Annotated in this window: 105 protein-coding genes, 1 tRNA gene and 1 pseudogene (2 of these 107 cut by a window edge); 28 read left to right on the forward strand and 79 right to left on the reverse strand. The window is 41.5% G+C overall.

Annotated elements, in window-relative coordinates; genetic code table 11:
* Both HXT19_RS05845 and pgl read left to right on the forward strand, forming a co-directional pair.
* Positions 1 to 677, forward strand: the 3' portion of a protein-coding gene (locus tag HXT19_RS05845; RefSeq protein ID WP_004116131.1) for a glucose-6-phosphate dehydrogenase assembly protein OpcA. 277 nt of this gene lie to the left of the window's left edge; the window shows 677 of its 954 coding nt (coding positions 278-954); its start codon lies off the left edge, out of view; its stop codon occupies positions 675 to 677.
* Between the two features lie 33 nt (positions 678 to 710).
* Complete coding sequence (gene pgl, locus HXT19_RS05850; protein WP_004138753.1) at positions 711 to 1,532, forward strand: 6-phosphogluconolactonase; 822 nt, start codon at positions 711 to 713, stop codon at positions 1,530 to 1,532.
* A gap of 246 nt (positions 1,533 to 1,778) precedes the next feature.
* Here the strand turns inward: pgl and gndA are convergent, their stop codons facing one another.
* Complete coding sequence (gene gndA, locus HXT19_RS05855; RefSeq protein ID WP_004114276.1) at positions 1,779 to 3,233, reverse strand: NADP-dependent phosphogluconate dehydrogenase; 1,455 nt, start codon at positions 3,231 to 3,233, stop codon at positions 1,779 to 1,781.
* A gap of 432 nt (positions 3,234 to 3,665) precedes the next feature.
* On the opposite strand from gndA, the gene HXT19_RS05860 reads away from it, so the two are divergent.
* The 4 genes from HXT19_RS05860 to nrdF all read left to right on the forward strand — a co-directional run bounded on the left by HXT19_RS05860 (position 3,666) and on the right by nrdF (position 7,974).
* On the forward strand, positions 3,666 to 3,926 hold the full coding sequence (locus tag HXT19_RS05860) for a glutaredoxin family protein (protein WP_004124343.1): 261 nt from the start codon (positions 3,666 to 3,668) through the stop codon (positions 3,924 to 3,926).
* A 66-nt stretch (positions 3,927 to 3,992) separates the two neighbouring features.
* Entirely contained in the window at positions 3,993 to 4,493 is a 501-nt protein-coding gene (nrdI, locus tag HXT19_RS05865; RefSeq protein ID WP_013399774.1) for a class Ib ribonucleoside-diphosphate reductase assembly flavoprotein NrdI, read from the forward strand.
* 81 nt (positions 4,494 to 4,574) lie between these two features.
* Positions 4,575 to 6,797 (forward strand): class 1b ribonucleoside-diphosphate reductase subunit alpha, encoded by a 2,223-nt coding sequence (gene nrdE / locus HXT19_RS05870; RefSeq protein WP_101887728.1) that lies wholly within the window; start codon positions 4,575 to 4,577, stop codon positions 6,795 to 6,797.
* An 82-nt stretch (positions 6,798 to 6,879) separates the two neighbouring features.
* Complete coding sequence (gene nrdF, locus HXT19_RS05875) at positions 6,880 to 7,974, forward strand: class 1b ribonucleoside-diphosphate reductase subunit beta (RefSeq protein WP_101887729.1); 1,095 nt, start codon at positions 6,880 to 6,882, stop codon at positions 7,972 to 7,974.
* Positions 7,975 to 8,151: 177 nt separating this feature from the next.
* On the opposite strand, the gene HXT19_RS05880 is transcribed toward nrdF, so the two are convergent.
* Positions 8,152 to 8,439, reverse strand: a complete 288-nt coding sequence (locus HXT19_RS05880; protein WP_004114268.1) for an addiction module antidote protein — start codon at positions 8,437 to 8,439, stop codon at positions 8,152 to 8,154.
* Between the two features lie 221 nt (positions 8,440 to 8,660).
* Between HXT19_RS05880 and HXT19_RS05885 the strand changes: the two genes are divergently transcribed.
* From HXT19_RS05885 to HXT19_RS05900, 4 genes are all read left to right on the forward strand, one after another.
* Entirely contained in the window at positions 8,661 to 8,930 is a 270-nt protein-coding gene (locus tag HXT19_RS05885) for a type II toxin-antitoxin system RelB/DinJ family antitoxin (protein ID WP_004114266.1), read from the forward strand.
* Positions 8,931 to 9,216: 286 nt separating this feature from the next.
* On the forward strand, positions 9,217 to 10,668 hold the full coding sequence (locus tag HXT19_RS05890) for an ATP-binding protein (RefSeq protein ID WP_004114264.1): 1,452 nt from the start codon (positions 9,217 to 9,219) through the stop codon (positions 10,666 to 10,668).
* 285 nt (positions 10,669 to 10,953) lie between these two features.
* Positions 10,954 to 11,247: a DUF2089 family protein gene (locus HXT19_RS05895; RefSeq protein WP_004114263.1), complete on the forward strand. Its 294-nt coding sequence runs from the start codon at positions 10,954 to 10,956 to the stop codon at positions 11,245 to 11,247.
* Positions 11,244 to 11,417, forward strand: coding sequence for a hypothetical protein (locus tag HXT19_RS05900; RefSeq protein WP_004110365.1), 174 nt, complete (start codon positions 11,244 to 11,246; stop codon positions 11,415 to 11,417). Before HXT19_RS05895 ends, HXT19_RS05900 begins: the two co-directional genes overlap by 4 nt.
* 217 nt (positions 11,418 to 11,634) lie before the next feature.
* Here HXT19_RS05900 and HXT19_RS05905 read toward each other — a convergent pair whose 3' ends face one another.
* The 5 genes from HXT19_RS05905 to HXT19_RS05925 form a co-directional block, all read right to left on the reverse strand.
* Positions 11,635 to 12,807, reverse strand: coding sequence for an exodeoxyribonuclease V (locus HXT19_RS05905; protein ID WP_101887730.1), 1,173 nt, complete (start codon positions 12,805 to 12,807; stop codon positions 11,635 to 11,637).
* 34 nt (positions 12,808 to 12,841) lie between these two features.
* Complete coding sequence (locus tag HXT19_RS05910; RefSeq protein ID WP_004114259.1) at positions 12,842 to 13,495, reverse strand: response regulator transcription factor; 654 nt, start codon at positions 13,493 to 13,495, stop codon at positions 12,842 to 12,844.
* Between the two features lie 34 nt (positions 13,496 to 13,529).
* Positions 13,530 to 13,991 (reverse strand): hypothetical protein, encoded by a 462-nt coding sequence (locus HXT19_RS05915; RefSeq protein ID WP_004114257.1) that lies wholly within the window; start codon positions 13,989 to 13,991, stop codon positions 13,530 to 13,532.
* Between the two features lie 279 nt (positions 13,992 to 14,270).
* Complete coding sequence (locus HXT19_RS05920; protein ID WP_101887731.1) at positions 14,271 to 15,494, reverse strand: histidine kinase; 1,224 nt, start codon at positions 15,492 to 15,494, stop codon at positions 14,271 to 14,273.
* Entirely contained in the window at positions 15,488 to 16,228 is a 741-nt protein-coding gene (locus HXT19_RS05925) for a response regulator transcription factor (protein ID WP_004114254.1), read from the reverse strand. Before HXT19_RS05925 ends, HXT19_RS05920 begins: the two co-directional genes overlap by 7 nt.
* A 192-nt stretch (positions 16,229 to 16,420) precedes the next feature.
* On the opposite strand from HXT19_RS05925, the gene HXT19_RS05930 reads away from it, so the two are divergent.
* A complete protein-coding gene (locus HXT19_RS05930; RefSeq protein WP_013399778.1) occupies positions 16,421 to 16,924 on the forward strand; it encodes a hypothetical protein in 504 nt (167 codons plus the stop codon).
* A 26-nt stretch (positions 16,925 to 16,950) separates the two neighbouring features.
* Here the strand turns inward: HXT19_RS05930 and HXT19_RS05935 are convergent, their stop codons facing one another.
* Positions 16,951 to 17,298 (reverse strand): hypothetical protein, encoded by a 348-nt coding sequence (locus HXT19_RS05935; RefSeq protein WP_004116167.1) that lies wholly within the window; start codon positions 17,296 to 17,298, stop codon positions 16,951 to 16,953.
* A 235-nt stretch (positions 17,299 to 17,533) separates the two neighbouring features.
* On the opposite strand from HXT19_RS05935, the gene HXT19_RS05940 reads away from it, so the two are divergent.
* Complete coding sequence (locus HXT19_RS05940) at positions 17,534 to 17,770, forward strand: hypothetical protein (protein WP_004114248.1); 237 nt, start codon at positions 17,534 to 17,536, stop codon at positions 17,768 to 17,770.
* A 128-nt stretch (positions 17,771 to 17,898) separates the two neighbouring features.
* Here HXT19_RS05940 and HXT19_RS05945 read toward each other — a convergent pair whose 3' ends face one another.
* Entirely contained in the window at positions 17,899 to 18,669 is a 771-nt protein-coding gene (locus tag HXT19_RS05945; RefSeq protein WP_004114245.1) for a DUF3800 domain-containing protein, read from the reverse strand.
* Positions 18,670 to 19,315: 646 nt separating this feature from the next.
* On the opposite strand from HXT19_RS05945, the gene HXT19_RS05950 reads away from it, so the two are divergent.
* On the forward strand, positions 19,316 to 22,285 hold the full coding sequence (locus HXT19_RS05950; protein ID WP_410313167.1) for an InlB B-repeat-containing protein: 2,970 nt from the start codon (positions 19,316 to 19,318) through the stop codon (positions 22,283 to 22,285).
* Between the two features lie 155 nt (positions 22,286 to 22,440).
* On the opposite strand, the gene HXT19_RS05955 is transcribed toward HXT19_RS05950, so the two are convergent.
* The 11 genes from HXT19_RS05955 to HXT19_RS06005 all read right to left on the reverse strand — a co-directional run bounded on the left by HXT19_RS05955 (position 22,441) and on the right by HXT19_RS06005 (position 33,533).
* Positions 22,441 to 23,064 carry an FMN-binding protein gene (locus tag HXT19_RS05955; protein WP_004114241.1) on the reverse strand — a complete coding sequence of 208 codons (624 nt, stop codon included), beginning with the start codon at positions 23,062 to 23,064 and terminating at the stop codon, positions 22,441 to 22,443.
* A 55-nt stretch (positions 23,065 to 23,119) separates the two neighbouring features.
* Positions 23,120 to 23,965, reverse strand: a complete 846-nt coding sequence (locus tag HXT19_RS05960) for an ABC transporter ATP-binding protein (RefSeq protein WP_004114240.1) — start codon at positions 23,963 to 23,965, stop codon at positions 23,120 to 23,122.
* Between the two features lie 65 nt (positions 23,966 to 24,030).
* On the reverse strand, positions 24,031 to 25,320 hold the full coding sequence (locus tag HXT19_RS05965; protein ID WP_004114238.1) for an ABC transporter permease: 1,290 nt from the start codon (positions 25,318 to 25,320) through the stop codon (positions 24,031 to 24,033).
* Positions 25,310 to 26,680: an ABC transporter permease gene (locus HXT19_RS05970; protein WP_014554322.1), complete on the reverse strand. Its 1,371-nt coding sequence runs from the start codon at positions 26,678 to 26,680 to the stop codon at positions 25,310 to 25,312. The genes HXT19_RS05965 and HXT19_RS05970 overlap by 11 nt, the downstream gene beginning before the upstream one ends.
* A gap of 12 nt (positions 26,681 to 26,692) precedes the next feature.
* Positions 26,693 to 27,964: a Fe-S-containing protein gene (locus HXT19_RS05975; protein ID WP_422119670.1), complete on the reverse strand. Its 1,272-nt coding sequence runs from the start codon at positions 27,962 to 27,964 to the stop codon at positions 26,693 to 26,695.
* Positions 27,965 to 28,078: 114 nt separating this feature from the next.
* Entirely contained in the window at positions 28,079 to 28,711 is a 633-nt protein-coding gene (locus tag HXT19_RS05980; RefSeq protein WP_422119671.1) for an iron transporter, read from the reverse strand.
* Positions 28,712 to 28,783: 72 nt separating this feature from the next.
* Positions 28,784 to 30,520 (reverse strand): FTR1 family iron permease, encoded by a 1,737-nt coding sequence (locus tag HXT19_RS05985; RefSeq protein WP_032834181.1) that lies wholly within the window; start codon positions 30,518 to 30,520, stop codon positions 28,784 to 28,786.
* A gap of 246 nt (positions 30,521 to 30,766) precedes the next feature.
* The gene (locus HXT19_RS05990; protein ID WP_004573678.1) at positions 30,767 to 30,994 is read right to left on the reverse strand and encodes a hypothetical protein; all 228 of its coding nucleotides are present in this window, start codon (positions 30,992 to 30,994) and stop codon (positions 30,767 to 30,769) included.
* A gap of 274 nt (positions 30,995 to 31,268) precedes the next feature.
* The gene (locus HXT19_RS05995; RefSeq protein WP_004114222.1) at positions 31,269 to 32,033 is read right to left on the reverse strand and encodes an ABC transporter permease; all 765 of its coding nucleotides are present in this window, start codon (positions 32,031 to 32,033) and stop codon (positions 31,269 to 31,271) included.
* 13 nt (positions 32,034 to 32,046) lie between these two features.
* Positions 32,047 to 32,772: an ABC transporter permease gene (locus HXT19_RS06000; protein WP_285064375.1), complete on the reverse strand. Its 726-nt coding sequence runs from the start codon at positions 32,770 to 32,772 to the stop codon at positions 32,047 to 32,049.
* The gene (locus tag HXT19_RS06005) at positions 32,769 to 33,533 is read right to left on the reverse strand and encodes an ABC transporter ATP-binding protein (protein WP_004116219.1); all 765 of its coding nucleotides are present in this window, start codon (positions 33,531 to 33,533) and stop codon (positions 32,769 to 32,771) included. Before HXT19_RS06005 ends, HXT19_RS06000 begins: the two co-directional genes overlap by 4 nt.
* A gap of 139 nt (positions 33,534 to 33,672) precedes the next feature.
* Here HXT19_RS06005 and HXT19_RS06010 point away from each other — a divergent pair, with 139 nt between their 5' ends.
* Together HXT19_RS06010 and HXT19_RS06015 are read left to right on the forward strand one after the other, a co-directional pair.
* Positions 33,673 to 34,374: a response regulator transcription factor gene (locus HXT19_RS06010; RefSeq protein ID WP_004573677.1), complete on the forward strand. Its 702-nt coding sequence runs from the start codon at positions 33,673 to 33,675 to the stop codon at positions 34,372 to 34,374.
* Positions 34,375 to 34,380: 6 nt separating this feature from the next.
* Positions 34,381 to 35,790 carry a sensor histidine kinase gene (locus tag HXT19_RS06015; RefSeq protein ID WP_032840656.1) on the forward strand — a complete coding sequence of 470 codons (1,410 nt, stop codon included), beginning with the start codon at positions 34,381 to 34,383 and terminating at the stop codon, positions 35,788 to 35,790.
* Positions 35,791 to 36,097: 307 nt separating this feature from the next.
* Here the strand turns inward: HXT19_RS06015 and HXT19_RS06020 are convergent, their stop codons facing one another.
* The gene (locus HXT19_RS06020) at positions 36,098 to 37,135 is read right to left on the reverse strand and encodes an FAD:protein FMN transferase (RefSeq protein ID WP_004573676.1); all 1,038 of its coding nucleotides are present in this window, start codon (positions 37,133 to 37,135) and stop codon (positions 36,098 to 36,100) included.
* A gap of 787 nt (positions 37,136 to 37,922) precedes the next feature.
* On the opposite strand from HXT19_RS06020, the gene HXT19_RS06025 reads away from it, so the two are divergent.
* The 6 genes from HXT19_RS06025 to HXT19_RS06050 all read left to right on the forward strand — a co-directional run bounded on the left by HXT19_RS06025 (position 37,923) and on the right by HXT19_RS06050 (position 43,376).
* Entirely contained in the window at positions 37,923 to 38,900 is a 978-nt protein-coding gene (locus tag HXT19_RS06025) for a sugar-binding transcriptional regulator (RefSeq protein ID WP_248911434.1), read from the forward strand.
* A 105-nt stretch (positions 38,901 to 39,005) separates the two neighbouring features.
* Complete coding sequence (gene deoC, locus HXT19_RS06030) at positions 39,006 to 39,662, forward strand: deoxyribose-phosphate aldolase (protein WP_014554314.1); 657 nt, start codon at positions 39,006 to 39,008, stop codon at positions 39,660 to 39,662.
* Positions 39,659 to 41,035, forward strand: a complete 1,377-nt coding sequence (fucP, locus tag HXT19_RS06035; protein ID WP_248911433.1) for an L-fucose:H+ symporter permease — start codon at positions 39,659 to 39,661, stop codon at positions 41,033 to 41,035. Before deoC ends, fucP begins: the two co-directional genes overlap by 4 nt.
* Positions 41,036 to 41,040: 5 nt before the next feature.
* The gene (locus HXT19_RS06040) at positions 41,041 to 42,066 is read left to right on the forward strand and encodes an aldose 1-epimerase family protein (protein ID WP_248911432.1); all 1,026 of its coding nucleotides are present in this window, start codon (positions 41,041 to 41,043) and stop codon (positions 42,064 to 42,066) included.
* A gap of 2 nt (positions 42,067 to 42,068) precedes the next feature.
* Positions 42,069 to 42,980 carry a ribokinase gene (gene rbsK, locus HXT19_RS06045; protein WP_422119672.1) on the forward strand — a complete coding sequence of 304 codons (912 nt, stop codon included), beginning with the start codon at positions 42,069 to 42,071 and terminating at the stop codon, positions 42,978 to 42,980.
* A gap of 267 nt (positions 42,981 to 43,247) precedes the next feature.
* Positions 43,248 to 43,376 carry a helix-turn-helix transcriptional regulator gene (locus HXT19_RS06050; RefSeq protein ID WP_285067731.1) on the forward strand — a complete coding sequence of 43 codons (129 nt, stop codon included), beginning with the start codon at positions 43,248 to 43,250 and terminating at the stop codon, positions 43,374 to 43,376.
* A gap of 114 nt (positions 43,377 to 43,490) precedes the next feature.
* On the opposite strand, the gene HXT19_RS06055 is transcribed toward HXT19_RS06050, so the two are convergent.
* The gene (locus tag HXT19_RS06055; RefSeq protein WP_285067732.1) at positions 43,491 to 44,777 is read right to left on the reverse strand and encodes a Fic family protein; all 1,287 of its coding nucleotides are present in this window, start codon (positions 44,775 to 44,777) and stop codon (positions 43,491 to 43,493) included.
* 424 nt (positions 44,778 to 45,201) lie between these two features.
* On the opposite strand from HXT19_RS06055, the pseudogene HXT19_RS06060 reads away from it, so the two are divergent.
* Positions 45,202 to 45,381 (forward strand): annotated as a pseudogene (locus HXT19_RS06060) (ATPase); the annotation flags it as partial.
* 254 nt (positions 45,382 to 45,635) lie between these two features.
* Here HXT19_RS06060 and HXT19_RS06065 read toward each other — a convergent pair.
* The 9 genes from HXT19_RS06065 to atpB all read right to left on the reverse strand — a co-directional run bounded on the left by HXT19_RS06065 (position 45,636) and on the right by atpB (position 53,914).
* Positions 45,636 to 46,367 carry a hypothetical protein gene (locus HXT19_RS06065; protein ID WP_009994308.1) on the reverse strand — a complete coding sequence of 244 codons (732 nt, stop codon included), beginning with the start codon at positions 46,365 to 46,367 and terminating at the stop codon, positions 45,636 to 45,638.
* A 621-nt stretch (positions 46,368 to 46,988) separates the two neighbouring features.
* On the reverse strand, positions 46,989 to 47,303 hold the full coding sequence (locus HXT19_RS06070; RefSeq protein WP_004114210.1) for a F0F1 ATP synthase subunit epsilon: 315 nt from the start codon (positions 47,301 to 47,303) through the stop codon (positions 46,989 to 46,991).
* Between the two features lie 2 nt (positions 47,304 to 47,305).
* Positions 47,306 to 48,793, reverse strand: coding sequence for a F0F1 ATP synthase subunit beta (gene atpD / locus HXT19_RS06075; RefSeq protein ID WP_004116286.1), 1,488 nt, complete (start codon positions 48,791 to 48,793; stop codon positions 47,306 to 47,308).
* A gap of 6 nt (positions 48,794 to 48,799) precedes the next feature.
* Positions 48,800 to 49,804: a F0F1 ATP synthase subunit gamma gene (locus HXT19_RS06080; protein WP_004114205.1), complete on the reverse strand. Its 1,005-nt coding sequence runs from the start codon at positions 49,802 to 49,804 to the stop codon at positions 48,800 to 48,802.
* 3 nt (positions 49,805 to 49,807) lie between these two features.
* Positions 49,808 to 51,469 (reverse strand): F0F1 ATP synthase subunit alpha, encoded by a 1,662-nt coding sequence (gene atpA / locus HXT19_RS06085; RefSeq protein WP_004116290.1) that lies wholly within the window; start codon positions 51,467 to 51,469, stop codon positions 49,808 to 49,810.
* 17 nt (positions 51,470 to 51,486) lie between these two features.
* Positions 51,487 to 52,068: a F0F1 ATP synthase subunit delta gene (locus tag HXT19_RS06090; protein WP_004114200.1), complete on the reverse strand. Its 582-nt coding sequence runs from the start codon at positions 52,066 to 52,068 to the stop codon at positions 51,487 to 51,489.
* A 75-nt stretch (positions 52,069 to 52,143) separates the two neighbouring features.
* Positions 52,144 to 52,686, reverse strand: coding sequence for a F0F1 ATP synthase subunit B (locus tag HXT19_RS06095; RefSeq protein WP_101887745.1), 543 nt, complete (start codon positions 52,684 to 52,686; stop codon positions 52,144 to 52,146).
* A 64-nt stretch (positions 52,687 to 52,750) separates the two neighbouring features.
* Positions 52,751 to 52,984, reverse strand: a complete 234-nt coding sequence (gene atpE / locus HXT19_RS06100; protein WP_004114197.1) for an ATP synthase F0 subunit C — start codon at positions 52,982 to 52,984, stop codon at positions 52,751 to 52,753.
* A 75-nt stretch (positions 52,985 to 53,059) separates the two neighbouring features.
* Positions 53,060 to 53,914 carry a F0F1 ATP synthase subunit A gene (atpB, locus tag HXT19_RS06105; RefSeq protein ID WP_004574496.1) on the reverse strand — a complete coding sequence of 285 codons (855 nt, stop codon included), beginning with the start codon at positions 53,912 to 53,914 and terminating at the stop codon, positions 53,060 to 53,062.
* A gap of 427 nt (positions 53,915 to 54,341) precedes the next feature.
* Here atpB and HXT19_RS06110 point away from each other — a divergent pair.
* Positions 54,342 to 54,415 (forward strand) — tRNA-Met (locus tag HXT19_RS06110).
* Between the two features lie 87 nt (positions 54,416 to 54,502).
* On the opposite strand, the gene HXT19_RS06115 is transcribed toward HXT19_RS06110, so the two are convergent.
* The 3 genes from HXT19_RS06115 to HXT19_RS06125 form a co-directional block, all read right to left on the reverse strand.
* Complete coding sequence (locus HXT19_RS06115; RefSeq protein WP_285067914.1) at positions 54,503 to 55,534, reverse strand: co-chaperone YbbN; 1,032 nt, start codon at positions 55,532 to 55,534, stop codon at positions 54,503 to 54,505.
* Between the two features lie 66 nt (positions 55,535 to 55,600).
* The gene (locus HXT19_RS06120; RefSeq protein ID WP_422119673.1) at positions 55,601 to 56,626 is read right to left on the reverse strand and encodes a hypothetical protein; all 1,026 of its coding nucleotides are present in this window, start codon (positions 56,624 to 56,626) and stop codon (positions 55,601 to 55,603) included.
* Between the two features lie 15 nt (positions 56,627 to 56,641).
* On the reverse strand, positions 56,642 to 58,447 hold the full coding sequence (locus HXT19_RS06125) for a hypothetical protein (RefSeq protein WP_422119674.1): 1,806 nt from the start codon (positions 58,445 to 58,447) through the stop codon (positions 56,642 to 56,644).
* Between the two features lie 247 nt (positions 58,448 to 58,694).
* Here HXT19_RS06125 and HXT19_RS06130 point away from each other — a divergent pair, with 247 nt between their 5' ends.
* Positions 58,695 to 59,690 (forward strand): FKBP-type peptidyl-prolyl cis-trans isomerase, encoded by a 996-nt coding sequence (locus HXT19_RS06130; RefSeq protein WP_004114189.1) that lies wholly within the window; start codon positions 58,695 to 58,697, stop codon positions 59,688 to 59,690.
* A 146-nt stretch (positions 59,691 to 59,836) separates the two neighbouring features.
* Here the strand turns inward: HXT19_RS06130 and nucS are convergent, their stop codons facing one another.
* The 31 genes from nucS to gatC form a co-directional block, all read right to left on the reverse strand.
* Complete coding sequence (gene nucS / locus HXT19_RS06135; protein ID WP_004114187.1) at positions 59,837 to 60,625, reverse strand: endonuclease NucS; 789 nt, start codon at positions 60,623 to 60,625, stop codon at positions 59,837 to 59,839.
* A 42-nt stretch (positions 60,626 to 60,667) separates the two neighbouring features.
* The gene (locus tag HXT19_RS06140; protein ID WP_004114185.1) at positions 60,668 to 62,140 is read right to left on the reverse strand and encodes an amino acid permease; all 1,473 of its coding nucleotides are present in this window, start codon (positions 62,138 to 62,140) and stop codon (positions 60,668 to 60,670) included.
* 78 nt (positions 62,141 to 62,218) lie between these two features.
* On the reverse strand, positions 62,219 to 64,993 hold the full coding sequence (locus tag HXT19_RS06145; RefSeq protein ID WP_422119675.1) for an FtsX-like permease family protein: 2,775 nt from the start codon (positions 64,991 to 64,993) through the stop codon (positions 62,219 to 62,221).
* Between the two features lie 21 nt (positions 64,994 to 65,014).
* Entirely contained in the window at positions 65,015 to 65,716 is a 702-nt protein-coding gene (locus HXT19_RS06150; RefSeq protein WP_285089068.1) for an ABC transporter ATP-binding protein, read from the reverse strand.
* A gap of 79 nt (positions 65,717 to 65,795) precedes the next feature.
* Positions 65,796 to 66,416, reverse strand: a complete 621-nt coding sequence (locus tag HXT19_RS06155; RefSeq protein ID WP_004114180.1) for a DUF5701 family protein — start codon at positions 66,414 to 66,416, stop codon at positions 65,796 to 65,798.
* Between the two features lie 51 nt (positions 66,417 to 66,467).
* A complete protein-coding gene (locus HXT19_RS06160) occupies positions 66,468 to 67,535 on the reverse strand; it encodes an aspartate-semialdehyde dehydrogenase (protein WP_064623355.1) in 1,068 nt (355 codons plus the stop codon).
* A 77-nt stretch (positions 67,536 to 67,612) separates the two neighbouring features.
* On the reverse strand, positions 67,613 to 68,194 hold the full coding sequence (locus HXT19_RS06165) for an ACT domain-containing protein (protein ID WP_064623353.1): 582 nt from the start codon (positions 68,192 to 68,194) through the stop codon (positions 67,613 to 67,615).
* A gap of 70 nt (positions 68,195 to 68,264) precedes the next feature.
* Positions 68,265 to 69,029 (reverse strand): aspartate kinase, encoded by a 765-nt coding sequence (locus tag HXT19_RS06170; protein WP_004116323.1) that lies wholly within the window; start codon positions 69,027 to 69,029, stop codon positions 68,265 to 68,267.
* A 202-nt stretch (positions 69,030 to 69,231) separates the two neighbouring features.
* Positions 69,232 to 69,840: a recombination mediator RecR gene (recR, locus tag HXT19_RS06175; protein ID WP_004114171.1), complete on the reverse strand. Its 609-nt coding sequence runs from the start codon at positions 69,838 to 69,840 to the stop codon at positions 69,232 to 69,234.
* Positions 69,841 to 69,846: 6 nt separating this feature from the next.
* Positions 69,847 to 72,162, reverse strand: a complete 2,316-nt coding sequence (dnaX, locus tag HXT19_RS06180; RefSeq protein WP_101887752.1) for a DNA polymerase III subunit gamma/tau — start codon at positions 72,160 to 72,162, stop codon at positions 69,847 to 69,849.
* Between the two features lie 154 nt (positions 72,163 to 72,316).
* Positions 72,317 to 72,727, reverse strand: a complete 411-nt coding sequence (locus tag HXT19_RS06185) for an Rv3654c family TadE-like protein (RefSeq protein WP_014554843.1) — start codon at positions 72,725 to 72,727, stop codon at positions 72,317 to 72,319.
* On the reverse strand, positions 72,724 to 73,122 hold the full coding sequence (locus HXT19_RS06190) for a TadE/TadG family type IV pilus assembly protein (RefSeq protein ID WP_014554844.1): 399 nt from the start codon (positions 73,120 to 73,122) through the stop codon (positions 72,724 to 72,726). Before HXT19_RS06190 ends, HXT19_RS06185 begins: the two co-directional genes overlap by 4 nt.
* A 159-nt stretch (positions 73,123 to 73,281) precedes the next feature.
* Positions 73,282 to 73,557 (reverse strand): DUF4244 domain-containing protein, encoded by a 276-nt coding sequence (locus HXT19_RS06195; RefSeq protein ID WP_041160663.1) that lies wholly within the window; start codon positions 73,555 to 73,557, stop codon positions 73,282 to 73,284.
* 101 nt (positions 73,558 to 73,658) lie between these two features.
* Entirely contained in the window at positions 73,659 to 74,276 is a 618-nt protein-coding gene (locus HXT19_RS06200; RefSeq protein WP_004114161.1) for a type II secretion system F family protein, read from the reverse strand.
* A gap of 30 nt (positions 74,277 to 74,306) precedes the next feature.
* Positions 74,307 to 74,945: a type II secretion system F family protein gene (locus tag HXT19_RS06205; protein ID WP_004574828.1), complete on the reverse strand. Its 639-nt coding sequence runs from the start codon at positions 74,943 to 74,945 to the stop codon at positions 74,307 to 74,309.
* 30 nt (positions 74,946 to 74,975) lie between these two features.
* Positions 74,976 to 76,034, reverse strand: coding sequence for a CpaF family protein (locus HXT19_RS06210; RefSeq protein WP_004574825.1), 1,059 nt, complete (start codon positions 76,032 to 76,034; stop codon positions 74,976 to 74,978).
* The gene (locus tag HXT19_RS06215) at positions 76,015 to 77,196 is read right to left on the reverse strand and encodes a hypothetical protein (protein ID WP_004114156.1); all 1,182 of its coding nucleotides are present in this window, start codon (positions 77,194 to 77,196) and stop codon (positions 76,015 to 76,017) included. Before HXT19_RS06215 ends, HXT19_RS06210 begins: the two co-directional genes overlap by 20 nt.
* A 117-nt stretch (positions 77,197 to 77,313) precedes the next feature.
* On the reverse strand, positions 77,314 to 78,672 hold the full coding sequence (locus HXT19_RS06220) for a ClC family H(+)/Cl(-) exchange transporter (RefSeq protein WP_004574835.1): 1,359 nt from the start codon (positions 78,670 to 78,672) through the stop codon (positions 77,314 to 77,316).
* Between the two features lie 112 nt (positions 78,673 to 78,784).
* On the reverse strand, positions 78,785 to 79,204 hold the full coding sequence (locus tag HXT19_RS06225; protein WP_004114152.1) for a fluoride efflux transporter FluC: 420 nt from the start codon (positions 79,202 to 79,204) through the stop codon (positions 78,785 to 78,787).
* Positions 79,201 to 79,758 (reverse strand): fluoride efflux transporter FluC, encoded by a 558-nt coding sequence (locus HXT19_RS06230; RefSeq protein ID WP_004114151.1) that lies wholly within the window; start codon positions 79,756 to 79,758, stop codon positions 79,201 to 79,203. The genes HXT19_RS06225 and HXT19_RS06230 overlap by 4 nt, the downstream gene beginning before the upstream one ends.
* 47 nt (positions 79,759 to 79,805) lie before the next feature.
* Positions 79,806 to 81,107: an adenylosuccinate synthase gene (locus tag HXT19_RS06235; protein ID WP_004114149.1), complete on the reverse strand. Its 1,302-nt coding sequence runs from the start codon at positions 81,105 to 81,107 to the stop codon at positions 79,806 to 79,808.
* Between the two features lie 104 nt (positions 81,108 to 81,211).
* On the reverse strand, positions 81,212 to 82,264 hold the full coding sequence (gene fbaA / locus HXT19_RS06240) for a class II fructose-bisphosphate aldolase (protein ID WP_004573641.1): 1,053 nt from the start codon (positions 82,262 to 82,264) through the stop codon (positions 81,212 to 81,214).
* A 98-nt stretch (positions 82,265 to 82,362) separates the two neighbouring features.
* Positions 82,363 to 82,722, reverse strand: a complete 360-nt coding sequence (locus HXT19_RS06245) for a chorismate mutase (RefSeq protein ID WP_004574836.1) — start codon at positions 82,720 to 82,722, stop codon at positions 82,363 to 82,365.
* A 7-nt stretch (positions 82,723 to 82,729) separates the two neighbouring features.
* Positions 82,730 to 83,227 (reverse strand): Lrp/AsnC family transcriptional regulator, encoded by a 498-nt coding sequence (locus HXT19_RS06250; RefSeq protein ID WP_004114142.1) that lies wholly within the window; start codon positions 83,225 to 83,227, stop codon positions 82,730 to 82,732.
* A 432-nt stretch (positions 83,228 to 83,659) separates the two neighbouring features.
* Entirely contained in the window at positions 83,660 to 85,654 is a 1,995-nt protein-coding gene (gene rho / locus HXT19_RS06255) for a transcription termination factor Rho (RefSeq protein ID WP_004116351.1), read from the reverse strand.
* A 179-nt stretch (positions 85,655 to 85,833) separates the two neighbouring features.
* A complete protein-coding gene (locus tag HXT19_RS06260; protein ID WP_004114139.1) occupies positions 85,834 to 87,450 on the reverse strand; it encodes an NAD(P)/FAD-dependent oxidoreductase in 1,617 nt (538 codons plus the stop codon).
* Positions 87,451 to 87,553: 103 nt separating this feature from the next.
* Positions 87,554 to 87,868, reverse strand: coding sequence for a DUF2469 domain-containing protein (locus HXT19_RS06265; RefSeq protein WP_004105898.1), 315 nt, complete (start codon positions 87,866 to 87,868; stop codon positions 87,554 to 87,556).
* Positions 87,865 to 88,788, reverse strand: a complete 924-nt coding sequence (locus HXT19_RS06270; RefSeq protein ID WP_004114137.1) for a GNAT family N-acetyltransferase — start codon at positions 88,786 to 88,788, stop codon at positions 87,865 to 87,867. The genes HXT19_RS06265 and HXT19_RS06270 overlap by 4 nt, the downstream gene beginning before the upstream one ends.
* A 221-nt stretch (positions 88,789 to 89,009) precedes the next feature.
* Entirely contained in the window at positions 89,010 to 90,509 is a 1,500-nt protein-coding gene (gene gatB, locus HXT19_RS06275) for an Asp-tRNA(Asn)/Glu-tRNA(Gln) amidotransferase subunit GatB (protein ID WP_004574822.1), read from the reverse strand.
* 32 nt (positions 90,510 to 90,541) lie between these two features.
* Positions 90,542 to 92,083, reverse strand: coding sequence for an Asp-tRNA(Asn)/Glu-tRNA(Gln) amidotransferase subunit GatA (gene gatA / locus HXT19_RS06280; RefSeq protein ID WP_004574820.1), 1,542 nt, complete (start codon positions 92,081 to 92,083; stop codon positions 90,542 to 90,544).
* A 2-nt stretch (positions 92,084 to 92,085) separates the two neighbouring features.
* On the reverse strand, positions 92,086 to 92,382 hold the full coding sequence (gene gatC, locus HXT19_RS06285; protein ID WP_004114131.1) for an Asp-tRNA(Asn)/Glu-tRNA(Gln) amidotransferase subunit GatC: 297 nt from the start codon (positions 92,380 to 92,382) through the stop codon (positions 92,086 to 92,088).
* 498 nt (positions 92,383 to 92,880) lie between these two features.
* Here gatC and vly point away from each other — a divergent pair, with 498 nt between their 5' ends.
* Positions 92,881 to 94,431: a cholesterol-dependent cytolysin vaginolysin gene (gene vly, locus HXT19_RS06290; RefSeq protein ID WP_004574832.1), complete on the forward strand. Its 1,551-nt coding sequence runs from the start codon at positions 92,881 to 92,883 to the stop codon at positions 94,429 to 94,431.
* A 142-nt stretch (positions 94,432 to 94,573) separates the two neighbouring features.
* On the opposite strand, the gene HXT19_RS06295 is transcribed toward vly, so the two are convergent.
* The 10 genes from HXT19_RS06295 to clpB all read right to left on the reverse strand — a co-directional run bounded on the left by HXT19_RS06295 (position 94,574) and on the right by clpB (position 106,024).
* Positions 94,574 to 95,578, reverse strand: coding sequence for an ABC transporter permease subunit (locus HXT19_RS06295; protein WP_004114129.1), 1,005 nt, complete (start codon positions 95,576 to 95,578; stop codon positions 94,574 to 94,576).
* Positions 95,575 to 96,579, reverse strand: a complete 1,005-nt coding sequence (locus tag HXT19_RS06300; RefSeq protein WP_004114128.1) for an ATP-binding cassette domain-containing protein — start codon at positions 96,577 to 96,579, stop codon at positions 95,575 to 95,577. The genes HXT19_RS06295 and HXT19_RS06300 overlap by 4 nt, the downstream gene beginning before the upstream one ends.
* A gap of 83 nt (positions 96,580 to 96,662) precedes the next feature.
* A complete protein-coding gene (locus HXT19_RS06305) occupies positions 96,663 to 97,469 on the reverse strand; it encodes a TrmH family RNA methyltransferase (RefSeq protein ID WP_004114127.1) in 807 nt (268 codons plus the stop codon).
* Between the two features lie 57 nt (positions 97,470 to 97,526).
* The gene (locus HXT19_RS06310; RefSeq protein ID WP_101887754.1) at positions 97,527 to 98,375 is read right to left on the reverse strand and encodes a hypothetical protein; all 849 of its coding nucleotides are present in this window, start codon (positions 98,373 to 98,375) and stop codon (positions 97,527 to 97,529) included.
* A 56-nt stretch (positions 98,376 to 98,431) separates the two neighbouring features.
* Entirely contained in the window at positions 98,432 to 99,772 is a 1,341-nt protein-coding gene (gene rmuC / locus HXT19_RS06315; protein WP_020760124.1) for a DNA recombination protein RmuC, read from the reverse strand.
* Between the two features lie 54 nt (positions 99,773 to 99,826).
* Entirely contained in the window at positions 99,827 to 100,558 is a 732-nt protein-coding gene (locus HXT19_RS06320; protein WP_101887755.1) for a hypothetical protein, read from the reverse strand.
* Complete coding sequence (locus tag HXT19_RS06325) at positions 100,548 to 101,642, reverse strand: hypothetical protein (protein WP_101887801.1); 1,095 nt, start codon at positions 101,640 to 101,642, stop codon at positions 100,548 to 100,550. Before HXT19_RS06325 ends, HXT19_RS06320 begins: the two co-directional genes overlap by 11 nt.
* A 530-nt stretch (positions 101,643 to 102,172) precedes the next feature.
* Positions 102,173 to 102,928: an ABC transporter ATP-binding protein gene (locus HXT19_RS06330; protein WP_032836330.1), complete on the reverse strand. Its 756-nt coding sequence runs from the start codon at positions 102,926 to 102,928 to the stop codon at positions 102,173 to 102,175.
* A gap of 44 nt (positions 102,929 to 102,972) precedes the next feature.
* Positions 102,973 to 103,134, reverse strand: a complete 162-nt coding sequence (locus tag HXT19_RS06335) for a hypothetical protein (protein ID WP_004574454.1) — start codon at positions 103,132 to 103,134, stop codon at positions 102,973 to 102,975.
* A 295-nt stretch (positions 103,135 to 103,429) separates the two neighbouring features.
* Positions 103,430 to 106,024, reverse strand: a complete 2,595-nt coding sequence (gene clpB, locus HXT19_RS06340; RefSeq protein WP_162860816.1) for an ATP-dependent chaperone ClpB — start codon at positions 106,022 to 106,024, stop codon at positions 103,430 to 103,432.
* Between the two features lie 218 nt (positions 106,025 to 106,242).
* On the opposite strand from clpB, the gene HXT19_RS06345 reads away from it, so the two are divergent.
* Positions 106,243 to 107,058, forward strand: coding sequence for a fumarylacetoacetate hydrolase family protein (locus HXT19_RS06345; RefSeq protein ID WP_014554855.1), 816 nt, complete (start codon positions 106,243 to 106,245; stop codon positions 107,056 to 107,058).
* A gap of 34 nt (positions 107,059 to 107,092) precedes the next feature.
* Here HXT19_RS06345 and HXT19_RS06350 read toward each other — a convergent pair whose 3' ends face one another.
* The 3 genes from HXT19_RS06350 to HXT19_RS06360 form a co-directional block, all read right to left on the reverse strand.
* Positions 107,093 to 107,881 (reverse strand): YggS family pyridoxal phosphate-dependent enzyme, encoded by a 789-nt coding sequence (locus HXT19_RS06350; protein ID WP_101887757.1) that lies wholly within the window; start codon positions 107,879 to 107,881, stop codon positions 107,093 to 107,095.
* Positions 107,882 to 107,915: 34 nt separating this feature from the next.
* Positions 107,916 to 108,965 (reverse strand): glutamyl-Q tRNA(Asp) synthetase, encoded by a 1,050-nt coding sequence (locus HXT19_RS06355; protein WP_065189706.1) that lies wholly within the window; start codon positions 108,963 to 108,965, stop codon positions 107,916 to 107,918.
* A 162-nt stretch (positions 108,966 to 109,127) separates the two neighbouring features.
* Entirely contained in the window at positions 109,128 to 109,859 is a 732-nt protein-coding gene (locus HXT19_RS06360; RefSeq protein WP_004116393.1) for an MIP/aquaporin family protein, read from the reverse strand.
* Between the two features lie 560 nt (positions 109,860 to 110,419).
* Here HXT19_RS06360 and HXT19_RS06365 point away from each other — a divergent pair.
* Entirely contained in the window at positions 110,420 to 112,657 is a 2,238-nt protein-coding gene (locus HXT19_RS06365; protein WP_004114108.1) for an RNA degradosome polyphosphate kinase, read from the forward strand.
* Positions 112,658 to 112,746: 89 nt separating this feature from the next.
* On the opposite strand, the gene HXT19_RS06370 is transcribed toward HXT19_RS06365, so the two are convergent.
* Complete coding sequence (locus HXT19_RS06370) at positions 112,747 to 114,114, reverse strand: ATP-binding protein (protein ID WP_422119676.1); 1,368 nt, start codon at positions 114,112 to 114,114, stop codon at positions 112,747 to 112,749.
* 369 nt (positions 114,115 to 114,483) lie between these two features.
* On the opposite strand from HXT19_RS06370, the gene HXT19_RS06375 reads away from it, so the two are divergent.
* Positions 114,484 to 115,343 carry the 5' portion of an AAA family ATPase gene (locus HXT19_RS06375; protein WP_421785956.1) on the forward strand. Its footprint extends 466 nt past the window's final position, so the window shows 860 of its 1,326 coding nt (coding positions 1-860); the start codon lies at positions 114,484 to 114,486; its stop codon lies beyond the right edge, outside the window.

Raw genomic sequence — 115,343 nt, forward strand, 5'->3', positions numbered from 1 at the left:
ATGCTGGAGCTGGGGAAATCATTATTCTCTATCCTCATAATGGCTTAGTTCGACATCCAGATACGCTTGTTATTCCTCTGCTTGTTCCAGACGCGCCGATTGTTGCGTGGTGGCCTACAAATGCACCAGAAAATCCTGCTAAGGACTTGCTTGGAACTATGGCAAGTAGCAGAATCACTGATGCTCAAAATGCGGACAATACCCTTGAAACTGTGAAAAATTTGCGCAAAAACTGGTCTTCTAAAGATGTTGATCTTTCTTGGACTCGTCTTACTCCTTGGCGTGCAATGCTAGCTTCTATGCTTGATCAGCCTCCGCATTTACCTGTTATTAGTGCTAAGGTTAGCGGTCCAAAGCATTATGTTCCGATGCATTTGCTCGCACAATGGCTAAAAATATCGCTTAATGTTCCTGTTGAAATTGTTGAGGATTCGAGCGCGCATGCAATTACGGAGGTAAGTCTTAAAAGACAAGATGGCGTGCTTTCTTTGACTCGTCCTTCTGGAGAAGAACAAGCAATGATAAGTCTTCCAGGACAAGCAACACAGCCAATTGCAATGCCAATTAGATCTTTAGAAGATTGCTTGAGTGAGGAGTTGCGTAGAATCGATCCAGATGAGATCTATGCTCAACTTGTTCACGCAGATTGTTGCACAATGCAAGATAACGAACTTTAATACAACGGGTAAAAAATAATAAAAGGATTCATTATGGCTGAAGATTTTAGATTTGCGCATAACGCAACAGTGTACGGCTACGATAATCAAGATATTCTAGCTGCTGTTGCTGCGCAAAAACTTGTGACTTTGATTATGCAATGGCAAAACAATGTTGAAAATCTTAATAAGCCATTCCATCTTTTGCTAACAGGTGGAACAGATTCTATTCGCATGTTTCAAATGTTAGCTAGCAACCCATTGCTTCCAGCAATCAACTGGTCCAATGTTCATATTTGGTGGGCAGATGAACGTTTTGTAGCTTATAACAGCGACGATCGCAATGCGCTCAAGGCTCGCGAGCTACTTCTTAATATGCTTAGCGATCACAAAGTTTTGCAGGAGTCTCATATTCACGAAATGCCTGCAGATGATCGCAATGCGCAAGAAGTGGCAAATGCTAGCGATGCTGAAAACAATGCGATTTTAGACGCAGCAGCACGCGATTACGAAGAAGAAATTATAGGCTTACTAGGCAAAGAGCCTGTGTTTGATTTGGCAATTCTTGGCATGGGACCAGACGCACATATGGCTTCACTTTTCCCAGGATTGCCGCAAATTCATAATCGCGATCGCATAGTTTTAGGCGTGAATCACTCCCCTAAGCAACCGCCAATGAGATTAACTCTTAGCGCACCCGTGCTGGCTCATAGCCGCCGCACTTGGTTCTTAACGGCTGGAGAGCAAAAAGGAAAAGCTTTAATGAACGCGCTTTCTTCGGATAATAACCCAGATTATCCTGCGTCTTTTGCCAACGGCACGGAAGAAATCGCATGGCTAACCACCGCAGAAACTTTGCACGCTGCAATTCAGTAATCTGCATAATATTCAGCAAGTCAAAAATTAAATGCGCTACATAAATTGGCGCAAATGCGAAAATAGCATGTTTAAAACATGGCGCATTTGGGAAAATCTTCATAAAACCATTGAAATATCAAGGAAATCAATCAATTTAAGAATATTAGTAAAATTCAGCAATAAAATATGCTAAAAAAGATCAGAATAGAGTACATGCCTCTGCATAATAATGCAAAGGCATGTTAGTTATAAATATTATTTGATTTAATCTTGCTTTACTTCTGGGCGATTAGGCTCTGCCCACAAAGTGTGGAATACTCCTGGCTCGTCAATGCGACCGTAAGTGTGAGCGCCGAAGAAATCGCGCTGAGCCTGAATAAGCGAAGCTGGCAAACGCTTGGAACGCAAGCCATCGTAGTATGCAAGCAAGCTAGAGAATGCTGGCACAGGAACCCCGTGCTCAACTGCGCGCGCAATAACACGACGCCAAGCAGCTTGAGACTTTTCAATAGCATCCTTAAAGTAAGGAGCAAAAATCAAGGAAACACTCGCCTGCCCAGATTCAAAAGCCTCGGAAACGCGGTTTAAGAATTGTGCACGAATAATGCATCCGCCTCGCCAAATGCGAGCAACAGCAGCCTGGTCAATCTTCCAATCATGCTCAATTGCAGCAGCTGCAATCTCGTCGAATCCCTGAGCGTAAGAAACAATCTTAGAAGCGTACAAAGCTTGGCGAATATCCTCAATAAACGCCTTGCGCTCAGAATCGCTAAAATCAAAATGCATATCTGGGCCAGTCAAACCTTGGCTTTCGGCAGCTTCACGCAAAGCAACTTGGCTTGAGAGTCCGCGAGCAAACACAGCTTCAGCAATACCCGTTACAGGTATTCCGAGAGAAAGCGCAGACTGCACAGTCCAAGTACCCGTGCCCTTCATACCAGCGTGATCCACCATCATCTCAACCAAAGGCTTACCAGTCTTAGCATCCTTCTGTCGCAAAACATCCGCCGTAATCTCAATCAAATAAGAATCAAGCTCGCCCTTATTCCACTCGCTAAACACATCTGCAATGTCTTCAGACTTCATACCCAAGCCGCGAAGCATTAAATCGTAGCTTTCGGCAATAAGCTGCATATCCGAGTACTCAATACCGTTGTGAACCATCTTTACAAAGTGGCCAGCGCCATCAGTGCCAATATGAGTTACGCAAGGCTCGCCTTCTGCAACAGCTGCAATCGACTTTAAAATAGGGCCAAGAGTCTTCCAAGACTCCTCCGTGCCACCTGGCATCATAGAAGGACCGCGAAGCGCGCCTTCTTCGCCACCAGAAACACCGCAACCAACGTAGTGAAGACCGCGCGCGCGAATGTTACGCTCTCTGCGAATTGTGTCTTCAAAGTAGGAGTTTCCGCCGTCAACAATAATATCTCCTGGCTCCATAGCGTTTGCAAGCTCTTCAATAACAGCGTCTGTAGGAGCACCAGCTTTTACCATAATGATTGCAGTGCGTGGACGCTTAAGCGAAGACACAAATTCTTCAACAGTTTTAGCAGGAACGAAAGCACCTTCACTGCCGTGCTCATTCATTAAAGTTTCGGTGCGTGAATAATGACGATTGTAAACAGCAACTGTATTACCGTGATGTGCAAGATTTCTCGCTAAATTCGACCCCATAGCCGCTAAACCAACAACGCCAATATTTGCCTGGGCTTCCGTCATAATGACACCTCTATCTTTTAATATTTATAACCGTAATATTTATAACCGTTTTATTATTTTATGATTGCTTTATTTTTAACACTTAACCAATCAAAACACACTTTTTTAAGTTTATCTACCTATATGCACAAGCGTCATTCATACGATCACAAAACCTACGACATAACCCACGCGTTAATCGCGATTTTGTGATAAAGATTACATTTTTACTTTTATTAGTCGCTATTAAAAAAACATAAATACCGCTTAAATCTTATAGACACGCGTGATAGCCAAAAATTTGGGCACACTAAATATAGGGATTAGACATACAACACGCCACTATAAATAGTGTTAAGTGGTAGTAGACTGTTAAATCGTGCCAAAAAGCACAAACTTAAATAATCATCAAACAAAAAGATTTAAACACCACATAACGAAGGGAGACGAACCGTGACTATTACAGTTTTCACAAAGCCACATTGCCCGCAGTGCGATGCCACAAAGCGTCAATTCACTAAGCTAGGCGTGAATTTTGAAACAGTAGATTTAACTCAAAGCCCTTCTACTTTAGACCAATTGCGCGCAGCAGGATATCGCCAAGCGCCAGTGGTGATTACTCCAAACTCGTCGTGGAGTGGGTATCGCCCAGATTTGATTGCGCAAATCGCAAGCCAACTAGAAGACGAAAATCAAAGCAATAAAAATAATTAAAGCAATCAACAATCAAGAATAAACAATCAACAATCAAAATAATCAAAGCAATCAAGAAGCATAAAAATGTGTGATCAAGAAAATATGTCACAACCAAGCGAGCCAGAAGCGCGCGCACAAGGCGAATCAATCGGAGCTGTAGTCTATTTTTCTTCCGTCTCCGAAAACACACTACGATTCGTGAAAAATTGCGATTTTCCAAGCAACAATGTGAACGTATATCGCATACCGCTTCGACCAAAAGAGCCAGAATTGCACGTGCGCGAGCCATACGTTTTGATTGTACCGACTTACGGCGGAGGAAACATATCTAAAGCAATACCAATGCAAGTGCGCAAATTCCTAAATAATCGCGAAAATCGTTCGTTTATTCGCGGCGTAATATCTTCTGGAAATACGAATTTTGGAGATGCATATTGCGCTGCAGGCGGTCAAATCGCTGGAAAATGCGCAATCCCAAATATGTATTCGTTTGAACTTACAGGAACTGCAGAAGATATAGAAAAAGTAGCGCAGGGAATACCAAAATTTTTAAGGCAATTAAAAGAAACAGAAGAAACGAAATAAACAAATAAACAAAATCAACAAAATCAACAAAAAACAGCGTTTGAAAAGCAAAACTAACGCACGAGGAAAGGAATAAACACCATGAATAGCACGGATCCGATGAGCGAATCTACTTCGCTTAATCTTGATCACACTGACGACACCAACACTGCTAGCAGCACAGCAGAGCGCATTCGCAACAGCCGCGACTACCACGTTCTTAACGCTATGCTCGGTCTTTTCGACCCAGAAAAAGGTATTCAGTTTGATAAAGATCAGGAAGCAGAAAAGCTTTACGTTTCGGGTTACGTGCAAGAACACAGCATGAAGTTTGCTTCAACTCATGAGCGCTTGAACTATTTGATTAGCAACTACTACTACAACGGAAACGTGTTCGGCAAGTATAGCAGCGAGTTTCTAGATAAGTTCTACGAGCACGCGGAATCTGCTCACCACACTTTTGGCACATTCTTGGGTGCTTTTAAGTTCTACACTTCTTACGCTTTGAAGACTTTCGACGGCAAGCAATATTTGGAAAACTTCGCTCAGCGCGCAGCTGCAGTCGCTTTGGAACTTGCAGACGGAGACGAAAAAGCAGCGCTCAACTATTTGGACGAGATGCTTGCAGGCCGATTCCAGCCAGCCACTCCAACGTTCTTGAATCTTGGTAAAGCTCAGCGCGGAGAGGCTGTGAGCTGCTTCCTCGTGCGTTTGGAAGATAATATGGAGTCTATTGCACGCGGAATTAACTCTGCTTTGCAGCTTTCTAAGCGCGGCGGCGGCGTGGCTCTGCTTCTTACGAATTTGCGCGAGCTTGGTGCTCCTATTAAGCGCATCGAAAATCAGTCGAGTGGCGTTGTGCCTGTTATGAAGCTTTTGGAAGATTCATTCTCTTATGCTAATCAGCTTGGCGCTCGTCAGGGCGCTGGTGCCGTGTATATTAGCGCTCACCACCCAGATATTATGCGTTTCCTTGACACTAAGCGCGAGAACGCGGACGAGAAGATTCGTATTAAGTCGCTTTCTTTGGGTGTTGTGATTCCAGATATTACTTTTGAGCTTGCTAAGCGTAAGGAAAAGATGGCTTTGTTTAGCCCTTACGACGTTGAGCGCGAATATGGCAAGCCTTTTGCAGACATTTCTGTTACTGAGCATTACGATGAGATGGTTGCAAATCCTCGCATTCACAAGAAGTACATTGATGCTCGCGAATTCTTTATGACGCTTGCGGAGATTCAGTTTGAGTCTGGCTACCCTTACATTTTGTTTGAAGATACTGTAAATCGCACAAATCCTATTGAAGGCCGCATTACTATGAGCAACTTGTGCTCCGAGATTTTGCAAACTCAAGAGGCAAGCACTTATAACGCCGACTTGTCTTATAGCCACGTTGGTCGCGATATTTCTTGCAATCTTGGCTCGCTTAATATTGCTAAGGCGATGGACGGTGACTTGGATACAAGCGTTGATTTGGCTGTGCGCGCGCTCACGTCTGTTTCGGAGCATACTTCGATTGATTCCGTGCCTTCGATTCGTCGCGGAAACGCAGAGGGCCATGCTATTGGCTTGGGTCAAATGAATTTGCACGGTTTCCTTGCTCGCGAGCACATGCAGTACGGAAGCGAGGAAGCTCTTGACTTTACAGACATGTACTTTATGACGGTTGCTTACCACGCTTATAAGGCTTCTCACGCTTTGGCTGTAGAGCGCGGGACTGCTTTTGCAAGCTTTAAGACTAGCGCTTACGCTAAGCCTGCAGGAAAAGGCAACTACTTCGATAAGTACACTGATGGCAGCCGCTCGCTTGAGCCTAAAACTCAAAAGGTTCGCGATTTGTTTGCTCGTTTTAACGTTGCAATTCCAACCGTTTCGGATTGGGAGCAATTGCGCGACGAGATTTTGCGCGATGGCATTTACAATGAGTATTTGCAGGCTGTTCCTCCAACTGGTTCCATATCGTACATAAACCATTCCACGAGTTCAATACACCCGATTGCTTCTCGCATTGAGATTCGCAAAGAGGGCAAAGTTGGCCGCGTCTACTACCCTGCTGCATACATGACGAATGACAATATGCAGTACTTTAAGGATGCTTACGAGATTGGTTGGAAGGCAATTATTGACACTTACGCGGAGGCAACTCAGCATGTAGATCAGGGATTGTCTCTTACTTTGTTCTTCCCAGACACTACGACTACTCGCGATTTGAACAAAGCTCAGATTTACGCGTGGCGTAAGGGTATTAAGACTCTTTACTACATTCGTATTCGCCAGAAGGCTTTGGAAGGTACAGAAATCGAGGGTTGCGTAAGCTGCACGCTGTAAACCTTATGGTTGTAAATCTTTCGCAAATTAAATCAAAAACTTAAAAATTTTATAAAACGTAAACACAAAATCAGGAGTAATTATGACAGAACTCAGCCCAACTGCGCTCGATCCAACAGAACTTCGCAGTAGCTTAGATAAGCCTTTCGGCACGAACCGCGTAATCGCAGACGACGCTATGATGGCAGATTCCATCACCCCAGCTCAATACCGCTATCATCACGGATCTCGCGTGCGCCCAGTTAATTGGAATAATATTGTTGACGACAAGGATTTGGACGTTTGGAATCGTCTTATTGCTAACTTCTGGCTTCCTGAAAAGGTTCCGCTGAGCAACGATATTCCTTCTTGGCGTTCCCTCACCAATCTTGAACGCAAGACAACTACTCGCGTTTTTACAGGCTTAACTTTGCTTGATACCAGCCAGGCAACTATTGGCGAACTTTGCCAGATTGAGCACGCACGCACGGAGCACGAGCAGGCTATTTACACGAATATTGCTTTTATGCAGTCGATTCACGCGCGCTCCTACTCCTCTATTTTCTCCACTCTTTGCTCTAGCGAGGAGATTGACGAGGCTTACCGTTGGGCTGTTGGAAACGATGTTTTGCAGCAGCGCGTTACCACCGTGCTTTGCGAGTACGAGAGCGAAGATCCGCTTAAGCGCAAGATTGCAGCAACTATGCTTTCTTCGCTTCTTCTTTACGCGGGATTCTATCTTCCGCTTTATTTTGCTTCTCGCGGCAAGATGATGAATACTGCCGATATGATTCGCTTGATTTTGCGAGATAAGGCGATTCACGGCTACTATTCTGGCTACAAGTTCCAGCGCGGTTTGGAGCTTAGAAGCGAGAACGACAAGAAGAATCTTGAAAAGTTCACTATGAACTTGCTTGATACTTTGTATGATTTGGAAGTTGAGTATTCTGGTCAGATTTACGAAGGATTTGACTTCCACGATGACGTTTTTGACTTCGTGCGTTACAACGCTAACAAGGCTTTGATGAACCTTGGCTATCCTGCTAAGTACAGCGAAGAAGAAACTCACGTAAGCCCTGAGATTCTTGCGGCTCTTTCTCCTGCAGCCGACGAAAATCACGACTTCTTCTCCGGCTCTGGTTCCAGCTACATTATGGGCAAGTCTGTTGAAACCGACGACGACGATTGGGATTTCTAGTCGCTAGTCGCTTTACTAATTAATTAGGTTGCTTATGCACTTTCATAAGCAACCTTTTTTATTTAATTATTTAAGAATATTTCCGTTTTGGAACTATTTTTAAATATCCGCGTACTTACTGAGTTATCGTGGCAGATTTTATAAGATTTGCATTTTCTGCCATGATAACTGTGTGCGTCACACATTTGCTGGTTCTATTGCAATACGTCCACCTAATGCTTGAACAACCTTCGCAATAGTTTGGAAGCTGGGATTGCCGTCTCGTCTTAAGCTTTTGTAAAGGCTTTCCCTTCCAACCTCGGCTTTTTGAGCAATTTCTTTCATTCCTCTAGCTTTTGCAATATCGCCTATAGCGGCTTGCAACAAGCGAGGATCGTTAAGTTCTGCTGCAGCATTGAGATACGCAATAACATCATCATCGTTCTCAAGATACTCACTCGCATCCCATTTACTTATATTTACCATTTTCTCATCCAATTGCGATACTCATCTGTTTTAAGTATCTCCATAAAAATATTTTATCCTGCAGGATACAATTTTGCAATTTTTGCCATGATAACTTGTTATTTTGTAATAATTGTGTACACAATGGCGCTACTTTGGCATTACGTTGGGTGCTACATGTCTGCTACAATAAAGCAAAGCACGAATAACAAATTTATGATTCTAAGCTTAAAGGAAACGACATGACTTCTACAAAAACGGTTAAAACAGGCAGATTAAGTGTAAGAGTTAATCCAGAAATACGAGATAGTGCATCGCAAGTTCTTGAACATTATGGTCTTGATATGAGTTCAGCAGTCAACCTATTTTTGTATCAGATTGTAAATACGCAACGTTTCCCATTTTCACTTGAAAGTTCTCCATATGAGCACTCTATTGATGAAGCTATGAAAGAAAAACCAATAGCTGCAGGTACTGTTGACGATTTTGCTGAGCTGATGCGCAATGCCTAAACCGCCATTTTATAGTCCAATCTATCTGCGAGATGTTCTACTGTTGTATCAAGTTAAAGAAGATTGCATTATATTCCTACGCTTAGGATCTCATGACGACTTATTCTAGTTAGCAAAAACTGTCACGATAACGCATGATTGCGTTGAGCATATTGAAAAATAATATAATTTAGATTATTATAATTATGATTATAATAATCGCGATTATATTAACTAGAGTGCAGATTCAGCAGCAATAAGATGCGCTGAAAAGTATTGCAATTATTGGCGTAACGGCAGGTGGAATATGGTTTTTGTTGGCAGACAAGACGAGTTACAAGTACTTGAAAAATTATATGAGAACAGCAAACACTCGTTCCAGATGGCAATAGTTTATGGTCGAAGACGAATAGGAAAAACTTCGCTTATTTCACAATTCTGTAAAAATAAGCACGCAATACTTTTTACTGCTCGCGAGCAAACTAATATCGAGAATTTGCGTGATTTCTCGCGCACTGTGTACGACTTCTTCAATCTACCGTCAACTACAGGATCGTTTAATAATTGGAACGACGCTCTCGATTTTGTTGCGCAACAATCTAACGCCGTAGACCAGAATGCTCCTAAATCTCCACTTATTCTAGTTTTCGACGAATTTCCGTACGCAGCTCAAGCAGATAAATCCTTAGCGTCAACATTCCAAGTCGCAATAGATCATAAATTTAAAAACGCGAACATGACTCTTATTTTGTGCGGCAGTAACGAAGGATTCATGGAAAGTGAAGTGCTTGGCAAAAAGAGTCCGCTTTATGGAAGACGTACCGCACAGATTCGCTTGCAACCATTTAATCTTTTTGAAGCATCTGAGCTTATGCCAAATAATGCTACTTGGGAAGATAAAATCAACTATTTTGCATCCCTTGGAGGAACACCATACTATATAGAGCAGTTAGATAATAAGTCTTCGTTTGCGGAAAATCTTGAGCAATTATGCTTTAACATTTCGGGAATTTTGTACGCTGAACCAGACATGCTCATGCGCCAGGAATTGCGCGATCCTTCAACATACAATAGTGTGCTAAATGCTCTTGCTACGGGATGCAATACTCCGACTTTAATATCGGATCGCATTGGATTGCCAGCTACATCAGTGAACGTGTATTTGAAAACATTAGAAGGCCTTGGATTAATTGAAAGAAATATTCCATTTGGCATGAATCCACTTCATTGCAAAAAAGGATTATGGCAGATTTGTGACCCATTCTTTGCGTATTGGTATAGGTTTGTAGCGCCTAATAAAGGATTGATCGAACGCGGACTTTCACACGCTGCCGCAAGTAGTGTTCTTGGCGGTGAGCATGAAGCGTTTAGTACTTTTGTAGGTCAACAGTTTGAGAAAATGTGCGAACAGTGGATTGTGCACCAATGCAAAGTTGACGGAATGGACTTTTTGCCAACTAAGTTAGGTAAATGGTGGGGTGCGGATCCTATTGCTCGTGAGCAAACCGATATTGATATTGTTGCAGAAGACGATATTAACAAGCAGCTTCTTATTGCAGAATGTAAGTGGCGTAATAATCTTAACGAAGCTGAAGCAGTGAGCAAGTTGTTGCAGCGCGCAACTTTAGTTGAGAATGCAAAAAATAGCGATTATAAGAAAATATTTATGTTGTTTACAAAACATCCAACTTCTTACAATCCTCGTCATGCTAAAACAATCATCAACTTCGTTGACGCACAAACAATGTTTTTTAACTGATTGCGCGACAATAGTTACGTACTATATCGCGCAGCCGAAATCACGCGTTATCGCGTCAGTTTTTATAAGATTTGCAATTTTTGTCACGATAACTTCATCTTCTCATATGTTACGTAAATATATATCTTTATTATTTTTGCGACAAAACGACAATTTTGGCGACATAAAAATGTCGCTTTGTGCCATATTTCCCATGTTTATTCTTGACAAACTCATACAGCAACTTTAATATTTTTAATAAAAGTTTAATTTAATTAAAGTTTATAGGCTGAAGAAAGGGGTGATATGGATCATATTCCAAGATGGATGGCTAATCTCACAGACGAAGACATGTCGTTTATAAAGAACTTTGTATTATCGTCTGGATCGTTAAAAGAAATGTCGCAAATGTATCAAGTCTCTTACCCAACGATGAGAATCAGGCTTAACAGGCTCATTGAAAAACTGCGTATAAGCGACAATGAACCAGAAGACCCGTTCGTTCTTTTAGTAAAGAGTCTTGCTATTGACGATAAATACGATGTTGACACAGCTCGAACACTCATAAACGAATATAGAAAAAGAAAGGATGAATCATGAGCTATGCATTATTTGGTCCGATAATTGACATTCTTATCGCACTTGCTATATGTGCTTTAGTGTTCTTTATCGCAAGAAGTCTTATTCGATATGCGCATTCTCTTAAGAAGGACGATAAGTCATCTAAGCAGTCTGCAGAAGATAAAAGAATTGCGTTACAGGACTTATAAAACACAAAACCGAGTTATCGTGGCAGTTTTTGCTAGATTTGCAATTTTTGCCACGATAACTCTTATAAAATAGCAACGAAACAGCATTCTGCATCACATATTAACCGCTTACTTGCATCTGCTGCACAAAGGCGCGTCCAAATACTCGATTGAAAAGCGTCCAAATACTCGATTAAATCGCAAGAAAGCACAATAATTAATTATTCTTGCATAATGGCTATTTCTCTACATGAAGCGGAAGGTGTACATTAATAATCCACGAATCGTCATCTTCAATAACTTTAAAAGTTCCACCAGCCCGTTCCGCAAGCATCTTATGAAGACGCAGTCCATATCCTAATTGCAAGTTAGCAAGAATACCGCGTTGCGCACTATTTATACACGTAATATGACATTCATTGTCATTAAGCATTACATTCATGGCGTATTCTTTAGGCTTTGCAGCATGCTTTTTTACGTTTGCAAGTAGTTCTCGGCAAATATATTCAATTTGAGCACATTCTTCAAAAGGCAAATGCGCTGATCTCGAATCTTCAGCAACTAAATCACTGTTCAAATCAATGGAACCAATATAGCCAAGCTTCTCAAATGACTTTTGCTCACCATCAAATAAAACGCGTAAGCCTGTGCAAAAATCTTTATAACATGTAGTCGATTGCATAGCATCGCCAGTGCTTGCAGTTGTAGCATTGTCAAGAAGAGAAATGATATTACGTGCTCTATGAACAGCTGTAGTAGCACGTTGAAGAATCTCTCGCGAATTTTCATGCTCTTGGTCATGAGTCGTTTGAGGTTCAATAGATTGTTGTGCCATCATCATAATGCTGGAAAGCTCATTAGTTACTTCATCGTGCATGCGAATTGCGGCAATAGTGGCATATTTTTGAAAAACGTTGTAACGCTGTGCAAATAACTGTTCCTGCTGTTGGTGAATAGTAGAAATATAGTATTTTACGATTGCGCTAGAAATAAGAGTGATAAGAAGCCACCACCCCAACACATAAGCGTTTTGAAAATCGCATATAATAAAGAGCCATGAAGATACTCCGCAAGAAGCAAGCACGGTGTACCAAGGTTGAGTAATTACAGCAATTGCCAAACAAATCAATATGGTAAGCATCATAGATGAATAGTTGATATTGGGTGCAACAATTACCAACGGCATCCAAATGAGCACAATAAAAGATGCCTTACGTGGCCATATTGCAATACATAAGCATATTACAATCCATACTATTTCAACTGTAATTGCATGCCAATTAGAGTAGTAATGAAGATTATTATAGGAACAAATTTCAAGAATCAAAGTACAACTTATGATTGCACCAATTCCAATTTTCTGCCAAGCATCATGCGGCAAAAAATTGATCATACGCATTAATAATTTCATAACTACCTACTTTTACACGTTAATTTCTTACACGTTATATGTCATGCGAGTATTTTGCGAGCGCAGCGAGCGCCTGCATGCGACTTTTAACTTGAAGTTTTCCATAAATACGCCGTAAATGCGTGTTGACTGTTGAAACTTTCACATTAAGCTGATCTGCAATCTCTTTCGTAGAAGATCCCTGTTTGCACAAGCGCATAATTTCCGATTCTTGAGGAGACAAAACTGAAGTCTTCGGAAGTTGAGAAATCATATTAAATGATTCTTGCGGAGTGTGAAAATAGTCAATATATTGTGGCAATTCTGGGCAACCGTAGCTTGTTGCGCGCGATTGGATGGCTGCAACTACGTCTGCTAAATTGTCTTTATGTACTAGCGCTTGACCACCCGACTTAGCAACTTGCAATACGTATTCATCTAGCATGTAGGAAGTAATGCCAATTAAAACAATATTGCTATTGCGCTCGCGAATTGCCTTAATTACATCAACACCACTCATTTCTCTCATTGACATATCTACTAAAAGTACGTCAGGAGTATTCTCTGCAACGCAACGATGAATAGCTTGTTTTGCAGAAGAACACATCCATGCACAAACAAAGTTTTCAGGCAAACGACTTTTAAGAAGAAGTTGCATATATCGCAATACAAGCGTGTCATTATCAACAATTGCGTAAGTAGTGTTCATACAATATATGATATCTTGTTTTGGAATCCGCTTATCAAGAGATGTGCGATTGTATTGTTTTTCTCAAATTATCAAGATTGTACACATTAAAGTGCCATACGCTAGCACTTTCCGTTGGCACACTCCATTCTTCGGTTTTGCCATTCGCAGTAAAACGAATTATTTGAGTTGTTGGTTTACTTATAACTTCAAAATTAGTGAGTTGATTCCACGCAATACGACGAAGATACTTATCGTCTAATTTAGCTAGATTACCCGAGCCTAAAATGACATTCGGATTAACAATAATAAACTCATTATTAGTGGCAGCAATAATACGCGCAACAACGCCTTGCGCTACATAGAATAATTTAGGTAACAAAAATAGTTTGATTAAATCTTTCCACCAAGGGTCGTATTTCATTGTAAATACATACGTCTTATCAACTGAAAGATTGTGATCTTTAAAATACTTGACGATATCTTCTTCTCGTATACCGCGCAAAGGATTAGTCATAATAAGCACCTCCTCGTGATTCTTGTTTTGTAAATTATCAACATACTAGCGTGCAGATTTTATCTACACAAATAAGCGTACCTATTTTTAACGATAGTGCTTTTAGAAAACTTTTAAAAAACTTTTACTATTAGCAGTTTGTATGTTCTCAACAATCAACATTTAAGAATATTTCCGTTTTGGAATTATTTTTAAATAGAGGCGTACTTATGGAGTTATCGTGGCAGATTCTGTTAGATTTGCGATTTTTGCCACGATAACGCAAGAGTCTGATTGATACTAGTTTAGCGGAATAACAACATTGACCAGCCAAGTGTCGTCATCTTTTTGCGCGCTTAAAGATCCACCTAAACGTTCCACAGATTTTTTATGAAACAGTAGCCCTTTGCCAAAAACAAGCCTTTCGCCAAACTTATTCAACGTCGAAATCGAATTCATGCACATTATTATGCATTCGCGCTTATCAACCGTAACGTTCATAGAAAAATCAACGCTAGTATTGCAATGCTTACGAATATTAGTAAGCAGCTCGCTGCACATGCGAATAGCACATTGAGCTTTTTCAGTACTAATAGTTGCAGATGCAGTAAAATCACCACTCCCCGAACTTTTATCATTCACTGTTAGAGAGCCATAGTACCCAAGCTGCTCGCAAATCTTACGTTCAGCCTGTAAGCGTGCGCGAATATTGCATAAGAAATCAGTCAAACTTATGCGATTATTGCTATTAGAACTATAAATAAACTGCGTGCTGGCAATATTTGAATCTAAAGAATCATCATACTTATGCTCAGCTTGTTCAAGTAGATTAATAACAAGTCGCGTTTTAGAAAGCGCATTACGAGAATGCTCAACAATCTGCTCTAGCGACTCTTTTGTATGATCACTTTTCTCGGTATACAAAGCATCAGTCGCAAGCAATGTAATATCCGTAATCTCATTGTTCACATCGTCGTGCAATTGCAATGCAACAGAAGCAATATAAGACTGGAACTCACTGCGCACAATATCCATTTTTGCGCGATTATTTTCCTCCAACATGTTCAAATACTTGCGCAAAGCGTAGCCACAAATCATGGAAATAAGAATAAAACAAGGGAAAGTAAGCGGAATGTACGCAATTTTTGCAAAGTACATAATATTCAGCGAAACTATGTACGCACAAAGCAAATACTTCCACGAATCGTAAAAGCCTGCAACAAACATGCTAGCGATCAATGAAAAAAGAAAGCAAGTTGCATTTACGCCTGGTACTGCTAACGTTACGCAATATAAAATCGGAGTTACGAGGGATATTTGACGAGGAAAAGCAATCAAAAGAAATATTGCGAACATCCAAACGTATTGGCACACAGATTGTAATGGATTATGCCACAAACCAGCTGTATTGCAAGATTGCACATCCATTGACACTACAAGAATCGCCAATATTATGAATAAAGTTCGTTGAATTTTCCAGCTTTTAACCAACTCAATAACGCGCGAAAATGTTTTCATTAACATGCGTTATCCGTTTCTTGCAAAAGATTCGGATGATTCTGCGGCGAATCATTAAAATATTGCATATTGCTATTTTGCTCACGATTTTGCATTGCAGCAAACGCGGATATTGCTTGCACTCGGTTAGAAACATGTAATTTTTTGTAAATTCTATGAATATGCGTGTTAATAGTGTTTGGCATAAGACCAAGTTGAGACGCAATCTGATTCGTTGTGTACCCTTTAGCGAGCAAATCCATGATTTTTAGTTCTTGAGGCGGCAAAACGCTACGCGACCTTGATTTAGAAAGTCTAATAAAAGATTCTTGCGGAGTAGCAAAATCGTAAGCAACATCTTTAACACATCGGCAGCCATACGCATGCTGATTATCGCAATATTGCAAAGCTTCTGCTAGTCCTTTGAAATTGTCTTTAGCAACCATTGCTTGCCCACCAACTTGCGCAACCATCGAAGCGTAGGATCTACAATCATACGAAGTCATGCCAATTAAAACAATATTGTTGTTTTGTTCACGAATTGCGCGTATTACCTCTACTCCAGACATGTCTTTCATTGACATATCTATCAAAATATAATCCGGAGTAGTTTTTGTTACTTGGCAATATTTCAAAGCTTGCACGCCTGATTTTACGCACCATTTGCACACGTACTCGCTTGGCAAAAGCTTGCTGAGCACGTTTCGCATAACCGCTAAAACTAATGGGTCGTTATCTACTATTGCATACGTTTTTGGCATAATGGCTTTCTTGCAATCACACGCTACTTTTCTTATATTCTACTTTATAAACGCGCGCAAAGTAGGGCAAATCGTGTAGTAATAAATGATTACAAGTAATGCATGTAAGTCAAACTTGGTTATAATAAGTAACAATATGCGACTTTTGGTTGCGTTGAAATTCATCTTTAATAATGATTGCAGCAGGATTATATGACAAAACGACTAATAGTATTGCACTCCGCAGAAGTAGCTGCGATGGCGCTTGCCTCAACAGCTGCTTTTATGCGTAGCTTTGACTTTTTCGCTTTGTGGCTTGTTCTAGGACTTCTTTCTGTTGCATTGTATTCTTATGCATATTTTTTCTTGCGCAAAAGCGTTATTAAAGAAAAAAATGCGTATATAGAAAATAATATATCTAAGCTTAGCTGTGCGGGCACTAACAGCATAAGTAGTGATGTTGAGAATATAGAGAACAGCAAAGATTACATAATTACTCTTGAGCAAGAGCGCAAAAAAGTCGAATCACAAAATAAGCAAATACTCAACAATTACTCGAATAATTTAACAAATATTATTACATGCTTTATTTGTGGGCTTATTCACGTTCCTTGGATTTATTACTACGGAATTGCAAATGGCGTCTTAACATTGGTGATTTTGTGGCGATCAATAAAGCGCCCACAAGGGCACCCTATTGATCAAAGCGATCTTTAAGGATTTAAGGCTTTAAGGATTTAAGCTTATTGTTGATCTTCCATTGAAAGATTTAATCCTTTTGCGGCATTGCGAAAATATTCTATATGGTCGCCATAGCCGTCTGCAATAATAGCGTCTTCTTTTACAACAAAAGAGCCATTTTCTAGCACAATATATTTTGTAAAGACTTCTTCTAATTGCTTAGCTAATTCATCAATTTCATCTTGTGAAAGCTCTTCGCTACTATTTTCCGCAAAGTTATCTTCCTGCTTTTGAATTTGATTAATGCTATTTTCACTAACATTTCCTATTTTGTTTACGCTATCTTCTGGCTGCCAAGAGTTTATACCAAAATCACTCATGCTTACACTACCCATATCTGCGCTACTCATGTTTGTATCTCCTTGTATCTGTAACGTATTTGCGCAACATATTTGTGCGTTGCTTTAACTCTAATTACAAACATTTTCCGTGCAATCTTGAGTACTAAGTTCTGAGTACATAATATTGCTCGAAGACTTGCGGCATTTATACTAGAAATACAAAATACATACGAACGATAGGCAGCGTACACAAATTAGCTACAATGCTCACGAACAAAACAGCAAATTGGAAGGGAAACAACTCATGAGCAAGGACTCTATAAAACTTATTAAAAAAACGCTTATTTGGATTCTTAAGTGGGCAATATTTACAGCAATCGAATTCCTTCTTTTGTACGTTGCGATTATTTCTTGGAATCATGATTTTGCACAATTCATGCACGAATACAGAGATGCTATTATTCCATTTATGGCAGCAACCGGAGCCATGATAGCAACAACGATTCGCAACGAAGGAACTATTTTTGAAGTCAAGGAGTAAGGTGATTATGGCGCTAAAACGCAATATTGCAAACAATAAACAATTTATGATATAATTTTACTACGCCGTGACTGCGCCATATTGTAGGTTTGAGGTTAATCTTCAACACGGCGTCTATTTTTATTATTTCAATTTTCAATAATACGGCTGCCACTAGGTACAGCCACTACTCCAAATCCTTCCGCTTTACCTTGACTATTTCTACGAACGTTATTTCTTATCATATTATAAAAAGTTGAATCTCTTTTAGAACATTTTCTATAAACTGCTCCTGCAACTAAATCTGCAAACTGCACACCTACACTGTGATGAGAAGCTGCTATAAATAATCCTTCAATTAGATTGTTATAATCAGCTCGATGTGAGTCATGATTATTGAGTAGATCAAAATGGAAATCATCAAGTTGCTTATTTTGTTTACTATTACGAGCATCAATAACTATCATTCCATAAACTTTTGTACCAGCATTTTTACTTAAATCTTGAAGATAATACTGAAAACGTTCACATATTTTTTCAAACGCAGTGTGATACATATTTTCAGCATTGCCATCTTTATATTTATCGTAATACTCCTTAGTGTTCACTACAGCAGCAATAATTTTAAAATCTTCATTTTCCGAAATCAGCTTAAACAGATTCTCACGCAATTCATTCAATTCATTAACACTCAAATTAGAAAGAGGCGTGGTCTCGTTGCTTAATGGATGATTAATGAAATAACGCCACTTAACTTCCCCCTCAATCCCATATTTCTTTTTTAATCCATGCAGATTACTTTGTAATGATTTCCATTGCGATTCTGGAATGACTAATCCGCCCAAAACAAAATAAGGATTTTGCTCTACAGCATCACGTTTAGGAGCGGTTCCACTCTCGTCCAAAAAAAGAATTTGCATGAGAATATTTTATATGAAATATTCAACATTCTACAGTTATAAACACAGCACAGCTACTATTGCACTATTAATTAGATTATGCAAATATTTATAAACTATTGTATTTAATACAAATACGAGTATACTTTTACCTTCTACAGGTATAGTGTAGAAACTGTATTAATACGATGCATTAACTAGCGCCCAACTTCAGCGGACAATATGGAGCTAACAATGAGAAGAAATAATAAATATAAAGGCATGCGCATACTTACTGCTTCAACTATCATTGCAGCAATGTCGCTACTTTCTGTATATCCAATAAGTGCATTAGCTATTACCCCCCCCCCCATCAACAGAAGTAACCGTAACTAACCCAGCTCCAAAAACACAACTTGTTGTAGATGGCACAAACGGATCAGACACAAACGATGGATCTGAAAGTAAGCCATTAAAAACTATTCAAAAAGCTCTTGAAAAAACTGCACAAAAACCTGCAAATATTACCATTAAAGGCAATTTTTCACTTAATACACCTGTAGAAATTCCACAAGACATTACACTTTCTATCGATAAATCCGGCGCCACAATAACAGGCTCAAATAATACCAACGATGGAATCACGCTGAAATCTGGTTCCACACTTCGCGGTGACGGCGAATTGAAAATGACTGCATTTAAGGTAGCTCTTACAGCGGAAAAAGGCTCTCTTATTACAGATGGCACATACACTTTCAAAGATAACGCAGTAGAAGACAGTCACGGAATTTACCTTGCGGGAACAGTAAAAGGCACAAGCAAAGATAAATTAAAAATTACTGCTGATGACAAATGTAATACAGGTTTTTATGCTGATGGTATTACTTTCGAAAATGCTACTATTAACGTTAAATCACAAATTCGCACATGGTTTGACGCATATGATTTAACTTTGAAAAATTCTTCACTTACTGTAGCAGGCTTCGGAATGTCATACTATGTAAACAAATTAAACATGGACAATTCGGAGTTTGTGATTAATAAAATTGGTTGGAGACACTCAACTGGTTTAACAATTCAAGGCGACTCAACTGTTACCAATAATTCACGAATTGTTGCTAATGCAGGATCTACTGCAGGCATTTCCGTTGGAATATCAAATGGAAAATTAGCCGTTACCAACTCTACTCTTGAATTTAATAATGGTGGCGCTGGCGGCTTAAATGTAAATAGCGGAAAAGTAATTCTCACCAATTCTACAATCAAAGGTGATGGAAAAAATAGTGGAGCGCTTTTTGGAGCTCAAAACAGTGGATCTATTGAACTTAAGGGAGACTGCTTAATAGATAGCCCAGCAAATAAAAATGCAGACGGTGGAGCTGGAACAGGAAATAACTATGTTGTGACTGGAGGCTCACACATGGTTACATATGCTCCTGGATATCACAGCAACAAGGGAAGCACTGTTCCTGTAAACGGTGAAGAAAACGGTAACGAAAAGCTAAGTCTCTTTACTCTTGCTGATAGTTCTGTGAATGAGATAAAACCAATTAACAAAAAAGGAAATACCTACATATACTCAGTTAATAAAGCTTCTAAAGATAACGAAAAGCACGTATGGGTTCCAGCAGCAAAAGTGACATTCGAGCTCAATGATACAAAAGCTGAGGATTCTAAAAAAGCTAAAGGAGCTATATTCTCTGACTCTTCAACTAAAGCAAAAGAATCCCTTGCTATACGCGGTTACGCATTAAACTTTGCAAAAACAGTGGCAGGAGGAAGTACTGAAGTACCAGCAAATCCAATTGCTCCTGGATATAAGTTCCTCGGGTGGTTCTGCAAAAACGCTCAGCATAGCGAGCAAAAATTTACTGAAAAAATGATAATTAAAAGCGACACAACAGTGTACGCAAAGTGGGAAAAAGATTCCTCATCTTATGCTGTTCGCTACCATAATTGCGCTCAAGATGATGCAACATACATTGTTAGTGAAACTAGTCCAAAACGCACTAGCAAAGTTCTTTCATTCTACGAAGTTGTTAAAAATAATGCAAAATTTGCCCGAAAGGGAATGGTCTTCAAAGGTTGGACTACCGATAAAAACGGCAAAGGCAAGACTGTAAAAGCAGGTAGCAATATTTCTATATCGCAAAGTGAAAACTTAATTGACTTATATGCAAATTGGGAAGAAAAAGAATTTACAGTAAAATTCTCTGCAAATGGCGGAACTTTCTCCAATAACAGTATATTTAAGACAAATACAAAAGTATTTGAGATTAAAAAAGATAAGCGCGGTGGAGATGTTGCTGTTGTTAAGAAAACAGCAACATTTAGCGAAAACAGGACGCTAATCAATCTTATTAAAAGTTTGGATGATAATGTCAATATAGACACACCTGGCATTAGTGGCAAAGCAGATTCTGATTCAGACACAACTTATACAAATCTAGCCACGCGCAAATACTACACGCTTAAGAATAAAGATGAATCGTACAGTATATTCGGAATTACGATTGGAAGTTACTACTATTGGTTCAAAGACAAGAATGGAACTGAAAAAGCTAGTATTGATAACAATTTACGAGTGAACGACGATCTTACCTTCTACCTTAAGTGGGAGATTAATCCAAATGTTAAACAGATACAACAGGAGGATATTAATCTTCCTGCAGATTTATTAACTGGCGAGAACACAGCAACTACAGCGTATAAAGTTACTCCAGGACAAACTATTGATTTCACTGGCACAATCACAGCTTCAGTAGTAAAAGACCAAATGAAGACGATAGAAAAGAAATTTAACACAGTAAATGCGAAAGATTATGACAAAATTACTCTCGAAGATATGACATCTTCGTTCATGGCTACATTTACTATCCCAGACGGTTTAACGCTGCCTGAAAATATCACAAAAAATACACTTAAGCTCGATGGGTTCTCAGATACTTTTGCTATCCAGGATGTGCAAGTTAAAGACAAGACTGTAACAGTTACTATTAATTTGAAATCTGGCATTACAACGTATGCAGCATTGCAGACAGCAGTACAAACAAATCTTGGCGACGCAATGAAAATCACTATTCCGGGAATAAAGATAAATCAAGATTTCTCCGGAAAAGCTACAATCGTTGGAACAGTATCTGGCTCATTCCACGCAGCTGCAACATTTAATGGAACAACGAAATTATTTGACTTTACTTGGAACGGCTCACAAACAAACGATGGTAAGAACTCTGACGCAGCAGCAGGCGCTAATGATATTTCTCTCACCGTAGAATATGATCCACAAACTCCTCCGACACCTCCAACGCCACCTACACCGCCTACGCCTGTTCCTGAACCTACGCCTGTTCCTGAACCTACGCCTGTTCCTGAACCTACGCCTGTTCCTGAACCTACGCCTGTTCCTGAACCAACACCAAAACAAACACCAGAAAAAACACCATGGCCAAAATATAAGCCGACTCCAGAAAAAACACCAAACATTACGCCACTACCAAAAGAAAATCCAAATAATAAAATCGTAGAAAAACGCAAAAATGATAATAACCAACTTCCAAAAACAGGAAGCGCAATATCACTAACCGCTTTTTCTACAATTTTAACGTTTGGACTTGCTGAATTCATAGCAAAAATTAAAGCACATAAAAATAAATAAACAATAATTTCATAAGAAAAAAAAAACAAACAAAATAGGGGTTAGTATTGTAAACAACTGCACTACTAACCCCTATTAATTACACGCAAATATTCAACAATATAATCACGATTATTATAGTCACGATTATATTAATAAAGTAAGGTAGTTCAAGATTATTTTGCGGATTGAATTGAAGCCTCTTGGCGAGCAACGTCAAGCGCTTTGTTGAAGGCATCACTAGTCCAACTTGCTCCAGCAACAACCGAAATATGCAAATCTTTTAACGGTTTTCCAACGATTTTTCCTGGAATAGCCTCACTGAAAGCGCTCATGTGTTTTTTGGAGATTGGCGTAAACGGATGAGACGTTATTTGCACACTGCTAATATTTCCATTTGCAACGCTTAAATTCACGTCAATGCTATCTTCTGCAACTGGCCCATACTTAGCTTTGATTTTGTAATCGCCATCTTTGTAATTGCCAGTGTCTGTTTTAGGCGAATTTTGCTGATTTTGCTGATTTTGCGAATCCTCACTTTGCGCGGAAGCGTGCGATTGTTGAGCACCAGAATCGTAAGATTTCGAAGCATTGCCACTATCGTTTTCGCTTTGACCAGAGTTTCCTGCAAACTCATCATTCATTGGAACGGCACTCGGCTCGCCGCAAGATGCAAGAAATGCACTTGAGCTAGCCAAAACCGCAATCGCAGCAACCGTTTTTGCAATTTTTTTAGACTTCAAATCATCACGCAAATTAGTGCAGCGTGAAACATTGTGAAACATATTGTCTAAAATCATAAATCATCGCCTTTAAATCTTAAATTAAAACTATGCGCAACTAATCATTTAAAAACTAATCATCTAAATTCGCTAATTTAGGTGACTTAGTAGGCTCATGATTTTGCAAAGCTTCCGCAACGCTTTCATCAACATGTGCACTCGTAAACGCAGGCTTGCCACCAATCGCCTCGTACGCTTTGCGCGCAACCTCATTATTCCAACGTTCACCAACAAGCACACCGTGGTTGAGCATAATTTCACGATCCGCGCATTGAGCAACCAAAGAATCGTGCGTTACAACAATAATCGTAGTTCCCTGGGAATGAAGCTGCTTAAACAAGTCGAGTACAATCTGCTCATTCTTTTCGTCCAAATTACCAGTCGGCTCATCCGCAAGAAGCAACTTCGGGCAGTTAATAAGAGCACGCGCAACGCAAACGCGCTGCTGCTCACCGCCAGAAAGCTGGCTTGGTAAATGATGTGCTCTGTCCTTTAATCCCACGCGTTCCAAGGCTTCCATTGCTTGCGATTCATCTACAACTGAATGATAATATTGCGCAACCATCACATTTTCTACAGCTGTTAAATGTGGCACAAGATAAAACTTTTGAAACACAAGACCGATTACGTTTTTGCGAACGTCTGCAAGCTGGCCCGCGTTCAAATCCTCGAGTTTGCGGCCTTGCAAAGCAACGGAGCCTTTAGACGGCGAATCCATGCACCCAATAATGTTCATTAGCGTAGTTTTGCCAGAGCCGCTCGAGCCAACAATCGAAAGCCACTCGCCTTGCGGCACAGTAAGCGACAAATCGTCAACAGCGCGAAGAGAGCCGTAAATCTTGGAAACATGGTCCAAAGTCAACAGCATTTCTGGCTCAGCTTTTGTGCTCTCCAGCTTAGTTTCTTTATTCTCTGTCATATTAAATCCTTAACTAAAATCCTTAACTAAACACTCTAAAATCACTCTAAAAATCACTATAAAAGCTATTCTTCTCGAAGCACAATCGCAGGGTCTATTTTTGAAGCGCGCAAAACAGGCGGCAACGCAGCAACGCAAGACGCTGCAACGCTAAACACAATAGAAAACACAACCAGCCACCAATTTACGCTCAAATCTCGCGCAAACACCATTGACGCAAGCAATCGCGCAAATCCATACCCCACTGCTGTACCAGCGATTCCGCCAATAAAACCATAAAGCCCAGATTCTGCAGTGAACTCAATGCCAATGCTTTTAGCGCTCGCACCCAAAGCTTTGCGCAAGCCAATCTCATTTCGGCGCTGCTGCACAATCGAAGAAATCGTAGTGCTTACGCCAACCATCATCAACGCAAGAACAACCAGCGAAACAATCCAAAATAGGCTGCGAAGCATAGCAATAATGCCAGTATCTGCCGCCGTAACTTTAGTAACTTGTTGCGCACGAACACGCATAGAAGTCATATCGTTAATGCTGCGCACAACAGCATCTACGTTCGGCGCAGAAGACGAGTAAGCAATCACGTCCGCACCGCGCTTAACGCCTGTAAGCGCACGCAAATCCGCGTTAGTTGCGTAAAGCATGGAATCTTCGGCATCTCCCGTATCTAAAATGCCGCAAACGCGGAAAGTTGTGCCGTGAGTATCCATAATATCTGTGGAAACTCTGCCTTCAACAAGCTTATTTTGAGAAGATTTATCTGTTTGATTATCTGTTTGATTGCCTGCTTGATTACCTTGCGATTTTTGCGCAAGGCTATCCGAATCCGAGGAATTATCGCCAGCGCGATACGCGATTGCAATGCGCGAACCAATCTTCAATCCCATAGCCGAAGCAACATCTCGCCCAACCATAACGTTGCCACTGCTAGGCCAAGCGCCGTCCACGTTCCAATGCTTATTAAGCGACTTAACAGCGGAGACATCCACTCCAGCAAGCACGTACGGAGCCGCATTAATGCGCACATTTTCGTAACGGTAGGTAGCAAATCGCATAGCACCTTTTGCAAGAACCATGTCGTTAGTGTGCAAAACCATTGCGCGATCAATGCCATTTTTCCACTCGCCTGCAAGCGGCGTCACAATAATATTCGCTCCGTATGCGCGCATTTCGTCACTCATTTGTTGAGGAACAACAATGCAGATTGCAGCCAAGCAAAATAGCGTAGCGGCACCAACAAGAGTGGCAACTACTGCCATAAGCGCACGCGACTTTCGGCGAAAAACCGCGCCAAAAAGCATAGTCGCAAACATTGCGCCATTAGAAGTCATACCCGAACCAGATTTAACGCCCATGAAGCACCTCCGCAGGACGCACATGCAAAATAGAGCGAATAGAAGAGCCAGCAGCAGCAAGAACAGTAATCGCAAGAAGCACAAACACCAGCACAAACACCATTGGTCGAAGCGAAATCGCAGAACCAAACACGCTAAATCCAATCACTTGCGCAACGCCAAAGCCTGCAATCATGCCAATAAGCGCACCAGCGCATGCAATAACCGCTGTTTCCATAAGCATTAGCCGCGCAACAGCACCATCGCGCGCACCCAGCGCCTTGAGCAGCGCAAGCTCCCCCGAGCGCTCCGAAATCGCAGCCGCCATAAGATTCGCAACCGCAACAGCCGCCGCAACCAAGCTAAGCGCCGTCATAAGCACCATCACAGCGCGCGTCTTGTTAAGCACGCTGCCTTGCATAGCCGAAACTTGCCGCACTTGCTTTGCAACAGCGTCTGGAATCACTTCTTCAATTTGGTAAGTAATCGAGCTTGGGTAAGCTGTGCAATACCACGTCTCCCACTCTTCTTGGCTAAGCGCCGCTGGATTCTTCGCCGCTTTACGCGCTAAATCGTTTTCTGGCGTAGTCAATGCTTTAACTTCAATCGCCTCAACCATATTTGGCTTGTTTGCAATACGCTGTGCCTGGCTGGAATCCGCGTAAATCGCGTTATTGTCGCTATCTCCAGAATCGTAGATGCCAACAATTTTAAGTGAGATTTGTCTGCCAGAACGAGTTAGTTTTATTCGCTGACCAACTTTTAGATTATGACTTTTAGCAAGATTTGTGCCAACAGCAGCCTCGTGCTTAAAATCGCGCGGGAATCTGCCTTCAAGCATCTTCCACCAAGACCGCATTCCTTGTACACCAACAACTGTTGTTTCTCCAGAAGCGAGCGCAAGCTTGCGATTAAACCACGTGCCAACAATTGGGACTACTGAATTAGCAGAATTAGCAGATTCGGCAGAAGAATTTGCTTTAAGATTTGCATAAATCGTTAGTTTTGGCGCAAAATTCGTTATGTTAAACGCCCAAAAAATCATTTTGATTTTTGCAGCATCCGATTCCTTCAAAAAAGCGGTAGATTCTTGACTTTCAGCATCCGCCAAAGTTTGAGAAGTTCGAGAAGTTTGCGAATTACTATAGTTCGACTTTGTGCGAGACGCATACAAGTCGTTCACAACAGCATTCGACTTAGGCTGAACAATAATATTGGATCCGTAAGAGCTAAGCTCCGCGTTAATTTTGTCTCCAACATCGTAAACAACACTAAGCATTGCAACGCTTACACACGCACTCAAGCACACAACAATCGCTATAAGAACTCGCTTTTTAATCTGCCTTGCAAGAGATCGCGCAACCATTCGAATCATAAACATTTGCAAGCGCTCCTACTTAAAGTGCGAGCTAAGCACGTCTAAATCGGCTGTGTGAATGGTAATTTTTCCGCCACCAGCCTTGTATGGGAATGGAATCGGGTTGCATCCGCCCTTAAAACCAATAGTCGCCAAATTTATTGCAACATCGCATTTTCGGCATATTATCTTGCCGTCTTTTTCGTAGTAGCCTGCGTCTCCGCAATTTTCGCAAGCATCCAAGCCCACTCCATACGCTCCACCATTTTTCTTGATGATTATAAAGCGCATAACAGTGCCATCTTTAGCTTTGTATTGGAATCTATGCAAGTGGCCATCGCTAATTTGCACAAAGTTGATTGTTGCTACGCCATCATGCAACTCGTACGGTTCTGGCGGCGTAAGCGTTGGCTTAATATTCATAAGAGACACACCAGCAGTAAGCGTAAGTATTACTACGATTGCAGCCATTAGCGCCGCAAGCGCAGACCTTCTAGACTTGCGCTTAAACGCTCGCTTTGCGCGGATTTGTGCAGAATTTTCTCCAACTACAGGCGTCTTAAAACCAATTACAAGAGAGGCGAATGCAGGAATCAAAAACACGCAAATTTGCGCAATAATCATAAGCGGAGCGTTGTTTATAAGCCAAACAAGAATGCTAAACGAAAAATCGTCTATATACAGCAAAATACTTCCTTGCATAATTTGCAGCAGGGATGTTAAATGCTGAATTAGCAAAATTATTAAGCTTAGAATAATTGCGATTTTAAAGGCGCCAATACTCGCGGTTGTGCGCAAAGATCGCACCATAAGACTTATGCAAATCACAGCAGCCGCGCCAAGAATAAATCCTAGCGCGCGAAGAAGCATATCGGAAGTAAACGGAGGCGTGCTGGAGTCAACGAAAATCGTAAGCTGCAAAATCACGTCTGGGAGCGCGTAAAACACTGTAAACGCTAGGCATAGCGCGCCAATTGCATTGCTTATGTGCAAGGGCAGCGGATTTTTGCGCCATTTTGCAACCGTTTTGCCAGATGCGCCAACACAAGCGATTGTGGCAACGTCTAGCGGAACAGCAATGCAGAGCGCTGGAAGATTCACAAAATTGCGCTGATTAATCACCACGCTTGCGCGCAAAAATGCAAAAACAAGCGCCGCAACTGTTCCAAAAATCAAGCCAAAAAGTCGCCAGCGAGAGCTGATTGGCTTATCTCGCCCCTCGCCAACGCTTAGCGTGGCGCTTAATCCCATTGTAAGCAGCGCAAGAGGGAGCAGCCCTGGAAGTACTGTAACGAACAGCCTGAGCATGTCTCCCTCCTTTGCTGTTTATGTGATTATTTGTTATTTATTTATGCATTATGCATTATTTATTTGTTGTTTTTATTTGTAAAAACTACCACTGGAAAAAACACCACTGCAAAACTACCACTGACGTGGAGTGTACTTCCAATCGTCGAATGTAGCGGTAATTGGCTCAGTCCAGAATCGGCCAGTCACACCCGTAGCAGGATCTACGTGAAGCATCCAACCCTTCTTTTCTGGCGATTCAACAGAAAGCACTAACTTGTAGTTTCCAGCCTTATCGAGCTTAACATTTGCGCCGTAGTGAGGACCGTCGGAAGCGTTCATTTGCATAAACGTTCCCTTTACAACAGCGTCGCCGCTCGCCTTATCAATAATTTGATAATTCACAGTCAAATCTGGAATAAACTCGCCCTTGCCGTAGCCAAGCTTTGTACCTTCCTTGTTTGCGTGAATATCTGCCTCAAGATGGAAGCTTGCCTCGCTTGCCTTTAAGCCCATGCCTGCTGGGACCATGTCAACTGGCTGGAAGTACACGGCGCCAATCGTAAGTGGGCCAATGTTCTGGTCTTGGTTAGGTCCAACTGGAACCTCTTCAAAGCCTTTGTCTCCGCCCTTATCGTCGGCCCTCTGCTCAGATGCTTGTGGCTTTGCAGCAGATTTTGCCGCGTTTCCGTTTGCACCGCAACCAGTGAGTGTTAGCATTCCTGCCAGCGCTAAGGCTGCAATTGCCATCATCTTTTTGTTCTTCATATCTAACCTTTTCTGTTAGTTAATTATCTGTTTATTATTGCTTGATTTTTAGTTTTGATTTTTAGTTTTGACTTATCCGCGAACGGTTGCTTGCGACTTGTGTGTGCGCAAAATAGACACGCATAGCAGTGCAATAACCACGATTGCAGCTACGACTTGCGCCGAAATCGTTTCAACGTACGGATAGAATCCAAGCCAATCGTTAGTTGGCAAGCCTTGAATATAAACCCCAGCGAGCGCATCACCCTCTATAAGCGCGTGCACGCCTCCGCCAGCAAAAATCACCACTAGGATACACATTAGAGCGCTGGTTCCTGTAAAGAATGGGCGAATTGGTATGCGAACGGATGCGAAGCGAATTAGCAGGAAGATTACAACCAAAACAGCGGCTGCAGCTACAAACCCGCCCCAGATCATGGAGTCTGCTCCACTTGATACAGCAAAAATCGCTTGATAGAAGATTACAGTTTCTGCACCTTCGCGAAACACTGCTAAGAAGCTTAGCAGCGCTAGAGAAATCAGGCTTCCTTTAGAAACTGCTGCTGTCGTTTGGTTGCGAATATACTCGTTCCAAGCTTGCACAGAAGATCTTGAAATCATCCAATTGCTTGTGTACAGCAGCATAAGCATTGCAAACAGGGCTACAACGCCTTCCGTAATCTCTTGCTGCGGACCAGAACCGTTAAACAACAATCCAAAAAGCGCAGCAACAATAAGCGAAGCTATGATTCCTGCAACAAGCCCCATGTAAATGTACTTAACCATGCTCTTGTGCCCAGATTTAATAAGATACGCGATTATTGCAGCCACAACCAGCAGCGCTTCCAACCCTTCGCGCAACAAGATTATAAAAGCCTGCCCAAAGGAGCTTGTTATAAATTGCATAAACGGGTTGGCGTTAGATGCCGCTCCGCCGTCTAGTTTTGCTGCATCTTCAATAAGCATTGACTTAAGATCTGTCACGAACTTTTTTGTTTGCTCAAATGTTTTGCCATTGTTCATAGCCTGCCTGCACTCTTTGAACTGGTATTCAACAGTGCTTACCCGGCTTCCGCTTATTGCGTTCATCACGTTCTTCTCAAAACCGAGCTTTTCGTAATATTGGTAGTAGGCTTCGTTTACTAAATCAACAGCTTTGGCAACTTCTTGCTTGTTTCCTTTTGCTGCTTTGTACGTTGATGCAGATTTATCGAGTATAACGTTCATTTCGCGCGCAACTTGGCTCCAAGTTCTGCCATTTCGCCCAAGATTTTTCTTTTTTGCTGCATCGAGCTTTTTACGCTCTTTTGCGATTTGCGTGCGCAACTTGGCTGCGTAAACATTCGGCTTATCTAGCTGCGTGTTTGCATCGAGTTGAGAAGCGGTTTGCGCAATATCTCTTTCCAGAGTAGATGCCACTTCACTAATCTGTGCGCTTTGATTTTGTTGATATACCAAAGTTTGCAGTTGCTGGAACTGGTCACTTTGCGACTGCACCTTATCTTGACCAATTGTGTCTCTAACAACGGTTATGAAGTTTGATGCTACGTATACCGAATTGTATGCAGCTTGGAATCTGGTTGCAGCTCCTGCCATATTTGCACTATTGTATTCGTTTTTACCTTGTTCTATTTGGCTTGTAACTGCTGAAGAAACTTCTGACCAACTGTTATAGGTTTTGTCAGCGTCAGTTGCGTAGGCTATTGTTGGCTCTCCAACTAATCCTACTAATCCAACTACTCCCATTGCACAACTTATTAAAATGCATATTGACAACAAAAATGCCGATGCGCTCGCAACTTTTTGGCGCGCTTTTGCACACGCGTGCATAATGTCTCCATATCTCCTTTGGCTCTAATCCCCATCGAGCGCACACAATTTTTTCTATTTTCGTTTAGTTTTAATCGTTCAAATTTTTTGGCGGCTTTTGCACGGTTTGTATTTCCGTTTTTATTCTGTTTAAAGTCGCTTCGCAAGTAACCCCATGAACATAATATCGATATATCAAGTAGATTGATATAGTTAGACGCAAAAAACACGCAAATATTACAAAAATGATATTGATAATGATAATTATCAATCTTTTTGCGAATCGTATTGAGAAAAGCCAATAAGCCCAACAAACTCATTAAACATGTTTCTCATACTTTCTACAATGCGACTTTTCTTCTCAGCGCGCGCAATCGCCGCAGCGCCATTGCTATAATCCGCAAGCTCTCGAAGCTCTTTTTCGTTAAGCTGCGCAATAAACCCTTCAATAAGCTTCTTTTTACTACGCAACTGCGGGCTAGCGTCAATCTCCACCCTAATAGAAGAAAGAATATTTTTATCTCTGATTTGTGTTGGCGTTTGTTGTGCGTGTGGGGGTTTGAGTGTTGAGTGTGTTGCTTTCGGTTTTGTTTGCTACTAGGGGCATTCAAAACCGAAAGCTTTTTGTTTTTGTTCTATTTGTTTCCATACTGCGTTTTGAACGTTTTGAACGTTTTACGCGTTTTGTATATAGCTAAAAACTTATACGCGATTTTGCAAGTCACATCTGCATTTGTTATTTCACTGCATTGTTATTTAGTACCCCTTGTTATCTCATCTCTTTTTTGCCAAATTGTGTTATTGCAATCAAAAATACAAACACAGATATTGCAATTGCACATGGCAAAAATGGTATAAGATTAAATCCGTTTCCTAATCCTGTTGATGTAACTGCATGTAGAGAGCGGGAAACCATATATCCGCTGTAACAATAAGGATAAACTACCCAAAGTGGAGTATTTGCTATTAATACGCCAGGAATTACAAGAAGTATATTTAATCCAACGGATAACATTGACTTTTCAAAAAGAACAGTAATCGCCCACATGACTATTACGCTTGGAATCATAGTCAAAAACAGATCTAAACACCATTTTAGTAGATACATAATTGGGAGCGTTTCTGTAACTCCTGTGCTACTGGTTGCAAACAATCCTGCTATGACGAATACAGCAAAAAATACGACCATTTCCATAAGCAAATAAAATAATAGTACGCAAAATTTTGCAGCAGAAATCGCGTATCGACTAACAGGCAGTGCCAGCATTTTTAGTATTCCGTTATTGCTCGTTTCTCGTCCGGCAATCATCACGCAAATAACAATCATACTAAGAGGAAGCAAATAGTATGAATAGACTAATGCGCTTTGAATAAACATAGCAGCCCATGCGTGTGTATATTCTGGAGTGAAGTATCTATGAAGGCTTGCTACACCAGATCCAACCACAATTAGTGGTGCAATAAAAATCAAAGGAATAATTTTACTACGCTTTACTTTCTTAAATTCGATTCTAAGAAGTTCAAAAAATCTCATTTTCATAATCTCCTTATTCGTAGTGCAGCTTCTTAGCTGCCCACAATCCAGAACATAAAAACAGAAGTGTTTCAACTATTGATACGATTACGACCGTAGTATTAGGTTGCGCGCTCATGGCAACTGCTGGTTTTAGCATAACGATAAAAGGTGATGCCATAAAAAGCACGATGTCTGACGAAGCCAATGCCATGCCGCTTAAAAATCCTGCTACACCAATTCCAAGCGTCACCCACATGTTTTCAAATCGTGATGATACAAAAATCATAAAGGACAATACGGGCATTGATGTAATAAATGAATATCCAGCAAAAGATATAAGAGTACTTACATTAAACGTGCCTTGTGGCAAATCTGTTACACCGATTTTTGCAAGTGCTAAATTTTGTATGCAAATAGCGATTAGTAACAGAACGGTCAGCAGCATAAATTTGCATAGGTACATAGTTGGAACACTCATAGGAAGCATATGCATCTTTTTTACTGCATTTCCCTTAAATTCCATGTTGTAGATAATGCATGCGGCGACTATTATGCCGAACATGTTTAACACCATAATCATGCCGTAAAGCTGTGTAAGAAGAATATCCATAGGAGCTAAAGGCAGATTTAATAATGTACTTTTTCGTACAATGAAATTCACAAAAGCGTAAGCTGCTCCCATAACGCCAATAGCAATCATAAGAGCTATAAAGCCAGTTCTCTTGCATTTTTTGAGTTCGATTACAAGCGTTTTCATAGTCTTGCACTCTGCTTCCTGAGTGTATTGTCTTTATCAATCATGGATAGGAACATATCTTCCAAATTGTCGGCAGCAAAACCAGATCGTAATGCGTATTGTCGTAGTTCATCTAAACTACCTTCAAATAGTAAGTGTCCGTGATTAAGTATTCCAATATCATCTGCAATAAGCTCAATTTCGGATAGCATATGAGAAGAAATAAGAATCGTGCAATCGTAAAAATCTGGAAGCGACTTAATTAGATTTCGGATTTCGTGTATACCAGATGGATCGAGTCCATTTGTTGGCTCATCTAAAATCAAAATAGGTGGTCTACCAAGCAATGCTCCAGCAAGACCAAGCCTTTGTTTCATGCCAAGTGAATATTTTTTTGCAAGACGGTCTCCAAACTCAGAAAGACCTACTAATTCTAATGCGTCATCAACTGCACTCTTAGGTAGTTCTAAAATACGACGTATAATGTCAAGATTTTCTCTACCTGTTAGATTTGCATAGAAAGATGGGGATTCAATAAACGAGCCTATTTCTTTCAAAATAGGTATGCGGTCAGCAGGAAACCGCTTTCCGTCGATTGTAAATACGCCTTTTGTTGGAGCTGTAAGTCCTAGGAGCATTTTCATTGTTGTAGATTTTCCAGCTCCATTTGGCCCAAGAAAGCCATAAATGCTACCTTTTCGAATATGAAGTGAAACATCATTAACAGCAGTAAATGATTTATATTTTTTTGTTAAATGTTCTGTTGTAACAATATTGTTCATGGCAATATCTCCTTTCAGGATTTATGATATTGCGTCAACCTTTCTACAACATTCTCTTCACCTTACATCTACCTTACATTTTTATGCGAGGTCAAAAAATGAATATTCACATGGCATAATATATGTTAGGGGGCGCTCCATGAATCAGGATGATTATTTGTTGAACAAGCATATTCTGCTTGTTGATGACGAGCAGGAACTTTTAGATATGGTTGTATCCATATTAAACGAATACGGTTTTCATAATATAACTACTGCAAAAAGCATGAAAGATGCTGTAGAAGCAACACAAACATTACGTCCAGAATTAGCAATACTTGATGTTATGCTCCCTGACGGTAATGGATTTGAGTTAATGGAGAAGATAAAACAATATAGTGATTGTCCTGTTTTGTTTCTTACTGCTTGCGGTGAGGATGAAGATAAGTTTAAGGGATTTGACTTAGGAGCAGATGATTATATTGTAAAGCCGTTTCTTCCAAAAGAGCTAACGTTTCGCATTATGGCAATTTTAAGACGAAGCTACAAGAGCGAAAATCCCATTGTTAAACTGAAAAATAGTCAGATTGATTTTTCTTCTGCAGAAGTAATAAAAAATAACGAACATATTCCACTTACAGCCAAAGAACACGATTTGCTTTCTGCTTTATATAGAAATGCGGGACGTATCGTAACAATTGACGCGTTATGTGAAGCTGCATGGGGTGATAATCCTTTTGGATATGAAAATTCTTTAATGGCGCATATACGTCGTATCAGAGAAAAAATAGAACTCAATCCATCGCAGCCTGTTTCATTGGTAACAGTAAAAGGTTTAGGATACAAGCTGATTGTGGAGTAAAGCAGAATGAAAAGCATACCAAAACTAATACAACGCTTTATAAGTATTTTTCTACTAAGCACTGTGCTCATAGTATTAATGAATATTATTGCGTTTGTTGTACTTATAGGGAGTTACGCACCCGATAAAGAGATGTCTCCCTATAACATAGCAAAAGAGACGGGAGAAGCATTACAATTATCCGCAAGTGGGGATTATGTATTATCAAAAAATATGTCTTCCAAATTGACAAATTCTGGCGCATGGGCAATTTTGATTGATAATAATACGTTAAGAGTCGTATGGAAAACAAAAGACGTTCCTGCAACTATTCCAAACGATTATACTTTGTCTGATGTAGCTAATTTGAGCGTTGGCTACATTGATGGTTATCCAACTTACACTGGTGATAATAAGAATGGAGTTGTCGTAGTCGGATTTCCGCACAAAAGCTTTTGGAAACATACGCAACCAAGTTGGAACTACAGTTTAATCTCAAATTTTCCACAGATTGTTTTAAGCGTATTCTTCATCAACATTTTGCTTATTCTTGGAATTTATTTAATAGCTAATATAAAACTACTAAAATCAATTAATCCAATTACAAAAGGGATACAACGTTTATCTAGTGGAGAAAGCGTGCATATTCCAGAAACAGGAGCACTTTCAGAAATTTCATCTAACATAAATTCTGCTTCCGATATTTTGCAAATACAAAAAGAACAATTGAGAAAAAAGGAGACTGCAAGAGCGAATTGGATAGCTGGAGTTTCGCATGATATTCGTACTCCGTTATCTATGGTTATGGGATATGCGGGACAGTTAGAAAATTCTCTCCATATTTCGCAAGAAGATCGTAAAAAAGCGACGATGATTATTAAGCAAAGTGCAAGAATGAAGAATTTGATTAATGACCTTAATTTGGCTTCAAAACTTGAATATAATATGCAACCCATTATGAAAAAAGAAGAAAATATTGTTGCTGTTGTTAGGCAAGTTGTTGTGGATTTTATGAATATGGGTGTGCAAGATGAGTTTTCGATTAAGTGGGAAACAGATGCTAAATTGACTGTTTGCAATATTAATGTAGACAAAGATTTATTAAAACGAGCAATATCTAATCTTATTCAGAACAGCATATCTCATAATGAAAATGGGTGTACGATTTATGTATCCGTTGCTGCAAATAATAACAATTGTATTATTTGCGTTGAGGATAATGGTATAGGTGCTTCAGATGAAAAAATCGAAAAGCTTAATCATGCACCGCACTATATGATTTGCGATACAAGTACTGTAGAGCAACGGCATGGTTTGGGTCTGCTAATTGTTCAACAGATTATTAGCTCTCATAACGGAACGGTTGATATAAGCAGAAGCAAACATGGTGGGCTTAAGGTTGAGTTAACAGTGCCAAGTAAAAAATTTGGGTTATAGGTCTTTTGGCCTATAACCCAAATATCCAGTACTTATTAGTTGTCTTTTTTGTACACTACCAGAAATAATTAAGCCGCTATCTCTAAGATGTCGCATTAAAGAATCAACTGTTTTATAAGACATTACACACAATCTCCTTCTCTGCAATTTTTTACTTTACAGTAAAATTTATTTTACAATTTTACTATGCACATTTGAAAGTGGAAGCTGATTGCAACGCTACCGTATTGTTTGCGTCTAGCTTCGATTCTTGCAAGCAAGCTAGCTCGCATAGTCATTATTGGGCATTAGTTGGAATTATTCAGCATTACTCAGCATCACTCCGAAAAAAGCGCGCTGGGAATGCACGCGTTTTGCGAAGCGTTTTATTAGGCAGCATTACAGCAAACTCAGCGCTGGTAGTTTGCACGATTTTTTGCAAATCGCTTTCTTGCGATACAAACAACGCAGTTGCGAGCGCATCGGCGTAAGCAGTTGGAAAATCGCACGTTTTGCTAGACACATACGCCCAGCTTGCGCATAAATCGCAAGCAGGAATGCCGTCAAGCGCATTAATCAAGTGAGTCGCAATTAAATTAGACTCAAAGCCACTTGCATCTTTGCCTAAATAACTTGCGTCTTTTACTTTCCAACGCCTTCTTGCGCTAGACGACGCACACAACGCTCCGCTTGCGATTGATGCCACTGCAACTGCTTGAGTTGTGTCAAACGGATTTTCCAGAGCAACTTTTATTTGGTAATCTTCATTGCTAAAGCAAGCGCGCATATCACCGCCAGCGTTTACCAAAAAATCAAAATCCGCAGGAGAATCGCTATTCGAAGGCGAATCGCCGCTAAGCTCCTCTTTAATAATCCGCGTTACAAGATCTACAAAATAACCTTTACCCGCTGCACCAAAATCAAGCTGCACTGGCTGATTCGTGTGAAGCGTTACGCTGCCGCAATCTCGCGAAATATTCCCCCACGTAACTGGCAAAGCGCGGCGATAATTAGCCCAACTGTCACTATCATCACTCGCGCTAGCTGCCGATTGCGGAACGAATTGCACGGAATTATCGTAGCCAAGCGCAAGCAGATCTGCACCAATACAAGCGTCGAAAGCTCCGCGAGTGGCAGCGTAAAACTCGCTATAAAGCGCAAAAAGTGGCCCAGCCCATTCTGGAAACTCAAAATCGCCGCCATCAGCCGCACAAGCCATGCGCGAAACAAGCGAATCTGCACGAAAGCGCGAAAGCACCGATTCATACTCTTCAACAAAAGTGCGAATCCGCTTCTGCACGCGCTGCGAAATCGGCTTGCTGCTAGAGATAATAATCCCCGTTCCAAGCGCGCGCTCAATCGCCATTACATTCCTAAACATCATTTGACTCACTCCCAACATCAAACACTCTATCAATCATCAAAAACCACAACAATATCCCCCAAAAGCCACAAAATAGCAAAATGTCGTCATAGTTTACAGAAAGCCATGTTCTATGCCTACATTTTGGCAAAATGAAGGCATAGCGTACAAAAAATACTCATCTATACCGACATCGTGGGAAAAATACTGCATCAACAACTATATTAAAATTGATGGTAAAGTCAGCATAAATCACAAATCCTCACTTATATGCATGCCAGATCGCAATTATCTTTAATATTTTCACATCAGCATATTGCCAACGAAAAATACTTACAAAATATAATAAATATAATATTTATGTACTTTACCTTGGTAGAATTTGTCTAAAAATTAATCAACTTATTGAATTCTGTCGAATAAGAAAAATTAGAAACAATATTGACATTCGATATAGTAATTGCAAATCATTAAGACTCTTCAGGAAAAAATCAAATATATTATCATCGCATAAACAAGACTTACTACAACAACCAACATGCTTGCAACATGCCGGTAAAGCTTTTGTATTATTGCAAAAAGATTAATATGCCGACAATGACTTTATTAGCTAAAAATACATTACAACGGTATGAATAATATAAAAATAAACTTACTTTTTGTATTTAGCACTTAATTTATTATTAAATTGTACATATAATTATCCCATATTATTCAGTCGTATATGAAAATCGAAAATTAGTCTACTAACTTATGCAGCTAAAGATGATTATCATGCGTGAATGGGAAAATGATGAAAACAGATCAATTAGGCATGACCCACAAAGATCATCAAGCTTTAGACGTTGCAAAGCTTTATTACAATGGATTATCTCAAGCTGAAGTGAGCGAAGTTTTACATGTTTCAAGGCCGAACGTGTCAAAATTATTATCTCATGCTAAAAAACGTGGATTCGTAAAAATTACAGTAGAAGATCCAAGAGAGAAAGACATACATCTTATAGAAACATTAAAAAAATATTTTCAACTTGATGAAGTTAGACTTGTCTCTCCTATAAGAGGACGCGATACAAATCTACATAAATCATTAGGAAAAGCTGGTTCACAACTCATAGCTGGTCTTCTGAGAGATGGAGATACAATTGGAATATCTTGGTCAAGGACGATCGATTATGTTGCTTCACAAATGCCAGAGATGCATTTTAATAACATACATGTTGTTCAATTGCGCGGAGACATGTCTTTGCCTTCTATGGATCTTTCTATGATGAACGCATTAAAAGCATTCCATATCGCTTTAAATGCCACTATACATACAATTGCTTATCCAATTATTTTTGAATCTGTTGAAGCTAAACAGGCTGTAGAACGTCAAACTGGCATAAGGAATGTGATTTCTCATGCAGAAAAAGCAAGAATTGTCGTCTATAGTGTTGGTTCAAATGAATCTACATCGCCTCTTATGTCTTCTCCACTCATAACAAACAATGAGAAAAAAGAATTAACTGAAAATTCTGTCGGCGATATTTGTTCACATTTCGTAGATAGAAATGGTAGGGTTTGCTTACCAGATTTAAATGCTCGGACTCTTACGATTTCTTTGCCAGAATTACGGCACAAAGAGCAACGCATTTTAATAGCAGGCGGAAATGAAAAATTAGACTCCATTTATGTTGCATTGACTTGTAAATATGCAAATCGATTGGTTATAGATGTACCAACTGCGCACAAACTAGCGTCGATATGTAAAAAGAGTAACAATTCTTAAAAATTGCACATATGTTCTGAAATTTTGTTCAAATACGTCTCCTGAACTACTACACTCTATGCCTAGAGAAACTGAGGTAGTTTCTCTAAAGTCAAAGGAGACAAAATGGAAGAAAAAGCTAAATACATAGATCACACATTGCTAGCTCCCGATGCAACAACAGAACAGGTCATAAAAATCTGCAACGAAGCGAAAAAGTATGGATTCTGCTCAGTATGCATAAGCCCATGCAGAGTTAAACTAGCTTCAGAGCTCCTTAAAGATAGTGACGTGAAAGTTTGCACTGTAATTGGATTCCCTTCTGGAGCGCATTGTACAGAAGTCAAAAAGTTTGAAACAGAACTTGCAATCAAAGAAGGTGCAAATGAAATCGACATGGTTATTAATATAGGAGCCGCAAAAGAAGGCGACTGGGGATATGTAACCAAGGACATTGAGGCAGTTGTAGAAGGTGCAAATCGCCAAGCTATTGTTAAAGTCATCCTTGAAGTGTGTCTATTAACAGATGAGGAAATAGTAAAGGCCAGCAAATGCGCACAAGAAGCTGGCGCTGATTTTGTTAAAACTTCAACAGGCTTCTCTACAGGAGGAGCAACAGTACACGCTGTCAAACTTATGCGAAAAACTGTTGGACCAGATATGGGCGTTAAAGCTGCTGGGGGAATTCATACATCAGAAGAGATGAACGAAATGATTGAAGCTGGCGCCAACAGAATCGGAGCCTCTGCTGGAGTGAAACTTCTTTCAGGAGAAGAATCATGATTACACAGCAGCCAGATTTAGCAAATGAAGAAACATTTGCTACTAATAAAACTTGGGGAATTATAAAAGATAAAACCATACAACTAAAAGATGGATATCTAAATAAAACTCCTATCTTTCAATACATGCTATTATCGATATGCTTCCCAATGTGGGGAATCGCAGCAAGTCTTAATGATGTATTAATCACTCAATTTAAGTCGGTGTTTTCACTGTCCGATTTTGCATCAGCATTTGTACAATCAGCATTCTACGGGGGGTATTTCTTAATCGCTATACCTGCGTCTAGAGTAATTCGGCATTCTAGCTACAAGGTTGGCATACTGATAGGTCTTACCGTATACATAATTGGATGCTCATTGTTCTTCCCAGCATCCACTATGGCAACATATTCTGTGTTCTTAGTGTCTTTATTTGCAATAGCAGTAGGTCTGTCATTCTTAGAGACATCATGCAACACATATTCATCGATGATTGGAGAAAAACGACTTTCCACTTTGAGATTAAACATTTCTCAAACTTTCTACCCTCTAGGGTCTATCGCTGGTATTCTGCTAGGAAAGTATTTAATCTTCACAGAAGGTGAATCTTTACATAGTCAAATGGCAAAAATGAGTGTGGCAGAGAGCCAAAAGTTTGCCAGGGAAATGTTACAAAGGACTCTACATCCATATAGGGTTATCATTTTAATCCTGTTAGTAATGCTAATTATTATTGCTATAACACAATTCCCATCTTGCAAACCTACACACACTGATGAGGATGCAAAAGATAATGCATCAATAGTGGAAACACTACGCTATCTAATAAAAAATTCTAGGTTTAGAATCGGCATTCTAACACAATTCTTGTATGTAGGAATGCAGACGGCTGTTTGGTCGTTCACTATTAGACTTGCTCTCAATATAGATCATGGTTTAAATGAACGCACCGCAGCAAACTTCATGATCTTTTCATTCATTGGATTCTTCGCAGGAAAGTTTATTGCAAACTTACTTATGACGAAGATAAATCAAGATCTTGTGCTTATTGGATACTCAGCATGCGGATTTATTGCATTAGTGTATGTAATACTTGTTCCAAATATGACTGCCGTATATGCAGCAGTGTTAGTATCAGCACTATTTGGACCATGTTGGGCAACTATTTACTCGCGTACTCTGGATTCCATAGAAGACAAACGTTTCACAGAGACTGGCGGCGCGGTAATTGTTATGTCAATAATCGGTGGAGCAATTGTTCCCGCAATACAAGGACTTGTATCTGATCACACTGGCTCTATGCAAATCTCATTCATAGTTGATTTAGTCTGCTTTGCAGCAGTATTCATCTATTTCTACTTAATCTACAAAAAATCTAAAAAAGAAAGCTGAATGTCATGTCAGAATTTAATATTAATCTTTTCGAATCGCAGTTCACTGAATCAGTAAAAGAAATATTACACAATAATGAATGGTCTGTTACCACGAAACAATATCCTCAAGGTATAGCATCCTTAACAATACGTAATTCTAGAGGATATGTTGAAGTGCTTCCATTCATGGGACAGATTATTTGGGATGCAAATTTTGATGGTAAAAGTTTGAGAATGGATAACATGTTCTCAAAACCTAAACCAGCAAACCAAATTGTTAACACATACGGGTGCTTTGCATTCCATTCTGGACTTTTAGCTGCAGGGTGCCCTTCTACGGAAGATACGCATCCTTTACACGGTGAATTCCCATGCTCGCATATGGATAATGCAAAATTAATTGTTACCGAGACATCTATAACAATTGAATCTTCCTACGAATACTTACAGGGCTTTGGTGATCACTATGTTGCAAAACCTTCAGTAACTTTACACGAAGGTTCTTCAATGTTTGATATTCATTTAGAAGTAACCAATAAGTCGCTATATGCGTCAATGCCACTACAGTACATGTGCCACATGAACTATGCATTTGTAAAAGACGCTAAAATAACACAAAACTTTGGCAATGACACATTCAAGTTACGAACATCTATTCCTGCTCACGTAAAGCCAACTCCAAGATGGACACAACTTAATGAAGACATACTAAGTGGTAAAAAAGATGCTAATTCATTAGTGGGAGCAGAAGAATTCGATCCAGAAATTGTCTACTTTGCGGATGGAGTAAACAAAATTACAGACAATGCAATTATTGATATGGTTGCTCCAGACGGCACTACATTCGAAACACAATTCTCCACGCAAGAATTCCCTGTTGTAACCAGATGGATTCTTTACAATGCAGATCAAAAAGTTGCAGCTTTTGCTTTGCCTGGAACATCTAGACCAGAGGGGCGCGAAGCTGCTAGGAAAGCTGGCACATTGATTCAATTAAATCCTGGCGAAACAAAGAAATTCACTGTTCATACTGGAATTAAGGAGAAGTAACAATGGAAATTGCAGTAGTTGGATCAAATATGGTTGATTTGATTTCTTACATAAACCGTATGCCAACAGATGGAGAAACAGTAGAAGCCCCAGACTTTCACATGGGCTGTGGAGGGAAAGGTGCTAATCAAGCAGTAGCAGCATCTAGAATGGGCTCAAAAGTATTGATGGTAACAAGAGTTGGTAACGATGTTTTCGCGGAAAACACAATTAACAATTTTGAGAAAAATGGTATTGACTCTAAATTCGTAATGAGAACGGACGCTACATCTGGAGTAGCTCCAATCTTTGTAGATCCACAATCGCGAAACTCAATAATTATAGTCAAAGGAGCAAACGCAAAACTTACACCAAATGACGTGGAAAAAGCTCGCAGTGAAATCTCAAAATGCAAACTGATAGTTCTACAGTTAGAGATTCCTCTAGAAACTGTGTATGCAACAATAAAAATGGGTGCGGAATTGGGTGTACCAGTCCTACTGAATCCAGCTCCAGCAGATCCAGCTTTATCACTAGAGAATATTCGCAATTGCGAATTTATTGTGCCTAACGAAAGCGAGCTTTCTCTCCTTACTGGAATGCCTGTTGACACTAGTGAAGATATCACTAATGCAGCTAGGATGCTATTACAATCTGGTATTCCTAATGTAATTGTTACATTGGGAAACAAAGGAGCACTATTAGTAAATAGTGAAGGCGAAAAGATGTTTAAAGCTGATGCACAATCCGCTCAAAATGCAGTTGATACAACTGGCGCTGGCGATGCGTTCATTGGATGTTTCAGTCATACATGGGTAAAGACCCATGACATAGAAGCATCTATAAAGGCAGCCAACATATATGCTGGAGATGCTGTAACCAAACGAGGTACACAGTTATCTTATGCTACGGCAGAAGAAGTTGGATTGGAATAGTTTATTATAAAGTCAATATACACTAATTAAGCGTATGGCATAAAAAGTTGGGTTGATTATACTCGATAGTTATCAACCCAACTTTTTGTGTTATACAATGGAAAATTGCTATTGTATCTTCCCAGACCAAAATTAGGGTTAATTGATCAATTTGCCTTCTCATACATCTAATAAGCAAACAAAAAAGAATGTAAACAACAAAAATGTAGTCAAAAATAATATCAGTTTATTAATGCGTGCTCACGCAAACGCGCAATCAGTGTAGCAATGGCATACAAGCTATCTAAAACTTTTAGAACAGCCCCAGATTTTTGGCTCAACCTTCAACGCGACTACGATATTCTGCGATTTGACGAATCCAACATCGGCGACATAACGCCACTCGTTTCGGCGTAACATGATTTACGCGCTTTAATGCCAAACAAATCTAATTTCGCAAAACAGAGCAAATCCCACTTCGCAAATTTGAAAATTTTTTAATTTTGCGAAATGAAACAAACATCGCTTGCCTCACGCAAGCATTTCATTAGCCTTTTTAGAAAGCGCATACCGAATAGGGCGTTCGCCAATAGAATAAACCATTTCAAGCTCAATCAAACCGTTAAGCGCGCTCACAATCTTTCTCTCACCAACCTGCTCACCAATTGCATTTCCAACGTATTCACTTAATTGTTTTCTTGTCATCGGAGTTGGATTATATGAAAAAAGCTTATTTTGCAGCAAAATTGTCATAACTTCGTACTGCACTTTAGAAATCTCTGTTTTTTTGGAAAGCTCGAATAACTTGTTCATGCAGTAAATAGTCTGGTTTACTTGCAAAGTAATATAATTTAACACTTCGCTCTGTGCTTTTACAATATATTCCAACATTTTGCAGCAAAACATAGTTAAATCATTGCAATTAAACAACTCCTGAGCTTTAGAAAAAGCAGCATAGTATCCAGATTTTTCCGCGTAGATTATAGAGCTTAGGCTCAAAATTGTTGGCATCGAAAGCTGCTCATGTAATTGCAAAGCAAGCAAAAACCGCCCAGTTCTGCCGTTTCCATCATAAAATGGATGCACGCTTTCAAAAGCATAGTGGCACATGCACGCCTTAATAAGCGTTGGGACTTCGTTGCTATTCATCAAATGCAATAACTCAGTTAAGTGCTCCTGAATTTCAGTTTCGGTTGCATCTCCATTGTGTATTACATTATCTGCACCATCACGAATACTTACTTTTCCACTTCTAAAGATTTCTCCATCTGGAATGTCTTTTACTCCTAATTCACCTTGCATAATGCGATCGTAGATTTTCCGTATATCTTGCAAGGTTTGTGGAATTGAAGTGCCGCACTCATTAGATTCAACAGCTGATTCTGCAACTGATTTTTTTTTGGAATCCGCAAGCTCGAGAAAAAGCTTAGTAAATTCACTAAAACGAGTATGCTTATTCTGCGCTCCTGCAGCATCAAGTGCTTTGGAAAGCTCTTTTCTAGTGCTGTGAACACCTTCAATAATGTTGGTATTTTGCACTTCTTTTGCAATAAGTTGCATTAAATACTCGCGCTGAGCAAAGGGAAGCAACTTGTTCCACTCTTCTTCAATGTTTTTTTCAGTATTCGCAATATCATTCATGTACGTTACAAGATCCGTTACACACATTGCAAAAATCTCATGAGCGTCAAATACGATTCCAGAACGATACGTCACAGGATTATCAATGCGCAATCGATATTCTTCTTCCGCAATATCACAAGGTTTTGCATTACTTTTAGACATCGCAACTATTTTGCGTATTGTTTTGTAATTCATAATGCGACTCCATTTACGTTATTGCGTTTACATTATTGCGTTTACGCTATTGAAGATTTTGTAGTATTTGCTTGCAATATTTTCACTTCGACATTTTGCTTATACGCAAATGACAAATTTATCGCAAAATGATTGCTTAGCTAACGTAAAAGTATATTCTATACCTACATTTTGCCAAAATGAAGGCATAGCGAGTAAAAAACATTCGTCTATACCGACATTTTGGCAAAAACGCACTATAGAAACATCGACAGCGTCGGTAACATCAACATAACGCCACTCGTTTCGGCGCAGACAACACCAATGCTATGCACGCAAAAGTAAAGATTCGGGATTTTACGCAAACATACGCCCCCACTTTCAAAAGTGAAAAAATATTAAAGTTTTGAAAGTAAAAATACGTGTTTGCTTTCAAAAGTAAAAATACTACGAGCTTGAAGATAACATTAGCGACGACGCAACGTTAGAGCGCGAACTTTCGCCACTAAAAGCAATAAAAGACTCATACACTAAAATCCTACTTGCAAACACTCGCCACGATTCTTACGACGTTGAAGGAATCCACGTAATAGACATAGAACAATGGCTAATTGACGCAAAGTGAGTAAAACATAAAAAGGGTTTGTTAGAAGTAATCTAACAAACCCTTAAAACCAGAAGGAAGAATCCCGTCCCTAGCAGGAAACAACCAACCAGCAACAAGCATCAAGCACAATCAAACAGCAACCCAAACTCCACATGGTAAGAAAAGGAAATTTTCGGCAAACCACACGAAAACCCAAGCCACTATTTGAAAGCTTGCGATACGCGTGAAGCAAAACAACACGCGTATCACACGCTCAACGCAAGCCTTTTAACTTAGTGACGCATCTTGCGAACAGCAGCACCCATACCAGCAAGCATAGAAGCAGCCAAAGCAGTCAAAGCAACACCAACACCAGCATTACCAAGCTTCTCGCCAGACTTACCATGACCATTGCCACCCTTAGCAGCAAGCTCACCCTTAGCAGCAGCCTTATCAGCAGTCTTCACATGAACACCAGGAACAACAGGCTTTGTTTCAGGCTTGGATGGAGTATTCTTATCATCCTTCTTAGGAGTTACTTTCTTGCTCTCAAGCTTAGCTAAAGCAGCTTCATCATCAGCAAGCTTCTTCTTAGCAGCATCAACAGCAGCCTCAGCCTTATTAGCAGCAGCCACAAGAGCAGCAACTTGAGCCTCGGTAACTGCGCCTGCCTTAACTAATTGGTTCAACTTACCATCTTTGCCAAGAACAAGAACATGAGTTGCTTGGCTTGAATCTGCAGGAACAACACCATCAACAGTAACTGTTGCTGTATTAGTGTTAGCATTAGCGTAAGCAGAGCTTACCTTATCATTCCAGTCCTCAGCAGCTTTGATTTCCTGCTTATCCTGCTCGATAGTAGCCTTAAGAACAGAAGCATCAGTACCATCAGAAACCTCAGCAAAACCATTATTCTGGTTATACATTGGTATTAGAGACTCAGCCATTGCTGGGGTTGCCATTGCGAAGCCGGCAAGCAAAGTAGCGCCAGCAGCGAAAGCGGCGATAGCCTTCTTATTCATCATTTTAATTTCCTTTCTTCTTCTCCTCTGCGTTAGGGGCGCAGAGAAAAATTTGCTCCACAATCCACAACATATGGATAGTGGTTTAAACACCAGCCAAAACTAGGAGCAGCTAGCGTTTGCTTATTAACATACCCCCCCCCCGTTTAAAAAAGTCAAGAGGCACCCACACAAAACAAACAGAAAAAAATAATGTTACACACAAACTAATCCACAATAAAAACTATTTTCACCATAATATTTGCGGATTAACACTAATAAAACCGTAAAAACACATTATTTCAAGGTTTTTAAAGAATTTTCCCAGACTTTTCTCAGGAAACTACTAAGCAAGAACACTAACACTATAAAACCATTGAAAAATCAACATTCCACACAACCCACACACGCAACACGCCGACACCACGCAGCGCCACACCAACGTCAAACCAACACCACACGAAATGCCACGCTACAATACAATCGCTCACAACTAGATTCCCGCATTTGTTCCCTTTTTAGCAAAATAGAAACAAACGCGGGCAAAAAGAAACAAAAAGCAGGAGCCGCGATAAATAATCGCAAACTCCTGCTTATCTAGCGTACCTTATTACAAAAGTCAGCCTTAGATTAACTTAGATCACATTAAATCACCTTAGCGTTAGGCAACACATTGCCGTCCTTATCAACGTTACAACTGTGCTCAACAGCAATAGTAATATTGTCTGAGTCAACAGAAAAGAATCCGTCAGTCACCTTAAAAACATGACGAACGCCATTCAAATCGTCAACCTTTACAAATCCGTGATCAATCAACGCAAGCACAGCCTCATGCCCAGGAAGAACACCCATTGCGCCATTCACAGAAGGAATAACCACAAACTTGGCATCGCCTTCCCAAACAGGATGCCTGGCTGCAACCACACTAACGTGCAGCGTTTTCACTTGCTTTTCTGCCATAATCACGCACCAAACTCTTGCTTCATATCGTGCCAACGACGCTCAAGATCATCGATGCCACCAATGCCAGAGAACGCCTGCTCAGGAATCTCATCGTAAGTACCATTGCAAATTCGCGTAAACGCCTCAATGGTCTCATCAGCTGGAACATAAGAACCTGGACGACCAGTGAACTTTTCAGCCACATAGAAGTTCTGACCAAGGAACTGCTCAATCTTACGAGCACGGCTCACAGTGGTCTTATCTTCCTCACCAAGCTCATCAATACCAATCAAAGCGATGATGTCCTGAAGCTCCTTATTACGCTGCAAAATAGCCTTCACACGATTAGCGCAATCGTAATGAGCCTGACCAACATAACGCGGATCAAGAATTCGCGAAGTAGAAGTCAAAGGATCCACAGCTGGGTAAATACCCTTAGCCGCAATATCACGCGAAAGCTCAGTAGTAGCGTCCAAGTGCGTAAAGGTTGTTGCAGGTGCAGGATCGGTGTAATCATCTGCAGGCACGTAAATAGCCTGAAGCGACGTAATAGAATGACCGCGCGTAGAAGTAATGCGCTCCTGCAACGCACCCATTTCATCCGCCAAGTTTGGCTGATAACCAACTGCAGAAGGCATACGACCAAGCAACGTGGAAACCTCAGAACCTGCCTGAGTAAAGCGGAAGATGTTGTCGATAAACAGCAACACATCCTGATTCTGAACATCACGGAAATACTCAGCCATAGTCAAAGCAGTAAGAGGCACACGAAGACGAGTCCCAGGAGGCTCATCCATCTGACCAAAGACAAGCGCTGTTTTCTCCAAAACGCCAGCCTCAGCCATTTCGCCAATCAAATCGTTACCCTCACGAGTACGTTCGCCAACGCCAGCAAACACAGACACACCACCGTGATTCTGTGCAACGCGCTGAATCATCTCCTGAATCAACACGGTTTTACCAACGCCTGCGCCGCCGAACAGACCGATCTTTCCGCCCTGTACGTAAGGCGTAAGCAAATCGATAACCTTGATACCAGTTTCAAACATTTGAGTCTTAGACTCAAGCTGATCGAAAGCAGGTGGGTTGCGGTGAATTGGCCACCTTTCAGTAACCTCAATGTTTTCGCCTGGTTTAGCGTTTAAAATGTTACCAGTTACGTCAAAAACGTGACCTTTTGTAACATCTCCAACAGGCACAGAAATTGGTCCACCAGTGTCTCTAACTAAAGCGCCACGGACCAAGCCGTCCGTAGGCTTAAGTGCCACTGCTCGCACAGTTGAATCACCAAGGTGCTGCTCAACTTCCAATGTAATCTCGTGGACGGTATCTCCCTCCGTGTTTCCAACGGTGTTGATATCCACTTTGAGAGCATTGTAAATATCTGGAAGATAGCCGACTGGGAATTCAACGTCAATCACGGAACCCTGAACACGGGTTACGCGACCAGCCGTTGGATCGGCTTCCTTTGCATCTTCTGGAGGTGCTGTGGTCTGATCTTCAGCCATATGCTCCTATTCCTCCTCATTATTCAGCGCGTCAGCGCTGCCGATAATCTCGGTAAGTTCTTGTGTGATGGAAGCCTGGCGAGAAGCATTAAGCTTTCTTGTCAAATCCTCCACCAAATTGCGGGCGTTATCTGTAGCCGTATGCATAGCATTCTGTCTACTAGCTGTTTCGGAAGCAGCAGAAGTAAGCAAACATTCGTGTATACGCGATTGAATATACTTTGGCAAAACCGAATCCAACACTTCGTCTGGACTTGGCTCAAAGCAATATTCCACAGCGTCCGGATTACTGCGGCTAACAGCTTCTTCTCGAGCCGAAACCGCACCCGTAGACGAAAGCGAAGCCGAAGGGCCAGAAGCTGCCTCGTAATCTGGACGATGCATAGCAAACTCTTCGCCGTCCTTTAAAGGAACCAGCTCAACTGGAAGCATGCGCAGAGTACGAACCTTCTGCCTCACCATGTTTATAAACTCGGTGAATACAATGTAAAGCTCCGAAACTCCTCCATCTTCTTCTGGAGTCATATACGCATCCATTAAAGTATCGGAAATTCGCTCCGCAATAGTCACATCAGGATGATCAGTAGACCCTTCCCAAGTGCCTGCAACATCGCGATTACGATACTTGTAATAGGTTGCGCCACGGCGACCATACACGTACAGCTCAGCGTGCTTTCCTTCCGCATCCAACTTTGCGAGCAACGCCTCGGTTTCTCGAATAATCGAAGACGTAAACGCGCCAGCCATGCCACGGTCTGAAGTTAACGCCAACACGGCTACGCGATTACCCGAACGTTCTTTACCAAAAATAGGATGCTTAATATTCGCTTCATGATGAGCTACCAACGCCTGCACGGCATCGAAAATTGCGTCGCTATAAGGCTTAGCATTTAGAGCGATATCACGCGCTTTTGCTATATGAGAAGACGCAATCATTTCCTGAGCCTTAAAGATTTTACCTAAAGACTGTGTGGAAATAATTCTCGATTTCAATGCAAGTTGGGAGGACATACGCTACTTCCCCTCAGATTCACGATTATCCGACTTCGGCTTTGCAACAAGCTGCTCTTTTTCAACTGGAGCAGGGTTTTCAGCTGGAGGCAGAGAATCCTTAACAATCAAAGGCTTACCTGCAGAAGTCTTAAACATCCTACGGAAGTCCTCAATTGCAGCATCAAGCTTCGATTCTGTTTCTTTGGTGAAATCTTCAGTATCGCGAATCACTTGCAAAATGTCGGTTCCCTTATCGAGATAATCCAATAATTCGCTTTCAAAACGCAAAACATCTTTTACAGGAATATCGTCTAGCTTTCCATGAGTGCCTGCCCACACGGAAACAACTTCTTGCTCCATAGAATGAGGCGAGAACTGCTTCTGCTTAAGCAACTCGGTTAAACGAGCGCCACGAGTGAGCTGAGCCTTGGAAGCTGCATCCAAATCGGAAGCGAACATTGCAAAGGATTCCAAAGACTTGTATCGAGCCAAAGAAATCTTAAGCATGCCAGAGACCTTCTTCAAAGCCTTAGCCTGAGCAGCACCACCAACACGAGACACGGAAATACCAACATCGACTGCTGGACGCTGACCTGCGTTGAACAAATCGGACTGCAAGAAGATCTGACCATCAGTGATAGAAATCACGTTGGTTGGGATGTATGCAGAAACGTCGTTTGCTTTAGTTTCAATAATTGGCAAGCCAGTCATTGAGCCGCCGCCCATATCGTCGGAAAGCTTTGCGCATCTTTCTAGCAGACGAGAGTGAAGATAGAACACATCGCCTGGATACGCTTCACGCCCAGGTGGGCGACGAAGAAGCAAAGAAATCGAACGATATGCTTCCGCTTGCTTAGACAAGTCGTCGAAAACAATCAAAACGTGCTTGCCGTTGTACATCCAATGCTGACCGATTGCAGAACCAGTATAAGGTGCAATGTACTTAAAACCTGCAGAATCCGAAGCTGGGCTTGCAACGATTGTTGTGTACTTCATAGCGCCTGCTTCTTCGAGGCTTTGACGTACAGCAGCGATTGTTGAACCCTTTTGTCCGATTGCTACGTAAATGCAACGGACTTGCTTCTTTGGATCTCCACTTTCCCAGTTTGTGCGCTGGTTAATAATCGTATCGATTGCGATTGCTGTTTTACCAGTTTGACGATCGCCAATAATCAACTGACGCTGACCGCGGCCAATTGGCGTCATTGCGTCAATTGCCTTTAAACCAGTAGACAAAGGCTCGTCCACAGGGTGACGATGGATCACGTCTGGAGCCTGGGCTTCAAGAATACGACGCTCCTTGCATTCAATCGCACCAAGACCATCAATTGGATTACCCAATGGGTCTACTGTACGACCAAGATAGGCGTCTCCCACTGGCACCGATAACACTTCGCCAGTGCGGTAAACTTCCTGCCCTTCTTCAATGCCCGTAAAATCGCCTAGAATAACCACGCCGATTTCGTGAGCATCAAGGTTAAACGCTAAGCCAAGGGTGTCGTTTTCGAAGGTGAGCAGCTCGTTTGCCATGCAGCCAGATAATCCAGCTACGTGCGCAATGCCGTCACCAGCCGTAACAACATAACCAACTTCTTGTGTTGGCATGTCTGCCGGCTTATACGAGTCAACGAACCCGTCAAGTGCCTTGCGTATAAGGGCGGGATCAATAGATAGTTCCGCCATAATTCTCCTTATTTAACTTATTTCACTGCCTGTGTCCAAGCACCATTTCGCGCAGAACGCTGCAACTGCTTAAGCTGCATCAACATTGTGCGGTCTGTTACTTGATCGCCTATACGTATTCGCATACCACCAAGCACGTTTGGATCCACAATTGGGTTTATGTAGGCACGATGACCCAACTTGTTGCTGTAAATCTCAATCAAACGCTTGATTTGCTTATCCGTAAGAGGCTGAGCGGTTGTAACCGTAACCAAAGTTTCGCCTGCTTCGCGCTCAAAACCAGACCATGCGCCTCCAAAGCTGCCCGTCTTGCCACTTTCTGCACCGCCATGCCAAGTACCTACAAGATAGTGCATAATGCGCAATACAACAGGATGCGCCTTACCTCCAATAAGCTCGTCAATCAGTCGTGACTTATCTTCCGAAGACCTATTTGGATCGGTAATAGCGTCAGAAAGCTCTGGGTACTTTTCTAGCGTATCCATCATTGTTGAAAGCTCATCAGATATGCGCTGAGCTTCGTCATGAGCATCTGAAATGGCTTGCGCAAGCGAAGAACGCGATAAGTTTTCGCTTACTCGCGATGCCTTTTCTGGCATTCTTACCTCCTAATTCATGCAAAACTTAAGTAGCAATTAAGTAATACTAAAAAATCGTTTTAGCTACTCTTTTAACTACCTGTTTTGACCCGAACTCTTAACGTCTCCCACTTCATCAATAACATGATCAATGATTTTGGAGCCTACGGTATCGTCATCTAGCTTAGACGCAAGAATCTTTCCAGCTAATGCTGCAGCGAGTACCGATACCTCTCCTTGGAGGCTAGTCATGGCGTGCTTATGCTGAGCCTCAATGGAATGCTGAGCTTCGCTAATGATTTTCGCAGCGTCCTTTTCGGCACGCTGTCTTGCTTCATCAACAATCTTGGAAGCTTGTGCACGAGCCTGTTCGCGAGTTTTTGCGGCATCTGCTTGAGCTTGTGCAAGTTCTTCTTCCATCTGGCTCTTTAACTCATCAGCTTCACGCTGCGCGTTTGCTGCTTTAGCCATTCCGCCTTCGATTTTTTCTGCACGCTCATCGAGAATTGCCTGGAATTTAGGCATAACGAACTTGTAGAAAAACGCTGCAAGAATTACCAAAACAACTAACGACCACACTACGTCGTAAGGCTCAGGCAAGAACAATGCCAAACCATTACTCTCAGATGAATGTGCCATGGCTTGTCCTTTCTATTCTTTCAACACTTTTATATTTGTGCTGGAACGAGTTGTTTCGTTCGGTTCATTTTCCCATAATGTAGGCAACGAATCCAAGCAAGCCCAGAACCTCGATGAATGCCAAGCCAACGAACATGAACAGCTGAATACGGTTTCCGACTTCTGGCTGACGTGCAGTGGACTCCATAGCTTTAGCAACGACGATTGCCATGCCAAGTGCAGGAGAGATTGTTGCCACAGCAAAGCCAAGAATGCTCAGGTTACCGATCAGTCCTGCTAGAGCGATGATGTTATTCATTGGTTTCCTTTCCGTTAAAACAGTAACCAGTATAAACCCATAAGATGTGTAAAATCTGAGAGTTAAGCTAATGCACTATGCAACAGCAACAGCAGATTTTTCTTCTTCCTCTGGGTAACTTTCCGAAATGTATACGGATGCAAGCACGGTAAAGATAAATGCCTGCAATCCTGCTACCATAATTTCGAATAGGGTAAACAGAATGCCACCAAGCAGCCATAATGCACCGCCGAAGGCAAGGAGTTTATTGCTGGAATCCACCACAAAGAAGTTGGTGAATACTAAGCAAGTGGCCACCAGCAAATGGCCAGCAATCATATTCGCAAACAAACGGATTGTAAGCGAAAGTGGTCGCACAATTATTAATTCTATGAGCTGCAATGGCGAAAGAATAAAGTAAATCGGCCATGGCACGCCCGCTGGGAATAATGCTTCACGGAAGAATCGCAAAAAACCTTTTTCGCGTATGCCAGCAATAAGATATTGGCATACAACCCATAAAGCAAATACAAGCGGACCAGTAATGGTTGCGGTTGCAGCCATATTCAATCCTGGAATCACAGAACAAAGATTAAAGAAGAAAATTGTTATGAACAATGTAGACATCATTGGCACGTAACGCTTGCCGCGTTCTTCGCCAATCATCTCGTACACAATGTTGTATCGTACAAAGTCCATTAGGATTTCTAGCACGCTTTGGAATCTACCTGGAACAACCTTTGCACGAGCAGCACCAATTCCAAAAACGATCATAACAATCACTGCCATAAGCACACGCACTAAAATAATGCGGTTCATTGCAAATGGTGTGCCTTGGAACAAAATCTCCGGAGGTAAAAACTCATCAATCTTAGGCAACTCTGGACTTTCTGAAGCTAGCAATACTGCCGAATTCACAGTGCCAGCTAAGACTCCGATAGCTCCACTCATCAGCTCCTCCTTATAAGGCGTCGTTTATATCGCTACTCACGTCTGGTTAATACCAATCCATCAAAAGCTAAGTTGTATAAACAGCAAATCCTGAAAATCTATTCGTTGGCGTGCGTACGAAACGAAAATACATCTCTAAAAAGCTGATTCTACTCTTGGTTCGTACATTTAAGTCATATCGTTGATTAATAACGAGTTTTGCACTTATAACAGAATTAGCAAGTCGATAGCCAATTGTTTATTGTACTCCACTTCTGTTTAGAATTAAACTATTTTTAGATTTATTTGTTGTATTTATTTTGCACAAAAATTACACAAATCTTCGGTTGCTGGCGACTAACAACACAAAAAGCAAATAGAAACACGCCGAGAACTTGACAAATCACAATTTGCACCTATCGTAGATAGAGCTGCTAAAAGTAGCCGACGCGGGGTGGAGCAGCTCGGTAGCTCGCTGGGCTCATAACCCAGAGGTCCATGGTTCAAATCCATGCCCCGCTACTAGAAAGCCAAGAATCGCATATTTCTCACGAATGCGAATCTTGGCTTTTCTTTTACTTTTTATCCATCAGGTGCAATCATCCATAATCAATAAAGGAGAATTGCTAAGCGACGACGCGCACGATTCAAACGCTCATCGCCAGCTGGAAGCATCGCAAAATACTCAAGCATACGTTCTTTAATAACATCTGCACTATCGCGATGACCAGCAAGAAAATCAAGAAGCCTACTAAAAGCATCTTCAATATGACCATCAATCATATCCACATCTGCTACAGCAAGCTGAGCGGAAGCATCACCAGGATTATCACCAGCAGCCTTGCGCACAGCCTCCACATTTGTGTTTGTATTTCTGCCAAGAAGCAATGCTTTAGCGCGTTCGCGAGATGCCAAAGAATCATTCGGGTTAGCCTGCAATACTTTTTCATACTCACTTGCAGCTAAAGCATAATCGCCATTCATAGCCGCCTCATGCGCAATTTTGTGTTCTGGTGGAACATCAGAAGAATCTACAGAATCCGCAGAATCCGCAGAATCCGCAGAATTATTGCCTACACCAGAATCACCTGCAGAATCACCTGAATCAACATAAGGAGCCATCCCAGCTACACCAGATTTTTCCGCAACTTTAACCAGCTGAGGCAGAATATCATTACAAATCTGCTGCAACTCATCTGCACTAGGCAATCCCTGACAAATAGGCATTGGTCTGCCTCCAACCAATCCATATACAGCTGGAAGCTGCTGTGCGCGTAAAGCTTGAGCAATTGATTGGCTTTCATCCGCATCAATACGAGCAAGCTGCATTCTGCCATCTAACGCAGTAATAGAATCCGCAAGTTTTTGTGCTAAGTCATAAGAAGTTTCATCGCTTTTTTGCCATACAAGCAAAATAATTGGAAAACTTACAGAAGTCTGAACCATTGCCTGAAAAGTTTGTTCATTAACATCAATCACATACCCACAAGCAGGAGGCATCTTAGACTGAGGTTTTCCTGACTTTTCAGCCGCTTCTCGTTTTGCAAGAGCTTCTGCTTTGCGCTTTACACCTTCCAAGTCCACTGCTCCAGCCAGAGAGAATCCGCCTGGGTTCATACCCATCGATTGTGAATCAACCATAATTTCCTCTTTTGCTTATATTGCTTACAACTTTGCTTACATTTCTTATATTGCTTATACAACTGCTTACAGGGCTTCTACCTTTATAGGCTGACGCTCCGCTCCCACAGGCACAATCTGCGCATTAGAGCCAGCTGGTGGAACAACCATTGCTACAACATTTACGTAAGTCACACGCATTGTAGAAGTAGCTTTAGCATTTCCAAACAAAGCTTTCTCCTCGTCAGACGCTGGTCTTGATTCTCGACCTTCTCCAGCTCTCCTAGTCCACACGGAGTCAATACGCGCAACTACTAAATCACTACCATCGCTTGCGCGCATAACGCTAATCTGATTTGGAACTGAAGCAAAAACCTGTTCTTGAGAACCTTTGTTTCGCTCCATTCCTGCTTGAACAGTCTTCGACAATTCTGCTAATTTTGCGCGCAAATAATCACTAGCAAAACTCTTTGCAAATTTACTAGATTCTCCTTGCTGCAGAACATCAGCATAAGCCGCTGCTGCCGCATGAGGAGTCATAACAAGACCAGAATCATTTGCTTTACCCATTGAAGCGCCGATTGAAGAAACAGGGAATTTTGGCAGACGCACACCAGGGAACAGTCTTGCAACTGCCCACAATTTATAGTTTGAGCGTGCCCTATCCTGACGGATCACCAACAATCGCTTAGACTGCTGGTCTTTTGTTGTAGTAGTAATCGTCATCAAATCACGAGGCCAGTTTGCATTCGTAGGCACAATAGTCTGAGCAACTTCACGAGGAATTGTTGTTTTTGGATCCAATTTTCCTGTTTTAGCTGCAATCGCAAGCTCACTAGTTCGCACAAGCATTGCAGGACCACTCATATAGCCATCAAGATTACTAGAATTCTTCTCTTCATTCGCGCGCTCTAGAGACCTCAAAACTCTTAAACGTATATCTTTTTCTCTAATAGACGTTACGTTTGGAAGCTCCTTTGTGCTATGCCCCTCAGCGGCTTTAGGAACTTGACCATCGCAAGCGCTAAGAGCAAAACACATAATTAGCGATATTATTGTAGCGAATGTAAAACTTACATAATATTTGATTTTATGCGCATAAAACATAGTCATACTTACTTTCCACACTCACTTTTGCTCATTTCCACGCGCATTATTTTTACGCTTACGATTCTGGTTATAGTTTGAATTCGTGTTGCCACCAGCGTTTCTGTTATTTGCATTATTTTCGCCGCTATTTCTATTACGATTATCTAATTCGCTAGATCGACGATTTTTGCCATATTTTTGCCCGCGCTGACTATGCTGATTATTCTGACTATTCTTACGCTGGTCGCGATGATTACTCAAATCACGATTATTCCCTTGATTTCGCGACTTGCTGCGATTATTTGACTTTTCATTGCTTGAGTCGCAAGCCTCCGCTGATTTACTACGATTATCCCTATATTTGCGATTTTCTACATCTCTACTACTAGAACGACCATCTTGATTGTCATGCGAATCACGATTTCTTCTACCATATCTACTATTGCGGTTGCCGCGATTGCTATGACTCGACTTTCTAGAATTATTATTGCTACTATTCCCTGAATATTCCTTTGAAGATTGCTTTTTATTAGAATCATCATTCAAAGAATCTTTGGAATCACGTATAGCATCTTCATCTTTAAAAGAATCATAGGAAGATTTATCAGAAGAAGCATCAGAAACTTCTAAAACAGTAGACGAATCGCTATCATTCTTGGAAACATCCGAGAATGATTCACTAGCAAAACGAGCAAAATAAGACTGCAAATCTTCTTTAGAAATCACAGCAGTTTCATCCAAAGATGGAGTTGGAGAAGAATTTAAACCAGACTTTACGTTTACAGACAAATCCACGGTTGCTTGCGACTTTGCAACACGAGTTTTTGAATGAGAACCATGACGAGCATGAGAAGCTGAAGAACCTTTATGCCTTGACTTCTTATCTTTAGCAAAACTGCCAAAAATACTAGCCATTGTGCCAGCAAAAGCATCTGAGAATTTAACTTCTTCGTCTCTGGAGACACTTTCTACAGTAATAAGACCACTTCTACTAGCCACCAAACGCTTATTACGCCTGCGATGTGGAGCCATAGCGAACACAGAAGCAGAAAGGACACAAAGCAGAGCAAACAGTGCTCCAACAAAATACAAAGGAGTTGCAAAATCTGGAAGATTGTGTCTACGCCAACGAAACTCTACGAATGCTTCAGGAGAATTTTTACCTAAGTCAATAATCAGCACGCGTCGAGAAATCCTTGCACGCAATGCGGATGAAACTTTTTGATGATTCGACTGGCTATTTTCTTGATTTGCTTGATTTGCTTGATTTACAGCATTGCCACTGCTCAAATCTCCAGGAACAATGTTCTCAGATTGTTCAAAATCTTCCGCATTAACAAACAATTTAGCCAAACCCATTTGGCAAGTAGCATTAGTCCACAAATCTGAATCTTTAAAATCTACATCTTTAGAAGCCTTAGAATAAGAGTTATTCGCGGAATCTACAGAATTTTTGTTATTCACATCTGACTTTGCAGAATCATCCGCCTTCATAGGGACAGTAGAAAGATTCTCCCAATCTTGCAAACCAGTTATTCTCTGTACAGAGTAGCCACGAGTCCACCCACGAACATCTTTAGCCAAACCAACTGCTACACAAATCGGCTTACGAGTATTAAGAGCCGCAACACTAATTTTTACGCGGTAATCCACAAGATTTAAAACACCTGGATCCGTAACAATGTATCTTGAACCATACACGTTTGTATGAGCCGAAACAATAGAGTTTGGCTTCCAAACTGTGGCATTAAGAACACCAAGAACAATACTAAGCACAGCAAGCAACCCAAAAATAGGTGCCACGATTCCTCGCATAAACTTAGCTCGTTTTGTAGGTCGTTGCATCAAACCTCTTTCTGCATCCTAATCAGCAATAAATCATGCATTATGCTTGTAATCAGAGCATGAATTCTTTTTGATATTCGCCTTAATAATCGTCATATCGTATTTGCTCCTATCTATTCTACAATCTTTCATAATCTTTTATAATTAATCGATTGTTATATTTATTAATCTTTTACAATTCTTCGTAATATTTAATATATTTGCTACTGAATAATTAAAATCAGACTCAAGCGATAGTCTTAAACCTATGAGAAAAACCAGATTATACACAATCAAATCTTTTGCAATACGCGCAATTAGCACAATTAGCGCTGCAGCCTTGTGTTTTACAATGGCATCTTGCAGCGGGAATAGCACGAATGATAACGGAATGGCAGACCCAGCCGCGAATGCTGCTGGAATGCAAGTTTTAGGCGGCGTTAAGGCTAGTGGAACTTTAGGCAAACAACCAAAGGTCGATATAACTACTCCTATAGACGTAAAGCCAAATTCTTACGCCATTTTGCAAAACGGAAACGGTGCTAAAATCCAAGAAAATAGTCGCGTATGCGCTAATGGCATTGTGTACAATGCTAAAAACGGCAAAGAGCTTATGAACACATGGAAACAAGGCAAACCAGATTGCTCAATCGTTGTTAAAAAAGGCGTTACGAGTAAACCTTATTATGCACTGTTTAAGGGAAGAAAAATTAATTCCACGATTGCATTTGGTGTGCCTGCAAATCCGCAAACTAAGCAAGATGCGTACGTAATGGTGTTAACTCTTGTTTCTTCAATGAAATCTCTTGAACGCGCAACAGGCAATAAAGTTAAGGATATCCCTGAAAATCTGCCGAAAGTAACTCTGAGTAAATCTGGAGAACCATCGTTAGATAAGAATAACTACGTGCCAGATGGAAAGTTGGTTTCTCAAACTTTGATTGAAGGAACTGGTAAAGAGGTGACCAAAGAAAGCACTGTAACCGCTCATTACACTGGCTGGACTATCGATAAAGACGGCAAATTGCATCAATTTGATTCGTCATGGAAGCGCGGCACGCCTGCAGACTTCTCTCTTGCAGGTCAAGTGATTCCAGGATGGACTAAAGGCTTAGCTGGGAAGAAAGTCGGATCTCAAGTTCTTTTGGTAATTCCTCCAGAAGATGGCTATGGCAAAGAAGATAAGAAGGATGCACAAGGAAATGTAACAATTCCTGCAAATTCAACGCTTTACTTTGTTGTAGATATTCTCTATGCTTCCTGATCTATTAATCTCTTAATGATTAATTCTCTTAATGATTAATTACCAATCGAATCATGCCGCGCTTGAATAAATCTTGCGCGGCATTTTTATACGTAAATTTACGTAAATTTCGTAATAAATTACAGATAAAGCAAAAAATCGTTAAGCTAAAACAGGCGAAGATCGTTAGACTCAACACCGCGCATTTCATCGTAATCGAGGATTAAGCAAGTAAAGCCACGATCCTCAGCCAAAACTCGCGCTTGCGGGCTAATAGTCTGCGCAGCAAAAATACCTCGAACTGGTTTAAGCAACGGGTCTCGATTCAACAACTCACAGTAACGAGTAAGCTGCTCAACACCATCAATACCACCGTGTCGCTTAATCTCAATAGCAACATGAACACCGTTTGAATCCTGCGCCATAATATCCACGGGGCCAATAGCAGTAGGATATTCTCGGCGAACCAATGTAGCACCATCGCCAATACGCTCAATTTGCTCAGCTAAGTAGCGCTGCAAATGGTCTTCTACACCATCTTTAACAAGACCTGGGTCTGTGCCTAAATCATACGAAGAATCGCTATAAACGTGTTGCAGAACAATGCGAAGCAGGTCATTGCCCTTTTTTGCAGCAATTTTTAAAACAGTTCCATCGCCAAAAACGCGCGAAAAGTCGAAAGCCTCCGTGCTACAAGCGCCGACAGCACCATCTGAAGAAACAGAACTCGAATCGTCGTCTTCACAAGAACAATCGTTATCTTTAGAAACATTTCCATCAATAACGCGCATAGTACAAGGAGCAACCATCCAATTAAGTGGCTTATAGGACCCTAACTCTGAAAAAATCAGTACACTACCATCAGCCTTAATAAGCAACACGCGCTTAGCCACTGGAAGACTTGCATTAAGCCTACCCGTATATTCTGCACTACAATCCGCAACAATAATTCGCACACAAAAAGCGTAGCATAAATCGCGTAACTACTTGCACAAAAACTATCTGCCCAAAGCCGCCGCCAAATCGCGATTCTGCCAGCGCTGATGCAACGCGCAATAGCCTCCAAAAAGCAAGAGCCAAATAATGCCGCCAATTGCCGATCCGCGAGTGTCTTCGCTAATAAACAGCGTTATGTACACAAACACAAAGAATGCAATAGTAAGAGAATTAAGCAGCTTATAATGCGGCATAACAAAACCATCTGGCATAAAATCAGCAGAAGCGCGGTACTTTCTGTGCGTAACCATAATCAAAATGTAAATCATGATTATTACTGCCGAAGACGCAGAAGCAAACACAATAAACGCGCCATGCACTCCAGGAATTGAGTTAATAATCGGAGAGAACAGGATTAGCGCAGCAGAAAAAATGATTGCTCGTGCAGGAACTTTAGTGCGCGAAACTTTGCGCAAATGTGAAAGAACAGGAGAATTAGATTCTAGCGCAATTTGATACATATGCCTTCCTGCAGAATAAAGCAGCGAATTAAGCGCAGAAGATGCGGCTGTTATTACCACAAAGAACACAAGCGCCGAAGCCCAATGAAGCCCCGCATATTGGAAAACCATTATAAACGGAGACATATAAACGCCTTTAGAATCGGTAGCTTTAAATTGTTGCCAAGGAACAATTAGCATGATTGAAGCAAGCGCTCCAACGTAGAAAATCAAGATTCGCATAATAATCTCGTTGATTGCCTTTGGCAAAACTTGGCGAGGATTCTTAGTTTCCGAAACCGTAACGCCTACAAACTCAATAAGCTGGTATGCGTAGAACACCATTTGGAAACTCATCAAAAATGCCAACCATCCATTTGGCATAAGCGAGAAGTTGTTGAAAATATTGTCAAAGCCTGCGTGGCCTGCAGGATTTGCAACGCCGCTAATCTGTGTTGCAGGGTAATGGTAGCCAATAATAACCATAACTGCAGCAGTTGCAATAAGAGCCACAATCAACGTGATTTTAATCATTGAGAACCAAAACTCTGTTTCGCCAAATAGCTTAACAGCAACCAGATTTATGCACACTAAAGCAGCCAAAAACGCTATTTCTATAAGCCATTTCCAGCTGCTAACGTCTATGCCAAAAGTTTGGAAAAATGTAACACAATACGTACTTACAGCCGTAATCTCACTCATGCCAATAAGCACAAGCACTATCCAATACGACCATCCTGCAAAATCGCCCCAGCCTTTGCCCAAGTATTTAGTAATAAAACTAATAAAAGTGTGCTGATTTGGGTCTTTATACATAAGTTCGCCAATGCCGCGCATAAGCAAAAACATGATTAAACCAACAATTATGTACACAAGCATAATGCTTGGACCCGTAAGACTAATGGATTTGCCAGAACCTAAGAATAGTCCCGTGCCGATTGTTCCGCCTATAGCAATGAATTGCACGTGTCTTTTTGTAAGGCTGCGCTCCATCTTGTTAGTGTGACCATTGTTAGTTTGGTCAATATCACTCATTGCTATAACTCCATTCTTTTAGGCGTGAGCTTTCAATTTTATAAGAACCCGTAAATATTTGAATTTCATTATTCAACTTTATTCAACACTTTTAAGCGAACTAACAGGGTCAATGCGGTCTAACGCGGGATTAGTTGACCATTGAACAATTAAAGCAAAAATCAGCGTTGCAAAGCCAGCAATAACATAGCTTAATGGAGACACTTCAACCTCAAAATACAGAGAAGGCATGCGCAAAGCATTTGTTAACAAGCCTGCAACCAATCTTCCAAGAGGCAAACCAACAAGAATACCAATTACAGTAAGAGTAAGCATCTCCTTATGCACGTAAGCATGAACTTCTCTACGATAAAAGCCAAGAACCTTTAAAGTTGCCATCTCTCGCGCACGTTCCGAAATATTAGTGCTTGCCAATGTAAACAGCACAGCTAACGCCAAACCTGCTGCAAGAGTTACTATAAGCGCAACCACAGCATTCATTAAATCAAAGCTAAACGAATGTTTCATGCGCGTAATGTTCATAACAGCTAACACGCCATCCCTATCTGCCACATGGTCTGCGTAACGCATTCTTGCATCATCGTCTCCACGAAGACGCATAATTAGCGCATTATTCTTAACATTTTTCCCATTTTTAAAACCGAATATTCTTTCATAGCAGCGAGAAGTCATATAAATATTTGAACCAATAAGATTACGCACGACTGCACGCAACTTCACTTTTGCGCGCTTAAAACTGGAGTTTGTTATTGTAATATAGTTTCCGCTCGCAATTCCCAACGACGATGCTGCACTCTGTGAAAGAAGCGGACCATCATCATTAAGTGAAATATTTTGCAAATTATTGTTAACATCTTGTAGACGAACCATATTAGACAAAGCTGCGGCATCTTTAACAACTACGATTTGTACGCTTTCAGAATCTCCAACGATTTTATTATGCGAATTGTTATTGGAATTGCTATTAGATTTACCATTATCTGCATCGCTTTTTGCGATTTCTCCAGAGCTAATGTAGGCAGGCAAAATGGTATCAACAAGATTGCTGGATTTATCTTTTTGCACACTTTTCTTCATATTTTGAAATGCATCTGGAGTGGAAATAGAAATCATATCGTAGCGGTAAATGCCGTCATATTGGCGGATTCCAAGAGTGACTACAGTATCGTTTAATGCTAAAGCACACACGATTAATGCCGTGCAACCAGCTACACCGCCAATCGTCATAAATAGTCTGCCTTTAAAACGAGCCAGATTCCTTATAGATACTTTGTTGAGGAAACTTAGACGATTCCAGATAAAAGGTAAATGTTCAAGAAGCACGCGAGCGCCAGCTTTTGGAGATTTTGGACGCAATAATGCCGATGGTACTTGCCTTGTCTCCCTCCAGCTTACGATTATTGTGCATATTGCAACTGGTATTACAAACGCGAGTACACAAATCGAACCATAAAGCCAATCGTATCGTAAAACAACTCCTGGAACTGTGTACAATCCGCGCAAAATCTTAAGTAGTAAAGATGGAATTGCTAAGAATCCTAGAATATCGCCAATTCCGCCGCCTACTAGACAGGCAAAAATCGCAAAGAAAGCGTGCCTTGTTATTGCTGCGCAACGTCCATAACCTAAGCTTAAGTATGTTCCAATTAGTCCTCGTTCTTCTTCTACCATTCTTGCCATGGCTGTTAGGCTCATCATCATTGCCACCACAAGAAAAAGCACTGGGAAAGCGTATCCAAGAGATTGAATCGAGGCAACATCAGAACGCAAGCGAGTATAGCTCCCGTTTGATATGCGAGCAAAAATATGCCATCTTGCTTGAGGAACATGCTTTTGCACTTCTGGCTTAATTTTTGCGTAAATTTGCGCGCGAGCCTTAGCTAAAACCGAGTCGGGAGCGTTTTTAAGCATTGGCATATTGGCTATAGTTTGATCTACTTGTTGATTAGTCTGGTCTTTTACAACCTGATTTGTGCGCGCCTCTTGGCAATCGCTTTGCACACTGTCTTTAATCTGGTTTGAAGCATTTGCCACAATTGCGCGATACTTTTGCGAAAAATCGTTAACGCGTCGAGCCTCATTTAGGCGCACATATATAGCTGTGTATGGAAGATTATTTGTGCTTTCAGTAATCGCAGAGGTAAAAATAGGGTAGCGTGATATTACGGAATTGCGGAAAGCTTTTGATTGATACCCGTTTGGATTATCCAAATCGTTTACGTCTAACACGCTTCCTGTAATTAGAAGCTTATATTTTTGATTTTGAATCGGTTGATTAGACGAATTAGGCTGATTAGCGACTTGTTGCATACTCAAAAACAGTGTGCTACCAATGCGCAATCCGCTATCGTGCAAAAATCGTTCAGTTACCACAGCTTGACGATTGTTTGTTGGCATATTGCCACGCATCAAATGCAGACGATTCAGTTTTTTAACATTGTGATTATATTGAACTACGTTCATTGCATAAGACAAATTGGCATTATTCGAAGGATGAGCAGTAGCTTTAAACGACTTTCCCGCCTCTGCTTCACTAACAAATGGCAATTTTTTGATTGCTTTAACATCTTTGTCAGTCAAACCAAGCGTAGAAACAATTTGTAGGTCGTAAGCTTTGAGCTTAGAGTAAGTGTCATTTGCTCCAAGAAACATATCGTTGCATCCTGCATAAATGCCAGTCATAACAGCAACGCCAAGCATTGCTATAACTGCTAGTATGCAAAAACGACGCCATTCGTGAACCCACATTCTAATAGCACTAATAAAAACCATTGGAAAAATAGAGCGTGAGCGCTTATTACTAATCGCATATTTACGCTTGATTTTCTTAGATTTTACAGTTTCGCTACTCACTACAAACCACCACTCTACAAATCACCATTCAATATCTGCAATTGCCGTAGGATTTTCTTGTATTGTTTCGCTCACGACTTTTCCAGAATGGAATCTCACAACTTTATGAGCCATAGGAGCAATAGCAGCATTATGAGTAATAATAAGAACCGTCATTCCTTCTTTTTGGCAAATATCTTGCAATAATTGCAAAACAGCTTTTCCGGTTTCATAATCTAACGCACCCGTAGGCTCATCGCATAAAAGCAACTTAGGCTTTTTGGCAAGTGCGCGCGCAATAGAAACTCGCTGCTGTTCGCCTCCAGAAAGTTGTGCTGGGAAATTATTACGTCTTTTTTCCAAACCTACGTCAATAAGTGTTTGAGCTGGATCAAAATGATCTGAGCAGATTTGTGAAGCAAGCTCCACGTTTTCTAACGCCGTCAAGTTTGGAACAAGATTATAGAATTGAAAAACAAAACCAATATCTTCTCTTCGATACTTTACAAGCCCACGACCATTTAGCTTTGTAATATTTAAATCACCAACAGTTACGCTACCGCTTGTTGCCGTATCCATACCGCCTAAAATATTCAATGCTGTAGTTTTACCTGCGCCCGAAGCCCCTAGTATTACGGTGAGCTTACCGCGCTCGGCTGTAAAACTAGCATCATCTAGAGCGCGCACAACACTTGATCCAGATGGATACTCTTTTACAACATGATTAAAAGTTATGTATGCCACAATACACCTTGCTTACTTACTACCTAATGACGCTTTTTCTATTAACTTCTTAATTTATTAGATTAATATTTAATACTCTTCATTGGAATAGAGATACACCACGACGTGCAGTACAATACGCGTTGCCAAGCCAAGTATGCCTTGAATTTGGCCATACAGCTCCAAGACGAGGAGCACCTTGACTCATCCAAATACTCGGCACTCTTCCATCGGAACTTTTAGACCCAAGAAGATTAAAACCATTTTTTATTTCAAGCCAGTCTGGATGCTGAGTAACAACCGCCAATCCTTCTTCTAAAGTCAAAGGAAGACGCTCGTCTGAATCTATAAGTTTTCTGGCAACATCTGGCTCACGATTCAAATACGATGTACCTGTATGAGGGTCTAATGCCAAGTAAAACGGACCTTCTGGAGGCTCAAAACCATCTTGTGGCAGGAAACTAGCTATATCTCTAGGCGGCATTGTTGTAAAACCAGCCATACGATCAATACTCGTCCTAGAAATTAAGGATTCTGGCGAAACTAGCTCACGAGTAGGCACAAGAAGAATATTAGTACCCAAATCGCTTTGATCAAGAGCGCGAATAAGCGGCAAAGCTAAAGCACGAAACGATGCAGCACTCATATCTGCAACATCTGGGTAGCCAAGAGCAACAATACGATCAAGCTGCTTTTGTATTTCTTGCGAAGCTATAGACATAATTACATTTTACGTAAAATTTTTTATAATAGCGAATTCGCGCAGGTCTAATCAATCCACAAAGTGTCGTTTTTTAGCTACGATTTCCGCCAATTGCACAGCATTAAGAGCAGCACCCTTACGAAGATTGTCATTTGTAATAAACATTGCCAATCCACGCTTTCCATCAACCGCTTGATCTTGGCGAATACGCCCAACATAGCTCGCGGATTTTCCTGCAGCAAGCTGAGGAGTAGGAATATCATCTAGCGCAACGCCAGCGGCCGATTTTAGCACTTCGCGAGCCATATCTGGAGTTACATCGCACTCAAATTCGGCATTAATGCTCATTCCGTGACCTGTAAAAACGCCTACGCGCACGCATGTGCAGCTTGCTGCAAGCTTTGGCAGATGCAGAATCTTACGACTTTCATTGCGAAGCTTTTGCTCCTCGTCGGTTTCTTGCGAACCATCCTCAACAATCGCACCAATGAATGGCACAACGTTGAATGCGATTGTGCGCGCAACTTTTGTTGGTTGCGGAAAATCAATAGCATCCCCATCAAACACAAGCTTATCCGCGCCCTGATCTAAGGCAGATTGCGCTTCGTTCATAAGCTGCAACGCTCCAGCTCTGCCAGCTCCAGAAACCGCTTGATAAGAAGATACAATAAGTCGCTTTAAGCCAAAAGCATCGGAAAGCGGCTTTAAAACAGGCATGCACGCCATTGTTGTGCAATTAGGGTTGGCAACAATCCCACGCGGAATATAATTTAAATCTTCTGTATTTACTTCTGCAACTACAAGAGGCACATCGTTATGCATACGCCATTGAGAAGAATTATCTATTACTATTGCACCCGCATCTGCAAATCGCGGTGCCCACACTTTGGATGTTCCGCCGCCTGCAGAGAAAATCGCAATGTCAATTCCACTTAAATCTGCTTTTTCTACATCTTCTACAACAACATCTTTGCCGCGATAGTTCAAAACAGTTCCAGCAGAGTGTGCGGAAGCCAAAAATCGCAAGTTTTTAATTGGAAAATCGCGCTCGTCTAATACGCGGCGCATAACCATTCCAACTTGGCCAGTGGCGCCTAAAACCGCAAGGTTTACGCCTTTGTTGCTTATAATTGCCATTTTGTCTCCCTTATTTTGCGTGTTTTTGCGATTTTCTTTGATTTTTGCGATTATTTAAGCGTGATTTTTGCGCGCGATTAGCGTCCGCTTCCTCCATAAACAACAGCTTCGACTTTGCTTGCGTCTAATCCGTAGGCTGTGTGAAGCGCACGAACCGCTTCGTCAAGCTGTTTTACTGGAACAATCGCTGCAATACGAATTTCTGATGTAGAAATCATCAGAATATTAATACCGTGATCGCTTAGCGCTGTAAAGAAGGTTGCCGCGAGACCAGAATAGGTTTTCATTCCAACGCCAACAACTGCGACTTTGCCAACAGAAGGGTCCACATCCATAGACGTAAATTGCAATTCGCCGCGCGCGCCCTGCAAAACCTTGCAAACGGCGTCTAGGGACGAGCTTGGAGCCGTAAGCGATATGTCAGCCGTTTCGGTGGATGCGCTTGCCTGAGCAATCATGTCTATGTTAACGTCTGCAGCAGCAAGAGTTGTAAACACTTTTGCAGCGTTTCCAGGCTTATCGGGAACGCCTCGAAGAGTAATCATAGATTCGCTTCTATCGTGTGCAACGCCAGAAATCACAGGGGTCTCTGGGCCTAAGTCTGGGAATAAATAGCCCATTGTTGAGCGAATGTCTACATTTGTTATTTTATTTGCCATTTTTGCCGCCTTATGTCTATTGCCTATGCGTTCTGTCTGTTGTTATGCTTGTGTCGTCTTTAATAAATAATTAGCTTAAATTCGGCAAACTCTTTGGATTTACTCCACTCGGCACAATTAATGTTCCGTTTCTGTGCGAAAACGAGCTGCGAACATGAAGAGGCATACTGAATCTTTGTGCGTATTCAACGCATCTCAAAGCTAACACTCGAGATCCGCAAGATGACATCTCAAGCATTGAATCATAATCGATAACAGGAATTCGCTTTGCGGTTGGAACAATTCGAGGATCTGCCGTAAATACGCCATCAACATCTGTGTAAATCTCGCAAACATCTGCTCCAAGAGCAACAGCAAGCGCCACTGCCGAAGTGTCTGATCCGCCTCTACCAAGCGTTGTGTCGTCACCAATCTCGCTGATTCCTTGGAATCCTGCAACAATAGCAACACTGCCTTTTTTAAGCGCATGCTGAACACGATCTGGCTTAACAGCGCGAATATGAGCTGCTCCAAATTGCGCGTCTGTCATAAATCCAGCTTGAGAACCAGTAAAAGAGTATGCGTGCGAGCCTTGAGCATGAATAGCCATTGCTAGAAGACTCATGGAAATACGCTCTCCTGCAGTCATAAGCATATCCATCTCTCTAGCAGGAGGATGCGCATTTACACTCATTGCTTGGTCTATCAAGTCGTCTGTGGTATCTCCCATAGCGGAAACGACAACAGCAACATCGTTACCAGCAGCTTTTGTGTCAAGAATCCTTTTGGCCACACGCTGAATTGCGTCCGTATCTTCTACGGACGATCCACCGTATTTCTGCACTATAAGAGCCACTGTAACCCCTTATGTTCAGCCGTCACTATTATCTAAAGCACGCTAATGCAATAAGAATTAATCCAAATAAGACTAATCTAAAATTAGACTATCAACTGTGCTCTATTTATTTTTAGTTTTAGAGATATTATGAGTGGCGTATATACAACAAGCGGTTTCTTGCGACTTATCAAACGCGTTTGCTTATGAATTCACAAATCTTCTATACTTCTTGTCTTCCTGCAAATGCGCGACCAAGAGTTATCTCGTCTGCATACTCTAAGTCTCCACCAACTGGCAATCCGCTTGCAAGTCGCGTAATACTTATGTCAAGCGGCTCAAGCAAACGTGCTAAATAAGTTACTGTAGCTTCTCCTTCAATATTTGGGTCAAGCGCTAAAATGACTTCTTTTACTTGCGCGTCTTTTAAGCGCTCAAGTAGTTGCGTTATTTTTAAGTCTGCAGGTCCAATGTTTGCCATTGGATTAATGGCACCGCCCAAAACGTGGTAAACGCCAGCGTATTCGTGAGTTCTCTCAATGCTCATAATGTCTTTTGGCTCTTCTACAACGCATATTTTTGTGTGATCTCTTCGCGGATCTTGGCAAATAACACAAGGGCTTTGCTCGCAAACATTTCCGCAAATTTCACAAAATCGCACATTCTCGCGCAAGTCACTGATTGCGTCAATTAAATCCTGCGTTTGTACATCAGATGATGAAAGTATATAGAATGCAATTCGCTGCGCGCCTTTTGGTCCTATTCCTGGAAGCTTAGAGAACGCATCAATAACTCTGCCTATTGCACCGTCATACGATGACACGTTATGCACTTTTACTTACTCCTCTTGCTTTCGCTTATGCAATCCTGCATTTTTAGGATTTTTTGGATCACTTGCAGCGAATTCTTTTACAGATTTCACCTCAAACATCTTCTCTAAATCATCTATGCTCAAATTGGTTGCCGACTCTAACGATTCGTCCTGCATTGAACATTCGTCTTCTTGCGCGCCGTTTACACCATCAGAGATTCGTGCTTTTGACTCATTATCTGCCTGTGATTCTGAATTTGCGCGCTGAGGATTTTGCTGGCTTATCTTCGACTTTTGCCCCCATTGCTGCGCGTTAGATGCAGCGTTATCTGCGTTTTCTGAATCGTTTACTACTTCAGCATTAAAATCTGCATTCTGTAATGCAGCAATCGCATCTCCCATTGGAGCAGATCCCATACCTGCCCATGCGTCATCTTTCTCAATATCTAAATCTAAAGCACTTTTTGAAATTGCAGAACCAGATAAATCGCTAGCCTCCGCACCAGCACTTGAATCGTCACTAGAGCCAGCATCATCGCTACTGGAATTCGAATTATTTGAATTTGAATCAGAACTTTTCTCGATTATTTTTCCGAATCCTTTTACGATTCCAGCTTTTCGCATAAGCAAGTCTCGCTTAACTTGTGCTAGTCGTTGCGGAGTCATTCTTGCAACAGACTCCACTTTTTCGCCGTTTGCAGCTACTAAATCTGGCGCTATTGCAACGTTTTTTCCAAATGCGTCTTTTACTTTGTTCATAACCACAACTGGCACTTTTTTACCATCGTAAGGTTCTGTTGTGCAAATCGCGAGCGCAAACGCATGTTGGCTTATAGGCTGGTCAAAAGTTAATACAAGCCTTCTTTTTGATGCATTTCCATCGTCTAATCTAACTTTTGGAACGCGATCTCTCTCTACGTATTCACGAACATCGTCTGGCAGATTTTTAACCAGATTATCCCAAGTTTCGTCCACGTCAAGCTCTTGTGTTGTCTGTTTTTCAACGGTTGCAGTTGACCAATTCGCTTGCGTGTTATTGTTGATTTCAGATTTATCATCAAGAATTACCGAAGGAGCTTCAGCAATTTTTACTGGATTTACTGGATTAACAGGATTAACTGAATTTACAGCAGAATTTGAACCAATAAAATGCCTTGCAGAAGATGCAGGATGCGAGGAGGACTTTGCAAGAGATTGATTAGTGGCTTTAGAAAATGGTTCCTGCGCAGTAGTACCAGATTGCATATCAGCAAGAAGTCTAGCCATAAGAATCTCAAGATTCATTCTAGGAGAAACCGCATTTGCCATTCCCGCAAAAGCATTATTGACGATTTCTGCCATTTTGGACAAGCTTCTCAAAGTTAGCTGACTTGATTGTCGTTGCAAATCTTGCATGTCTTCTGGCGATAAATCGCCTAACAAGTTTTTAGCACAATTTGGACCAGCAGAAACCAAAAGCAACAAATCACGCAACCGTCCGAGAAGATCTTCCACAAACTTACGAGTGTCAAATCCTCCGACTACCACTTTTTGTACAACTTCATATAATTTTGCACCGTCTTTTTCAATAAGGGCATCAATAACATCTGCAATAAGATTAGAAGGCGTAAAACCAAGCAAAGCAACTGCTGAATCTAACGAGATAACACCATCATCTGAGCCAATCATAAGCTGATCTAAAACAGATAATGTGTCTCGCATGGATCCGCCGCCAGCGCGCATAGCAAGCCGCAAAACGCCCTTTTGCGCTTGAATACCTTCCTTTTTGCAAATGTCTTGCAAATACGGTCCCATTACTTCTGGAGGAACAAGTCTAAACGGATAATGGTGGGTTCTAGAACGTATAGTTCCAATCACCTTATCTGGTTCAGTAGTGGCAAAAATAAACATAACATGCTCAGGTGGCTCTTCCACAATCTTCAGCAAAGCATTGAATCCTTGCGGAGTTACCATGTGCGCTTCATCAAGAATAAAAATCTTATATCGATCGCGCGCTGGAGCGAAACCTGCACGTTCGCGTAATTCTCTAGCATCGTCAACACCATTGTGGCTTGCAGCATCTATTTCTACAACGTCTATTGAACCTGATCCGCCTGTTGCAAGATCTTTACAGCTTTGGCATTTTCCGCATGGTTTAGAAGTAGGACCCTCTTTGCAGTTAATACAACGAGCAAGAATACGCGCAGAGCTTGTTTTTCCACAACCGCGTGGACCCGAAAATAGGTAGGCGTGCGTTATTTTGCCTTGATCTAGCGCTCTCATAAGAGGAACGGTAACTTGATTCTGTCCTATCACTCCTTCAAACGTGTCTGGACGATACCTTCGATACAATGCAAGTGCCATAACTATAACCTACCGTCACCTGAATATTAGCTCAACTCTACTTGAGCAAAGTTTCTGTTCTATTCTAAACATTTAGACATTAACATGCTAATCGCCTATTAACATGCTACATTATGACCAATCGCATGAATACTTGATATTTTCCACACACTTATTAGTCGCAATCTATTAAACCAGCTCTAGCCATTACATTTATCTTATTAACCATAGGAAGTCGTAAAGGCACACTTAGACTGATTAATACATCATCATCTTTTTCAACACAAGATTCTATTTTCCCATTATTTGCCTTTGCTGTGCGCTCTGCAACTTGACATGCATCATCTTGCATATTTCTCATAGCAACTGCACCTGATATAGCCGATGCATTTGCAAGAGCGTAAGCTCGGTGTTTTTGCACCAAAATTGACCCTAAAGTCGCACAAACAACAAGCATAGAGCAGATTGCTATTACCAATCCTATGCCTAGCATAGTTCCAGAACCACAATCTGCTCTACGCAAATGTTTAAAACTGTAATATTGCGTATTCAAAATGCTTAATCGTTTACATATTTTTTGACTCATATTAAAACCTGGCTAATGCGAGCTTCCACAGACAATGGCAATACTTTTAAAGGGTCTGGCACAACTGGGCAGCTTACAACAATATCTGCCATATTCCCAACATATTTGACTTTTACAGAACTATTAACTCCAGATACTTTAGATACTATATTTTGCGCATCTTTAGAATTGTGGTGCGAAGCAACATAGTATGCTACTTGACCTGCTGCATCATGGCAATTCATTGTATTTACTACTGATTTACCAACAAAAAATAACGTTAAAGCAAGTACCACAACTGCAGGAAGAATAATAGCAAATTCTGCGGTAACAGCCCCAGAATCTTTTGAATTATTTATACAATTATTCTTAGTCGTTCTCTTATCTAAAATGTTCAAAAATACATGATTCTCCATTTTGTCTCGTTTCTTTTCGCATTAGTTAAAATCCCACAACAAATCACATAAACATCACGGTCAAAAAAACTTTATAAATATTTCATATCACGTTTTTCAAAGTATGTTTTAAGTTTCACGCAATGTTTCACAGTTTTACAAATGACTATTTACTTAAAGCTAGCTAACATGTAGAGCTTTTGTAACAAGCTCACTGATAGCTGTACGAACAGCATCTGATTTGGCAATAGCAATAAGCACTGTAGCAAAAGCTGTGGCAGCTATAAGAACAACAGCATATTCTGCCGTAACAGCCCCATCATCACACTGCTTTAAATCTTTGCTCAAACGATTCTGCACTCTATTACATGCTTGTTCAGCTTTAATTAATCCTTCATTCATTCGCATTGAACACATGCAATACCATGTTGACAATGCAGCAGTAATTAATCTCATAATCACTCACCGTTACCTTTCTTTTTGTTATTTTTATTGTTATTTTTCTTTTATTTATGTACCCAATATTGGGATACAAATTTTTTATTTTTAGATTGCGATTAATACATAAATGCAGATACTGTCGGCAAAATTCCTACGAAAATAAACGCTGGCAGAAAACATAACCCAACAGGCAGAAGCAGACGAACAGAAAGCCTAGAGCTTTCTTTTTTTGCCACGTTTCGCATAGATTGCTCATAATTTTGTAAAATCGCTATGAGTACAGGAACTGGAGAACTTCCACAACTCCATGACTCTCTAAGTGACTGTCTAAGCCACATACTTAACACAAAAGATGCAGATGGATTTTTATCTTTTTTATCGAAGCACACATAAGGAGCACTCCAAGCTTCTATCCAAGTATCTCCAGAAAGTAGTGCTTTAGAAACATTCCTTAGCCAAATCCCTTTTCCTCCAGGAATAGATGACCCAACAGCGTCAAGTGCTCTAGTAATTGCGACTCCACTTTTTAAAGCAACTATCATCATTTGCAAACCCAAAATTGGATCTATATCTTCAACTTTGTTACACCTAAAATCGTAATTGCTTCTCATAGAAACCGCAGGCTTGTAGGCGCGCTCATAGCACGGATTAAGAATCATCTGTCTAGTAAAAAATTTGCATAACGTAACTATATAAGCTACTAAAATAATCCAGACGATAATTGCCTTAAACATTTTCCACGATCCTTAATAACCATTAGTTCATCAATCGACATTAGAAACAGCACTCAGCATTGCTTTTTTAGATGACTTCATGATCCATGTAACCCATAAAAGACCGATTACATAAAACAATAAGCCAATACCTAAGAGTGCGTATCCTCTAGAACTTGTAAAAATCATCAATATTGGATTTACACCCAACAATTGTCCAGTAAGAAGAGCCAAAAATGGTAGAGCAGTTAGCAATCTAATAGTTGCTTTAGGCATCGCAAAAACTTCTGAGCTTAAATCATTAACCCTCTTATTGGCATGATAAGAGTCAGAAACAGCTTGAACGCAATCAGTCATAGAGCATCCTATAGAACTGCTCAATTCGTATACAGACATAAGCGATTGTGCAACCTTGCGCATGTCTTTTCTAACTTTACTTCTTTGGCGAGCGCTAAGATTTTTAATCCTATTAGAACAGCGAGAATCAATCCATTTAAACACCGATTCAACGTTTATAACTTGGAAATAGCTTTCGCTGTTATTGCTGTTGTAATTGTTATTGTCATTATCGGTCTCTTCAATAAGTCCATTGCGATTCTCATTATTGCTGTCTCCTCTTATAATCGATTCAAAAGAAGCACCAGAACGCAAAGAAGCCACAAGAGCAGCTAGTGATTCTTCAATACCCATTTTCAAAAAATCCTTTACTGTCGGTATCAATTACAGAAACAACCCTGTATTCAACGGTAAATGCCATTTAACAGCAAAATTTTTCCAAGCAGACGTTTCCTCTATCTGAGCAGAAAAATTACTATCATTAGAATTAACGCAATTTTTCAATCTTAAAATTGGCACACCTTCTAACGCGCCAGAATCCGTAGAACGCAATACTCCAAGTTCTTTTACAATTCGCATACCATTTACTCTTTCTACATGTATAACAACATCAAAAGCATCAGCGGCAAGAGCACATAGTGAAGAAGGTTCCAGTCCTGCAAGAAGCCCTAAAGACATTAATCTGGCTGGCACCTTTTGGACTTTATCAGCATGCAAAGTTGTCATTCCACCTTTATGACCACATGTAAAAACGCGTAATAAATCAGCTATTTCTTGACCTCTGCACTCACCTAAAATAATTCTGTCTGGTCTCATCCTCAAAGTTGCCTTTACAAGATCCGACAAGCCAACGCTGCCTACTCCTTCAACGTTTGCTTCTCTTGTAGCTAAAGACACATGATCCTTAGATAATGAACCTAATTCTCTTGTTTCTTCAACAGTAACTATTCTGTCTTTTTCATCACAAGAAGCTAAAAGAGACTTCATTAACGTTGTTTTACCAGAGCCAGTGCTTCCCGTAATCAAAATATTCGCACGTTGAGTTACCAATAAATAAAGTATTCTAGATAATTCAATAGGAAACATTCCTCTACTACTTAACTCTGTTAAACAATAGCGTTTTAAAGCGGGAAAACGAATCGAAATAGCAGCACCACTTAAAACTATTGGAGCAATAAGAGCGTGTACTCGCACTCCTACTGGGCTAGAAGCATCTGCAATCGGGCATGAATCATCTAATCTTTTGCCTAATTGTGCACAAAGCCAAACTGCATATTCTCGCAAAATCATAGGATTATCAAATGGAATTCTTGGATTGTACTCTTGCAACCCAAAACCTTTATCTACCCAAACGCGACCTGTGTCTGTAACAACAATATCTGTTGTTTGAGGGTTATCCGCAAGCTCTTGCAGAATGCCAAAATCAATATCTTCTAAAACCATGCTTACCCCTTGATATTTTTGAGAATCTTTCAGATTCATATGATTGTGAATTTGATTGTTTATATTGTTGTTCAGATTGTTTTCCAGATATTTTCAAAGAGGAATTAGAGGAGTCTCCAAGCAACCATGTTGTTATTTTTTCTATTGGAATTTTGGCGGATTTTGGAATATCTCTTATACCGTAACCAGATATTATGTCTTCGTACATTTTAGGATCGTGACCAATTGGGCCTTCTACATCGCAAAGCAAATAATCACAAGCTTCATTAACATTTACAGGGCAAAACCTTTTAGAAAGACCACGCGGATTTAATCCTGCGACAATAGAAGTTTGTTTTCTAGAGTAATCTTTATGGTCAGATTCTAGGCTTCGCCAATATGCGCGCAATCTGGCAAGACCAAGAACACTAAGCTCTGCAGCAAATATGGTTGGAACTTGCGCTAAAGTTGGAAGATTCTTTAAAAGCCTTCTTGCTGAAAAACCAGATCCAATATCAACAATTACTACATCACAAGCGTTGGAAAGACCTCTAATAGCAGCTTCAATAACCCATGGTTTAGGCTCTTCACTTTTCCAAGGAGCGTAAGCCAAAATATCAACGTTATTCCAGTGCAGAAGTTCACAACGCAATACATATCCGTCTAATCGTCCTAAAGGAGCTTGAACCTCTTGCAATCTTCTACCCTCGTCCTGCTCCAATCCCAACAAAACATCTAATCCGCCGTTAGAAATATCTGCGTCGATTAGTGCAACAACATATTTTTTACTAGATATATGACTTGCCAGAAGAGCAAGAGTAGTGCTTAAACCAACTCCATCATTTGCCGATGAACCGATTACAACATTTTTTGGAAAAGGCTTTAGCGAATAGTTCAAGCTACCAATATTTTTTTGAACACTATGATTATCTAATGCATCAAAATCGCTATGAACTGAAGTAGAAGATACACCAGTCGCGTAATCTACATGATTTGCGTAATCTGCATTATCCACATGATTCGCATGATTCAAAGATGCGATAACAGTCGAATCTTCCAACTTATTACTATCAGATGTACTTTTGCGCATACTTTTTATCGCACTCGCCTGAGGCGGGTACGTTTCTATAATGCGCGGAACGCAAGAAGGAGCATCGTAATTATCAATAGTCATATTGTCCATGTGGCTATTGAATCGCATACTAAACCATTAGGCAATACTATTTAAACAATGTGGTTAAAGGATCAATAAACGTTGCAATTCCGCCAAAAAGTTATCCACATTGCTGTTTTTGTTGTATTAACGCACAAGTTTTGGATTAGAAGCCATATATCTTTCCAGAAGTTCGCCATAGATTGGCTTAGTGTGCAAAATATCGGATACAAGAAGCGCAATAAAAGCAGATGCAGCAACTGGAAGAGTGTGAATCATTGTTCCCGACATTTCTACAGTTAGCAAAATCGAAGTGAGCGGAGCTTTTACAGAAGCCGAAAGCGTGCCAGCCATAACACACACTGTAAAAATTGGCATTAGCTTTGCGTCAATGCCAAGAATCGGAATGCTTATTATTGCGCGAGAAGCAACGCCGCCTGCAAGTGCGCCGACAGCAAGAATTGGCATAAAAATTCCGCCAGGCGCTCCGCATCCAAAACTTGTAGAAGTAAATAGCATTTTTGCAACAAACAGGATGCACAGAAGCGCTATGCTTGCTTTTCCATATTCAGAGAGCTTAACAAGATTCGATCCTCCTCCAAGAACATCTGGCAAATATAAGCCAACAGGAATCGCGATTAAGCATGCTACAGATACGGGAGCCCACTTTGGCAAATACTTATACAGCGTTTGTAATCCAAGCAAGGATCTGTTCATTAAAGAGCCAATAAGCCCTGCAAAAATGCCAAGTGGAATCAGCCAAAAATGAAGTGTCATTGGTAAGTCTGGAATTCTTCCAAAGTCTAAAACAGGTCGAAGTCCAAAGCATGTTTGAGACACAAAGTCCGCGCAAATAGATGCAGCAGCAGCTCCCATAAGAACTGTAGAAGACAATCCGTGTTGAACTTCTTCCATAGCAAACATAAGCCCAGAAAGTGGAGCGCTAAACGCTGCAGATAAGCCAGCTGCCGCTCCAGCGGTTACAACATAATGCTCTTGCGTATCGTTTTTATTGCCCTTTCTAAAGATGCGAGACATCATTTGCGCGCCGCAAGCTCCGATTTGAATCGAAGGGCCTTCGCGCCCAAGAGACAAGCCAAATAGCGAACCCAACAATCCGCCTACAAATCGAACAGGCAAAATAGTGTTCCAACACATTTTTAGACCGCGTTGAACGTATCCAACAACTTGTGGAATGCCGCTTCCAGACGCCATACTTTCTTTGCGACTCATCCAGCCAATAAAAAGCCCAGCAGCAATTGCAAAAACCACGCAAGGCACAATCCAAAGCATGTTTTGCAATATTTGCGCATACATCCATCGCGCAAAATCGGTTCCGTACTCAATCCCAAGTCTATAAGTTGCTACAAGCACGCCAGAAACAAGACCAACAACTATGCCAGCAAGAACCATCTTCCATCTAAGATGCTTAAGCGTTTTAAGAACGCGATCAGAAAAGTCGCGCAAAAAATCGCGTATAAAACCGCCTACGTTCTTTAAAGTCACAATAAACCTATTCTTAAATCAAATCGCAAACAAATACATCAAGCATTTTAACATTTTTAATAACACAATAAATATAAATTAATAAAATACGTCAATTAATAAAATTCAAAACTTAAGACTTTAGAAGCATAAATATTACAAATGACGGTCCAGCGTATGCAATAAATGCGCACAAGAATGGCACTATTAGTTCGCTAATAAAAAGCCATAGTCCAAGCTTGATTTTCTTTAGCTTAAACAGGCTTACGATTTCTAAGATTGCGGTTGAAAACGTTGAAAATCCGCCTAAAAATCCCAATGCGCACGTGTAAATAATAGTCGAAGCAAAAGTTAAATCGTATATAATCGAAGAACTTAAAAATACAACTAAGCCCATTATAAAAGACGCAAAAGCGTTGATTAGCAAAGTTGCGATTGGAAAATCATGGTTATAAACGCGCCCGATTGCGTCAGATATTGCACAACGAAGAACGGCGCCAAGTCCAGCGAAAACAACAGGCAGCCAAAAAAGAACATATGCGTAAGACATCATTTTGCACCGCCCCTGTTAGCGTCTATTTTATTGATGACGTTTGAATCACCAGCATTTTTTACGCTGCCATTGCCTTTAAAAGCAAAAATTTTATCTCCAATTAGACTCCCAACAAGCACTGCTAAAACGCCAAGAACCATAGACAACGCCATAATGGCAATTACTTCTACAATGTTCATTGCAGTAAATGCGGAATGCGCGCCCTCAAAAGCAAAAGTAGACATTGTTGAAAGTCCGCCGCAAAATCCCGTGCAAAAACCGTATTTTATTAAGTCTTTGTTCTTGCAGCTCTTCCCACTTACAACAAGTGAACTTACTAAAGCAAGAATAAAACATGCTAAAACGTTCGACAAAAGAGTTGCAAAAGTAAAGCGGCTAAAAAGCATAGAATATCCCGAGTCCCAATGCATGCCGTGCGTAAAACCACTTATTTCACTACGCACAAAAGCGCCAAGCAATCCGCCAATAAACACAACAAAATATGTTTTTGCACCAAGTGATTTATGCTTATGCTTTTTAGGCAAGTCGTGGCAATTACTGCTTGGAATACTCATAGTTTTTAGCCGCCTTAAATAGCCTTAAATAGCTATTCAAATAGTCACTAATCAATCAACGAATGAACGCTAATAATGTGGTCGCGCTGAGGACCAGTACCAATTGCCGAAATACGGCACTTGGAAAGTTCTTCTAAGCGCTTTACGTAGCTTTGAGTATTTGCTGGCAATTCTTCAAACTTGTGAATTTGCGAAATATCCTCACTCCATCCTGGAAGCATCTCGTAAACTGGCTTAGCGCTAGCAAACAGAGACTGATCTACTGGCATTTCGTTCATTCTCTCAACGCTTCCGTCAGACAAAGTTACATCGTAAGCTACGCAAACTGGAATTTCTTTTAAGCCAGTCAAAACATCTAACTTAGTAAGGACAATATCAGTTAAGCCATTTACGCGAGTAGCATAGCGGCTTACAACGGAATCAAACCATCCGCATCGGCGAGGGCGACCAGTAGTTACGCCATATTCGTGACCCTGCTCACGCAGCCAATCGCCACTTTCATCCAAAAGTTCCGTAGGGAATGGACCTTCACCAACACGAGTGATATAGGCTTTAGCAACTCCAATTACTCGCGTAATACGAGTTGGACCAACGCCAGTTCCCGTGCAAGCACCTCCTGCAGTAGGATTTGAGGATGTTACAAATGGGTAAGTTCCATGATCGACATCCAGCATGGTTGCCTGACCGCCTTCAAAAAGCACGGTTTTGCCATTTTCTATAGCCTGATTCAGTATAAGCGAAGTATCTGCAACATAAGGCTTCAAACGCTTTCCAAGCTCCACAAGCTGTGCTGTAACATCATCAATATCTATTGGATGCTGGTTGTAAAGTTTAACTAACATCTGATTCTTTTGATGCAAGCTAGCTTCAACCTTATCCCTCAAATGCTCTGCATTAAATAAATCATGCACACGAATACCAACGCGATTAATCTTATCTGCATAAGTCGGGCCAATTCCGCGACCTGTTGTACCAATCTTGTGCTTGCCAAGGAACCTCTCCGTAACCTTGTCAATTACGCGATGATAAGGTGTAATCACATGCGCAGACTCGCTCACTTTCAAACGAGAGCAATCAACACCTCTAGATTCAAGTGCGTCAATCTCCTCAAACAGAACTTCTGGGTCTACAACAACACCATTACCAATAACAGGAGTTACATTAGGGCTGATTATACCGCTAGGAAGTAAATGCAAAGCGTAAGACTCGTTTCCCACAACAACAGTATGTCCAGCGTTATTACCGCCATTAAATCTTGCGACAATATCTACCTTAGAACCAATTAAATCAGTCGCTTTGCCTTTACCCTCGTCACCCCATTGAGCGCCAATAAGCACAATTCCAGGCATGCTGAACCTCCATTTTTGGGCTAACGTTGCCCAAATAAACACAATTCCTACGTGTTAAGACTAGCGCAAAGCCAATACCGAATTTAATTTTCAACTTGATGAACTTATAAGGCTTTACCGGCAGAGCCAAGCTGTACACAGGCTTCAACAACACGCTGAGCCATTGCTTTTTCTGCCTCTTTGCCCCAAGACCTTGGGTCGTAGAGTTTTTTGGCTCCAACTTCTCCGTCGATTTTAAGAACTGAGTCGTAGTTGTGGAACATGTGATCTGCTATTGCTCGAGTAAACGCATATTGCGTGTCTGTATCGATGTTCATTTTTACTACGCCGTAGCTTACAGCTTGCGCAATTTCTTCGGGAGTAGATCCAGAACCTCCATGGAATACCAATAAGAATGGTTTTGTTGGCACACCAAACTTGCGATTACATAAATCAAGCTTGTACTTGTTGTATACAGCGCTTTGAATGTTGTCTAGCAACTGTGGTCGCAGCTTAACAACACCAGGCTTGTATGCACCATGCACATTGCCGAACGTAAAAGCAGCCATATATCTTCCGCTCTCTGCCAAACCTAATCGTTCAACTACTCGCATAGCGTCCTGCGGCGTTGAGTATAGTTTTTCATCAATGTCTGCTCTATGACCGTCTTCTTCGCCTCCCACGGCCCCAATTTCAATCTCTAACACCGTATGAGCCTTCGCCGACGCCTCAAGCAATTCTTCCGCAACGTCTAAATTGTGTTCAAGCTTAACTGTAGATCCGTCCCACATATGCGATTGAAATATCGGCTCTTTGCCGTGCGCAACTTGATCCGCCTCATAAGCCAAAAGTGGCTTAATCCAGTCATCTAAATAGCCTTCTGCGCAATGATCCGTATGTAAGGCAACGGTAATATTTGGATACTGCGCTGCTACTTGATGCGCGAATTGAGCAAACGCTAGCGAACCGACAACACGATTATTTACGCACTGTCCCGAAAAATACGCGGACCCCCCAACGGATACTTGAATAATTCCGTCGCTTTGCGCTTCTGCAAATCCTTGTAGTGCAGCATTTAAAGTCTGCGTGCTAGTAACATTAATTGCAGGGTAGGCGTATCCACCTTTGCTGGCGGCATCAAGCATTTGCGCGTAACGTTCAACGGTTGCAATAGTCATATTTTTATTATGACTCTAAGCGCGCATATTTTTTTAGATTTTGCTAGATTTTTACTAAATTTGACTAGATTTTTGATTAGATTTGTGGCTATTTTTAACTATTTCTGGCTATCTTTTATTTCTTGATGGCGCTTTTTTGCGGCAGCTACAACAAAATGTAAATATTCGAGCGCGATTTCTTCTTTTAATCCAGATTCTTCAGCAATTTTTTTAAGTCGATTTGCTTGGCGATTTTCTCTAGATTTATCTTCCGCAGCAAGATTTGCGCGAGCTTTTATTTCTCCGACTTTTTCCGTAACTTTAAAGCGCTCTGCAAGAAGTGAAACAACTGCATTGTCAATATTGTCAATCGATTGACGCAACGCAAAAATCTCGCTTATTGAATCGTTGCAATCATTGCAACTCTGTTCAATCTGATGCTTGCGCGCGTCAACCGATTCTTTAGGAAATTCACACATATTACTTCTAATCGAAATAAGTCTGCAAAACCATAGTTGTTTCTGTGCTAACTGGCACAATCCTATGAATCGTGTTAATTAGCTCTTCTAGCTTGCTAGGTGTAGCAACACGAACTACGAGCATAAAACTTGGGCTTCCAGTGATAGAATAGCAGGCTTCAATACCTTCAATATCTTTCAACTTGGCTGGAACAGATGCTTCTTGCTCAAAGTCAAGAGGCGTTACAGCAACAAATGCGCTTACTGGCAAGCCTCTGCGCTCATAGTCAATCAACGCACGGTAACCAGTGATAATTCCTCTGCGCTCAAGCTTTTGTACTCTAGATTGTACGGCAGAAACCGATAATCCAGATGCTTTAGCTAGTCTGGTTAATGTTGCACGACCATCATGTTCAAGAATATCTACAATAATCGCATCTGTAGAATCTATAGGAGCAACTGTGCTCACATTAGCGTTCAAGCCAGAAGGAATATTATTTTCAATCTTATGAGAGTTTCCTGTCATACGACCTCCATCCTCATACAGCGCATCTTCCTGAATACTGTTGTAGATTTCAGATTGCGCTACCCTGCAGTCTCTTCAATCGTATCGTATTTTTTAACGAAAAAGAACAAAATTATATAAAAAATCACGGTTTTTCACATTAAATATCAAATGTTTATGGGAATAAACTTTTGACAAGTAATTATAATTATTTAATTTTCATTATTTACATATGCATAATCAATAGTAAAAATTACCAAGAATAGTGTATTTTATAAGAAATTAATTATATATAAACGTATATTTTTTTATTTTAAAACACAAAATAAGCTTGTAATAAAAACAGTATTAAAAAATAAACAATAAAAATTACCCCTCGATTGATCAAACCAAGGGGTAGTTAAAGTGTATTTTTTAAAGTTATATTTATAAAATTACACGAACATAACCTACTTAAGCAGCGGTTGCTGGCGACCCGCCATTTGTAGAGTTATTCGCTTGCTGCACAATCGCTGCGAGAAAATCGCGATTCGACGCAGTTTTCTTTAAGCGTGGCACCAAAGTCTGATAAGCCTGCTCTGGCTCAAGTCCGCCAAATAGTCGCCTCAAGCGATAAATAATAGGCAATTCTTGAGCAGGAGTAATCAACTCTTCGCGGCGCGTGCCAGAAGAATTAATATCCACTGCTGGGAACAAGCGCTTATCTGCCAAATCGCGACTTAAGCGAAGCTCCATGTTTCCAGTGCCCTTAAACTCTTCGAAAATAACTTCATCCATCTTTGAACCAGTTTCCACCAAAGCGGAAGAAATAATAGTCAAAGAACCGCCATTTTCAATGTTTCGCGCGGCACCAAAGAACTTCTTAGGAGGGTAAAGCGCCTGAGCATCCACGCCACCAGAAAGAATACGGCCAGATGCAGGAGCAGCAATATTGTATGCACGAGCAAGACGAGTCATAGAATCAAGAAGAACAACAACATCTTGGCCAAGCTCTACAAGCCTCTTAGCACGCTCAATCGCAAGCTCCGCAACAGTAGTGTGGTCTGATGCTGGACGGTCAAATGTAGAAGAAATAACCTCACCCTGAACAGTGCGCTCCATGTCGGTAACTTCTTCTGGACGCTCGTCTACAAGAACAACCATCAAATGCACTTCTGGATTATTAACAGCAATCGCGTTCGCAATATTTTGCAAAGTGATTGTTTTACCAGCCTTAGGAGGCGAAACAATCAAACCACGCTGACCCTTACCAATAGGAGCCACAAGGTCAATGATTCTGCCAAGCATACGATTTGGCGTAGTCTCCTGCTTTAAGCGCTCTTGCGGATACAAAGGCGTGAGCTTAGCGAATTGTGGACGATTCTGAGCATCTTCTACGCTCATGCCATTAATGCTGTCAACGCTTTGCAAAGGAACAAATTTTTGGCGCTGATTCCTACGATCACCTTCGCGAGGAGCACGAATAGAGCCTTGAACCGCATCTCCCTTGCGCAAACCATACTTTTTGATTTGGCTCATAGAAACGTAAACATCATTTGGACCAGGCAAATATCCAGAAGTGCGCACAAACGCATAAGATTCAAGCACATCTACAATACCAGCAACTGGAACAAGCTCTTCTTTTGGTTCCTCTCTACGAGAAGCTGATTCACGAGACTCGTGGTCTTCACGAATATCATTGCGATCAGAACGATCATTCCTCGTAGGTCGATCTTCACGCTCTAAATGATCAGAGCGATCCGAGCGGGAATCGTAATCATCTCTATCGCGTCCACGACCACGCATACGGCGTTGATACCTGTCATTCCTATCTGAATGCGTATCATAATCGTCATCGCCATTAGAACGCGAAGCTCCGCGTTGCCTGCGAGATTCAGAATCACGATTTGCATTAGAATCAGAAGACTTTTCACTTGGCAAAGTAGCAAGAATCTGATCTAAATCATCTTCCGTATCATCTGCATCATCCGAGTTATTTCCGCGATAATTATCTTTAAAATCAGACTGACGACGACGCTGAGATTGATTATCACGCGTAAACTCACGACGACGCCTAGACTTACCGCTTCTATTTGAATCAACAGAATCATCAGAATCAGAAGATTCAACAGAATCAGGCAAGCCGAGATTTTCTAACAAATCCTCATCGGCAGACTTGCGAGCAGACTCACCACTATCGTCATCAAAATTGCGACGCGACCTAAAAGATGAAGATGAATCGTATTTAGACTCATCCTCATCATTAAGTGACGAACGACTATCCCTAACAATGCTTTTAGGAACATGTACGCTAACTCCTGCTGGCGCATCCCCACCATTGCGCGCAGCGGTAAGCGTAGCGATCAAATCTGGCTTACGCATTGTAGACGTACCGCGCAGGCCCATTTGCTTCGCAAGATCCTTAAGCTCAGAAAGCTTCATATCATCAAGATTTTGGCTTGTTGCCACAGTTATACCTTTCCCTAACCCCAAGAAACAAACTACTTGGAGCTTTACATGGAAGATTTCGGAAAAATCCGTTGTGAATACAACGATAAGCACATAACAATGTGACTTAATCGCTGATAAATGTATGCTACTACACTCATGCGACTCACAACAACACGGCGTGGCAAAAAGAAAAAACGCTACTTCTTTTCGTGATATGACTTTTCTGTATTAACAGACCAAACATTATCTTTAGACTGTTTTCCACTGTTAATATTAGACACGGCTTCAATAGCAGTAGCCATAGAATGATCCTGGTTATTGTAACGATGCTGACCATTTCTACCAACACAATACAAGTTACCAAAACCATCCAAATACTTAACAAGCTCAGGCATCTGAGCATAAGTATCGAAGTAAGCTGGATAAGCCTTTGGAACACGCTCACGATGCGCATCCAAAACATCATCTTCGCCATCAATAACCTGCATACGAGTAAGCTCATCAATCGCAGATTTACGAGCCTCTTCGTCGCTCATATTCCAAAAATCATCGCCCTCATTGCAGAAGTATTCAAGACCAATCCACACAGTGTTGTCAACATCCTTAACGAGATATGGGCTCCAGTTGTTAAAGATTTGCAAACGACCAACTTTGTATCCTGGATCCTGCACATAAATCCAGCAATCAGGCACAATAGGAGGGTTACCTAACGTTGGAATATCAGTCGTATTACGCAAACGCATACGCTTAACAAGAAGTCCAACGGTTACGAAATCACGGTAAGGCAAGCCTTTAGCAACTCGTTGTAATTCGGCTGGAACCTGCACAGACTCATTTCCTTCGGCGCCATGCTCAATAGCTGCAACCAAATCTTTTATTGGCATAGAAGAAATAAACTGATCCGCATGAAGTTCTTGCTGCAAACCATCTTGATTTTCAACGACAACACTAGAAATTTTACCGTCGCACTGTTTAATAGCAACAACTTTTGCATCTGTTAAAACAGTAGCGCCATTTTCACGGCAACGACGTTCAACAGTCTCCCAAAGCTGACCAGGACCAAGCTTAGGATACCAGAATTCTTCAATCAGTGAAGTTTCAACTTCCTGATTTGCCTTCTTTTTCGGCATAAGCTTAGAGAAAGCATTCTTTAAAACTTCAACAATGCTCAAACCCTTAACTCGCTGAGCACCCCAATCTGCAGAAATCTGACTTGGATGCCTTCCCCAAAGCTTCTCGGTATAGCCCTCAAAGAACATAGAATACAGCTTTTTGCCAAAGCGATTAATGTAGAAGTTTTCGAGGTTTGTTTCTGGCAACTTGTGAATCATAGACCAAAGGTAGCTAAAACCAACCTTCATAGTAAGAACAAAGCCCATAGAGCGCAAAGTAGACGCAGAAAGAGAGATAGGGTAGTCGAAGAAATGATGATTCCAGAAGATTCTAGAAACGCGATGACGCTTAAGCATAACCTCATCTTCGACTTCTGGGTCTGGGCCGCCATTCTCTAAATCGTGGTGTCTGCCAAGTTTTTTGTCGTCGTAAGAAGGAGCGCCTTGAAGTGGCAGCATATCTCGCCACCATTGCATAATTCGATCATCTTTAGAGAAGAATCGGTGACCGCCAATATCCATGCGGTTTCCGTTGTATTTTACAGTGCGAGAAATTCCGCCAAACTCTTTAGATGCTTCAAGAACAGTTACATCGTAGCGGCTAGCTCCGCCATCTTTTACAAGCTCCCATGCAGCCGTCAACCCTGCCGGACCGCCACCAATAATCACTACAGATTGTTTCTGGGATTGTGTATCAGTCAATTTTCCTCCATACCTAAAAGACGCTTTATAAAGTCAAAATCGCAAAATTGCAAGCACGTATCTATATTAAAATCTAAACATAAGCTTTACTAGCATACTCTTATCATGCGATAGATTCTGGAATATCGATATCTGTTTTCTGCACTTCTTCCACATTTACGTCTTTAAACGTAACAATACGAACGTTTTTCACAAACCGCGAAGGGCGGTAAACGTCCCACACCCAAGCGTCTGTTAATTGCACGTCAAAATACACATCTTGACCTGCAGAACGCACGTTAAAATCCACCTTGTTTGCCAAATAGAATCGTCGCTCAGTTTCTACAACATACGTAAAAAGCTTAATAACGTCACGATACTCCTTGTACAACGCAAGCTCGGCGTCAGTTTCGTAATTGTCGAGATCTTCAGCGCTCATCGCTTCCCTTCCGCATTATTGCCATTAGTGTTACGCTTACGACCGCGTCCTATAATACGCCACCATGCGCGTTTAGAAGAATCTTCTTTGACTGTAGCCGCATTATACGGCCACGATTCGTCGGAATTATCTTTGCTAACAGGTATTGCAATTGAATGCTCATGCGCACTTAGCGCTTCACAAACACCAGGATTATCTTCAATAACGTGCAGACCAAAAGCGTCTAAAGAACGAATGGCATCATATTCATCTACGAGAGTGTCCATAACAACAAAATCTTGATATTTTTGATTTTGTGAATCCCACAAAGCATCTCTAGCTGTTCCAGTTTTTACAAAACCAAGAGACTGATAAACAGAAAGAGAACGCGTATTCGCTGCTGGAACACCAACCCAAATCCTATGCAATGCTAAACCAACTGTGTCTGGAGCAAAACCATACGTCATAACTCTAGGCATTGCATCTCTAGAATACCCACGACCCCTATAATCGCGTCCTAGAATCACCTGAATTCTAGCGGATTTAGACCAACCATCAATGTCGATCAAAAAAATCATTCCAATAATATCGCCATTGGTATTTTTAGCGTCATCAATAAGATCTGGCACAATTGACCATGCGATTGTTGGGCGTGATTGAGCATCTCCAACAACCCCAGCATAATCAGACATACTTTTATCATTATTGCCCAAAGACCACTGCACAGAACGCTCAACCCACGCATGAACCATAGCACGTTCAGATTGTGAATCCTTGCCAGTTATAACAGCCGCACCATCAAAAGCATGTAATGAATCCATCCTAGCTAAATCTTCGATGGTTGCTTGCCTAAGACGAGCCATCTCGCCGCGTATTGACGGAATTACAATACTTTCTGGTAACTCTCGAGAGTTTGTAGAGTCAGCATTGACTTCCTGCATATTCACCTGTTTCCTGTACCTAATTGACCTTGCGTTACAAAAAGTTCTACAAAAAGCATAAGCAAAATACAAATGCGTAAGCAACTACAATATAAGATTACACTTTTTGCACTCTACACAATGCTATAAAACACAAGGTTAAAACGCAAAGCATAAAATGCAAAAAGTGCATCTATAAACTATTCTTTTCTAGCTAAATTTTAATCTAACTAAAATTTAAATCAGCCTTTAATCTTTGCCATCACGATCTTAGTAACAGCCTTAGCATCAGCCTGACCTTTAGTCGCACGCATAACAGCGCCAATAATTGCGCCCATCGGCTTCATATTTCCAGCCTTAAGCTTTTCTGCAACTTCAGGATCAGCAGCAAGAGCAGCGTCAACAGCAGCTTCCAAAGCGCCGTCGTCGTTCATAACCTTGAATCCGTGCTTCTTAACAACTTCATCAGGCTTACCCTCGCCAGCCAAAACGCATGCAACAGTTTGCTTAGCGAGCTTATCGTTAAGATTGCCATATGCAATTAGCTTTTCAACTTGCGCCACATCTTGCGGAGTAATAGGCAATTCTTCCAAAGTTACGCCACGAGTGTTTGCTTCGCGAGCAAGCTCACCAAGCCACCACTTCTTAGCGCCAGCAGCACTTGCACCAGCTTTAACGGTTTCTTCAACCAAATCAAGAGCATCCGCGTTAAGAATATCTCGCATTTCAAGATCGCTAATGCCCCATTCGCTTTGCAAACGGTTACGGCGCTCGCGAGGCATTTCTGGCATTTGTGCCTTCATGCGCTCAATATGCTCCTTAGTGATGTGGAGCATAACCAAATCTGGGTCTGGGAAGTAGCGATAATCGTCGGCGTCCGACTTTACTCGGCCGCCAGCAGTAGTCTGAGTTGCCTCATCCCAGTGACGAGTCTCCTGCAAAATCTCGCCGCCTTCGCTCAAAATAGCAGCCTGGCGACGAATTTCGTATTGAAGCGTCTTTTCGATTCCGCGGAATGTGTTCACATTCTTAGTTTCCGAGCGCGTACCGAATGAATCGGTTGGCTTTCTGCGGAGCGAAACGTTTACGTCTGCGCGCATATTGCCCTGCTCCATACGAGCATGGGAGATGTTGAGAGCGCGAACAATATCGCGAATAGCGCGCATGTATGCGCCTGCGATTTCTGGAGCGCGGCTGCCAGCACCTTCGATTGGCTTAGTTACAATCTCGATTAAAGGAACGCCTGCGCGATTGTAATCAACCAAAGAATGATTTGCGCCTTCAATACGACCGTCAGCGCCGCCAACGTGAGTATTCTTACCAGCATCATCCTCAATGTGAGCGCGCTCAATCGGAACTCGGAACACAGTGCCATCTTCCAGCTCAACATCCAAGTAACCATTGCCATTAGTAGGCTTATCGTACTGGGAAATCTGATAATCGCGAGGCATATCTGGGTAGAAGTAGTTTTTACGAGCAAATTGGCTCCACTCAGCAATCTCGCAATGCAATGCCAAACCGAGCTTAATCGCGTAATCAACTGCAGTCTTGTTTACAACTGGCAAAGAGCCTGGCAAACCAAGGCTTACAGGAGTTAGCTGAGTATTTGGCTCGCCACCAAAAGATACTTCTGCTGGGCAAAACAGCTTTGTGCGCGTGCTAAGCTCAACGTGAGTTTCCAAGCCGAAAACTGGGTCAAACTGCTCCACAGCATCGGCGTATTTCATAAGTTTTTCAGCCATGAGAATCCTTCTTATTTAAGCTTTATTTCACTTTACTTAGCCAATGAATCGAGCCAACCAGCTTTAAGCGACTTCCAGATTGGGCCGCTCCACTTTTCTTCGAGCGCTGCTTCCAACGCTGCTGCAGGCTTGTACATCTTTTCATCATGGCATTGCGGAGCAATAATCTGAATGCCAACAGGCAAGCCATCATCGCTCAAGCCAGCTGGGAGGCTCAAAGCTGGAACGCCAGCCATGTTTGCAGGAATCGTAGCAATATCGTTCATGTACATAGAGAGTGGATCGTTCATCTTCTCACCAAACTTGAATGCCGTTGTAGGGCTTGTTGGGGAGACTAGAACATCTACCTTATTAAACGCTTCTTCAAAGTCGCGAATAATAAGCGTACGAACCTTTTGTGCAGAGCCATACCAAGCGTCGTAGTAGCCAGCGGAAAGTGCGTAAGTGCCAAGAATAATACGGCGCTTTACTTCGTCGCCAAAGCCAGCTTCGCGAGTTGCAGCCATCATGTTTGCAGCAGTTTGAGGCTTATCTGCTGGTGGCATTACGCGCAAACCGTAGCGCATGCCGTCGTAGCGAGCCAAATTAGAGCTAACTTCGGAAGGCATAATAATGTAGTAAGCAGCCAGCGAGTAAGGGAAGTGAGGGCAGGAAACTTCCGTAACCTCTGCACCCATATCCTTAAGCAGCTGCACAGCCTCATTAAAGCGAGCTTCAACGCCTGGCTGGAAGCCATCGCCACTAAGCTCCTTAACAAGACCAACTTTTACGCCCTTCAAATCTCGGCGAGCGCCCTCGCGCGCAGCCTGAGCCATTGGAGGAACAGGAGCTGGAATCGAAGTGGAATCGCGCCTATCGTTGCCGCCAATAATCTCTTGCAAAAGTGCAGAGTCAAGAACGGTACGAGAAACAGGTCCAATCTGATCCAAGGAACTTGCCATAGCGATTGCACCAAAACGGCTAACACCGCCATAAGTTGGCTTTGCGCCGACTGTACCAGTTAAAGCACCTGGCTGACGAATAGAGCCACCTGTATCTGTACCCAAAGCAATAGGAGCCTCGAATGCAGCAACAGCTGCAGCTGAACCGCCGCCGGAACCACCAGGAACACGCTCAGTATCCCAAGGATTGCAAGTAGTTTGATAAGCAGAATGTTCTGTAGAAGAACCTTGAGCAAACTCATCCAAATTAGTCTTGCCGAGAATTGGCATGCCAGCTGCTTTGAGCTTTTCAATAACAGTAGCATCGTAAGGCGGAACCCAGCCTTCAAGAATCTTAGATGCTGCAGTAGTAGGAATGCCCTTAGTAACAATCATGTCTTTAATGGCAATTGGAACGCCTGCAAGCTCAGGTAAGCCTTCGGCTTCGCCATTAGCGTTCTTTTTATCAAAAGCATCTGCTTGTTCAAGTGCAACATCTGCAGAAACATGCAAGAATGCTTTGATTTCTGGCTCGGCTGCTTCGATTACTGCCAAGTGAGCTTCAACAAGCTCGCGGCTAGAAACTTCTTTAGCTTTTACAGCTTTTGCCATATCGGCAGCAGAAAGCTTTACTAAATCTTGAGTATTAGTCATGTTTATTCCTCCCCCAAAATTCGAGGTGCTACAAACATGCCAGACTCACTTCTAGGAGCGCCAGAAAGCGCTTCTTCTTGAGTCAATGGCGTAGCAGGCTCGTCTGGGCGCAAATACGCTTCAAGAGGTACTGGATTTGCAGTAGGTGGCACATCTTCGCCAGCAACTTCCTGCACTTTGTTAATAGATTCTGCAATGACGTTTAATTCGCCTTGCAAGCGACTGATTTCTTCGTCGCTAAGCGCAATCTGGGATAGAACGCCCAGATGCTCAATTTCTTCGCGTGTGAATGTTGGCATAACCTCAACTATATGTGTGATGCGTGACCTTCTTATAGAAGAAAAAAGCAATATTGATAAAAGATTTACACACGTTACTGTAGAAATATTTTCCCAATTTTAGAACATGATTGTCGATCCATATTTTCTAGGGAAAATTATGTGTAATATTAAAAAAATTTTATTAGTGAGACAATAAGCGAAATAACAATTATTATCACATACAGTTTTCATAAAATTAACGAGTATAAAATAGTGAAGACGAGGGTCTATGCATGTCAACACGCCATGAAATGGAAATAATTCAATAAAAGAATGTTGGCATTCCAACCTTCTTCATACGTTTATTTGCAGAATAAAAAAATTTGTTTTATTTCACTATCCCAGAAATAAAAAAGCATGTAATAATTAAATGCTATGAGATATTAAGCTAATGCAGCGAAGCATTCCATGCATAGAAGCAAATAAGTTACGGTATCTCATAAAAAATAACATAAAATATAAAATTGAAGGACACATATGAATAACACAAAGTTCTACCGTAATGCAGCAATGTTGCTCCTCGCGGGCGCAACTATTATTCCACAATGCTTAGCAGCACCAGCAATGGCCGCTCCTGCAGCTAAGGATTCTGAGCCAACCGCATCTTGCGCAGCCAAGAAGGACTCGTTGAATAATTATTTGTGGGATTTGCAATACGATAAAACAAACATTCTCGCCCGTCATGGCGAAACCATTGACAACAAATTCTCTAGCGATAGCTTCAACAAGGGCGATGAATTCGTTGTTGTTGAGCATCAGAAGAAGAACATCACAAATACAACTTCAAACTTGTCGGTTACTTCCGCCAACGATGATCGCGTATACCCAGGTGCTCTTTTCCGCGCTGACCAGAATTTGATGGACAATATGCCAAGCCTGATTTCCGCAAACCGCGCTCCAATCACGTTGAGCGTTGATTTGCCAGGCTTCCACGGCGGCGAAAGTGCTGTAACTGTTCAGCGCCCAACCAAGAGCTCTGTAACTTCCACAGTGAACGGCTTAGTTTCCAAGTGGAATGCACAGTACGCTGCAAGCCATCATGTTGCAGCTCGCATGCAGTACGATTCTGCAAGCGCACAAAGCATGAACCAGCTCAAGGCAAAGTTTGGTGCTGATTTCGCCAAGATTGGCGTTCCGCTGAAGATTGATTTCGACGCTGTGCACAAGGGCGAAAAGCAGACTCAAATTGTGAACTTCAAGCAGACCTACTACACCGTAAGTGTTGATGCTCCAGATAGCCCAGCTGACTTCTTCGCACCATGCACTACGCCAGAAAGCTTGAAGAGCCGCGGAGTAGACAGCAAGCGTCCGCCAGTATATGTGTCCAACGTAGCTTACGGCCGTTCAATGTACGTAAAGTTCGACACCCGCAGCAAGAGCACCGATTTCCAGGCTGCTGTTGAAGCTGCAATCAAGGGTGTTGAAATCAAGCCAAATACCGAGTTCCACCGCATTTTGCAGAACACTTCTGTAACTGCTGTAATTCTCGGCGGCAGCGCAAACGGTGCAGCCAAGGTTATTACCGGCAACGTCGACACGTTGAAGGCTTTGATTCAAGAAGGCGCAAATTTGAGCACCTCCAGCCCAGCAGTTCCAATTGCTTACACCACTTCCTTCGTCAAGGATAACGAAGTAGCAACTTTGCAAACCAATAGCGATTACGTTGAAACCAAGGTTTCTTCCTACCGCGACGGCTACTTGACTTTGGATCACCGTGGAGCTTACGTAGCTCGCTACTACATCTACTGGGATGAGTACGGCACCGAGATTGACGGCACTCCTTACGTGCGTTCTCGCGCTTGGGAAGGCAATGGCAAGTATCGTACAGCTCACTTCAACACCACTATTCAGTTCAAGGGCAATGTGCGTAACCTCCGCATCAAGCTTGTTGAGAAGACCGGCTTGGCTTGGGAACCATGGCGTACAGTATATGACCGTTCCGATTTGCCACTGGTTCGCCAGCGCACAATCAAGAACTGGGGCACCACCTTGTGGCCACGAGTTGCTGAAACTGTGAAGAACGACTGATACTTATCACAATTTCAAAAAATAACTTAATAAAGATAATTTAATAAATAATAAATTAAATATAAGTGAATACAATTAAGGGCTTTATCTTGTAGTCGGTTACGAGATAAAGCCCTTGTTGTTTGCTAAATATTATTTGTAGTTAAATATCGCGATGTTTTTCAACAACGTGGCCAATTGCATACATGACTACGCCCCAAGCGAGAACCACCAAGCCTGATTGCCACCATGTAAAAACATATGCGTTTGGTGGAAGTTGCCGCCCAGAACTAGCGGAGACTCCTAAGAATTGGCTTGCAGCATTGCCTGGCAAAATCTGAATAAGTATTGAAGTCCACTTCGCAAAATTGCTTGCAAGCATAATAATGCTAACAATGGCCTGCAGAATCATCACGGCTCCAATAACGCACATAATTCCGCCAGCAGTTGACTTGCAAATCATGCCAAAACCGTAGGCCATTGCTGACACAACAACCATAATTGCAGGAGAGCCAAGGAACAGAGTAAGCGGCAATTTCCACACGTTGCTTCCCGATAATCCGGAAATGTTATCTCCCATAAAAGCTAATTCTGCAGCAGCTAAAGAAACTGCCATTGCAATAAGTTGGGCTACAAAAACATAGATTGCAACCGCAATAAACTTAGCCGTAAAGAACATACCCCTTTTAGGTACAGCCGTAAGAGAAGCCTGAATTGAAGTCGTAGAATGTTCCGCAGTTACAGCAAGCACTGCAAAAATCGCCAAAACAATCAAAGATATAGAAGCAAAGCTAACGACCAAGCGGAAAATGCTTTCTTGAGATGCAATAAGGTCACTTTTATCGCTCGGTCCAACAGTAATTGCAGCGCTTGATTTACTTTGATTTGCTCCATTCTTAATGTCAACTTTAGACATTGCTTTCTGCACAAGCGCGATTATAAAGCTGAAAATTACTGGCAAAACAATTGTTAATGCCATGCACCACCACGTAGACGCAAGTCCGCGCAGCTTAACAATTTCAGATTTAAGCGTGTGCATAAATGTAAGGCGTAAGTGCTGAGCGTTCATGCTACGGCCAGTCTTGTATGCGTTAGATTGATATGCATTAGATTGGTGTGCGTTAGATTCAGCCAATTGCACTTGCTGATTTGCTACTTGCTCACTCATTTTGCACTCCCCTGATTATTAAATTGAGCTACACTTTGCTCAGCAGGATTTAAGTTTCCGGAAGGAATAGTCCTAGTCACGTACTGCTCTTGGCCATGCGTAAGAGCCAAATATGCTTCCTCAAGCGATGCATGCTCTTGATTCAGCTGATAAACCATGATTTGATTATCTGCAATTTCGCGAGCAAGCTGATTAAGCTCGCATCCTGTTATTCTGAGGAGCTCGCCTTCTTGAACGTCTTGAGGAGTGCGAACATCTTGCAAAATCTTGCATTCAGGATGATTTTGAGCAAGCACAGACTTTAGCTTTTCGCCTTCTGGAGTCACAAGTCGCACAGCGTGCTGCGAATGTGCATTAACAAAATCTTGTACTGTTGTACGCTTCAAAATTTCGCCATGCGCAATAATCACAAGGTTATCTGCAGTAAGCGCAACTTCGCTCATTAAGTGCGAACTAAGTAGTATTGCTCGACCTTGGCTTGCGTAATACTTGCACAATTCGCGAACCCACTTAACGCCTTCTGGATCCAAACCGTTAATTGGCTCATCCAAAATGAGATTGTGCGGGTCTGCTAAAAGCGCTGCAGCAATCGAAAGACGCTGGCTCATGCCAAGCGAGAACGAACCTGCTTTGCGGGTTTTAACACTTGATAATCCAGTAATATCAATCACTTCGTCAACGCGCTTTTTTGATATTCCATGAGTTAAAGCCAATGAATACAAGTGATTGTAAGCGGAACGACCTCTGTGGGCAGACTTTGCATCAAGAACTGCTCCAACTTCCGTCATTGGGGATGCGATTTTTGCGTAAGGTTTTCCGTCAATAAGAGAAGTGCCACTATTGGCGTGAATAAGATTTAACGCGCAACGCATGGTAGTAGATTTACCAGCGCCATTAGGACCTAAAAAGCCCGTGACTCTACCGTCTTCGGCGACGAAAGAAACGTCGTTAAGCGTTGTTTTTGCGCCGAAACGCTTTGTAATATGTTGGAATTCTAACATAGCTTAACAGTATCACAAATAAAAAAAAATACACATTAAATGTAAGCGTTTATGAGTACAGACTGTTGAATTTTAATTAATATTTAGCAATTTGGTGCTGCATGTTGCGCAATCCACGCGTGCATGGAAACAGCCGCAGCAGCTCCTGCGTTTAGAGAGCGAACAGAGCCAAATTGCGAAATATAAACAACGTCATCCGCCATCTCTAGTGCTTTTTTAGAAAGACCTGGACCTTCCGCGCCAAAAAGCATAAGGCAACGTTTAGGGAACTTGTAGTTTTCCATAGCAACAGCGCCTGGAATAATGTCGAGCGCTATAACGCGCGCGTTTTTAGCGTCTTGTTCCTTAATATTTGCGATTTTTTCGGCTTCTTTATTGCCTTCTGCTTGTGCTTTAAGCAAAAGTTGATGCGCTTCTTCTGCTTCTTTAAGCATATTTTCGCGCCAATTAGTTACTAGAGTTTCAATAGTTGGGCAGCATTCAACGTATTGGTATAGCTCGGTCATTAACGAGCCTTTACGATTCCATTTATGAGGCCCTACGATATACACTTTTTTCGCAGTAAACGCGTTTGCAGTGCGAACCATAGAGCCTATATTAAAATCGTGAGTCCAATTTTCTACAGCTACTTCAAACTCATGACGGCCTTTAGAATCGAGATCCGCTTTTATGGCTTCTACTTTCCAGTACCGGTAACGGTCTAGGACGTTACGTTGGTCGCCTTCGTCTAGTAATTCAGTGCTAAACCGCGCATCATAATTTGGCGATTCTGGATTATCTGGACGAGGTTCACCTGGATGCTCGTCTTCCCATGGGCCAACTCCTATAGGTCGAAATTCTGGCTCATCGGAAGCTTTTGCAGCCAAAGTAATTGGATTCGGTTCGTGCATGTGTGAGTTTTGCTCCGTTTAATACTTTTTCTTAGTATTGGCAGCTAGTAATTGCAACTAATCTTGGCAGCCGTCAGTTGCGCAATCGCCTGTGCAACCTGACTTGCAATGACCGCCACAGCAATTGTCTTCACAGCAAGGCTCAGTGCAACCATCGTGAGCGCAATCACCAGTGCACTCTACTTTGCAATGACCACCGCAGCAGTTATCTTCACAGCATGGCTCAGTGCAACCATCATGCTTGCAATCACCAGTGCATTTAACCTCGCAATGACCGCCACAGCAGTTGTCGTTGCAGCAATCGTCGCGATCTGCATCTGCACGTAATTCTTCTTCATCGAAAGCTTGAACAAATGCCATTTTAGTACTCTCCTCACTTATTGGATTTACTAATTGAAGATGCCTTGTGCCTTGTTCGTCGGCGTCAACACCACCAATTAATGCAACTATAGCAAGAATTTGCGCGCCTTGCTGATTAACAATGCCAAAATCAAGACTTAATTCATTTCCGTGTCGTAAAGTCACAAGCGAAGAAGTTTGAACATACGATTTTTCAGAGAGCCAAGAGTCAAGTAACAATACTCGCTTGCCTTTAACAGACGGACCTTTTGTTGCAGGAAAAACAAAATCCATAACAAAGCCGTCGAGTGCAATTCCTTTACGTTCTGCAGCATGAATAAGTGCAAAAACCATAGGCACTGCAGCAGCAGTTAACGCACCAACAGCGTCAACATCTCGTTCTAACGAATACCCAGCTTTCTCAATTGCGTCAAAAAGAATATCTCCAACTAGCTTAGAGCCGCGCTGATTAAAAGTAACAGAAAAAAGTTCGCTAAATGGTTTCGCACTCATATCTGCACAAAGCATGCGTTTAAGTTCAGCGCGTTCCTCTTGTAATTCTGTCATTTTGCATTCCTTAGCTTTTCGAGTTCTTCAATTTTTTATGCTTTGATGTTTTATGCTTAACGATCTTCTACTGATACTTCCGGAGCGCTCAGCTCTTTAACATCAGCTTTATCGGAATCTATAAGATCTATTGAAGCAATAACTTTACTTTGATCTAACTTCTGAAGTTTACGCGCTGTCACCAACACTCTAGACTCAAGCGAAGAAGCAAACTTATTGTAAGCTGCAACTGTTCTTGCCAAAGATACGCCAAGTTTTGAAGCATTTTCTCCAAGAACCGCAAAGCGATCGTACAATTCTCGAGATAAATCGAAAAGTTCTTTTGCATCATCTGTAAGACTTTGCTGCTGCCATGCGTACGCAACAGACTTAAGCACAGCCCACAAAGTCACTGGAGAAGTGAGTGCTACTTTTTGCGCAAAGGCATCATCCATAAGCGTTGGATCCGCCTCAAGAGCCGCCTGAAGCAATGCTTCGTTTGGAATAAATGCAACTACAAAATCTGGTGCTGTTTCAAAAGCCTGCCAATATGCTTTAGCTCCTAACACTCTAACGTGTTCTCGCAAAGCCTTAGCGTGCGCTTTTAGAAGCTCGCTCCTTCTAGCTAATTCTTCGTCGCTTGCGTTATCTGGGATTTCGCAAGCACGCTGATAATCCGCATACGGAACTTTTGCATCAACTGGAATTGTTTTGCCTCCTGGCAGATGCACAACCATATCTGGTCTCTGCTGTTCGCCATTTACTCCCGTTACAACAACTTGCGTATCAAAATCAACATGCTCAAGCAAACCTGCAGATTCCACAATATTTTTTAGTTGAGCCTCGCCCCAAGCTCCGCGAACCTTATTATTTCGCAATGCTGCAGAAAGCGAACTAGTTTCGCGGTCAAGCCTTGTTTGCTGCTCGCTTAAGCCTTTAAGCTGAGTGCTCAGCACGCCCATTTCTTGCTTACGCCCTTCTTCAATCTGCGAAACTTTATTCTTCAAAGCTTCGAGATTGTCTTTTACTGGAGCAAGCGCTTCCAAGACTTTACCTTGCTCTTTCAAAGTTTTTTCACGATTTAACCGTTCGCGTTCTTCTCGCTCTGCGCGCAATTGTTCTTCGCGATTCACTCGCAATTGCTCTGCTTGCTGTGCTTTTAACAGCTCAGACTCAACAAATTTCAATCGTTCAGCAAGCTGCTCTGATTGTGTGCGATATCGTATAGCCTGATTGCCATTTTCTTGCGCTTGAGCGCGCGCTTGTTCATACTGCGAGCGCAATTCGTTAAATTCGCGTTGGTTTACGCCATTAGCGCCTTGCGTTACAGAGTTGCGCTTAACAATAGTCAGCACAATAACAGCGGTTATTGCTACAGCAACCACCATTAAAACAAGCATCACAATATTATCGAACATACGTTCTATTAAACACTATTGATTCGACTTTTGAAACATAATTAGACACGTCTTTTAAGCACGTTCAAAATAAAGCAATCCACGTCCGCACGTGCCGCTCCATAGGCAAACTGCAATTACGGTAAGCACAACAACGACATATAACAATATGGATTGTCCAGGAATTACAGGCAAAGTTCCAGAAGGATACCATCGCAAAATCAATCCAATTTTACTTTGCAAACCTTGTGTGGCAATGTTCATCACCGCTAAAAAGACACCAAATGCAAGGCCGTAAAACCTTCCAAAACAGGCTAATCCAATCATTATGAGCACGATATCAATCCACGCATTGCCTAAAATCATCTGCAATGTACTAAATAGCTGCAAGTCAATTATACGAACAATTAACACTGAAGCGCCGAATGAAACAAACAAACACAATAAAGCAGCACTCAATGCATATATTCGCAGCCTTTTCATCACGAAACGTTCCCACGATACCATAATCGGAGCAAGACAAACGAATGCCGCGGCAATAAACCCAACTACAATAACTTCATACAGAGGAACAACAAAATTAACAACACTACTACCAGATTGACATTGAAACGTTATACCTCCTACCGCATTATGCACATTAGCAGAATCCGGCAAACAAATATAACCAACATAAACTGGCAACTGCGTTACAAATGATCTGAATATAACAAGCATTAAAGAGGGAAGGACTACGGACAATAAAATTGCAACGATTGCAACAATATAATGCCTACCTTCAAGCCAAGCGCGAAAATTATTTTTCATGCTTATCACCAAGTTCCGATAAGACTTGTTGTGGAGTTATGCGGCATTGATTAAGTTCTTTAACATGATTTTTTACAAATTGTTTCAGCTTAGCATCATCAGCATTATTAATACTCATAGCCACTTTATCGTTTGCTTCACCTGGAATAAATCCATATGACCCATACACATCATTACTTATACGAGAAGGAAGCTGAGCAAGCAAAAATGCTGTAACAGAAGCGTTTGAATCAAGATTCTTTTTTACATATACTTCTTTCATAGCATTTGATGCACATTTTGCAGGCACAAATCTTTGTAACACTTCTTGAGCGATACCAGTCATATCACCATATTTCTCAGAACGCCTAACAAATGTATCTGTTTGTTGTTGAATAACAGTAGCTTTAAGATTACGTAACTTTATTAAACCACTATTAGTAAGATTCCAAGATTTTTCAGTATTTGTTGGAGTAAACGCATTTCCAAGCACAAGCACAATTCCTTTGCCTTGCGAATCTCTCTGATTCTTAGGAAACCAAGAAGCAACAGTTTTCAAATGTTTAACAGCACGAAGTTTACGAATATAAGCTTCTTCAGGATGTACACAAACAGAAAAAGCAGTATCTTTAAACGTCGTACACTGAGGCACAAAAGGTCCAGAGCGAATCCAAGGTTTTGGACCCCACATAGCTATACAACAAGCACATACTATTGGCATAATTAAAGAAATACTTATTGCTTTTATGCACCAATAAGATCCCTTTTGCCAAAAATATCTAATATGCGCGCAACAAAGAATGCATGAAACGATAACAACACACACAAAGAATATGCGCAAAGTCACCAACCATGGGTTCATTCGCAAACCAGGCTCAGCACCAATACCAGCATCCGACACTGGAAGTATTGCGTATAAACTACTACCCCAATATCTAGGAAAAATATCTCCCTGAGGGATAACGCCATTATGCATTATAATGACGCCATAAATACAGCACCAAATTATTGCAAAAGATAATAAAGCTGATAATACAATTGCCCAACGATTGCCAATAATTACCCCTAAAGTAAAACCAATTGCAAAAAATGCACTCGGCGTCACGCCTCCACACAATAGTGGAAAATACGGAAAATTTGTAATATTTACATCACTCTGAATTACTGTTGGCAATATACTTACGCAATATAACAAACTGCACAGTATAGCGCCTTTTAGTATAGGAATAGTGTAACGACTGGCTGATTTTCCTGCACACCACGCAGAATTGACCAAACATCTGGGCGAGCAAGCTTTACATGAACACCATGCGCCAAAAATGCAAGCAACAATATCAGACAAACAATGCATCCATGTGACATCAATTCTTAACCAAAGCGCATAATTATTATTATGCGCTAAAAAATTTGCCACACCCAAAAAAATAGGATATGCAATCAAAAATAAGCTAAAAATACAACTGCTTATTAGAGATAATGGGGACATAATATGTGAAACAATCGTGCACTTCTTATGACTTTTCGTAAAAAATCTGAATTCAGTTAAAAAGTTAGAATATTGACGCATATTTAATCACATCCCTACTCACTACCACATTAACAAAATAAGAAACTATACATATCCAGTTACTGCTACTACTCACTTTTATGAAATTTAGATAGCAAATGCCTATATCCTGATTCCCATGGAGTTACCATAAGATCTTCACGATTAGCATACTGAAGAAGATTATCCATTTTCCCATCAAGCAATATAATTCCTTCATTAAGAACTATAACCCGATCCGCAATTACTGCTAAATCTTCTACTAAATGTGTACTAACAATAACAGTATGCTTTTGCGAATAAGACTTAAGAAAATTACGAATATCAATACGCTGCTCAGGATCTAAACCAACAGTAGGCTCATCAAGTATTAGTACTGCAGGCTGACTAGCAATCACACAAGCAATACCAGCACGCTGACGCTGACCTCCTGATATTTTAGCAACGATGCGATGTGCTTGTTTTTCCAAGCCAACCTGTTTGAGAGCATTCCAAGCAGCTTGATACGCAGCGCTCCACGATAAACCTCGCGCCCATGCGGCATATTGAACATTTTTTAACACACTCGATGCATTCATAAGTTCAAATGATTGTGGCAAATAACCAATATTTGACCGAGCTTTAGCCCTTTCCGCACGACAAGTTACGTCAAAGCCATGAACAAAAAGTTTTCCACTAGAGGGAGCATAAATCGTCGCTATAACGTTAAGCAGAGTAGTTTTCCCAGCACCATTTGGCCCCAAAAGACCACATATGCCAAAAGATAAATCTATAGAAAGATTATGCAAAATTTGTTTTTTCCCATACGAAAAATTCACATTAACAAGTTGCACATCTGAGCCCATAAATGATTCTTGTTGCATATCTCACCACTTAATAACTAGACTACTTACCTACAACTTCGTATATTTTCTCTGTCTATTCCAACTACAGAACCACTCATCTGAGCATAAGCTGAAATTGGCACAGCATAAACAATAGTAGCAAGCGCAACTATTGCAAATCCTTTCTTTGCGAACATATTCGTATCTCCATTTTCAATCTGCTTCATAACGTATTCAGCCTTGAATAAGTACATATATTTTATGATAATTTAATATGAAAAAAAAATAGATTTTTATAAAAACCAATTAAAATTTTAAAAGATATGCATATCCTATAATGCCAATTATCAGCAATAACTTGAAAAATTAAGGGGGATTCCACCTTTTTATTTCAAGTTCCTTCTACAAATATTTTTTATTTAGATACAAAAATAGCGTGCTGTCTAATGGAAAATAATCCAATAAACAGCACGCTTTGTTTTATTTGACTACATTATTTGACTACATTAAATAGTGCATATATTACGCAATCTTGAGAGTTACATGGTCGCTAGTATTCTCACAATCCGCAACTACGCGAGCGCCATCATGCACCTTGCCAGAAAGCAGCAATCGCGCAAGTTGATCGCCAATTTCCGTTTGAACCAATCTACGCAACGGACGAGCACCATAAACTGGATCGTAGCCATGCTCCGCAAGCCAAGCGCGAGCAGAATCACTCACATCCAAGCTAATGCGGCGGTCACTCAAGCGTGCAGCCACTTGGCGAACTTGAATATACACAATTCCACCAAGCTCTTCGCGGCTCAACGGATGGAACATAACAAGCTCATCCAAACGGTTAATGAACTCTGGCTTAAACTCAGCGTGAACAGCGTTCATAACAGCCTTGCGTTTAGCAGCATCGTCCAAGCCTTCTTGCACAAGGAATTGCGAACCCAAGTTTGATGTCATAATCAAAATCGTATTCGTAAAATCAACCGTTCTACCTTGTCCGTCAGTCAAACGACCATCATCCAAAACCTGCAACAAAACGTCGAATACTTCTGGATGTGCCTTCTCAACTTCGTCAAAAAGCACTACAGAATACGGACGTCTGCGCACAGCTTCAGTAAGCTGACCGCCTTCCTCGTAGCCAATGTAACCAGGAGCAGCACCGATTAGACGCGAAACGGAAGCCTTTTCCATGTACTCGCTCATGTCAATGCGAACCATTGCGCGCTCGTCGTCAAACAAAAAGTCAGCAAGAGCCTTAGCAAGCTCCGTCTTACCAACGCCAGTAGGACCCAAGAATAGGAACGAACCGGTAGGGCGATTCGGGTCTGCAATTCCAGCACGGCTTCTGCGCACAGCATCCGCTATAGCCTGAATTGCTTCGCTTTGACCAACAACGCGCTTAGAAAGCTCCTTTTCCATGTTAAGCAGCTTCTCATTTTCGCCTTGCATCAAGCGGCCAACAGGAATGCCAGTCCATTCGCTAACGACTCCAGCAATAGAATCAGCATCAACCTGGTCTGGAACCATCGGCTCTTTTGCTTCACTCTTAGCATTAGCAGCCTCGGATTCTGCTTCTTCCAAAGCTTTTTGAATGCTTGGAATTTCGCCATACAAAATACGGCTTGCTTGCTCCAAATTGCCTTCTCGCGTGAATTTGTCGGCTTCTACGCGCTTAGCGTCGAGTTGCGCTCGCAAATCGCCAACCTTGTTGTGACCAGCCTTTTCCGCATCCCAACGCGCTTTCAAACCAGTAAGCTTTTCGCGCGAGTTTGCTAATTCTTCTTGCAACTTTTCTAAGCGTTCTTTAGCAGCAGCATCTTCCGCTTTCTTTAATTGCATTTCTTCCATTTCAAGACGCGTAACTTTGCGCTGCAATTCGTCGATTTCTTCTGGCTGAGAATCAAGCTCCATACGCAAGTGAGCTGCCGCTTCATCAACCAAATCAATCGCCTTATCTGGAAGTTGTCTGCCAGTAATATAGCGGTTTGAAAGCGTTGCTGCAGCTACGATTGCATCGTCACTAATCGTCACCTTGTGGTGTGCTTCGTAACGTTGCTTAAGTCCGCGCAAAATCGTCACCGTATCTTCAACAGATGGCTCGCCAACAAATACTTGCTGGAATCTACGTTCAAGCGCCGAATCCTTTTCAATATGCTCGCGATACTCGTTAAGCGTAGTTGCGCCAACCAAGCGCAGCTCGCCGCGCGCAAGCATTGGCTTAAGCATATTGCCAGCATCCATTGAACCTTCTGCAGATCCTGCGCCAACAACAGTGTGAATTTCGTCAATAAACGTAATAATTTGACCGTCTGATTGTTGAATTTCCTTCAACACTGCCTTTAAGCGTTCCTCAAATTCGCCGCGATACTTCGAACCTGCAACCATCGAAGCCAAGTCGAGACTGATAAGACGCTTGTTTTGCAAAGTTGTAGGCACATCTCCTGCAACGATTCGCTGAGCCAATCCTTCTACAACTGCCGTTTTTCCAACGCCTGGCTCGCCAATTAGCACAGGATTATTCTTCGTGCGGCGAGAAAGAATCTGAATCACGCGACGAATTTCCTGGTCTCGTCCAATTACTGGATCGAGCTTTCCTTCGCGAGCGCGCGCAGTCATATCAACCGAATATTTTTCGAGCGCTTTGTAGTTGCCTTCCGCATCTGGGCTTGTAACTTTCGCGCCTCCGCGTACAGTTGGCACAGCCTTGCGCAACGCGTCTGCGGAAACGTTGTGCTTTTTGAAAATATCCGCAACTGCATTCGGCGCGCTTGCAACTATGCCAATAAGCATGTGCTCTGTAGAAACGTATTCGTCTCCCATTGTGCGCATTTCTTTTTCTGCCTGGCTTAGCGCAGCTAAAAGCTGACGGCTTGCGTCTGGCTTAGTTGTAGTTGAGCCAGTAGATGAAGGCAGTGCCACTAATGCGTTGCGAATTTCAGCGCCGATTTGTTGCGCATCTGCACCAGCCTGTGCAATAAGCGCGCGCACTACGCCTTGCTCTTGGCGAAGTAAAGCATCTGCCAAATGTAACGTATCAACTTGCGCATTGCCAGCTGCCGCCGCGCTTTGCACAGCATCACTTAATGCATCTTGCGCTAAGGTCGTAAATTTTTGTTCCATATTTACCCCCATTTGCACCGCTATCTAGCGGATTTTAGGTGATTTACGTGCACTTTTTGCGATTGCACTCAAACCACATTCTGTCAATTTCTAAAACTTGAGTCTACTACACTCAAGTTTTGTTTTCAAGATGTTTGTGGCGTTTTCTTATACAACGGTTGCTTGCGACTTTTCCTAAGTATTTTCCTAAGTATTAAATATGTCGTAATCTTAAAAATATGAGAATTGCACGTTTTTCGTATAATGAAGTTCCGCAGTACGCTTTCGTTCAAAAAGACGAAGCAGACGGTAAGGATTATTTAGTAGCGCTAGAAGGCCATCCACTAAGCCCTCAAGGAGTTAAACCAACAGGTAAGCGCTACGAGTTAGACGCCGATGGCGTGCGCCTGCTTGCACCAGTAATTCCTTCAAAAGTCTACGGATTGGCAAAAAACTACGATACGCGTTCTGCTGAAGAGCGCGCATCTTCTGCTGTGTTGTCAAGTCACACGGCAGCAGACATGGTGATTTTTACAAAGCCGAGCACATCTGTAATAGGACCTGACGATCCGATTGTTATTCCGGCTTTTTCGAACGATATGAATTTTGAGCCAGAAGTGGCTGTTGTTATGGGCAAAATCGCCAAAAATGTGTCGGTAGATAAGGCAATGGACTACGTTTTTGGCTTTACATGTGTAAACGACGTAACTTTGCGTGATTGCGCAGGCAGCGACCCAATGTTTACGCGCGCAAAAGGATTCGACACTTCTTGCCCACTTGGTCCATGGGTTACAACCGAGCTAAATTGGCGAGACGCGCATATATCTTTTACGCTTAATGGCAAAGATGTGCCAGAGGCGAACGGCACTACAGCGCGATTGATTCACAGCATTCCAGAGCAAATTGCTGCGATTTCAAGTTTCTCAACGCTTCTTCCAGGAGATGTTATTTTGACTGGAACGCCGTATCCAGCCGGAACTTTGCACGCTGGCGATGAAGCGATTGTGCATGTAGATGGTATTGGTTCGCTGCGTAATGTGATTATGCATGCGTGAGAAATTATTGATTTGATTTAAGACTACACAAAGACTACACAAATGCGCGCGGGCCAAAGATTGCCGAACCGATTCTAACCATTGTTGAACCTTCGGCAATCGCCCACGCAAAATCGCCGGACATTCCCATTGAAAGCTCTAGTTTTGAAGAGTCTTGCGCGAGTTGTTTACTTACACAATCCCTGATTTCTCGCAATTTTGCGAAACCGCTTCTCACTATTTTTTCATCATCCACGCGCGCTCCAAGCGTCATAAATCCGCGCAAATTAAGCGCCGGCAAGCTAGATATAGCGAGCGCTTCGTCAATCGCGCATTCTGGCGCGCATCCGGATTTCGTAACTTCTCCCGAAACGTTCACTTCCAGCATAACGTCTACGCGAAGTCCCAAATTTTGAGCGCGAGCAGATATTTTTTGCGCAAGATCAATGCTATCAACCGACTGAATCCCATTTGCAAGAGGCAAGACTTTGTTTATTTTATTGCTTTGCAACTGACCTATTAAGTAGAGCGGAATTTCGCCGTTTACACCAACGCTTAAATTCTCGCGCGCAGCTTCCTTGCGTAAAATTTCTGCTTTTGCAACAATTTCTTGCGGACGATTTTCCCCAATTACGCGCACTCCTGCTCTGAGCGCTGCCATGATTTCGCCAACATCTCGCGTTTTAGTTGCAGCAAGCAGCGTAACAGACCCAGCTTTGCACCCGTAACGCGATTCGGCTTGAGCAATGGCGTCTTGCACGCTGTGCACGCCGTCGGCAATTTGACGCGCGCGAACACAATCTACCTCAGTATTCGCTAAATCTTTTTGCGTCATATATGCCATTTATTGCCCCAATCTATCATTCTAAATACATAGTTTAGTCGAGGAAGGGCACGGATTTGTCTGCTAAGTTTGCGCGAACAGAATTCCACGGCGTTTCGTCGCTTTTAAATAACGCGAGCGCATCTGCAGCGCTCATATCTGCTGGGCGAGTTTGCTCAGGATTCTTATATCCCAAAAGATACATGCAGTAACCAATCATGCGCTCGGCGCTCCAGCCAGATTCACGAAGTGCGCCAACATCTAGTGAATGCTTGCTTTTTGCGAGTCGCTCGCCTTGAGCGTTATCAATTAGTGGCAAGTGCGCAAATTGCGGACGCACGTAATGCACGCCGTTAGCCGCAAAAAATCCCGATTTTTCTAACAGCTCACCAATCCAAATTTGAAGAGCCGCCGAACGCAGCAAATCGCGTCCGCGCACAATGTCGTTTACTCCCGAAAGCACATCGTCAACAACAACCGCAAGCTGGTAGGAAAACACGCCATCCGCGCGACGAATCACCATGTCTCCCAAGTCGCGATTAATGTTAAACGATTGCGCACCAAAAATCGCGTCTATAAAACTCACATTCGCTTGGTTTAAATCAGCAGTCGGTACAGCAAGCCGCAAAGAATGTTGTTGATTATTTTGCAAACGCTTTTCGATTTGCGCCAAGCCTTGCGCATTTTTGCGAAGATTTCTGCACGTACCGGGATAGCGTATAAAGCCGTCGCCTTCTTGCGGCGCTGCAATCGCGCGAATATCGGAACGCGAGCAAAAACACGGGTAAATCAGGGAATTCCCGTCTCCGTCTTGCAAAGATTCTAACGCATCAAGAGCTTCTTGGTAGAGTGCAGTGCGCTCATGCTGATAAGTCGGCTCACCAACCCAATCAAGCCCAGCCCACTTCAAATCGTCAATCACTCGCGCGCTTGCATCTTTTGGCATTCTAGCAATATCGAGATCTTCCAGACGCAAAATCATGCTTCCACCTTGCGACTTTGCAGAAAGCCAAGCAGCCAACATTGCTACCATATTGCCAATATGCATACGCCCAGAAGGAGTCGGCGCAAAACGACCAATTGCAATAGGTGACTTAGAAAACATGATTTCGTCTTTCTAATATCTTTCTTAAAATCTTTCTTAATAAGCACAAGTTTGCAAAACATAAACTTGCAAAATAAAAAGCGCGTAACGCATTCATACTAGCATCACGCGCTTCTTACAACCGCAATTAATCACAATCAATAACAGTTAAAAGCAACTGTTTTATGCAAATAGCGACTTAAACATAAGCACGCCCAAGATTGCGCCGGCAATAGGGGCTACGACTGGAATCCACGCCTCGCCCCAACGAGAAGAACCCTTGTGTGGAATAGGCAAAATGGTGTGGAGCAAACGCGGCATAAGGTCTCGAGCAGGATTCAAAGCAGGACCAGTCGGACCACCCATAGAAGTCACCAATCCCCAAACAACAAAGCCGACTACGATTGATGCTCCAGCCAAATTCTTCTCTCCCCAAGGAGAAGTAAGGCAGCAAAGCGCAGCCAAAACAAGCACGAGCGTGCCAAAGAATTCGTTTAGGAAGTAGTTAAGCTTGTTATTGTAAGCATCCGTAGTGCAGAACGTGCCAAGAATAGCCTCTGGCTCTTCGGTTTCGTTGTAATGTGGCAAATAAGTTACGTACACAATAAGCTGACCGACCAATGCACCCAAAAGCTGAGCCACAATATACGGAAGTACGTTTGCCCAAGGGAACATTCCGCAAACAGCTTGCGCAATTGTCATAGCAGGATTTATGTGCGCGCCAGAAATTCCACCGAACATTAGCACTGGGAACATAACGCCAAAACCATAGCCCATAGCAATGTTTAGCCAGCCTGCGTGATGACCTTTAGTGTTTTTAAGTTCAACATTGGCAACGGCTCCATTGCCAAAAATCATAAGAATGGCAGTGCCAATAAACTCAGCTGCCAACATTACTGTAAATGAGTGTTGCATGGTCCTTCGATCCTTCTTAATTGTTTTGCTGCTTTTGCTTTTGTACCACATCTCATTTTCAAAGAAGCTAAGAAAATGAATCCAGCAATTATTCTTTGATAGTTTCCCCTATGAACACGACACTGCGAGTAAATATCAAATAGTCATATATCAAAAGAGGCCCGCCACACTGGCGAGCCTCTTACTTACAAAAACAATCTTCAGCGGTTCTATCTGCACAACATCCTCGTTGCAACGGTAAAGTCTTATGTATCCGTCCAACGTAATTGGAATCTAACATCCATACATTTTCTGTGGTCTACCGCTCTTTTAATTTGTTCTTGTGATTCTTATTATTACTGTTTTTTGTTCTTTAGTAAAGTACAAAATCATCTTTGTTCGCATATTGTAATTAGTGTTCATTCGCACATAAAAAATAGATGGTTTTGCATCATTTTGTGAATATGCAATGGTTGTCATGTTCAGATGCGTTCACATATTGCAATTATCGGCGTGTCGAGCACGCGCAGCTGCCGACACTCAGTCGCGCACTTCCCTTACAGCGCATACAATTACGGAGTATGGTACAAATTTTTGACGCTCCCTCAAAGGCGATTCTGCGCGGTCAAATTGCAGAGCACATCGCCGAAGACGAAAAGGCAGAAAAGCGTGAAGCTCGTGAGGGCGAGCTACCGTTGCCAAAAGATCGCTTCTTTGACCGCGAGCTTAGCTGGTTAAAGTTCAATCGTCGCGTGCTTGAGTTAGCGCAAAATACTGATTTACCACTTCTTGAACGCGCTAATTTTGCAGCCATCTTTGCTTCCAACCTAGACGAGTTCTTTATGGTCCGAGTTGCAGGCTTAAAGCGCAGAATCGACTCAGGAATCGCAGTAACCGCTGCAAGTGGGCTTAGCCCGCGTCAGCAGTTGCGAGCAATTAGCGAGGTTACACATCGTCGTCAAGATGAGCATGCGCATTATGTTATTGACCACATTTTGCCAGAGCTTGCTAAGCAGCGCATTGTTATGCTCAGTTGGGACAAGCTTACGCAATCCGAAAAAGATAGACTTTCAGACTATTATCGCAAGCAGGTTTTCCCAGTATTAACGCCACTTGCAGTGGATCCTGCACACCCGTTCCCATATATTTCTGGCAAGTCTATTAACTTGGCTGTTATTGTAGAGAATCCAAATTCTGGAAAATCGCATTTTGCTCGCGTAAAGATTCCAGATAATTTGAATCGTCTTGTTCCAGTTGACGATTTAACCGACGAAGAGGGTCGCGAAGAGCGCTACGGCTTTATTCCTATGGAAAAGTTGATTGCAGCACATTTGGAATCGCTTTTCCCAGGCATGATTATTAAAGAAGCGCGATCTTTCCGCGTTACGCGTAACGAAGATATTGACGTTGAGGAAGACGATGCAGAAAACTTGCTCAACGCTATGGAAAAGGAGCTTTTGCGTCGTCGTTTTGGGCCGCCTATTCGTCTTGAGATTTCCGACGAAGCTAGCCCATTCTTGTCTCAGTTGCTGGCTAATCAGTTGCGCGTAAGCCCAGAAGAAGTATATCGTTTGCCTTCGCCGCTAGATATGACGGTTCTTTTTGAGTTGCAAGCGCTGGATCGCCCAGATTTGAAGTATCGTCCGTTTATTCCTACTACAAATCGCCAAATTGCAGAAGTTGAAACTAGCCATGCGCAAGATATTTTCGCTTCGATTCGCGAGCATGATATTTTGCTTCATCACCCTTACGATTCGTTCTCTACTTCTGTTCAGGCGTTCTTGGCGCAAGCGGCGGCAGATCCAAAGGTGCTTGCAATTAAGCAAACGCTGTATCGCACGTCTAGCAATTCGCCAATTATTGACGCTCTTGTTGACGCAGCTCACGCTGGCAAGCAGGTTCTTGCGCTTGTTGAGATTAAAGCGAGATTCGACGAGGACGCCAACATTGCTTGGGCGCGTAAGCTTGAGCGCGCAGGCGTTCACGTTGTGTATGGCATTGTTGGATTGAAGACGCATTGCAAGCTTTCGCTTGTGGTTCGCCAAGAAGCCGAAGGATTGCGCCGCTATTGCCACGTTGGTACTGGCAACTATAACCCTAAGACGGCTCGCCTTTACACAGATTTGGGCTTGCTTACTTGCGATCCTGTAGTTGGTCAAGATTTGACTCGCTTGTTTAATCAGCTTTCGGGTTACGCTCCAAAGTCTAGTTTCCATCGCTTGCTTGTGGCTCCTCGCACAGTTCGAACGGGCATTATTGAGCGAATTCGCAGGGAAGAGGCAGCGGCTCTTGCTGGAAAAGAAGCGTGGATTAAGATTAAAGTCAATTCTGTTGTTGACGAAAAGACGATTGACGCTTTGTACCGCGCGGCTCAAGCTGGAGTAAAGATTGACATTGTTGAGCGTGGAATTTGCTCGCTAAAGCCTGGCATTGAAGGATTGAGCGAGAATATTCGAGTTCGCTCTATTCTTGGCAGATTCCTTGAGCACAGCCGAATCTATGCTTTTGCTAATTCTTGCGGTCCGCAAATTGGCGATGGTCCTGCAAGTGGCCCAGAAGTGTGGATTGGCTCGGCCGATTTGATGCATCGAAATCTTGATCGCCGCGTTGAAACACTGGTTCGCATAAGCGCTCCAGACCAGGTGGAGGCGTTGATTCAATACATTGATTTGCAAATGGCTGATTCAACAGTTTCTTGGTGGATGGATGGAGATGGCACATACACGCTGCATTCTCGCGATTCCGAAGGTCGTCCTCTAGTCGACAGTCAGGAATATCTAATTCATACTCACACACGCAAACCTCGAGGTGTGAACTGATTGCGAGTAACTAATAAACAATAGGCAAAGAGCCAGATTCAGAAATATGATTCTGGCTCTTGTTGTATTTATTGCTCCTTCTAATCTGACTAAATCTCAAGCGTTCCCTCAGCCAAATCGCTAGCCACGAACGTCATAAAATAAAATGGCATAGTCGCGATTTTCTGATTTGCATCATAGCCATAATTATTTTTAGAAACTTTTATTGCAAACTCAAACTTGTTTTGCATTGCAAACTTATTTAGAGAATTAAGAGTTCCTCTGCCTTTTTTAACATCAATCGGAAAAAGTTTGTTATTTGATTCAATTATAAATTCCAATTCTGAATCTGATTTTCCGCGCCAATAAAACAGTTTTAAACCATTTGCGCTAAGTTCGTTTGCAACGTAATTTTCGAAGAAAATACCAGATAGCGTATTGTCTCTTTCGTTTGAAATAAAAGATGCTGCATTAACTCCGCTTTGATATGAGAACATGCCAATATCGCACAAAAATAGTCGGAAATTACTTTCGTTTTCTTGCATAAGCGGCGTGGTTATATGCTCTTTGAGTTGGAATGACTGATTAACAATATGAGTCATAAGCAGCCACTGAATGGACGTCGCAAAATCTCTAGTTCTACTGTCTTTTTTAATAAGACCAGCTGAAAAGTTTTTTGATTCCTTGTTAAGCTCTCTGAAAATATTCTCAAATAAAAGTCGAGATCTTAAAATCGATTCGCTACTTGCTTGGTACAACTCCATATCTGCAAGATAATTGTCATAAAGCGAGCGCAAAATCTCACGCGATTCTAGTAAATCTTTACGTTCAATGTATGCCTGTACTGCTTCTGGCATACCACCAATCAGCAAATATTTATACACTTCATTTAACGCAAGATTGTGAATTTCTGTAGGCAGCGCTTGCTTAGAATCATATGCTTCGCGCACCTTTGAATATAGAAGACTATTATTGTTCAGTAGGAACTCACCAAAAGTCATTGGATATATTGTTATCTGGTCAATTTTGCCTACTGGAAAGAGGAATTGACCAACTGCTGATTTCGACGAATTTTGCTTGTGAGCTTCGCGATGCAATTTAATTCGCACCATTGAACCCGTTGCAATTACGTGAATTTTTCTAAAATCTTGGCAAAAATATTTAAGCGACGAAATAATATTTGGGCATTCTTGGATCTCGTCAAAAATCAGCAAAGTGCCTTCATCTATAGCCTTGAAAAATCGCAAAGACAAGTATTCTATAATCTTTTCTGCGTTTGCTGTGCTTTCGCAAAAGTTACGAACCTCATCTTCTTTTTTAAGATCGATGTAAATATAACTATTTTTATAATATTTTTCCGCAAAAAGTTCTTTTACTAGATACGTTTTGCCAACCTGGCGCGCACCCCATATTATTAGCGGCTTACGATTCGGCTTGCTATTCCAGGCAATTAATTTTTGTAATGCTAGTCGTTCCATGGCTTACTCTTTTTAATATTGATATTACAACGATTATAGCATTATTTGCCAGTTTTAGGAGGTTTTTTGAGCAATTATTTGCCAGTTTTGGCATGTTTTTTACGCCAAAATTTGCCAGTTTTTGTAAGTTTGGGAATTTAGTGTTGCCAATGTTTTAGTACAAGTCAATTACACGCGCGAGAACAATAATCTTATTCTTTAAATTTTCAACTACTTTTATGTACATTTTATACAAAAAACTATTTGTAGATTGCAAATATGATATTTTACGATATTCTTATATAAGATATATCGCTGTAGATAGTAGATAATAATCAAAAAATTGATGCTATTTTTGGTTAAATAGCAAACTTAGCACTGGAGACCACTATGTTGCTTAATTTTAGCGTAGAAAACGCGCTAAGTTTTCGTCAATCGCAACAATTCAGCATGCAAAGAACCGTACATGCAAAAAACAGTTCGTGGCCCCATCCAGATGTATCAACTCTTGCAGCCATTTACGGAGGAAATGCCTCAGGGAAAACAAATCTGCTAAAATGCATAACATTTCTAAAAAATTTTGTGGAAGGAAGCTTCAAGGCCGGTAACTCAAATTCAAAAATAAATGCACTCCCTTTTCTTTTAAATAAAGAGTCTGAAAATGAACCGTCAACATTCTTTATAGAATTTATTGCAAAAGATAACAACAGATATAAATATTGGTTTACCTTCAATAATGATTACATTATTGAAGAGGCACTATGGCTTTTCCGCTCTACAACAAATAGAAAAACTGTGCTGTTTGAACGAGAGCATGGCAAGCCAATGCGATTTGGCTCAAATCTAAAAGCCATAGGAAAAACTGTAGAAAAAATTACAAGAGACAACGCATTATTTCTATCTGCAGCTGCAGCATCAGGTGTACAAACATTGCAAGCTGCATACGAAGAAATAACTTCTACACAGCAATGCAGAACAGTTGACTTTGATAAGTATTCCAATAATTTGATAACAGTTTTACAAGAAAATCCAGATTTTGCATCCAATATTAGCAAGTTGCTAAAATATGCAGATTTAGGATTAAAAGGTGTAACAGTCCAATCCGAACAGCTAGATGCTAAACAATCAGAAAAACTAGCGAGACTCGCAAATCTTCTTAATGAACTTGACGGAGACAACAATAAACTTACAGATAACACTTCTGAAAACACTGAAAAATTGCAAAAATTCAGTGTTTCACGTTTAATGTT

This window comes from Gardnerella sp. DNF00038 (genome assembly GCF_049262855.1).
GTDB classification, from domain to species: Bacteria; Actinomycetota; Actinomycetes; order Actinomycetales; family Bifidobacteriaceae; genus Bifidobacterium; species Bifidobacterium vaginale.

What these genes read in the sequence shown, in the direction of transcription:
- HXT19_RS06200 (WP_004114161.1), bottom strand. Translation starts at nt 74,276, where the DNA reads ATGTTTAAGGCAATTATCGTCTGGATTATTTTAGTAGCTTATATAGTT.
- HXT19_RS05935 (WP_004116167.1), bottom strand. Translation starts at nt 17,298, where the DNA reads ATGAGTAGCGCAGATATGGGTAGTGTAAGCATGAGTGATTTTGGTATA.
- clpB (WP_162860816.1), bottom strand. Translation starts at nt 106,024, where the DNA reads ATGGAACAAAAATTTACGACCTTAGCGCAAGATGCATTAAGTGATGCT.
- HXT19_RS06080 (WP_004114205.1), bottom strand. Translation starts at nt 49,804, where the DNA reads ATGTCCTCCCAACTTGCATTGAAATCGAGAATTATTTCCACACAGTCT.
- fbaA (WP_004573641.1), bottom strand. Translation starts at nt 82,264, where the DNA reads ATGACTATTGCAACCGTTGAACGTTACGCGCAAATGCTTGATGCCGCC.
- HXT19_RS06005 (WP_004116219.1), bottom strand. Translation starts at nt 33,533, where the DNA reads ATGAACAATATTGTTACAACAGAACATTTAACAAAAAAATATAAATCA.
- HXT19_RS06070 (WP_004114210.1), bottom strand. Translation starts at nt 47,303, where the DNA reads ATGGCAGAAAAGCAAGTGAAAACGCTGCACGTTAGTGTGGTTGCAGCC.
- gatB (WP_004574822.1), bottom strand. Translation starts at nt 90,509, where the DNA reads ATGGCTGAAAAACTTATGAAATACGCCGATGCTGTGGAGCAGTTTGAC.
- HXT19_RS06090 (WP_004114200.1), bottom strand. Translation starts at nt 52,068, where the DNA reads ATGCCAGAAAAGGCATCGCGAGTAAGCGAAAACTTATCGCGTTCTTCG.
- HXT19_RS06350 (WP_101887757.1), bottom strand. Translation starts at nt 107,881, where the DNA reads ATGGCATATATGACGCAAAAAGATTTAGCGAATACTGAGGTAGATTGT.
- atpB (WP_004574496.1), bottom strand. Translation starts at nt 53,914, where the DNA reads ATGAGTGGAGCTATCGGAGTCTTAGCTGGCACTGTGAATTCGGCAGTA.
- HXT19_RS06355 (WP_065189706.1), bottom strand. Translation starts at nt 108,965, where the DNA reads ATGTTTTCTAAGTCACCTATTGCAATTGGTCGTTTTGCGCCGACTCCT.
- HXT19_RS05925 (WP_004114254.1), bottom strand. Translation starts at nt 16,228, where the DNA reads ATGCCAAAAACGTATGCAATAGTAGATAACGACCCATTAGTTTTAGCG.
- HXT19_RS05890 (WP_004114264.1), top strand. Translation starts at nt 9,217, where the DNA reads ATGGTTTTTGTTGGCAGACAAGACGAGTTACAAGTACTTGAAAAATTA.
- HXT19_RS06320 (WP_101887755.1), bottom strand. Translation starts at nt 100,558, where the DNA reads ATGAAAAATAATTTTCGCGCTTGGCTTGAAGGTAGGCATTATATTGTT.
- pgl (WP_004138753.1), top strand. Translation starts at nt 711, where the DNA reads ATGGCTGAAGATTTTAGATTTGCGCATAACGCAACAGTGTACGGCTAC.
- HXT19_RS05950 (WP_410313167.1), top strand. Translation starts at nt 19,316, where the DNA reads ATGACTGCATTTAAGGTAGCTCTTACAGCGGAAAAAGGCTCTCTTATT.
- HXT19_RS05945 (WP_004114245.1), bottom strand. Translation starts at nt 18,669, where the DNA reads ATGCAAATTCTTTTTTTGGACGAGAGTGGAACCGCTCCTAAACGTGAT.
- HXT19_RS05985 (WP_032834181.1), bottom strand. Translation starts at nt 30,520, where the DNA reads ATGCACGCGTGTGCAAAAGCGCGCCAAAAAGTTGCGAGCGCATCGGCA.
- HXT19_RS05980 (WP_422119671.1), bottom strand. Translation starts at nt 28,711, where the DNA reads ATGAAGAACAAAAAGATGATGGCAATTGCAGCCTTAGCGCTGGCAGGA.
- HXT19_RS06055 (WP_285067732.1), bottom strand. Translation starts at nt 44,777, where the DNA reads ATGAATTACAAAACAATACGCAAAATAGTTGCGATGTCTAAAAGTAAT.
- HXT19_RS06225 (WP_004114152.1), bottom strand. Translation starts at nt 79,204, where the DNA reads ATGATGTCTTACGCATATGTTCTTTTTTGGCTGCCTGTTGTTTTCGCT.
- HXT19_RS06095 (WP_101887745.1), bottom strand. Translation starts at nt 52,686, where the DNA reads ATGGCACATTCATCTGAGAGTAATGGTTTGGCATTGTTCTTGCCTGAG.
- HXT19_RS05970 (WP_014554322.1), bottom strand. Translation starts at nt 26,680, where the DNA reads ATGTTTATGATTCGAATGGTTGCGCGATCTCTTGCAAGGCAGATTAAA.
- HXT19_RS05895 (WP_004114263.1), top strand. Translation starts at nt 10,954, where the DNA reads ATGGATCATATTCCAAGATGGATGGCTAATCTCACAGACGAAGACATG.
- vly (WP_004574832.1), top strand. Translation starts at nt 92,881, where the DNA reads ATGAATAACACAAAGTTCTACCGTAATGCAGCAATGTTGCTCCTCGCG.
- HXT19_RS06140 (WP_004114185.1), bottom strand. Translation starts at nt 62,140, where the DNA reads ATGAGTGATATTGACCAAACTAACAATGGTCACACTAACAAGATGGAG.
- HXT19_RS06300 (WP_004114128.1), bottom strand. Translation starts at nt 96,579, where the DNA reads ATGTTAGAATTCCAACATATTACAAAGCGTTTCGGCGCAAAAACAACG.
- HXT19_RS06265 (WP_004105898.1), bottom strand. Translation starts at nt 87,868, where the DNA reads ATGAGCGCTGAAGATCTCGACAATTACGAAACTGACGCCGAGCTTGCG.
- HXT19_RS06330 (WP_032836330.1), bottom strand. Translation starts at nt 102,928, where the DNA reads ATGGGCTCAGATGTGCAACTTGTTAATGTGAATTTTTCGTATGGGAAA.
- HXT19_RS06310 (WP_101887754.1), bottom strand. Translation starts at nt 98,375, where the DNA reads ATGACAGAATTACAAGAGGAACGCGCTGAACTTAAACGCATGCTTTGT.
- HXT19_RS05965 (WP_004114238.1), bottom strand. Translation starts at nt 25,320, where the DNA reads ATGGGCGTTAAATCTGGTTCGGGTATGACTTCTAATGGCGCAATGTTT.
- atpA (WP_004116290.1), bottom strand. Translation starts at nt 51,469, where the DNA reads ATGGCGGAACTATCTATTGATCCCGCCCTTATACGCAAGGCACTTGAC.
- rmuC (WP_020760124.1), bottom strand. Translation starts at nt 99,772, where the DNA reads ATGTTCGATAATATTGTGATGCTTGTTTTAATGGTGGTTGCTGTAGCA.
- HXT19_RS06345 (WP_014554855.1), top strand. Translation starts at nt 106,243, where the DNA reads ATGAGAATTGCACGTTTTTCGTATAATGAAGTTCCGCAGTACGCTTTC.
- HXT19_RS06025 (WP_248911434.1), top strand. Translation starts at nt 37,923, where the DNA reads ATGATGAAAACAGATCAATTAGGCATGACCCACAAAGATCATCAAGCT.
- HXT19_RS06235 (WP_004114149.1), bottom strand. Translation starts at nt 81,107, where the DNA reads ATGCCTGGAATTGTGCTTATTGGCGCTCAATGGGGTGACGAGGGTAAA.
- rbsK (WP_422119672.1), top strand. Translation starts at nt 42,069, where the DNA reads ATGGAAATTGCAGTAGTTGGATCAAATATGGTTGATTTGATTTCTTAC.
- HXT19_RS05910 (WP_004114259.1), bottom strand. Translation starts at nt 13,495, where the DNA reads ATGAACACTACTTACGCAATTGTTGATAATGACACGCTTGTATTGCGA.
- HXT19_RS06250 (WP_004114142.1), bottom strand. Translation starts at nt 83,227, where the DNA reads ATGACAGGAAACTCTCATAAGATTGAAAATAATATTCCTTCTGGCTTG.
- HXT19_RS05995 (WP_004114222.1), bottom strand. Translation starts at nt 32,033, where the DNA reads ATGAGATTTTTTGAACTTCTTAGAATCGAATTTAAGAAAGTAAAGCGT.
- HXT19_RS05880 (WP_004114268.1), bottom strand. Translation starts at nt 8,439, where the DNA reads ATGGTAAATATAAGTAAATGGGATGCGAGTGAGTATCTTGAGAACGAT.
- HXT19_RS06270 (WP_004114137.1), bottom strand. Translation starts at nt 88,788, where the DNA reads ATGCAGGAAGTCAATGCTGACTCTACAAACTCTCGAGAGTTACCAGAA.
- atpD (WP_004116286.1), bottom strand. Translation starts at nt 48,793, where the DNA reads ATGGCTGAAGATCAGACCACAGCACCTCCAGAAGATGCAAAGGAAGCC.
- HXT19_RS05940 (WP_004114248.1), top strand. Translation starts at nt 17,534, where the DNA reads ATGAGCAAGGACTCTATAAAACTTATTAAAAAAACGCTTATTTGGATT.
- HXT19_RS06160 (WP_064623355.1), bottom strand. Translation starts at nt 67,535, where the DNA reads ATGGCAATTATAAGCAACAAAGGCGTAAACCTTGCGGTTTTAGGCGCC.
- HXT19_RS06210 (WP_004574825.1), bottom strand. Translation starts at nt 76,034, where the DNA reads ATGGTTTTAGAAGATATTGATTTTGGCATTCTGCAAGAGCTTGCGGAT.
- HXT19_RS06365 (WP_004114108.1), top strand. Translation starts at nt 110,420, where the DNA reads ATGGTACAAATTTTTGACGCTCCCTCAAAGGCGATTCTGCGCGGTCAA.
- HXT19_RS05960 (WP_004114240.1), bottom strand. Translation starts at nt 23,965, where the DNA reads ATGACAGAGAATAAAGAAACTAAGCTGGAGAGCACAAAAGCTGAGCCA.
- HXT19_RS06195 (WP_041160663.1), bottom strand. Translation starts at nt 73,557, where the DNA reads ATGAGATTAATTACTGCTGCATTGTCAACATGGTATTGCATGTGTTCA.
- HXT19_RS06190 (WP_014554844.1), bottom strand. Translation starts at nt 73,122, where the DNA reads ATGGAGAATCATGTATTTTTGAACATTTTAGATAAGAGAACGACTAAG.
- HXT19_RS05920 (WP_101887731.1), bottom strand. Translation starts at nt 15,494, where the DNA reads ATGTTAATGAAAACATTTTCGCGCGTTATTGAGTTGGTTAAAAGCTGG.
- deoC (WP_014554314.1), top strand. Translation starts at nt 39,006, where the DNA reads ATGGAAGAAAAAGCTAAATACATAGATCACACATTGCTAGCTCCCGAT.
- HXT19_RS06115 (WP_285067914.1), bottom strand. Translation starts at nt 55,534, where the DNA reads ATGGTTGATTCACAATCGATGGGTATGAACCCAGGCGGATTCTCTCTG.
- HXT19_RS05885 (WP_004114266.1), top strand. Translation starts at nt 8,661, where the DNA reads ATGACTTCTACAAAAACGGTTAAAACAGGCAGATTAAGTGTAAGAGTT.
- HXT19_RS06155 (WP_004114180.1), bottom strand. Translation starts at nt 66,416, where the DNA reads ATGTCTATAGCTTCGCAAGAAATACAAAAGCAGCTTGATCGTATTGTT.
- HXT19_RS06305 (WP_004114127.1), bottom strand. Translation starts at nt 97,469, where the DNA reads ATGCACGAACCGAATCCAATTACTTTGGCTGCAAAAGCTTCCGATGAG.
- HXT19_RS05900 (WP_004110365.1), top strand. Translation starts at nt 11,244, where the DNA reads ATGAGCTATGCATTATTTGGTCCGATAATTGACATTCTTATCGCACTT.
- HXT19_RS05975 (WP_422119670.1), bottom strand. Translation starts at nt 27,964, where the DNA reads ATGCTCAGGCTGTTCGTTACAGTACTTCCAGGGCTGCTCCCTCTTGCG.
- HXT19_RS06065 (WP_009994308.1), bottom strand. Translation starts at nt 46,367, where the DNA reads ATGATGAATAAGAAGGCTATCGCCGCTTTCGCTGCTGGCGCTACTTTG.
- HXT19_RS06000 (WP_285064375.1), bottom strand. Translation starts at nt 32,772, where the DNA reads ATGAAAACGCTTGTAATCGAACTCAAAAAATGCAAGAGAACTGGCTTT.
- HXT19_RS06125 (WP_422119674.1), bottom strand. Translation starts at nt 58,447, where the DNA reads ATGCAACGACCTACAAAACGAGCTAAGTTTATGCGAGGAATCGTGGCA.
- HXT19_RS06050 (WP_285067731.1), top strand. Translation starts at nt 43,248, where the DNA reads ATGGCATACAAGCTATCTAAAACTTTTAGAACAGCCCCAGATTTTTGG.
- HXT19_RS06130 (WP_004114189.1), top strand. Translation starts at nt 58,695, where the DNA reads ATGAGAAAAACCAGATTATACACAATCAAATCTTTTGCAATACGCGCA.
- atpE (WP_004114197.1), bottom strand. Translation starts at nt 52,984, where the DNA reads ATGAATAACATCATCGCTCTAGCAGGACTGATCGGTAACCTGAGCATT.
- HXT19_RS06295 (WP_004114129.1), bottom strand. Translation starts at nt 95,578, where the DNA reads ATGAGTGAGCAAGTAGCAAATCAGCAAGTGCAATTGGCTGAATCTAAC.
- HXT19_RS06215 (WP_004114156.1), bottom strand. Translation starts at nt 77,196, where the DNA reads ATGGACAATATGACTATTGATAATTACGATGCTCCTTCTTGCGTTCCG.
- HXT19_RS06205 (WP_004574828.1), bottom strand. Translation starts at nt 74,945, where the DNA reads ATGGGTATTGAAGAATCACTAGCTGCTCTTGTGGCTTCTTTGCGTTCT.
- HXT19_RS06010 (WP_004573677.1), top strand. Translation starts at nt 33,673, where the DNA reads ATGAATCAGGATGATTATTTGTTGAACAAGCATATTCTGCTTGTTGAT.
- gndA (WP_004114276.1), bottom strand. Translation starts at nt 3,233, where the DNA reads ATGACGGAAGCCCAGGCAAATATTGGCGTTGTTGGTTTAGCGGCTATG.
- HXT19_RS05915 (WP_004114257.1), bottom strand. Translation starts at nt 13,991, where the DNA reads ATGACTAATCCTTTGCGCGGTATACGAGAAGAAGATATCGTCAAGTAT.
- HXT19_RS06185 (WP_014554843.1), bottom strand. Translation starts at nt 72,727, where the DNA reads ATGAGTCAAAAAATATGTAAACGATTAAGCATTTTGAATACGCAATAT.
- fucP (WP_248911433.1), top strand. Translation starts at nt 39,659, where the DNA reads ATGATTACACAGCAGCCAGATTTAGCAAATGAAGAAACATTTGCTACT.
- HXT19_RS06370 (WP_422119676.1), bottom strand. Translation starts at nt 114,114, where the DNA reads ATGGAACGACTAGCATTACAAAAATTAATTGCCTGGAATAGCAAGCCG.
- HXT19_RS06040 (WP_248911432.1), top strand. Translation starts at nt 41,041, where the DNA reads ATGTCAGAATTTAATATTAATCTTTTCGAATCGCAGTTCACTGAATCA.
- HXT19_RS06230 (WP_004114151.1), bottom strand. Translation starts at nt 79,758, where the DNA reads ATGAGTATTCCAAGCAGTAATTGCCACGACTTGCCTAAAAAGCATAAG.
- HXT19_RS06335 (WP_004574454.1), bottom strand. Translation starts at nt 103,134, where the DNA reads ATGAAGCAGATTGAAAATGGAGATACGAATATGTTCGCAAAGAAAGGA.
- HXT19_RS06360 (WP_004116393.1), bottom strand. Translation starts at nt 109,859, where the DNA reads ATGCAACACTCATTTACAGTAATGTTGGCAGCTGAGTTTATTGGCACT.
- nrdI (WP_013399774.1), top strand. Translation starts at nt 3,993, where the DNA reads ATGTGTGATCAAGAAAATATGTCACAACCAAGCGAGCCAGAAGCGCGC.
- HXT19_RS06020 (WP_004573676.1), bottom strand. Translation starts at nt 37,135, where the DNA reads ATGGCGATTGAGCGCGCGCTTGGAACGGGGATTATTATCTCTAGCAGC.
- HXT19_RS05905 (WP_101887730.1), bottom strand. Translation starts at nt 12,807, where the DNA reads ATGAAATTATTAATGCGTATGATCAATTTTTTGCCGCATGATGCTTGG.
- nrdE (WP_101887728.1), top strand. Translation starts at nt 4,575, where the DNA reads ATGAATAGCACGGATCCGATGAGCGAATCTACTTCGCTTAATCTTGAT.
- gatC (WP_004114131.1), bottom strand. Translation starts at nt 92,382, where the DNA reads ATGCCAACATTCACACGCGAAGAAATTGAGCATCTGGGCGTTCTATCC.
- HXT19_RS05930 (WP_013399778.1), top strand. Translation starts at nt 16,421, where the DNA reads ATGACAAAACGACTAATAGTATTGCACTCCGCAGAAGTAGCTGCGATG.
- dnaX (WP_101887752.1), bottom strand. Translation starts at nt 72,162, where the DNA reads ATGGCACTTGCATTGTATCGAAGGTATCGTCCAGACACGTTTGAAGGA.
- HXT19_RS06015 (WP_032840656.1), top strand. Translation starts at nt 34,381, where the DNA reads ATGAAAAGCATACCAAAACTAATACAACGCTTTATAAGTATTTTTCTA.
- nrdF (WP_101887729.1), top strand. Translation starts at nt 6,880, where the DNA reads ATGACAGAACTCAGCCCAACTGCGCTCGATCCAACAGAACTTCGCAGT.
- HXT19_RS05955 (WP_004114241.1), bottom strand. Translation starts at nt 23,064, where the DNA reads ATGATTTTAGACAATATGTTTCACAATGTTTCACGCTGCACTAATTTG.
- HXT19_RS06245 (WP_004574836.1), bottom strand. Translation starts at nt 82,722, where the DNA reads ATGTGTGAATTTCCTAAAGAATCGGTTGACGCGCGCAAGCATCAGATT.
- HXT19_RS06165 (WP_064623353.1), bottom strand. Translation starts at nt 68,194, where the DNA reads ATGGCAAATAAAATAACAAATGTAGACATTCGCTCAACAATGGGCTAT.
- gatA (WP_004574820.1), bottom strand. Translation starts at nt 92,083, where the DNA reads ATGACTAATACTCAAGATTTAGTAAAGCTTTCTGCTGCCGATATGGCA.
- HXT19_RS06120 (WP_422119673.1), bottom strand. Translation starts at nt 56,626, where the DNA reads ATGACTATGTTTTATGCGCATAAAATCAAATATTATGTAAGTTTTACA.